This window comes from Massilia sp. CCM 8734, assembly GCF_011682155.1.
GTDB lineage: Bacteria > Pseudomonadota > Gammaproteobacteria > Burkholderiales > Burkholderiaceae_D > Telluria_A > Telluria_A rubra.
The window spans coordinates 1-114652 of the sequence record NZ_WHJI01000022.1 but is presented as its reverse complement, the minus strand read 5'-3'; the positions used below and the strand labels follow the sequence as shown (position 1 = coordinate 114652).

At 65.4% G+C, this 114652-nt stretch carries 101 protein-coding genes and 1 tRNA gene (1 of these 102 cut by a window edge); 47 read left to right on the top strand and 55 right to left on the bottom strand.

The genetic code is table 11. From position 1 onward, the window contains the following. Positions 1-581 carry the final stretch of a type IV pili methyl-accepting chemotaxis transducer N-terminal domain-containing protein gene (locus F2P46_RS20390; RefSeq protein ID WP_166893531.1) on the top strand. The gene continues 1366 nt to the left of window position 1, outside the view, so only the last 581 of its 1947 coding nucleotides appear in the window; its start codon lies off the left edge, out of view; its stop codon occupies positions 579-581. 19 nt (positions 582-600) lie between these two features. Beyond that, on the top strand, positions 601-1260 hold the full coding sequence (locus F2P46_RS20385; protein ID WP_166893529.1) for a response regulator: 660 nt from the start codon (positions 601-603) through the stop codon (positions 1258-1260). A gap of 92 nt (positions 1261-1352) precedes the next feature. On the opposite strand, the gene F2P46_RS20380 is transcribed toward F2P46_RS20385, so the two are convergent. Further along, the gene (locus F2P46_RS20380) at positions 1353-1604 is read right to left on the bottom strand and encodes a heavy-metal-associated domain-containing protein (protein WP_166893527.1); all 252 of its coding nucleotides are present in this window, start codon (positions 1602-1604) and stop codon (positions 1353-1355) included. Between the two features lie 222 nt (positions 1605-1826). On the opposite strand from F2P46_RS20380, the gene F2P46_RS20375 reads away from it, so the two are divergent. Both F2P46_RS20375 and F2P46_RS20370 read left to right on the top strand, forming a co-directional pair. Next, positions 1827-3026 (top strand): NnrS family protein, encoded by a 1200-nt coding sequence (locus F2P46_RS20375; RefSeq protein WP_166893525.1) that lies wholly within the window; start codon positions 1827-1829, stop codon positions 3024-3026. Between the two features lie 171 nt (positions 3027-3197). Then, positions 3198-3443 carry a hypothetical protein gene (locus F2P46_RS20370; RefSeq protein WP_229509370.1) on the top strand — a complete coding sequence of 82 codons (246 nt, stop codon included), beginning with the start codon at positions 3198-3200 and terminating at the stop codon, positions 3441-3443. Here the strand turns inward: F2P46_RS20370 and F2P46_RS20365 are convergent. From F2P46_RS20365 to F2P46_RS20350, 4 genes are all read right to left on the bottom strand, one after another. Beyond that, complete coding sequence (locus tag F2P46_RS20365; RefSeq protein ID WP_166893523.1) at positions 3424-5133, bottom strand: murein L,D-transpeptidase; 1710 nt, start codon at positions 5131-5133, stop codon at positions 3424-3426. The two genes, F2P46_RS20370 and F2P46_RS20365, sit on opposite strands and share 20 nt — an antisense overlap. A 268-nt stretch (positions 5134-5401) precedes the next feature. Then, entirely contained in the window at positions 5402-5671 is a 270-nt protein-coding gene (locus F2P46_RS20360; RefSeq protein ID WP_166893521.1) for a hypothetical protein, read from the bottom strand. 418 nt (positions 5672-6089) lie between these two features. Next, positions 6090-7265: a glycerophosphodiester phosphodiesterase gene (locus tag F2P46_RS20355; protein ID WP_166893519.1), complete on the bottom strand. Its 1176-nt coding sequence runs from the start codon at positions 7263-7265 to the stop codon at positions 6090-6092. A gap of 97 nt (positions 7266-7362) precedes the next feature. Further along, a complete protein-coding gene (locus tag F2P46_RS20350; protein ID WP_166893517.1) occupies positions 7363-7674 on the bottom strand; it encodes a hypothetical protein in 312 nt (103 codons plus the stop codon). A gap of 411 nt (positions 7675-8085) precedes the next feature. On the opposite strand from F2P46_RS20350, the gene F2P46_RS20345 reads away from it, so the two are divergent. Then, on the top strand, positions 8086-9240 hold the full coding sequence (locus F2P46_RS20345; RefSeq protein ID WP_166893515.1) for a putative peptide maturation dehydrogenase: 1155 nt from the start codon (positions 8086-8088) through the stop codon (positions 9238-9240). 24 nt (positions 9241-9264) lie between these two features. On the opposite strand, the gene F2P46_RS20340 is transcribed toward F2P46_RS20345, so the two are convergent. Continuing rightward, positions 9265-9519, bottom strand: a complete 255-nt coding sequence (locus tag F2P46_RS20340) for an NHLP-related RiPP peptide (RefSeq protein ID WP_166893513.1) — start codon at positions 9517-9519, stop codon at positions 9265-9267. A gap of 102 nt (positions 9520-9621) precedes the next feature. Next, a complete protein-coding gene (locus tag F2P46_RS20335) occupies positions 9622-14637 on the bottom strand; it encodes a response regulator (protein ID WP_166893511.1) in 5016 nt (1671 codons plus the stop codon). Between the two features lie 400 nt (positions 14638-15037). Here F2P46_RS20335 and F2P46_RS20330 point away from each other — a divergent pair, with 400 nt between their 5' ends. The 3 genes from F2P46_RS20330 (at position 15038) to F2P46_RS20320 (ending at position 18748) form a co-directional block, all read left to right on the top strand. Beyond that, the gene (locus F2P46_RS20330) at positions 15038-16417 is read left to right on the top strand and encodes a choice-of-anchor Q domain-containing protein (RefSeq protein WP_166893509.1); all 1380 of its coding nucleotides are present in this window, start codon (positions 15038-15040) and stop codon (positions 16415-16417) included. A 304-nt stretch (positions 16418-16721) separates the two neighbouring features. Beyond that, a complete protein-coding gene (locus F2P46_RS20325) occupies positions 16722-17606 on the top strand; it encodes an RNA ligase family protein (RefSeq protein ID WP_166893507.1) in 885 nt (294 codons plus the stop codon). 8 nt (positions 17607-17614) lie between these two features. Further along, entirely contained in the window at positions 17615-18748 is a 1134-nt protein-coding gene (locus tag F2P46_RS20320) for an AAA family ATPase (protein WP_208296707.1), read from the top strand. A gap of 102 nt (positions 18749-18850) precedes the next feature. Here the strand turns inward: F2P46_RS20320 and F2P46_RS20315 are convergent, their stop codons facing one another. From F2P46_RS20315 to fusA, 6 genes are all read right to left on the bottom strand, one after another. Then, positions 18851-21223 carry a hypothetical protein gene (locus F2P46_RS20315; RefSeq protein WP_166893503.1) on the bottom strand — a complete coding sequence of 791 codons (2373 nt, stop codon included), beginning with the start codon at positions 21221-21223 and terminating at the stop codon, positions 18851-18853. Positions 21224-21247: 24 nt separating this feature from the next. Further along, positions 21248-21322 (bottom strand) — tRNA-Arg (locus F2P46_RS20310). A 109-nt stretch (positions 21323-21431) separates the two neighbouring features. Continuing rightward, entirely contained in the window at positions 21432-21848 is a 417-nt protein-coding gene (locus tag F2P46_RS20305) for a hypothetical protein (RefSeq protein WP_166893501.1), read from the bottom strand. A gap of 73 nt (positions 21849-21921) precedes the next feature. Next, on the bottom strand, positions 21922-22290 hold the full coding sequence (locus F2P46_RS20300) for a hypothetical protein (RefSeq protein WP_166893499.1): 369 nt from the start codon (positions 22288-22290) through the stop codon (positions 21922-21924). 46 nt (positions 22291-22336) lie between these two features. Further along, positions 22337-22867 carry a hypothetical protein gene (locus F2P46_RS20295; RefSeq protein WP_166893497.1) on the bottom strand — a complete coding sequence of 177 codons (531 nt, stop codon included), beginning with the start codon at positions 22865-22867 and terminating at the stop codon, positions 22337-22339. A 91-nt stretch (positions 22868-22958) separates the two neighbouring features. Then, the gene (gene fusA, locus F2P46_RS20290) at positions 22959-25001 is read right to left on the bottom strand and encodes an elongation factor G (protein WP_166893495.1); all 2043 of its coding nucleotides are present in this window, start codon (positions 24999-25001) and stop codon (positions 22959-22961) included. A 558-nt stretch (positions 25002-25559) separates the two neighbouring features. Between fusA and F2P46_RS20285 the strand changes: the two genes are divergently transcribed. The 4 genes from F2P46_RS20285 to F2P46_RS20270 all read left to right on the top strand — a co-directional run bounded on the left by F2P46_RS20285 (position 25560) and on the right by F2P46_RS20270 (position 29048). Beyond that, positions 25560-26744, top strand: a complete 1185-nt coding sequence (locus F2P46_RS20285) for a tetratricopeptide repeat protein (protein WP_166893493.1) — start codon at positions 25560-25562, stop codon at positions 26742-26744. Positions 26745-26896: 152 nt separating this feature from the next. Next, the gene (locus tag F2P46_RS20280) at positions 26897-28090 is read left to right on the top strand and encodes a tetratricopeptide repeat protein (RefSeq protein WP_166893491.1); all 1194 of its coding nucleotides are present in this window, start codon (positions 26897-26899) and stop codon (positions 28088-28090) included. Positions 28091-28247: 157 nt separating this feature from the next. After that, positions 28248-28616, top strand: a complete 369-nt coding sequence (locus tag F2P46_RS20275; protein ID WP_166893489.1) for a MerC domain-containing protein — start codon at positions 28248-28250, stop codon at positions 28614-28616. 84 nt (positions 28617-28700) lie between these two features. Next, entirely contained in the window at positions 28701-29048 is a 348-nt protein-coding gene (locus F2P46_RS20270) for a DUF2809 domain-containing protein (protein WP_368737935.1), read from the top strand. Here F2P46_RS20270 and F2P46_RS20265 read toward each other — a convergent pair. Then, positions 29045-29317, bottom strand: a complete 273-nt coding sequence (locus tag F2P46_RS20265) for a hypothetical protein (protein WP_166893485.1) — start codon at positions 29315-29317, stop codon at positions 29045-29047. The two genes, F2P46_RS20270 and F2P46_RS20265, sit on opposite strands and share 4 nt — an antisense overlap. Before the next feature lie 192 nt (positions 29318-29509). Here F2P46_RS20265 and F2P46_RS37780 point away from each other — a divergent pair, with 192 nt between their 5' ends. Beyond that, positions 29510-30109: a hypothetical protein gene (locus tag F2P46_RS37780; protein WP_229509369.1), complete on the top strand. Its 600-nt coding sequence runs from the start codon at positions 29510-29512 to the stop codon at positions 30107-30109. A gap of 29 nt (positions 30110-30138) precedes the next feature. Continuing rightward, on the top strand, positions 30139-31695 hold the full coding sequence (locus tag F2P46_RS20255) for a radical SAM protein (protein ID WP_166893481.1): 1557 nt from the start codon (positions 30139-30141) through the stop codon (positions 31693-31695). A 215-nt stretch (positions 31696-31910) separates the two neighbouring features. Here the strand turns inward: F2P46_RS20255 and F2P46_RS20250 are convergent, their stop codons facing one another. Continuing rightward, entirely contained in the window at positions 31911-33023 is a 1113-nt protein-coding gene (locus tag F2P46_RS20250) for a DNA topoisomerase IB (protein ID WP_166893479.1), read from the bottom strand. Between the two features lie 245 nt (positions 33024-33268). Between F2P46_RS20250 and F2P46_RS20245 the strand changes: the two genes are divergently transcribed. From F2P46_RS20245 to F2P46_RS20230, 4 genes are all read left to right on the top strand, one after another. Continuing rightward, positions 33269-34060, top strand: a complete 792-nt coding sequence (locus F2P46_RS20245) for an alpha/beta fold hydrolase (RefSeq protein ID WP_166893477.1) — start codon at positions 33269-33271, stop codon at positions 34058-34060. A gap of 231 nt (positions 34061-34291) precedes the next feature. Beyond that, positions 34292-37012 (top strand): PAS domain-containing protein, encoded by a 2721-nt coding sequence (locus F2P46_RS20240; RefSeq protein WP_166893475.1) that lies wholly within the window; start codon positions 34292-34294, stop codon positions 37010-37012. Positions 37013-37125: 113 nt separating this feature from the next. Further along, a complete protein-coding gene (locus F2P46_RS20235) occupies positions 37126-37716 on the top strand; it encodes an ACP phosphodiesterase (RefSeq protein ID WP_166893473.1) in 591 nt (196 codons plus the stop codon). Further along, positions 37703-38266 carry a hypothetical protein gene (locus F2P46_RS20230; protein WP_166893471.1) on the top strand — a complete coding sequence of 188 codons (564 nt, stop codon included), beginning with the start codon at positions 37703-37705 and terminating at the stop codon, positions 38264-38266. The genes F2P46_RS20235 and F2P46_RS20230 overlap by 14 nt, the downstream gene beginning before the upstream one ends. On the opposite strand, the gene F2P46_RS20225 is transcribed toward F2P46_RS20230, so the two are convergent. Further along, positions 38232-38774: a nuclear transport factor 2 family protein gene (locus F2P46_RS20225; protein WP_166893470.1), complete on the bottom strand. Its 543-nt coding sequence runs from the start codon at positions 38772-38774 to the stop codon at positions 38232-38234. The genes F2P46_RS20230 and F2P46_RS20225 overlap by 35 nt on opposite strands. Positions 38775-38868: 94 nt before the next feature. Then, positions 38869-39231 carry an MFS transporter gene (locus tag F2P46_RS20220; RefSeq protein ID WP_166893468.1) on the bottom strand — a complete coding sequence of 121 codons (363 nt, stop codon included), beginning with the start codon at positions 39229-39231 and terminating at the stop codon, positions 38869-38871. A 101-nt stretch (positions 39232-39332) separates the two neighbouring features. Between F2P46_RS20220 and F2P46_RS20215 the strand changes: the two genes are divergently transcribed. Further along, a complete protein-coding gene (locus F2P46_RS20215) occupies positions 39333-39731 on the top strand; it encodes a GFA family protein (RefSeq protein ID WP_166893465.1) in 399 nt (132 codons plus the stop codon). A 1-nt stretch (position 39732) separates the two neighbouring features. On the opposite strand, the gene F2P46_RS20210 is transcribed toward F2P46_RS20215, so the two are convergent. Further along, complete coding sequence (locus F2P46_RS20210) at positions 39733-40476, bottom strand: DUF481 domain-containing protein (protein WP_166893463.1); 744 nt, start codon at positions 40474-40476, stop codon at positions 39733-39735. Positions 40477-40583: 107 nt separating this feature from the next. Then, positions 40584-41030 carry a DUF4124 domain-containing protein gene (locus F2P46_RS20205; RefSeq protein ID WP_166893461.1) on the bottom strand — a complete coding sequence of 149 codons (447 nt, stop codon included), beginning with the start codon at positions 41028-41030 and terminating at the stop codon, positions 40584-40586. 227 nt (positions 41031-41257) lie between these two features. Between F2P46_RS20205 and F2P46_RS20200 the strand changes: the two genes are divergently transcribed. Next, positions 41258-43507, top strand: a complete 2250-nt coding sequence (locus F2P46_RS20200) for an ATP-binding protein (RefSeq protein WP_166893459.1) — start codon at positions 41258-41260, stop codon at positions 43505-43507. Between the two features lie 84 nt (positions 43508-43591). After that, positions 43592-44788 (top strand): DUF2863 family protein, encoded by a 1197-nt coding sequence (locus tag F2P46_RS20195; RefSeq protein ID WP_166893457.1) that lies wholly within the window; start codon positions 43592-43594, stop codon positions 44786-44788. Positions 44789-44790: 2 nt separating this feature from the next. On the opposite strand, the gene F2P46_RS20190 is transcribed toward F2P46_RS20195, so the two are convergent. Next, on the bottom strand, positions 44791-45144 hold the full coding sequence (locus F2P46_RS20190; protein WP_166893456.1) for a hypothetical protein: 354 nt from the start codon (positions 45142-45144) through the stop codon (positions 44791-44793). Positions 45145-45311: 167 nt separating this feature from the next. Then, positions 45312-48209, bottom strand: coding sequence for an EAL domain-containing protein (locus F2P46_RS20185; protein ID WP_166893454.1), 2898 nt, complete (start codon positions 48207-48209; stop codon positions 45312-45314). A gap of 172 nt (positions 48210-48381) precedes the next feature. On the opposite strand from F2P46_RS20185, the gene F2P46_RS20180 reads away from it, so the two are divergent. Together F2P46_RS20180 and F2P46_RS20175 are read left to right on the top strand one after the other, a co-directional pair. Beyond that, entirely contained in the window at positions 48382-50826 is a 2445-nt protein-coding gene (locus F2P46_RS20180; protein ID WP_166893451.1) for a response regulator, read from the top strand. Positions 50827-50860: 34 nt separating this feature from the next. Beyond that, the gene (locus F2P46_RS20175; RefSeq protein ID WP_166893449.1) at positions 50861-51298 is read left to right on the top strand and encodes an NUDIX hydrolase; all 438 of its coding nucleotides are present in this window, start codon (positions 50861-50863) and stop codon (positions 51296-51298) included. A gap of 27 nt (positions 51299-51325) precedes the next feature. Here the strand turns inward: F2P46_RS20175 and F2P46_RS20170 are convergent, their stop codons facing one another. The 6 genes from F2P46_RS20170 to F2P46_RS20145 all read right to left on the bottom strand — a co-directional run bounded on the left by F2P46_RS20170 (position 51326) and on the right by F2P46_RS20145 (position 56078). Then, positions 51326-53707, bottom strand: coding sequence for an ATP-binding protein (locus tag F2P46_RS20170; protein WP_166893447.1), 2382 nt, complete (start codon positions 53705-53707; stop codon positions 51326-51328). A gap of 249 nt (positions 53708-53956) precedes the next feature. Then, positions 53957-54283: a hypothetical protein gene (locus F2P46_RS20165; RefSeq protein WP_166893445.1), complete on the bottom strand. Its 327-nt coding sequence runs from the start codon at positions 54281-54283 to the stop codon at positions 53957-53959. Between the two features lie 70 nt (positions 54284-54353). Beyond that, entirely contained in the window at positions 54354-54623 is a 270-nt protein-coding gene (locus F2P46_RS20160; RefSeq protein WP_166893443.1) for a DUF5985 family protein, read from the bottom strand. A gap of 26 nt (positions 54624-54649) precedes the next feature. Beyond that, the gene (locus F2P46_RS20155; RefSeq protein ID WP_166893441.1) at positions 54650-54907 is read right to left on the bottom strand and encodes a DUF5985 family protein; all 258 of its coding nucleotides are present in this window, start codon (positions 54905-54907) and stop codon (positions 54650-54652) included. Continuing rightward, positions 54907-55302 carry a hypothetical protein gene (locus tag F2P46_RS20150; protein WP_166893439.1) on the bottom strand — a complete coding sequence of 132 codons (396 nt, stop codon included), beginning with the start codon at positions 55300-55302 and terminating at the stop codon, positions 54907-54909. The genes F2P46_RS20155 and F2P46_RS20150 overlap by 1 nt, the downstream gene beginning before the upstream one ends. 137 nt (positions 55303-55439) lie before the next feature. Further along, on the bottom strand, positions 55440-56078 hold the full coding sequence (locus tag F2P46_RS20145) for a LysE family translocator (RefSeq protein WP_166893437.1): 639 nt from the start codon (positions 56076-56078) through the stop codon (positions 55440-55442). A gap of 148 nt (positions 56079-56226) precedes the next feature. On the opposite strand from F2P46_RS20145, the gene F2P46_RS20140 reads away from it, so the two are divergent. The 5 genes from F2P46_RS20140 (at position 56227) to F2P46_RS20120 (ending at position 60111) form a co-directional block, all read left to right on the top strand. Next, on the top strand, positions 56227-57183 hold the full coding sequence (locus tag F2P46_RS20140) for a YafY family protein (protein WP_166893435.1): 957 nt from the start codon (positions 56227-56229) through the stop codon (positions 57181-57183). A 34-nt stretch (positions 57184-57217) separates the two neighbouring features. Further along, positions 57218-58003 carry a DNA/RNA non-specific endonuclease gene (locus F2P46_RS20135; protein WP_166893433.1) on the top strand — a complete coding sequence of 262 codons (786 nt, stop codon included), beginning with the start codon at positions 57218-57220 and terminating at the stop codon, positions 58001-58003. 17 nt (positions 58004-58020) lie between these two features. Further along, positions 58021-58281, top strand: coding sequence for a hypothetical protein (locus tag F2P46_RS20130; RefSeq protein ID WP_166893431.1), 261 nt, complete (start codon positions 58021-58023; stop codon positions 58279-58281). Positions 58282-58539: 258 nt separating this feature from the next. After that, positions 58540-58965, top strand: a complete 426-nt coding sequence (locus F2P46_RS20125; RefSeq protein ID WP_229509368.1) for a YsnF/AvaK domain-containing protein — start codon at positions 58540-58542, stop codon at positions 58963-58965. A gap of 39 nt (positions 58966-59004) precedes the next feature. After that, positions 59005-60111 (top strand): YsnF/AvaK domain-containing protein, encoded by a 1107-nt coding sequence (locus F2P46_RS20120; RefSeq protein WP_166893429.1) that lies wholly within the window; start codon positions 59005-59007, stop codon positions 60109-60111. Between the two features lie 163 nt (positions 60112-60274). On the opposite strand, the gene F2P46_RS20115 is transcribed toward F2P46_RS20120, so the two are convergent. The 3 genes from F2P46_RS20115 to F2P46_RS20105 all read right to left on the bottom strand — a co-directional run bounded on the left by F2P46_RS20115 (position 60275) and on the right by F2P46_RS20105 (position 65520). Then, positions 60275-63190 (bottom strand): M16 family metallopeptidase, encoded by a 2916-nt coding sequence (locus F2P46_RS20115; protein WP_368737934.1) that lies wholly within the window; start codon positions 63188-63190, stop codon positions 60275-60277. Between the two features lie 174 nt (positions 63191-63364). Continuing rightward, positions 63365-64405, bottom strand: coding sequence for a GGDEF domain-containing protein (locus F2P46_RS20110; RefSeq protein ID WP_229509372.1), 1041 nt, complete (start codon positions 64403-64405; stop codon positions 63365-63367). A gap of 272 nt (positions 64406-64677) precedes the next feature. Next, positions 64678-65520: a sensor histidine kinase gene (locus tag F2P46_RS20105; RefSeq protein WP_166893427.1), complete on the bottom strand. Its 843-nt coding sequence runs from the start codon at positions 65518-65520 to the stop codon at positions 64678-64680. A gap of 207 nt (positions 65521-65727) precedes the next feature. On the opposite strand from F2P46_RS20105, the gene queE reads away from it, so the two are divergent. From queE to F2P46_RS20070, 7 genes are all read left to right on the top strand, one after another. Continuing rightward, complete coding sequence (gene queE / locus F2P46_RS20100) at positions 65728-66363, top strand: 7-carboxy-7-deazaguanine synthase (RefSeq protein WP_166893425.1); 636 nt, start codon at positions 65728-65730, stop codon at positions 66361-66363. A gap of 8 nt (positions 66364-66371) precedes the next feature. Next, on the top strand, positions 66372-66818 hold the full coding sequence (gene queD / locus F2P46_RS20095) for a 6-carboxytetrahydropterin synthase QueD (protein ID WP_166893422.1): 447 nt from the start codon (positions 66372-66374) through the stop codon (positions 66816-66818). Next, entirely contained in the window at positions 66811-67338 is a 528-nt protein-coding gene (tadA, locus tag F2P46_RS20090) for a tRNA adenosine(34) deaminase TadA (protein WP_166893420.1), read from the top strand. Before queD ends, tadA begins: the two co-directional genes overlap by 8 nt. Positions 67339-67500: 162 nt before the next feature. After that, positions 67501-68427: an alpha/beta fold hydrolase gene (locus tag F2P46_RS20085; RefSeq protein WP_166893418.1), complete on the top strand. Its 927-nt coding sequence runs from the start codon at positions 67501-67503 to the stop codon at positions 68425-68427. Beyond that, positions 68424-69341, top strand: a complete 918-nt coding sequence (ldcA, locus tag F2P46_RS20080) for a muramoyltetrapeptide carboxypeptidase (protein WP_166893416.1) — start codon at positions 68424-68426, stop codon at positions 69339-69341. Before F2P46_RS20085 ends, ldcA begins: the two co-directional genes overlap by 4 nt. After that, positions 69334-70611, top strand: coding sequence for an FAD-binding oxidoreductase (locus F2P46_RS20075; RefSeq protein ID WP_166893414.1), 1278 nt, complete (start codon positions 69334-69336; stop codon positions 70609-70611). Before ldcA ends, F2P46_RS20075 begins: the two co-directional genes overlap by 8 nt. Next, positions 70608-71789: a DUF418 domain-containing protein gene (locus F2P46_RS20070; RefSeq protein ID WP_166893412.1), complete on the top strand. Its 1182-nt coding sequence runs from the start codon at positions 70608-70610 to the stop codon at positions 71787-71789. The genes F2P46_RS20075 and F2P46_RS20070 overlap by 4 nt, the downstream gene beginning before the upstream one ends. A gap of 13 nt (positions 71790-71802) precedes the next feature. On the opposite strand, the gene F2P46_RS20065 is transcribed toward F2P46_RS20070, so the two are convergent. Together F2P46_RS20065 and F2P46_RS20060 are read right to left on the bottom strand one after the other, a co-directional pair. Further along, positions 71803-72174, bottom strand: a complete 372-nt coding sequence (locus tag F2P46_RS20065) for a nuclear transport factor 2 family protein (RefSeq protein ID WP_166893410.1) — start codon at positions 72172-72174, stop codon at positions 71803-71805. 73 nt (positions 72175-72247) lie between these two features. Then, positions 72248-72775, bottom strand: a complete 528-nt coding sequence (locus tag F2P46_RS20060) for a porin family protein (RefSeq protein WP_166893408.1) — start codon at positions 72773-72775, stop codon at positions 72248-72250. A gap of 232 nt (positions 72776-73007) precedes the next feature. Between F2P46_RS20060 and F2P46_RS20055 the strand changes: the two genes are divergently transcribed. After that, on the top strand, positions 73008-73604 hold the full coding sequence (locus tag F2P46_RS20055; RefSeq protein ID WP_166893405.1) for a hypothetical protein: 597 nt from the start codon (positions 73008-73010) through the stop codon (positions 73602-73604). A gap of 24 nt (positions 73605-73628) precedes the next feature. On the opposite strand, the gene F2P46_RS20050 is transcribed toward F2P46_RS20055, so the two are convergent. After that, on the bottom strand, positions 73629-73982 hold the full coding sequence (locus F2P46_RS20050; protein ID WP_166893404.1) for a hypothetical protein: 354 nt from the start codon (positions 73980-73982) through the stop codon (positions 73629-73631). A gap of 324 nt (positions 73983-74306) precedes the next feature. Between F2P46_RS20050 and F2P46_RS20045 the strand changes: the two genes are divergently transcribed. The 4 genes from F2P46_RS20045 (at position 74307) to nadC (ending at position 78663) form a co-directional block, all read left to right on the top strand. Next, positions 74307-74657, top strand: coding sequence for a hypothetical protein (locus F2P46_RS20045; RefSeq protein ID WP_208296703.1), 351 nt, complete (start codon positions 74307-74309; stop codon positions 74655-74657). Positions 74658-74907: 250 nt separating this feature from the next. Beyond that, on the top strand, positions 74908-76506 hold the full coding sequence (locus tag F2P46_RS20040) for an ABC-F family ATPase (RefSeq protein WP_166893400.1): 1599 nt from the start codon (positions 74908-74910) through the stop codon (positions 76504-76506). 160 nt (positions 76507-76666) lie between these two features. After that, on the top strand, positions 76667-77800 hold the full coding sequence (gene nadA, locus F2P46_RS20035) for a quinolinate synthase NadA (protein ID WP_166893398.1): 1134 nt from the start codon (positions 76667-76669) through the stop codon (positions 77798-77800). Beyond that, positions 77797-78663, top strand: coding sequence for a carboxylating nicotinate-nucleotide diphosphorylase (gene nadC / locus F2P46_RS20030; protein ID WP_166893396.1), 867 nt, complete (start codon positions 77797-77799; stop codon positions 78661-78663). The genes nadA and nadC overlap by 4 nt, the downstream gene beginning before the upstream one ends. Here the strand turns inward: nadC and F2P46_RS20025 are convergent. From F2P46_RS20025 to nadB, 11 genes are all read right to left on the bottom strand, one after another. After that, the gene (locus tag F2P46_RS20025) at positions 78653-79177 is read right to left on the bottom strand and encodes a lipocalin family protein (protein WP_166893394.1); all 525 of its coding nucleotides are present in this window, start codon (positions 79175-79177) and stop codon (positions 78653-78655) included. The two genes, nadC and F2P46_RS20025, sit on opposite strands and share 11 nt — an antisense overlap. Positions 79178-79248: 71 nt before the next feature. Continuing rightward, the gene (locus F2P46_RS20020) at positions 79249-79605 is read right to left on the bottom strand and encodes a DUF3325 domain-containing protein (protein ID WP_166893391.1); all 357 of its coding nucleotides are present in this window, start codon (positions 79603-79605) and stop codon (positions 79249-79251) included. Next, positions 79602-81212, bottom strand: coding sequence for a PepSY-associated TM helix domain-containing protein (locus F2P46_RS20015; RefSeq protein WP_166893389.1), 1611 nt, complete (start codon positions 81210-81212; stop codon positions 79602-79604). The genes F2P46_RS20020 and F2P46_RS20015 overlap by 4 nt, the downstream gene beginning before the upstream one ends. After that, complete coding sequence (locus F2P46_RS20010) at positions 81209-81514, bottom strand: DUF3649 domain-containing protein (RefSeq protein WP_166893387.1); 306 nt, start codon at positions 81512-81514, stop codon at positions 81209-81211. The genes F2P46_RS20015 and F2P46_RS20010 overlap by 4 nt, the downstream gene beginning before the upstream one ends. 1 nt (position 81515) lies before the next feature. Beyond that, positions 81516-82244 carry a DUF4198 domain-containing protein gene (locus tag F2P46_RS20005; RefSeq protein WP_166893385.1) on the bottom strand — a complete coding sequence of 243 codons (729 nt, stop codon included), beginning with the start codon at positions 82242-82244 and terminating at the stop codon, positions 81516-81518. Between the two features lie 18 nt (positions 82245-82262). After that, positions 82263-84443 (bottom strand): TonB-dependent siderophore receptor, encoded by a 2181-nt coding sequence (locus tag F2P46_RS20000; protein WP_166893383.1) that lies wholly within the window; start codon positions 84441-84443, stop codon positions 82263-82265. A gap of 16 nt (positions 84444-84459) precedes the next feature. Then, positions 84460-86652, bottom strand: a complete 2193-nt coding sequence (locus F2P46_RS19995) for a TonB-dependent siderophore receptor (protein ID WP_229509367.1) — start codon at positions 86650-86652, stop codon at positions 84460-84462. A gap of 111 nt (positions 86653-86763) precedes the next feature. Continuing rightward, positions 86764-87588: an NAD-dependent protein deacetylase gene (locus tag F2P46_RS19990; protein WP_166893381.1), complete on the bottom strand. Its 825-nt coding sequence runs from the start codon at positions 87586-87588 to the stop codon at positions 86764-86766. Further along, positions 87578-87979 (bottom strand): PPC domain-containing DNA-binding protein, encoded by a 402-nt coding sequence (locus F2P46_RS19985; protein ID WP_166893379.1) that lies wholly within the window; start codon positions 87977-87979, stop codon positions 87578-87580. Before F2P46_RS19985 ends, F2P46_RS19990 begins: the two co-directional genes overlap by 11 nt. 10 nt (positions 87980-87989) lie before the next feature. Further along, positions 87990-88895: a DMT family transporter gene (locus F2P46_RS19980; RefSeq protein WP_166893377.1), complete on the bottom strand. Its 906-nt coding sequence runs from the start codon at positions 88893-88895 to the stop codon at positions 87990-87992. 25 nt (positions 88896-88920) lie between these two features. Further along, positions 88921-90537, bottom strand: a complete 1617-nt coding sequence (gene nadB, locus F2P46_RS19975; protein ID WP_166893375.1) for an L-aspartate oxidase — start codon at positions 90535-90537, stop codon at positions 88921-88923. A gap of 183 nt (positions 90538-90720) precedes the next feature. Between nadB and F2P46_RS19970 the strand changes: the two genes are divergently transcribed. Both F2P46_RS19970 and prsR read left to right on the top strand, forming a co-directional pair. Then, positions 90721-92112, top strand: coding sequence for a TIGR03013 family XrtA/PEP-CTERM system glycosyltransferase (locus F2P46_RS19970; protein ID WP_166893373.1), 1392 nt, complete (start codon positions 90721-90723; stop codon positions 92110-92112). Between the two features lie 31 nt (positions 92113-92143). Continuing rightward, entirely contained in the window at positions 92144-93499 is a 1356-nt protein-coding gene (gene prsR / locus F2P46_RS19965) for a PEP-CTERM-box response regulator transcription factor (RefSeq protein WP_166893371.1), read from the top strand. A 15-nt stretch (positions 93500-93514) separates the two neighbouring features. Here prsR and F2P46_RS19960 read toward each other — a convergent pair whose 3' ends face one another. After that, the gene (locus F2P46_RS19960; protein WP_166893369.1) at positions 93515-94186 is read right to left on the bottom strand and encodes a hydrolase 1, exosortase A system-associated; all 672 of its coding nucleotides are present in this window, start codon (positions 94184-94186) and stop codon (positions 93515-93517) included. Then, the gene (locus F2P46_RS19955) at positions 94186-95043 is read right to left on the bottom strand and encodes a hydrolase 2, exosortase A system-associated (RefSeq protein WP_166893367.1); all 858 of its coding nucleotides are present in this window, start codon (positions 95041-95043) and stop codon (positions 94186-94188) included. The genes F2P46_RS19960 and F2P46_RS19955 overlap by 1 nt, the downstream gene beginning before the upstream one ends. Positions 95044-95300: 257 nt before the next feature. Here F2P46_RS19955 and F2P46_RS19950 point away from each other — a divergent pair, with 257 nt between their 5' ends. Then, positions 95301-96872: an acyl-CoA ligase (AMP-forming), exosortase A system-associated gene (locus F2P46_RS19950; protein ID WP_166893365.1), complete on the top strand. Its 1572-nt coding sequence runs from the start codon at positions 95301-95303 to the stop codon at positions 96870-96872. Positions 96873-96897: 25 nt separating this feature from the next. Here F2P46_RS19950 and F2P46_RS19945 read toward each other — a convergent pair whose 3' ends face one another. After that, positions 96898-97791: a polysaccharide deacetylase family protein gene (locus tag F2P46_RS19945; RefSeq protein ID WP_166893363.1), complete on the bottom strand. Its 894-nt coding sequence runs from the start codon at positions 97789-97791 to the stop codon at positions 96898-96900. A gap of 181 nt (positions 97792-97972) precedes the next feature. Here F2P46_RS19945 and F2P46_RS19940 point away from each other — a divergent pair, with 181 nt between their 5' ends. Beyond that, the gene (locus tag F2P46_RS19940) at positions 97973-99043 is read left to right on the top strand and encodes a glycosyltransferase (protein ID WP_166893361.1); all 1071 of its coding nucleotides are present in this window, start codon (positions 97973-97975) and stop codon (positions 99041-99043) included. Between the two features lie 26 nt (positions 99044-99069). Here F2P46_RS19940 and F2P46_RS19935 read toward each other — a convergent pair whose 3' ends face one another. From F2P46_RS19935 to F2P46_RS37080, 4 genes are all read right to left on the bottom strand, one after another. After that, positions 99070-100254, bottom strand: a complete 1185-nt coding sequence (locus F2P46_RS19935) for a TIGR03088 family PEP-CTERM/XrtA system glycosyltransferase (protein ID WP_166893360.1) — start codon at positions 100252-100254, stop codon at positions 99070-99072. A gap of 170 nt (positions 100255-100424) precedes the next feature. Next, complete coding sequence (locus tag F2P46_RS19930) at positions 100425-101144, bottom strand: XrtA-associated tyrosine autokinase (protein ID WP_229477113.1); 720 nt, start codon at positions 101142-101144, stop codon at positions 100425-100427. A 92-nt stretch (positions 101145-101236) separates the two neighbouring features. Beyond that, positions 101237-102766 carry an XrtA system polysaccharide chain length determinant gene (locus F2P46_RS19925; RefSeq protein WP_166893358.1) on the bottom strand — a complete coding sequence of 510 codons (1530 nt, stop codon included), beginning with the start codon at positions 102764-102766 and terminating at the stop codon, positions 101237-101239. Positions 102767-103120: 354 nt separating this feature from the next. Next, positions 103121-104041, bottom strand: coding sequence for an EDSAP-1 family PEP-CTERM protein (locus tag F2P46_RS37080; protein ID WP_208296702.1), 921 nt, complete (start codon positions 104039-104041; stop codon positions 103121-103123). Positions 104042-104345: 304 nt separating this feature from the next. Between F2P46_RS37080 and F2P46_RS19915 the strand changes: the two genes are divergently transcribed. Then, positions 104346-105086 carry a long-chain N-acyl amino acid synthase gene (locus tag F2P46_RS19915; RefSeq protein ID WP_166893356.1) on the top strand — a complete coding sequence of 247 codons (741 nt, stop codon included), beginning with the start codon at positions 104346-104348 and terminating at the stop codon, positions 105084-105086. A gap of 12 nt (positions 105087-105098) precedes the next feature. After that, positions 105099-106769, top strand: coding sequence for an FAD-binding oxidoreductase (locus tag F2P46_RS19910; RefSeq protein ID WP_166893354.1), 1671 nt, complete (start codon positions 105099-105101; stop codon positions 106767-106769). 316 nt (positions 106770-107085) lie between these two features. On the opposite strand, the gene prsT is transcribed toward F2P46_RS19910, so the two are convergent. Beyond that, entirely contained in the window at positions 107086-109869 is a 2784-nt protein-coding gene (gene prsT / locus F2P46_RS19905) for an XrtA/PEP-CTERM system TPR-repeat protein PrsT (RefSeq protein ID WP_166893352.1), read from the bottom strand. Between the two features lie 347 nt (positions 109870-110216). On the opposite strand from prsT, the gene F2P46_RS19900 reads away from it, so the two are divergent. Then, on the top strand, positions 110217-111275 hold the full coding sequence (locus F2P46_RS19900; RefSeq protein WP_166893350.1) for an SDR family oxidoreductase: 1059 nt from the start codon (positions 110217-110219) through the stop codon (positions 111273-111275). A gap of 48 nt (positions 111276-111323) precedes the next feature. Here the strand turns inward: F2P46_RS19900 and F2P46_RS19895 are convergent, their stop codons facing one another. Genes F2P46_RS19895 through F2P46_RS19885 form a run of 3 tightly spaced genes read right to left on the bottom strand, consistent with a single transcriptional unit; the run spans position 111324 to position 114516 of the window. Continuing rightward, complete coding sequence (locus tag F2P46_RS19895) at positions 111324-112703, bottom strand: SpoVR family protein (RefSeq protein WP_166893348.1); 1380 nt, start codon at positions 112701-112703, stop codon at positions 111324-111326. Next, positions 112700-113866, bottom strand: a complete 1167-nt coding sequence (locus tag F2P46_RS19890) for a DUF444 family protein (protein WP_368737933.1) — start codon at positions 113864-113866, stop codon at positions 112700-112702. The genes F2P46_RS19895 and F2P46_RS19890 overlap by 4 nt, the downstream gene beginning before the upstream one ends. Positions 113867-113880: 14 nt before the next feature. After that, positions 113881-114516 (bottom strand): hypothetical protein, encoded by a 636-nt coding sequence (locus F2P46_RS19885; protein WP_368737937.1) that lies wholly within the window; start codon positions 114514-114516, stop codon positions 113881-113883. Positions 114517-114652: the final 136 nt, after the last annotated feature.

Below are 114652 nucleotides of genomic sequence, written 5' to 3'. Positions count from 1 at the left end.
TCGCCCAAGGGCTCAACTTCCTCAACCTGCAAGTCCAGATGCTCGACCAATCTGTGCGCGACGGCAAGCTGGACGACGTGGCCGAAATCATCCCGGCCCTGCGCGCCGGCGTGCAGGAAAGCTACGAAGACGTGCGCGAACTGCTGCACAACTTCCGCAGCCGCCTGGCCGAGGGCAACCTGATCGCCGCGCTGGAAACCACGGTCGACAAATTCCGCCGCCAGACCGGCATCGTCGCCGAGCTGGTGGCCGACGTCGACGGCGCCCCGTTCCCGCGCGAGCAGCAATTGCAACTGTTGTTCATCGTGCAGGAGGCGCTGTCGAACGTGCGCAAGCATGCGGACGCGAGCCAGGTCACGGTGCGCCTGCAGGACAGTCACGATTTTTTACTGAGCATCGAAGACAACGGCGCCGGCTTCGATCCGGCCCTGCTCGAAGGTCGCGGCGACAGCCACGTCGGCATCCACATCATGCGCGAGCGCGCCCAGCGCATCGAAGCGACGCTGGCCGTCAGCTCGCGCCCCGGTGTCGGCACTACCATCGCCTTGACCCTGCCGCAGGCGCATCGCCGCGCCGCCTGATTATCAAATGGAGAACCCCATGGACACCCCCGACCAACCGATCCGCGTGCTGCTGGTGGACGACCACAGCCTGTTTCGCAGCGGCATCCGCTCGCTGCTTCAGCGCCACGCCGAATTCGCCGTCGTCGGCGAGGCGGCCGATGGCGTCGAAGGCATCAAGCGCGCGCGCCAGTTGCAGCCCGACGTGGTGCTGCTGGACCTGAACATGCCCGGCATGTCCGGCGTCGAAACCTTGCAGCTGATGCAGCAGGATTGCCCGGACGCGGCGATCGTCATGCTCACCGTGTCGGAAGAGGCGCAAGACCTGGGCACGGCCCTGCGTGCCGGCGCCAGCGGTTACCTGATCAAGAATATCGATACCGACTACCTGCTGCGCGCGATCCGCCGCGCCGCCGCCGGCGAGACCGTGGTGGCCGAAGCAATGACCGGCAAGCTGGTGGCGCAGTTGCAAGCCGGCACGGCGGCCGAAGCGCCCGCGTCCGAGCTCGACAAGCTGACCCCGCGCGAGCGCGAAATCCTCGACAGCCTGGCGCGCGGCGAAAGCAACAAATGCATCGCCCGCAACCTCGACCTGGCCGAAAGCACGGTCAAGATCCACGTCCAGAACGTGCTCAAGAAACTCAAGCTGGCCAGCCGCGTGCAGGCCGCCGTGTTCGCCGTCGAGCACCGCATGAAATAGGAGCGGCAGCCGGGACCGCGAACAGGTTGCCGCGCGGTACGCCGGCGACACGCAGCCGGTCAAGCAGGCGCCAGCCTGACCGGAGCTCGGATCTAGCCGCCGCCGCCGCAGCCACCGCAGCATCCGCCGCTGGCCGGCGGCGCCACCGTAAAGCCGGCGGCGAACAAGGCATCGCGCAGCTGTTCGGCCGAGGCGCGCGCCTCGTCGAAGCCGACCCGCGCGCGGCCGGTGGCCAGGGTCAGGTGCACGGTTTCGACGCCGGTCACAGCTTCGAGCGCCTGGGCGACGGCCAGCGCCACGGTCTGGTTCTGCATGGCGGGAATGGTCAGTAAGGCGGTTTGCATACGTTCTCCGATAATTGTCGTGGGTTGATGCGAACAGCCTAAAGCGCCGTTTGGCCGCCGTCCAGAAGCCCGTGCGATTTGTTCGAAAAGCATAACCTGCATCAAGAATGCCCCACTCAGGCGGCGCCGTGCCCGATCCGCCCTCAAAACGCGCGCGATAGCCATTGCCCGGCGCGGCGCCTTTAAGTAGTATATTGAATATATCTTTAAAGGATGGATGAAATGAGTCTGCTGACAATCGACGAACCGGCCGCGCCGGTCCACCACGCGCCGTGGAGCGCGCAGCACCCCGTGTGGGCGCTCGGCTTCCGGCCTTTTTACATCCTGACGGCGGCCTTCGCGGCACTCGCCGTGCCCTTGTGGCTTGCGCAATACCTGGGCTGGCTGAATTGGCCGCACGTCGGCCTCGGCTGGCACGCGCACGAGATGGTGTATGGCATGGCGATCGCCGTGATTATCGGCTTCCTGTTCACGGCCGGGCGCGCCTGGACCAATCTGCCGACCCCAAGCGGCGTCCACCTGGCCGCGTTGGCCGGCGTGTGGCTGGCCGGACGCGGCGCCATGCTGGCCGCGCCGCCGCTGGCCGCCGCCGTGATCGACCTGCTGTTCCTGCCGCTGGCCGCCTGGCCCCTGTACCGCGTGCTCAAGCAATCGGGCAACAAGCGCAACCTGTTCCTGGTGTTCCTGCTCGGTTTGCTGACCCTGGCCAACGCGCTGTTCCATGGCGCCACCTTGGGCTGGGTCGCCATGTCGCCCTTGACGCCCGTGCATGCCGCGATCCTGGTGATCGTGCTCATCGAAGCGGTGATCGGCGGCAGGGTCATTCCCATGTTCACCACCAATGGCGCGCCTGGCAGCAAGCCAGTGGTGCGGCCGCGCTACGACAAGGTGGCGCTGGGGCTGACGGTGGCCGCCAGCGCGGCCTACGTACTGCCGTTGCCGGGCGCGATCGCCGCCGCCCTGATGATGGCGGCCGCCTGCGCTGTGCTGCTGCGCCTGGTTGGCTGGCAGCCGCAGCGCACCTTGCACGTGCCGCTGCTGTGGATTTTGCACCTCGGCTACGCCTGGATTGCGCTCGGCTTTGCGCTGTTGTCGCTGGCCGCGCTCGGCTTCGGGACGGCCAGCGCCGGCTTCCACGCGCTGGCGGTCGGGTCGATGGCAGGGCTGATCATCGGCATGATGACCCGCACCACGCTTGGCCACACGGGCCGCATGCTCAAGGCCGGGCGCTACGAGCCGTTCATGTACCTGCTGATCCAGGCCGGCGCCGTGCTGCGCGTGCTGGCGCAGTTCATTCCCTTTGCGTGGCGCGATGGCGCGCTGCTGGCGTCGGGCCTGTGCTGGAGCCTGTCGTTCCTGCTGTTTTTGCTGGTGTACACGCCCTATCTGTGGCGCGCCCGCATCGATGGGCGCGAGGGCTGAGGCGAGATGGTAGGATAGCGTCCGTGGCATGCTTAGGGCATTCCGGCAGCTCCACTGCATCGTTCCCTCAGCCCCACTGCGTCGTTCCCGCAGTCCCACTACGTCGTTCCCGCCTGCGCGGGAACGACGGTGGTGGTCTACATCTCAACCAACTGAAGTGATCAAGAAAAAATGACAACCGTATTTGCGATGCCCGTGTTCGATGCCACGGTCATCTTTGAAGGAAATGAACTGTTCAAGGGAAAAGGTTCGGCCAGCATGTGGGCCGAAAAACTCGCCGCCGAGATTGGCGGCGAGGTCGGTGTGCAGAAAATCGGCACCGGCTGGGTCATCACCGGCCGCGTCGATGGCGACGACTGCCAGTGGGGCATCCACGGGCAGCGCCTCAAGCGCGTGGTTAGTGTGCCAGCGCAATAGCGTCGCTACGGACCTTTAACATCTTCTCCAGCGCCGGATCGCGTTTGTACACGTCTTCCGGAAACAAGGCCAGGCCTTCGCGGTCGGTCACGGCCGTCGAATAGAACAGCACCACCGGAATCGGCGTCTTGATGCCGACGGTTTTCATCGGCGCCGGCTTCATCAGCGCGTCGATCGTGGCCGGGGTCATCTGCGGCTGGTCGCCGAACACGAACTTGGCCAGCCCCAGCGGGTTTTCGACCCGGATGCAACCGTGGCTCAGGTCGCGCCGGCCGCGCTTGAACAAGCCTTGCGCCGAGGTCGAGTGCAGATAGATATTATCCGAGTTCGGCATGGCGAATTTCACCGCGCCAAGCGCATTGCGCGGCCCCGGCCGCTGGCGCACGCGGTACTGGCCGGCGCGCAGCCCGTCCAGCACGTCGGCGTCGACCGTCGACACCGGCGCGCCGCCGCCGAGCGGCACCAATTCCATTTCATTCTTGCTCAGGTAGCCCGGATCGCGCGCCAGCTTGGGAATGATTTCGCCTTTTTCGATACTGCGCGGCACGTTCCAGTACGGATTGAATTCCACGTAGCGCATCGAGCCGACGAACAGCGGGGTCGGTGTTTTGGCCGACGCGCCGACGATCACGCGCATTTCGATCAGCGGGTTCTTGGCGCCCGGTCCCAGTTCCAGCGCCCACAGGCGGAACGAGGGCAGGTTGACGGCGATCAGGCGCCCGTCCGGAAAGTCGGGCAGCCAGCGCAGGCGCTCCAGGCCCAGTTCGAGCTGGCGCACGCGGCGCGTCAGCGGCACGTTCAGCGCCGCCAGGGTGCCGGCCCCGATCACGCCATCGTCATTGAGCGCGTGGCGCGACTGGAAGCGCTTGACGCCTTCGGCCAGCGCCTCGGTGTAGATGCCGGCCTTGGCGGGCGGCTCGGCCGCTGCGCTGGCGCTCAGGTCGCCCAACTGGACCAGGCGTGCGCGCAGGGTCGCCACGCCGGCGTACGGCGCGCCCGGTTCGAGCTTCTTGACGCCGTCGGGCAGCGCCGGCAGCGCCGCGAACGGCTGCTCGGCCAGCTTGCGGTAGCTTGCCAGGGTCGCCATCACGCGCCGGTACAGCGGAATGCGCGGTTCGGACGCGGCCACCGCCTGGTCCAGGCGCTGGCTCAGCAGCGCGGCGCGCAGTTGCTCGACCGGATCGGTCTTGGTCAGGCGCGGATCGGGCAGGGTCGTGTGGTATTCGGACTTGACCCGGCCCACGCGCAGGTCGGCCAGGTAATGCAGCATGGCTTGGGTCATGCCGGCGTCGAAGCGGGCGCTGGTGCGCTGGGCCGGATCGGCCAGCTGGCGCGCCAGGCCATCGACGTTGTACTCGGCCGGCGCGAGGCCATGCACGCCGGCGTTTTGCAGCAGCGAGAGGGCGGCGCTGGCCTGCTTGTAGCCGCGGTCCTGCCACGCTGGCGCATAGGCCCGGGCGATGTAGAAGCGGGCCAGCCAGTCGCGTTCGTCATACGGGCGCGAACCGCGCGTCGGCACCGCCGCCGCGCTGATCGCCAGGGTGCGCAGCTCGGCCGCGATGCCAGCCGCCGGCGCGCCGGCCGCCGCGACCGGGGCCGGCGCGGCTGCGCTGGCCGCACCTTGGGGAAGCCAGACCACAAGCGCCAGCGCAATGGCGCTAAGACGGAAGCTTCGTTTGCCGACGATCATTTAAGTTTCCAGACAGTAAAAATCTGACCATCTTAAACGAAGCGCTCGGGAATAACATGACGGTTGTCAAAAAAGTTATAAAAATGGTAGCGCCAGCGCAACAAACTGTCGTTGAACGCCAGCGTCGGACGGTATTCGGCGCTAACGCACACGGCGTGTGCGGCCCGAGATAGCGGGCTGACGTCCATTTTTCCACGGCCGCCGTGTCGGCTGGCGGTGCGACGGTGAAGGCATCGTGATTGCGGGTAAAACATTATCGCAATGGCATTTAGTTGTCGTCCAGACTTCTTCTGGGGCGGGTGCGGGGATGCTGACGGCCTCTCAGGGACCGCACAAGAAAAAAAAGCGGTCGCTCAACAACGCGCGTCTCGGCAAGCAAGACCTCGCCATTGAGGTCAGGCAGCGCCTGTTTGCGGGCGCGCTCGAACGCTGCCAGGTCGCGCCGCAGCACGACGTGGTTCTCGCGGGTGTAGACGAAGTCGCCAATGTAGACCACTTTTCCAGGCGGAGCGATGAATGCCGTCGGTGTATTGTCCATTGAGGGCATGCCCGTTTTGTAGGTGTAACTTCCCGCAGGGACGTTGAACGCGACATAGCGCACCGCAGCCGGCACCGAGGGAATACTGGCCCTCGGTGCGGTTATAGAACCAGCAGCCGCCGGCGGTGACCTGGTCCGCGAGATTGTATTCGTCGAGCTGCACGCCCATCCGCTGAGCGTCCCAGATCCCCTCCATGCCCATCCCATACACCACGACAGCGCGCCACGGGCTGGGTGTTCCGCCCGTTGGCAGGGGCCTGGTTGAGTTCATCAGGCAGCCGCTGAGCAGAAAACACGCCGCGAACGGCGTCAATAGGGTTCGAAAAGGGTGCATCGGGTCCTTGAAAGGTGCGGGAAGCGGCGGCGGACGTACCGCTCGCTCCCGTTGCCGATTAGACCACAATATCTGTCCGCCAGCCTAGTAGCCGATTTCCTTCAGATAATCGGCGCGCGCGGCCAGCGCCGTATCGGCGAAGTCCGAGAACACGCCATCGACGCCAAGCGCGTAGAACTGCTTGTATTCGAGCTTGGGATCGCCCTTGTAATCGAGCGCAAGGCGGCGTTTTTCGTTGCGGAAGGTGTAAGGATGGACCAGCAGGCCGGCCTTGTGCGCGTCCGCCACCAGGGTCGTCGGCGCGGTGGTGGTGCTGTCGGCCTCGTTGACCTTGCCGTCGCCGTTGGCGTCGACCAGCTTGCCGTCGGCGCCAACGCTGCCCTTGGAGCTGACGATATAGCGCTTCCACGGGCCGATGGCGTCGGCGTAGGTCTTGATCTCGGCCAGCCCGGCTGGCGTGACCATGGCGCTGAACAGGCGCTTGTCGCCCGCCACGGCCCAGTCGTACGGACGGTCGAACGGCGCGGCGTAGGTGAGGGCGCCGGTTTTCAGGTCGACATCGTCGGCGTCGATCAGTTGCACCATGCGCACGGTCGCGCCCTTGCCGCGCATGTACTTCAGGCTGCCCGGCTCGAACGACTGTACGAACACCGGCGCGCTGCGGCTGTTCCAGCCGGCGGCGGTGAGCAGGGCCAGCAGCTTGTCTTCGAGCGGCAGGCCAGCTTCGCGGTGGAAGGTCGGGTTTTTAGTCTCGGGATACAGGATGATGTTGCGGCCGCTCTTCTTGATCATGTCGACGATTTCCTGGATCGTCGCGATCTTGTAGCGTCCGTTGAACTGCTGCGGCCGCTCGGCGTCGGTGGAAATACCGCCCAGCGTCTTGATTTCGGCCAGGGTGAAGTCGCCCGCGAACCAGCCTTCCTCGACCAGGCCGTCCACGCTCATCTTGCGCTTGCGGCTGGCGAACTCCGGATGCGAGGCGACATCGGTGCTGTAAATCAGGTTGGGATCGTGGCGCGCGATCAGCACGCCATCCTTGGTCGAGACCACGTCCGGCTCGATCGCGTCGGCGCCTTGCTCGATGGCCATGGCGTAGGCTTCCACGGTTTCTTCCGGCAGGTAGCCGCCGGCGCCGCGGTGCGCCACCACCAGCGGCGCCTTGCCGTCGAGGGTGTTGAGGACCACCGGATCGTTGCTGTTGCATGCGCCGAGCGCGACTGTTGCGGCGCAGATCACTGCCAGATTCCTTTTGATTGCCATTGCATAGACTCCAAGTATAAACGCGGAATTCTAGGTGGTGGAAATGACAAGCTGATGACGAAGAAGCGCCGAGGCATTGACAAGGCCGCGGCCCGTCTCATCCAACGCGATTGCGCGGGAGCAGGGCGTGGCGCGGGCAGCGCGTGATCATCCAGCCGTCGTGCATTTTCTCCTCGCCGGGTTTGCCGCAGATTTCGCAAATCTCGGCGCTGAGCCACTCGATGTCGTGAAGGTACGATTCGAACACCTCGTTGTAGGGCGTGCAGCGTACAAGCAAACGTGCCCATTTTTGAAACACCTCGTCGATGACGATCCCCGGTGGCACCTTGTCGAAAACCTCGTCGACCAGGGGCCGCCAGCCTGCGCCGCATGTTCGTTCAATCCACTGCTTCGCTTCCGCCCGGTCCATACATGTTGCCCTTGAAATGTCAATCGGACAGTGTAGCCGTTCCGGCAAGCCCCCCCTGGTGTCAGGTCTGACATTCGGACACGGCCTCAGCCATTGTAGACAGCCCGCCGGCGGCTTCCTTGTCGCTGTTAAAGGAAGCCCCCCTGGTGTCAGGTCTGACATTCGGACACGGCCTCAGCCATAAGCCCCCCTGGTGTCAGGTCTGACATTCGGACACGGCCTCAGCCATTGTAGATGGCCCGCCGGCAGCTTCCTTGTCGCTGTTCAAGGTGAAACCGCGCTCCGACCGTTGTAAGCGAGCTCTTCCAATCGCAAATGACGTGCGTCGATGCAAGCCACAGGCTATGATCAGTCTGCATTCCAGCACTCATCCAGCCGGGCGGCGCCCGGCCTCGACCAGGGCGGACCCTTATGAAGATACGGCGTTGTGCAGTACTGTTCATCGAACCGCGCGAAGACCTTGGCATCGACTGGGCCGCTTTGTTCTCCGGTGAGGGAGCGCTCAGCGCCTCGCTGCGCTGGGTGGCGCTGGCGCCGCACCTGGACCGCGAAACCCCCATTGACGCGGCCCAGGTGGCCGCCCTCGGCGCCATCGGCCAGACCGCCTGGACCGAGCGCGCCGATGCCGAGCGCCAGCTTGGCGCCGCCATGGTCGAGAGCCTGCTCGCACTCGGTCTCCTGCTTGACGACGGCGATGGCAGTAGCAACATCGCCGCGCGCGAACGCGATACCGTGCTGCGCGAGCAGCACTGGCGCCCGCTATCGGCCGCCGCCCATATGTTCAGCCGCTGGGACGACATGCAGGTCGACAAGGGCATGCACTTCCCCAGTTTCGAGGAACTGGTCCAGTCTTACGGGGCGCCGCCCGAGCCGGCCATCGAACGCGGCGACAGCGAGCACGCCATCGCGCTGCCCGCCGCCCAGAGCGGCCCGCTGGACGCCCAGCTGCTGCGGCGCTACACCGGCCGCAACTACGATCCTGATGCGCCGCTGCCGCCCGAGGTGCTGGCGCGCCTGCTGCAACGCACCTTCGGCGTCCAGCTCCAGAGCATGCTGGCGCAGGAGGCGCTGGTATTCAAAAAAACCAGTCCCTCCGCCGGCAGCCTGCATCCGACCGAAGCCTATGTGCTGGTGCGGCGCGTGCCGGGCGTCGCGCCCGGCCTGTACCACTACCACCCGCTCAAGCACGCGCTGGAACCGATGGCGGCGCTCGAACCGGCCGCCGCGAGCGAGCTGGCGCGCCAGTTCGTGGCCGACCAGCACTGGTTTGTCGACGCCCCGGTGATGGTGGTGATGGCGGCGCGGGTGGCGCGCAACTTCTGGAAGTACCGCAACCACGCCAAGGCCTACCGCGCGCTCATGCTCGACGCCGGCCATCTGTCGCAAACGTTTTATCTGCTGGCCACCGAAGCGGGCATGCCGGGCTTCGTGACGGCGGCGGTGAACGAGAAGGTGATCGAACGCGCGTTCGGGCTCGATCCCTTGTCCGATGCGGTGGTTGCCGTGTGCGGCTGCGGTGTCGCAGCTGCCGGGCAGAGCACGCTGGAATTACGCTATGAAGAGTGAGACATGACGCCGGACCGACACCGCTTACGCGCTGGCGCCTAAAAAGAAGGGAATCGCGCCGGCAGCGCTGTCAAGCTTGGACATGAAAGCCATGCGGTCGATCGCGATGGCGTCCTTGCCCGCAAGGCAACGTTGCGATGGAATCTGCCCGGGCGCGAGCGCAATGCCGATGCTGTCCAATGCCGCCACAGGATCGCCCAGCAGGCGTGCGCGGAAGACGTCGTCGCTGGACAATTTACGCAGCAGGGAGTCGAAATCGCTATGCAGGTGGGTAGTCATGATGGGGGACCTTTTCGTGTAGGAAAATGATGAATCACGTAAGAGAAGCACCCAGTCATCGTAGGATAATTATTGATCAATATCAAGGTTTAGTGAGCATAGCTAGGTGTTTTTTTCATCGTTGTGGGCGCCATCCATCACTTCGTTAAACAGCGCTAAAAACGCCGGTAACAGTTGGGCGGCGACGGCGCCATCGCGCGCCATCAGGCGCTCTTCCAGCTCGCCGGCGGCGCGGTACAGCTCCTGCGCCGACAGGTTGCCGGCCGCGCCCTTGATCTTGTGGACCAGCAGGCCGGCCTGTTCCAGCTCGCCCTTGCCGAGCGCCTGTTCGATGGCGGCGCCGCTGGCGGCGAAGTCCTTGGCGAACATGGCCAGCAGGCGCGTGAGCAGCGGGCCGTTGTGGCCCAGGCGCGCCATGGCGGCCGCCACGTCGATGCCGGGCAGGTGCGCCGGCGCCTCGCCGCCGCCGGCCGGCTCGGGGGCGGACGGCGCCGCCACGCGGGTCGGATCGGGGCGGATCCATTCGGCCAGCACGGTGTACAGGATGGCCGGCTCGATCGGCTTGGACAGGTAATCGTTCATGCCCATCGCCAGGCAGCTGTCGCGGTAGCCGGCCACCGCGTGCGCGGTCATGGCGATGATCGGCAGGTCGGCGTGACGCGGGTTGGCGCGGATGCGCGCGCTGGCCTGGTAGCCGTCCATCTCGGGCATCTGGATATCCATCAGCACCGCGTCGTAGGCGGCCTGGTCGACCAGGCGCACCGCATCGACCCCGTTGCCCGCCAGGTCCACGTGCACGCCGGCGCGGCGCAGGATTTCGCTGGCCACCTGCTGGTTGACCAGGTTGTCGTCCACCACCAGCACGCGCGCGCCAAGAATGCGTTCGGCCGCCTGCGACGGGAAAGGGGCGGCGTCGGGCGCGGGCACGGCGGCGTCGAAGCCCATGGTCGCCAGCACGCTGTCGAGCAGTTGCGAGGCCGACACCGGCTTGACCAGGAAGGCACCGATGCCCGCTTCTTCGGCCGCCGCCTTGATATGGTCGCGCGCAAAGGCGGTCACCATGATGATCGACGGGATCGCCGCCAGGGTCGGGTCGTCCTTGATGCGGCGCGCCGTTTCCAGACCGTCCATGTCGGGCATGTTCCAGTCCATCAGCACCAGGTCGTAGGCGTCGAGCTGCAACGCGAACAGGGCGGCCGCGCCCGAACCGACCGCGCTGGCGTCAAATCCGAAGCTGCGTAGTTGCAGCTCGAGCATTTCGCGCGTGGGCGCGCTGTCGTCCACCACCAGCACCTTCTTGCCGCGCGCGCCGGCGCCGGCCTGCAGGCGCGTCGCGCCCTGCGCCGGGGCCACGTTCAGGTTCAGCGTGAAGTGGAAGCGGCTGCCGGCGCCAAGTTCGCTGTCGACCCGGATCTCGCCGCCCATCTTGCGCACCAGCTGCTGCGAAATCGCCAGCCCCAGCCCGGTGCCGCCGTAGATGCGGGTGGTGCTGGCGTCGGCCTGGGCAAAGGCCTGGAACAGGCGCTCCTGCTGCTCCGGGCTGATGCCGACTCCCGAGTCTTCGACCGCGAAGCACAGGCGCACCTGGGTGGTGTCGTCGCCGCGCCGCTCGCGGTCCCATTCCGCATCGCGTTCCACGCGCAACTGGATGTGGCCGTGCGCGGTGAATTTGAGCGCGTTGCCGACCAGGTTGATCAATACCTGGCCAAGCCGCAGCGGGTCGCCCATCAGGATCTGCGGCACGTCCGGCGCGGCCCAGATCACCAGTTCGAGTTCCTTTTCGGCGGCGCGCCAGGCGAACAAGTCGACGATATTGGTCAAGGTGTCAGGCAGGTCGAAGGGCACCACTTCGAGTTCCAGCTTGCCCGCTTCGATCTTTGAAAAATCGAGGATGTCGTTGATGATGTCGAGCAGGTTGTTGCCGGCGCGCGCAATCTTGCGGAAGTAGTCGCGCGGCTTGGCCGCCAGTTCCAGGTGGGTGCCCAGGCCCGCGAAGCCGAGGATGGCGTTCATCGGCGTGCGGATTTCGTGGCTGATATTGGCCAGGAATTCGCTCTTGGCGCGCGTGGCCGCTTCGGCGCGGGCGCGCGCCTGTTCGATCAGGCGCAGCGCATTGGCCTTCTGGAAGGCCGACACGAACGGCTCCTTGAGCGCCTTGAGCAGTTCCAGGTCGCCATCTTGCAGCGGCACTTGCGGCGCGCGGTTTTCGAATACCAGAAAGCCTTCGATGCGATGCTCGATGCAGATGCGTACCGCCAGTTGCGCGTAGCCGGGGTGCGGCGCGCTTGCGCCGGCGCGGGTCAGGTAGATATCGGTGGTGATCATCTCGGCCGCGGCGACATAGCGTGCTTCGGCCTCGTCCAGCGCCATGCGTTCTTCGACCGGCACGCCGCCGTCGCGGTCCCAGGACGCACGCATGGCCAGGCTGTCGGTATCGGTCTCGCGCACCAGCGCCCAGGCGGCGTCGATACCCTTGATGAACATCGACTCGCGCAGGATGGTCTGGAGCAGGGCGTCGAAGTCGAGCTGCTCGTTGATCGACTTGACGATGGCGTTGAGTTTTTCCAGGTGCTGGGTGCGCGAGTACACCAGCGCCTGCAGCGCCGCGCGGCTGCGCTCCAACTGCCTGATGCGCCAGCGGTACAGCCCATACATGGCCGCCAGCGCGGCCAGCGCATACCCCAGCTTTGCCCACCAGGTCTGGTGCCAGGCCGGCAGCACGCGCACCAGGATCGCCAGTTCCTCGTCGGCCCACACGCCGTCGCGGTTGGCGCCGCGCACGCGCAGGCGGTAGCTCCCCGGCGCCAGGTTGCTGTACGCCGCCACGCGCCGGTTGGCGTCGTTTTCGACCCAGGCCTGGTCGTAGCCTTCCAGCAGGAACGCGTAGCGGTTGCGCTTCGCATCCGAAAAATCGAGGGCCGCCACTTCGATCTCGAAGCCCTTGATCCCGGGCGGCAGGATCAGGCGGCTGTCGCGCTGCGCCAGCACCTGCGCGCCCGCCACCGGATGGCCGTCGGTGCGCAGGGAGCTGATCGCCAGCGGCGGGCGGTATTCCCAGTTGGCCAGGCGCTCGGGGTGCACCACGGTCAGCCCGCCGGTGGCGCCGAACAGCAGGTCGCCTTCCGGGGTGGCGGCGGCCGCGCCGATGAAGTAGGTGGGAAAGCCCAGGCCCTCGGCGCGCGCCAGCGCACGCGCCTTCAGGCTGCCGCTGTCGATGACGGCGATGCCGTTGCCGGTGGCGGCCCACATGCGCGCGCTGCGGTCCAGGCGCAGGGCCGACACCGCGCTGCTGGGCAGGCCGTCGGCCACGCCCAGGCGCCGGAACACGGGCGCGCCGAACGGCGTGCGCATTTCGAGCACGTTGATGCCGCCGCCGTGGGTGGCGACCCACAGGCGCCCGCGTCCATCCATGGCCAGGGCGCTGATGACCGGGTCGGACAGGGCGCTCTCGTTGCTCGGGTTGGCGAGGATCTGCTCGATCTTGCCGCTGCCCGGGTCGAGCCGGTTCAAGCCGTTGCGGGTGCCGATCCAGAGCGCGCCGCCGGGGTCCGTCATCAGCGCCTGGATGCGGTTGTCGGTCAGGCCGCCCGGGCCGCTGGCGTAGGTGGTCAGCGTATTGGCGGCCGGGTCGTAGCGCAGCAAGCCGTCGAAGGTGCCGAGCCACAGCTGGCCGGCTTGCGCCACGATGGTGCCGATGCGTGGATAGGCGTTTGCCTGCGGCAGCGCAATGCGCGCCACGCTGCGGCCGTGGTCCGAGGTGCGGTACAAGCCCAGTTGCGTGCCGATCCAGGCTTCCTGCGGACTGGCCTCGGCCAGCGCCAGCAGCACGCGGTTGGGCAGCGCGCTGTCCAGGCGCGACGGGTCGGGGCGCAGCGCGGCGCTGCGGGTGCCGTCGGCGTCGACCAGGTCCACGCCCTGGTCGGCAAGGCCGAGCCAGACCCGCCCGCCGGAGTCGGTCATCAGGGCGCTGACCGCCGCTTCCGGCAAGCCGTGCGCGCCGAAGACGGCGGCCACGGCGCGGTTGTTGGGGTCATGAAAATCGACGCTGCGCTCGTTGCTGACCCAAATCAACCCGCTGCGGTCGCGCAGCAGGGCGGCGGCGCGGTCGTTGGCCAGGCTGGCCGGCACCGCCGCCTGGTGCACGATGCGGCGCGCCCGCCCGCTGGCGGCGTCGATGTCGATGATGCCGCCGCCGTAGGTGCTGGCCCACCAGCGTCCCGGCACGATCTCGGAAATGGCCAGCACCATGTTGGCGTGGGCATCGTTGACACCGTCCAGACGCATGATGCGCGCCCGCGTGGCGCCGGCGTCGACCACGCCGATGCCGCTTTTCAAGGTGCCGAAAGCGATCTCGCCGCGGCTGTTTTCGCCGAACGAGAGCACCGCGTCGCCCGCTGCGCCGTCCGCGCCTTCCTCGCCCACCGCGACCGTTTCGAAGCGGCCGCTGACGGCGTCGCGGCGCGCCAGGCCGCTACTGGTGCCGATCCACAGATTGCCCTTGCGGTCCAGGTGCAGCGCGCGAATGCGGGCGTCGGGCAGGGCGCCGGGGACGCCGGGGTCGGGACGATAGTGACGCACGGCGGTGCGCGCCGGGTCGACGTAGTCCAGGCCCGACGGCGTGCCGACCCAGACGCCGCCCATGCCGTCGCTGGCGATCGCATTGATGGCGGCGTCGGCCAGGCCGGCCGCGCCGGCGGGAAAGCGGATGAAGCGCTCGCGCACCTTGTCGTACATGGCCAGCCCGCCGGTGGCGGTGCCGATCCACAGGCGCCCGCGCCGGTCCACGTGCAGCGCCTGGATAAAGTCGGCGGGAACCGAATACGGGTCGGCGGCGTTGTGCACGAAGGAGAGCATGCGGTAGCCGTCCCAGCGCCCCAGGCCGCGCTGGGTGCCGATCCAGATAAAGCCGTCGCCGTCCTGCGCCAGCGCCATCGCCACCGGGTGCGGCAAGCCCTGGTCCAGGCCAATGTGCTCGAACAGCGGCGTGGCCAGCTTGTCCCAACGGTTCGCCACCCCGGTCGCCGCCAGCGCCGCGCCGGCGTACAGGTACAGCGCGGCGATCAATGGCGCCAGCCAGCGGCGTCGTTGCGCTCGGTCGGGACGGGGCAAGGGGGTCATCGGCGGTCCGTCGCGGGTGAACGGAGGCGGCGCCCGAAGGCGCGCGCGTGGCGACGGACTGATGTGGCGTGGATGTTCAAGTCGGGACGCGCTCCTGTCGGTGAAAATCGGATGCCGCGGCGTCCCCCGTGATGGGCCGCCTTTCCTGAAAGCATACGCACTTGTCCGGATACTGTCTATTCAGCGCACTCTTGCCGTATTCCTTTGGCAATGTTGCGCCCGCGTTTAGCGCCCAAGGTGTTGCGATAATCCAAAACGATGCCGGAACGGCAAGCCACACGCGACGCGGCAGACGAAATTGCTCAAAATCATTGCTGAAAAAAACTTCGTAACAAATCCGAACCTTGCCGATTGAGCAGCCTCAAACCAAGCCATTCACGCTTTTGGAAGAGGACTTCGCATGAGTAAGATTACCTTGATCAATTTGGAGCAATGCGCCGTGACACTTGCCTGCAGTAGTTTCGCGTTGTTACTGGGTGCCTGTGGCGGGGGCGGGGACGCCGAACGCACGCCTGCGCAGGCGCAAACGGCCGCAGGGGCCACGGTCCCGCAGCAGGCCAGGCCGCCCGACCCCGCCCCCGCTCGCGCTCCCGCCGGCCAGGACGCCTCCGCCGATGCCGATGATGCCAACGGCCCCGATGCGGCGCAGCTGCCCGACGTTGCGCCGGAATCGTTCGCCATGGCCGGTCACGGGGCGGGCGGCGCCGACGACGAGCAGGCAAGCCTCGCCGCCAGGCCTGGCAGCGCGCTGTACGTCTCGCCGCAAGGCGCCGACGACAATCCCGGCAGCGCCACGCGGCCGTTCCGCACCCTGGCGCGGGCCGCGCGCGCGGTGGTCCCGGGCACGACCGTGTATGTGGCGCCGGGCGCCTATGGCGGCGGCGTCAAGACCACCGTCAGCGGCCGCGCCGACGCGCGCATCGCCTTCGTCTCCACCCGGCGCTGGGGCGCACGGATCGTGCCGCCGGCCCGCTCGGGCAGCACCAGCGCCTGGGACAACCGCGGCGACTACGTCGACATCGTCGGCTTCGAGATCGATGGCGGCGCGCATCGCGGCGGCGAGCGCTGGACCAGCGGCATCTACAACGGCGGCTCCCACGACACCATCCGCAGCAACCATGTACACCACGTCGCGCGCGAAGGCGGCTGCAGCAGCGCCGGCGGCGCCGCCATCGGCGTGGACGGCTACTACGGCGGCGTGCAGTCGCACGCGATCGCCAACCTGGTGCACGACATCGGACCGGTCGGCTGCCGCTTCGTGCAGGGCATCTACGTGAGCACCACCGGCAGCGTGAAGAACAATGTGGTGTACCGGGTGGCCGAGGCGGGCATCCATTTGTGGCACGACGCGCGCGAGGTGATCGTCTCCAACAACACCGTGACCAGTTCGAACACCGGCATCGTCGTCGGCGGCGGCGACTTTTATCACACGTCCGGCCCGAACGACCGCACGGCGGTGTACAACAACATCGTCTACGATAACAAGATGGGCATATCGGAGCAGGGCCGCACGGGCCGCAACAACAGCTACCGGAATAACCTGGTCTACAAGAACAGCGACTACGACTGGCGCCTGAAAAACGGCCTGACGCACAGCGGCACGGTCAGTTCGGCGCCGCTGTTCGTGGGCGACACCAGCGTGGCGCTGCCAAACTTCAGCCTGAGCGCCAGCTCGCCGGCGATCGGGCGGGCCACGCCGCAGCATGCCGCCGCCACCGACTTCAATGGCCGTCCGCGCAATGTGTTTTCGGGCTACGACATCGGCGCGTACCAACACTGAGCGCGAATCCTGAGCGCGCGGCGCCGGCGGTGCGTGCGCCGCGCGTTCATATTCTTCTTTACATCTGCGTAAAAGCCGGGTTAGACTCTGCGCCTTCGCAATACAACCCACTACTGAATCGAGAACCTGCCGTGCTTGACCACAGCCAACCTATCTGCTGACGATATCGGATTGACCTGCCGCGAGTGCGCTTTCACCAGCCACCGGTACGCTGTGCATGCCGCATGCCTCATTCCCACGACCTTGCCGTCGTGGCGTAGTTCCGCCTTTGTCGTCAGCTCCCATCTACAACATGGAGCACATCATGACGAACTTCGTTCACAATCTGGAATTACATAAATACCCGTCCACGCGCCACCTGGAAGGCTCGCAGCTGCAACAGGGCGACGACGGTTTCGACAAGCCGAACAAGCGCAACGATCCGCGTGCGGCCTATGCCTCGCTGGCCGGCCGTTACATCGTGGTCGAAGAAAAACTCGACGGCGCGAATGCGGGCCTGAGCTTTTCCGAAGGCGCCGAACTGCTGCTGCAAAGCCGTGGCCATTACCTGGCCGGCGGTGGGCGCGAGCGCCAGTTCAGCATCTTCAAGCGCTGGGCCGCCGCCCACGAAAGCGCGTTGATCGAACGCCTGGGCGACCGCCACGTGATGTACGGCGAGTGGATGGGCAAGAAGCACAGCGTCTTCTACAACCACTTGCCGCATCTGTTCTGCGAGTTCGACATCTACGACCGCGATAAACAGGTGTTCCTGTCGACCGCCGCGCGCGCAGCCCTGCTGGGCGAGGCGCCGGTGCTGCCGGTGCCGGTGCTGTACGCGGGCATCGCGCCGCCACGGCTGGCCGACCTGACCGCGTTGATCCGCTTTTCGCTGGCCAAGACCGAGCGCTGGCGCCACGACTTCGAAGCGACGGTCGAACGCGAAGGCCTGGACCTGGCCAAATGCTGGACCCAGGCCGACAAGTCCGACCTGGCCGAGGGCCTGTACATCAAGGTCGAAGAAGACGGCGTGGTCGCGGCGCGCTACAAATGGGTGCGCAGCGACTTCGTGCAGGCCATCCTGGACTCGAAGATGCACCACTCGCAGCAGCCCTACGTGCCGAACCAGCTGGCGCCCGGGGTCGATATCTACGCACCGCGCCTGAGCACCACATGGGAAGACCTGGGCGTGGTCACCGAAGGAGCCAAATGATGGACAAGCTGACTTACAAAGCCATGGCCGCGCACGTGCCGGCGCCCGGCCAGGCGCCCGACTGGGCCTGGTTCCTGCACGCGATCCCCGAGCTGGCCTTGCTGGCATCGACGCCGCAGGACCCGTATTACCATGCCGAAGGCGACGTCTGGATTCACACGCGCATGGTGGTCGAGGCCCTGATGCGCGGTGGCGACTACATCGACGGCAGCGCTGAGGAACGCTTCATCCTGTTCTATGCGGCGCTGTTGCACGATATCGCCAAGCCGGCCACCACGGTGATCGATCCGGAGAGCGGGCGCATCGGCCAGCCGGGCCACTCGAAACGCGGCGCCATCGATGCGCGCATCCTGTGCTGGCATGCGGGGGTGCCGTTTGCGCTGCGCGAGCACATTTGCCGCATCATCACCGTGCACCAGCTACCGTTTTTTGCGCTGGCCGGGAACAAGAACGGCCAGTCGGCCGAATTCCTGATCCGCAAGCTGTCGCACGAGCTGGACCTGCGCCTGCTGTCGGCAATGGCGCAGGCCGACATGGAAGGGCGCTGGTACGAGAAAAAGGACGACTGCCTGGTCGATATCGCGCTGTTTCGCGAGATGGCGCGCGACGAAGGCTGCTACGGCACGCCGAAGGCGTTCGCCGATGCGCACACGCGCCTGTCGTACATGCGCGGGGCCGGCATTGCGCCCGATTTCGTGCATCACCAGAACCCCGGCTCGCGCGTGACGGTCATGTCAGGCTTGCCGGCGTCGGGCAAGAACCATTGGGTGGCGGCCAACCGGGCCCGTTTGCCGGTGGTGTCGATCGACGACGCGCGCGAAGAACTGGGGCTGCGCCACGGGGCCAACGAAGGCGCGGTGGCGCATCGCGCGGTCGATTTCGCCAAGGAGATGCTGCGCGAAAAGGCGCCGTTCGTGTGGAACACCACGCATTTGAGCGCGCAGATGCGCAAGAAGACGCTCGACCTGCTGTATGCCTACGATGCCGAGGTCGAACTGGTGTACCTGGAGCAGCCGCCGCAGGTCATCTTCAAGCGCAATAACCAGCGCGACACCAGCCTGCCCAACAAGGCGATCGAGCGCATGCTGTTCAAGTGGGAGGTGCCGCTGCCGACCGAGGCGCATGCGGTAAGTTACTTATGACGGAGATATCGACGCCGCCGATCGGCATGAGGAACCACCCACCCAGCCATGGCTCGATGGGTGGGGCCGTGGCCGTCGGTGCGCAGGTGGCGGAGATCGTGATTACGCCACCGCCATCCAGTGCTGCCCTTTCGCGTAAGCCAGCAATCTGCGCGCACCGCTGGCCAGGCTGGCGGGATCGTCCAGCGACCGGCCGGCCGCCGCCAGTTCCAGTCCGGCCAGCGCGGGGGCGAGGCGCTGGCGCAGGCGCGGCGACTCCTGCGCCAGGTGCGAATGCGCCCATGCGATGAAGTCGGCGTGCGTCGCGGCCGCTGTCATCGACAGGAAAAACACCATCTGGCGCCATGCGTACGCGGCGTTCCTGATCGCGCGCGGGTCGCCCGGCCAGGCGTTCAGTGCATTGTGCTGGTTCCGGCAAATCCACGCAAAGCATTGCTGCGCCATGCGCTCGTAGTGCGCTTGCAGTTCACCATCGAGATCGAGCCTGGCGACCAGCGCGGCCAGGTTGTGCGTGGTGAGGATCTGCTGCTGCTCGATGACCATGGCATTGTTGATGACGGTTCCGAAGCCGCTGCGGACACCGGCGCGCGCTTCGCACAGGCCGGTCAGGCCGTCAGCGTTGGCCTGCGTTGCGGCGCTGCCGTCGCGGCGCTGCGCCAGCTCGCGCAACTGCGCCCGAACGGCGGCGTCGATTCCGTAATAGTGGTAGTACAGGCTGTCGTCGAGCATGGCGCTCGCGTGCGCCGCCACGTTGGCGAACTTGTGCCCGAACGTGCCCATGAAAATATCGGCGGCCAGTTCCTCTACCAGCGGCAGGTCCAGCCCCGCATTGCCGGCCAGGGTGTTCAGTTCCTGTATCAGCGGGTTGGGGATGGCGGTCTGCGGGAACGAGGTCAGTGCCAGCAGCGCGAGTTCGTCGAGCGTGCGGCGCGCCAGCGTACGCGGCGCCAGGCCTTGCTGGCGCTGTGCGTTGACGGCGGCAACCCACGGCAATTCACCTATCCGCACCTGGCTTTGCAGGTTTTGCAGCAGCAGCGAACGGCGGCGCCGGAAAGCCTGGTACAAGGCGCCGTACAACTGCTTGAGCGACGGTTCCGCGAGCGCCGCGCCATTGATGGCGGCGCTCAGTTGCGGCAGCACGCCGGCCAGCACTTCGGCGGACCCGATGACGCCGCGTTCGACCAGCACGGGCACGCTCTCGATGCTGCATCGGTCGAGCTTGGCCAGCAAGACGGCGGGGATCGGCGCACCGGCGTCCTCGCCCAGGCTGGCCGCTTCGGCGACGGTGACCGGTACGCCCAGCGGCGCCGGGTCGTCCAGGCCGCCGTCCTGCGCAACGGCACGCAGGCGATCGGCCAGTACGCCGGCGAGCAGGTGATACGGCACCGCCGCAACTTGCCTGGCCTGTGCGCTGCGCAGCGCCGCCAGTTGCGCCGATCCGGGCAAGCCGCGTTTGCTGATGTAGCGGCCCAGGATCAGGCGGATCCGGCCGACATCGCGCCCGCTCAGCGCGGCCGGTTCGCTCACGCACAGGTGCAGGTAGCCGCACAGCTCGGCCAAGCTGTCGTCCGTGCGCGCTGCGGCGGCGTGTGCTTGCCATTCGCGCAGCAGCGCTTCGCCGCGTTCGCGCCAACCGGCAGGGTAGAGGCGGCACGGCCAGCCGCCGGCGATGCGGAATTTCCCGCTCGCCGGATCGCGCCATGCGCCATCGGCGCCGATATCGATGGACGGTGGCGCGCCGTCGACGCTGTCGAGGAACAGCCGCAGCACGCGGTCGTACAGCGGCAGGCGCACGCGCACGGCGGCGCGCTGCGCCAGGATGCGCGGGTTGCCGTCGCCCTGGCGTTTTTGCAGAGCGCTCACCGCGGCGCTCACAGGCGCCAGGAAAACGCGTTCGCCGAAGCGGCGCGGCTGCGCAGCCGGCAGCGGATAGAAGCGCAGCCGGTCGAACCACGGCGCGATCGCGTCAAGCACTTCGCGCGCCTGCTCAAGCTTGCCGTGCCGCGTGAGCCAGGCGACCACCAGCAGCGCGCCTTCTTCCGGGACGTTGATCTCGTAGCAGCCCGAGTCGAGCAGGGCGTACAGGCTGGCCAGTCCTTCGTCGGTCAGCAGGCGCGCGTTGAGCCAGCGTCGCGCGGCGGGCGTGGGCGCCATGCCGGCCGCGGCAAGCGTGGCCAGTTCATGGCCCTGCAGGGGGCCGCCGGCCTTGAAGTCGCCTGTCGCAAAGCCGCCCTTGACGACGTCGGGCGTCACCCAGGCCGGCGCGCCGTCGAGCGGCGTGCGCGAGCCGACCGCGATCGCTCCCGTGAACATCCCAACCATGACCTGTTCCCACTGCCGCGCCTTGGTCGCGCCGTTGGCGCGCACTTGCGGGTCGGGATGGTCGCTGACGGCGCGCAAGGCGGCAGCCAGTTGCAAAGTCGCATAGCCGGGCGCAATGCGGATCCGGCCGGCGCCGGAATCGTCGTTATCCACGTGGTATCCGATGAAATAAAGTGTTGGGTCCGGAAGCTGGAATCGAACCAGCGCCTACTCAGATCGAAGCCAAGTGCTCTGCCATTGAGCTATTCCGGAATTGTTTTTTGCATGGACGCGGCGCCCAGCAGCATTGAGTAGAATCAATGCTCAGGCGATAACCTTAACATTATCGGTAACATAGTTCAATATAATTTGACACACCGCCTTACGCATCGCCCAAAGCAAGCGGCGTATACAGTCCTGCGGCGCGCAACGCCTCGCGCATGGCCATGACGCTGGCCATTTGGTAGCAACTCACTTTGGAGTCGGTTTCGTGATAAGCGCCGTTCACCACCCGAATGCGGCAGCCGCTCAGATAGTCGCCGTCGAACGCCTCCTCCGCCATGACATACTTGATACTGCTGATCACGGCGTCAATGAAGCGGATGGGAATTTGCGCATCCGTCACTTCCCAACTGAGCGTGCAAGGCGAATACCACGATGTGGCCGGTTCGAGAATCAGTTCGATCGCGCCGCAACGGCCTGGCGGTCCGTTCTGGCGCACGTACACTCCCGTGGCGGTGCACGTGGTCTGGAGCTGTACGCTGCGTCCACCGTTCGTTACCAATGCGATTTTCATCATGATTTCCCTTGGTCGGACCGGGTAAAAAGAGCGCAGGATATGCCAGCGATTGGCATGGCGGCTGACTGATGGATCAAGGCAGCACGGACGCTGCAGACGAATACAGTCCGACGCTGCGAAGCGCCTCGCGCATGGCCAGAGCGCTCGCCATCACGTAGCAATTCATGCTGGAATCGACATGGTTATACGCGCCCTCGACAACCCGAATCCGGCAGTCGCTCAGGTAGTCGCCCTCGAAGCCGTCTTCTCCAATGACGTGATGGATGGCGCGAACCGTTGCGTCGAGGAAAATGACAGGAATTGTTTCTTCCGCCACTTCCCAACTGAGCGAGCATCTGCCGTCAAGGTCGGCCGGTTCCAGGATCAATACAACCACGCCATAGCGGCCCGGAGAGCCGGTCTGGCGAATGAACTCACCGCGTCCGCTGCCGCGTGTGAGCAACGGTATGCCACGCTCACCGTTTTGACGCTAGGACAGTTCCATCAGATCAGCCCCATCGTTTCCACCATGGGCGTTCGCTCGCAGCGGCTTGGGCGGCGTCGGCCAAGGGCGCAGCCGCTTTTGGCGCAGGGCGTGCCTCGACAATTTGGGCGCCGCCACAGGCACCACAGAACGCGGTAAACTCTTCCATTTCGGCATCGGCGGGGATGTTCGGAAAGACCACCTTGATCAGGTCGGACGGCGCGTCGAGCAGTTCGTCGAAGCCGCATTTGTGGCATGCGCCGATAAGCCACGACGGGCGTTCCTCAAGATACTTGTCGCTCACCATGACCGGATGATTGTTACTGGTGGCGATGAAGCGGATCGACTGGTTCAGGCGTACCGAGGTCACTTGCGTCGGCGTAATGATCAGCCGGCCGCTGAACACGTCGCCGTCGACACCCGTGACGGTGACCCATGCCGCTTCCGGGTTCAAGGTCGTGATGCGCGGACCGCCATCGTGAATGATGACCTGGATATCGTCCGGATAGTCCGGGTGAAACTTGCCTGACAAGGCTGGATGTGTACGCCATTCCATGGTCGTGTTTTCCTGTGAATGAGACTGTCGCGCCGCGCGCGAAAAAGGGCCGGAAATCGCTTTCCGGCCCTGGACTTACTTTACAACATGATTACGCAGCCATCGCCTCGGTACGGGGCTGCATGCACGGCGCGTGCCGTGCATACACCGCGCTGGCAAACGCACGCCCTTGCGACAGCGAGCGCAAACTGGTCGTGTGACCGAACAGCCTGGCCAGCGGCACGTCGGCGACGACTTCCACCCGGCCGGTCTGCTCTTCGATGCCGAGCACCTTGCCGCCACGGCGCTGCAGGTCGCCGATGACATCGCCCGCATTGACTGCCGGCGCATCGACGCTGACCGTCATGACCGGTTCCAGCATCAGCGGATGTGCTCGCTTGAGCCCGGCCAGGGTGCCTTCCTTGGCCGCGACCATGAACGCCATGTCGTTGCTGTCGACCGTGTGGTAGTCGCCATCGAGCAGGGTCACCTTGACGCCCGTCACCGGGTAGCCGAGAGGACCTTGCGCCAGCGCATGCCGCACACCTTTTTCGATGGCTGGAATGAAGTTCGCAGGCACCACACCGCCCTTGATCGCATTCTCGAAGGCAAACACGCCCTCGAATGGCTCCACCCGCAGCACGACCCGCGCATACTGCCCGCTGCCGCCGTTTTGCTTCGACACTTTGCCTTCCAGTTGCACCGCCGGCCCGGCGATGGTTTCGCGGTAGGCAACCTGGGGCGCACCGACCGTCACTTCCACCCCAGTTTCGCGGCGCACACGTTCCAGCACCACGTCCAGGTGCAGCTCGCCCATGCCCCACAGCACCGTTTCACCGCTGAGCGGATCGCTTTCCAGGCGCAAGGACGGATCCTCGCGGCGGAAGCGGTCGAGCGCGGCCAGCATCTTGCCGCGGTCGCCACCCTTGCCGGGCTCGATCGCCAGCGCCACCACCGGTTCGCCGGCGTGGATGGTTTCGAGCACCAGCGGCGTCGCCCTGGTCGAGAGCGTGTGCCCGGTCAGCGCCTCTTTCAGGCCGGCGATGGCGATGATGCTGCCAGCCTCGGCCTGGGCCACGCCGGTGCGGCGGTCCGCATGGATCACATACAGGCGACCGATGCGCACGCTCGCGCCGAGCGAGGCGTTCCACACCACGTCGCCTTCGCGCAGGGTGCCGCCGTACAAGCGCACATACGACAGCGCACCGTGCTCGTCGTGCACCACCTTGAACACCAGCGCCGCCAATGGATCGGCGTCGCCGGTGCCGACGGTGACCTTCGCATCGTCCAGGCGCGCCATGGGAGCGGCGCGCTCGTCGGGCGAGGGCAACCAGTCGACGACAGCGTCGAGCAGCGGCTCGATGCCGGCGTTGCGGTAGGCCGAACCGGCCAGCACCGGCAGCGCGCGCCGCGCCAGGGTCATGGCGCGCAGGCCGGCCCGCACATCCGCCGGCGACAGGGTGTCGTCGGCCAGGAAGGCGAGCGTGAGCGCGTCGCTGGCGTCGGCCGCCACCGCCGCAGCGTGGGCGTAGGCCGCCGCCGCCTGTGCTTGAAGCCGTACGGGCAGGGGTGTCGCGCTCATCAGGCCGGCCGCATCCCATGCCAGGAAACGCTGGCCGAGCACGTCGATGACGCCTTCGAAGGCGTCGCCGGCGCCGACCGGAATGCTCAAAGGCACGGCCAGCGCGTTCAAGCGCGCGCCGATCTGGGCGAGCACGCGGCCGAAATCGGCGCCGGCGCGGTCCATCTTGTTGATGAACACGATGGTCGGCACGCCGTGCTTTTGCGCCTGGCGCCAGACGGTTTCGGTCTGGGGCTGGATGCCGGCCACGCCGCACAGCACCGTCACGGCGCCGTCGAGCACGCGCAGCGAACGTTCGACTTCGATGGCGAAGTCGATGTGGCCGGGCGTGTCGATCAGGGTGAAGGCGTGCTTGTTCCAGAAGGCGCGGGTGGCGGCGGCGCCGATGGTGATGCCGCGTTCTTTTTCCAGGTCCATGCTGTCCATGGTGGCGGTGCCCTCATGGACTTCGCCGGCGCGGTGGATCTCGCCGGTTTTGAGGAGGATGCGTTCGGACAGGGTGGTTTTGCCAGCGTCGATGTGGGCAATGATACCGAAGTTGCGCGTGTTGGCGCGAAGGACTGTCGCAGTCATGGTGGTGCTTTCTAAACATAGCGGGCGGTCGTAGATTGTCTTTGAGACAAGCGCCGCGGGAGCCATGCGACCACCCTTGTTCAGTGATCCCGCGCGCGTTCTTCGTCGGCTGACTTCATGATATATATGCTCCTAAGCAACTATTGAGTGGGGAAAAGCGAAACTGCAAAAACAAAAAAGGCCCGGAGTGGGCCTTTGTGATGGGTGCTCGTTACGAGCGAATCAAGGGCGCACTATCGCGGCCCGGGACGTTGTGGCAACGTGCCGGGAAGGGCGAAGGTAAAAAGAGGATGTCCATTGAGTTCATGGCCGCAAGCTTAGGGTGGTATTTGTCGAATGTCAAGTGCTTATTTTGTTGTTGATTCGGCACGCGAACGGCGCTTGCGGCGGGATGGGATCGTCCGCGCCCATCTATTTTGCGTAATACATTGAACTTAGCCAACATTTCCTCGATCACTGATGTAAAAATACCGCTCTGTTGCACAAACACTATTTCGACTGGCGCGCAGCGGGCGTGCGAGTTTCCGACTACCCAGCAAAAAGAGCAGGAAATTGACAATGAACACCCTCACCAGCCGCTGCGCGAGCGGCCTGATCGCCCTGGTATTGCTTTCCGCCTGCGCAACGCAGGAATCCGGCACCGCCGATGCGGCGGCGGGCGGCAGCGGCGCGGCGCCCGGCAGCCTGGTCGCCAACGGCAAATTGACCACGGAAGGCGAGGCGCGGCGCGAACGCGCGTTCAAGGCGTATCAGGCGGGCAACAAGGCGCTGGCGTATTCCGAATGGCTGGGGATCGCCGAGCAAGGCTACGCCGAGTCGCAGTTCAACATCAGCGTGATGGAGAGCGACGGCGACACCGGCGCGCCGAATACGACCAAGGCGCTGGCCTGGTTGCACAAGGCGGCCGACGGCAATTATCCCGAAGCCCAGTTCCAGCTGGCCCAGCGCTATAACAAGGGCGATGGTGTGACCAAGGATGTGCCCAAGGCCCTGGTGTACTGGCGCAAATGCGCGCTGCTGGGCGAGAAACGCTGTGGGTTCAACGCCGGCGTGGCGCTGGCGGGAGGCCTGGGCGTGGCGCGCGATGAGGCGGCGGCGAGGACCTTGTTTGCCGAAGCCGGCAGCGGCACGGGGGCGCTGGTGGCCGCCCAGTCCGAGCTGGGCAAGATGTATCTGCAGGATAACAAGGAGCGCGACTTCGTCAAGGCGCGCCAGTGGCTCGAGCAGGCGGCGGCCGGCAACGATGCCGAGGCCCAGTACAACCTGGCCCTGATCTACAGCAATGGGTATGGCGTCAAGGCCGACAAACGCAAAGCGCTGGCGCTGTACCAGCGCGCCGCCAGGCAGGGCGAGCCGATGTCCTTGAACAACCTCGGGGCCGCCTATCGTTTCGGCGAGGGCGTGCCGAAGGACCAGAAGAAGGCGCTTGCCATGTTCAAGCAGGCGCATGACGGCGGCAACATGCAGGCCACGGTGAATTTGGCCGACATGACTTTCAAAGGCTGGGGTGTCCGCGCCAACAAGACGGCGGCGGCCGACCTGTACAAGCTGGCCGCCGATGCCGGGCACCCGGCCGGGCGCTGCCGCTACGCGCAGGCGCTGCGCCATGGTGACGGCGTCACGCGCAATCCGGGCCAGGCCAGCCGCCTGCAGGAAGCGGCAAACAACGCCAATGCGCCGTGCGACAGCGACGCGCCGCTCGGCGAGTATCTGGTCAACCGGCGGGTCAAGGGCCGCCCTTGAGCCGGATTGGCAGGCATTAACGGCGCCGGCGGACCGATCCCAGGCTTGTCTCGCATCAAACATACATTTGGGCAACTATGGCACTATGCCGATCTGTTGCACCAACAGGGCGCGCCGTGCCCATGGTCATAACTGACAGAGGGAAGCTGATAATGAATACGATCTCGCGCCGCTATGCTGGCGCCCTGACTTGCCTGGTCTTGTTGTACGGGTGCGCCACGCGGGAGGCCGGCATCACCGGTGCGAGCGGCGCAAGTGGCGCAAGCGGCGGCGCGCCGGGCAGCCTGTATGCGAATGGCAAGCTGACCGCCATGGGCGAAGCGCGCCTCGCTCATGCGGCAAAGGCCTATTCTGAAGGAAACGAAGCGCAGGCCTACGCCGAATTCCTGGTGTTGGCCGAGCAGGGCCATGGCGAATCGCAATACAATCTCGGCGTGATGGACGGCGACGGCGTCGCTGACGGCGCGCCCGACATTCCGAAGGCAATTGCGTGGCTGCAAAAAGCCGACGGCGCCGGCTATCCGGGCGCCCTGTTTCAACTGGGCGTGCACCATTACAAGGGCGTCGGCGTCGCCAGGGACGTGCCGAAGGGCGTGGCCTACTGGCGCACGTGCGCCGCCCGGGGTGACAATGACTGCGCATTCAATGCCGCAGCCGTGCTCGCCACGGGCAAGGGCATGCTGGCGGACCGCGCGAGCGCTATGACCCTGTTTGCCCAGGCGGGCAGGGGGCCGGGCGCGAAGGTCGCTGCGCAGTCGGAACTGGCCAGGATGTACATGGCCGATGGCAAGCCCAACGACCACGTCAAGGCAATCGAGTGGTTCGAAGCGGCGGCCGCCAACAACGATGCGCAATCACAGCATCAGCTTGCACGTTTTTACATCGAAGGCGTGATCGTCAAGGCCGACCAGCGGCGCGCGCTGTCGATGTACCAGCGCGCCGCCGCGCAGGGCTACGCGCCGTCGTTGAACAATCTGGCGATCCTGTACCGCTACGGCGACGGCGTGGCGCGGGACCAGGGGCGCGCTGTCACGATGTTCCGGCAGGCGCATGAAGCGGGCATGCTGGAGGCGACGGTCAACCTGGGCGACGTGACCTTCATGGGTTGGGGCACGCGCGCCGACAAGACGGCGGGGGTGCGCCTGTACCAGATCGCCGCCGATACCGGTCACCCGGCCGGGCGTTGCCGCTACGCGCAGGCGCTGCGTCATGGGGATGGCGTGGCGCGCAACGTCGCCCTCGCCAAGCGCCTGAAGGACGCGGCCGAGAATGCAGGCTATCCGTGCCACAGTGACGAGCCGCTCGGCAAGTCCTTGTTCAACACCCGCAGCAAGGGCCGCAGCTAAGGCCGTCACGAGGCCGGGTGGTGGTGCATATGCAATCCGGTTGCGTTTGGGGCCGGCTTGGGCTATGATCTTGTTTTGCAACACAGTTGCACCAAGCAGCGCAAGGCAGGTCAGTTCGATGATAAAACGCGTAATTGGAGTGGCGGACTACGCCGGAATGACGGCGGCCGCATTGTGCCTGCTGCACTGCCTCGGGCCGCCGCTGTTGCTGGCCGCTTTTCCCCTGGTCAACTGGTTCCCGCATGACGACGGGCTGCACGCGTGGCTGCTCATTGTCGTTGCGCTGCCGGCGCTGGTGGCCCTGGTGGCCGGCTTTCGCCAGCACCGGCGTGCGCTGGTCCCGGCCCTCGGCGCCTGCGGCTTCGCCTGTTGCTGCGCGGCGGTGCTGGTGGCCGGCCCGCGTTACGGGCACGGCGCCGAAGCTGTTGTGACCAGCATCGGCGGCTTGTTCATCTTTGCCGCCCACCTCAAGAACCGCGCCTTCTGCGCCAGTTGCGTGATGGCCAAGAAGGCGCGCTGCTGCTGACCACCTTGCCGGTCGTTCAGACAAGTTGACACAAGGAGTACCGCTCGGATGGTGCGTGACAGACGTTGGATTGGGGCGGGATGCGTGATCGTGATCGGATGCGGCATGGCGACGCGCCGCTATCCGTCCGTATTGTCGCATTACTTCGGCAACTATCCCGGCGATGCGCTGTGGGCCTTGCTGGTGTTTTTGCTGTGGGCGTTCTGCCTGCCGCGCGCGAAGACCGGCACCCTGGTCATGCTGGCGCTGGGGACCGCCTTCGCGGTTGAATTTTCACAGCTGTACCAGGCCGCGTGGATCAGGCACCTGCGCGCCACCAGGGCCGGCTACCTGGTGCTCGGCAGCGGCTTCGACTGGCGCGACTTGCTTGCTTACACTGTCGGTATCGGCTTCGGCGCTCTGCTCGAGCGCGCACGCGGCATGCTGCGCTAGCAGCAGTTCCCCAGACAACAAACGATGCAGGCCGGATCGCGGTGCACCCACGGGCCGCGCCGCTTGGCGGCGTGCGTCAGCCAACGATCTCTCAGCTGGTTCAACAGCAGGGCATTCACGCAAATAGCTTGTCCACCGCCGACCATCGGCTCCCACTCTCCCGGATAACGTTGATTGTCAGCTTGACGTGCCATGCCGAAGCGATATTCGTCGTTAGTGTCGCCTTTAACATAATTTCTTGAAAAATAAAGCTTGCGGTGGATTCTCACGATTTTTCGCGCGTAGACTCGCTGAGGATCGCAGGTCGCAAAGCGGGGTTCCCGTGGCAGCAATACCCGGTTCCAGGATGGGAATTCGGGCGCCTCTACCAGACCACGTCCGCAATGGTCGAATGGTCGCCGTCACAATCGACTTCGAAATCCGACCGCGAAATCGGCGCAATCGTGACAAGGAGAACAGACATGCCAGAGCAAAATGAGGAAAAGCCAGGCGTTTACATCGTTATCAGGGATGCGAATGGCAACTACTACGACATTCCAGAAGAACGATTCGGTGAATTTCGTATGAGCGATGAGTTGGTCGAGAAGTTTGTGGCGGCAGCGGCATCGAGTCAGTCCGCAGCGACGCCCCAATCGGCATTCGTCCGGGCGGCGCCTTCCCACAGCGGATTCCAGCAGCCGGCACCCGGTGCTCCGGCACCCGGTGCCTTTGTCAGGGCGTCGCCCGGTGCGTTTGTCCGGGCATCGCCTGGTGCTTTTGTCAGGGCATCGCCCGGTGCGTTCGTGCGCGCGGCGCCAGTACAAATGGTTCCGCATTTTTCAACGTCATTTGCACGTGTTTCTCCAGGCGCGTTTGTGCGAGCCGCACCTGGCGCCTTTGTCCGCGCCGCGCCAGGGGCTTTCCTCCGTGCCGCCCCGGGTGCGTTTGTCCGGGCCGCACCCAGCGTCATGCAGGCAACCACGTTTTCGGTCGCGCCGCAGATGACAGCTCAGCCTCAAGTTGCGCAACAGGCCAGCGTCGGGCAGCAGGGACCCATCATTGTCGGGTCGTGGACGCGCTAATTTCATCGTAAAAACGAAAGGAACTGGAAATGGGCAACCTGTCGGAAATCGAAGAATTTATTCCCGAATATGCCTATGCGTGGCGCCCATACGTGAACTCGAAAGTCATCTATATCGAGGGCAAGGGTGGTGCCGGTGACGCGACGATGGTAATCGATCCATGGAACCAGCATTGGATTATCACCACGCCTGCCGCGGTCGCATTAATCAAGCTGGCAGATGGTAAAACGCGCCTCGCGCAAATCTTGCGGGAGCTGTACGCAAACAAGCACATCACGCCACCGGCTGGTGGCTATCTTGCACTCGTAGACGAGCTGGTCAAGAACGGTATGCTGTTCAACTGTCGGGACTCCCATCGGGAAAGCGGACGGCCAGTCTACAACTTGTCGCAAGTGACTGGCTTGCATCTGGAAGTGACTAACGCGTGCAATATGACGTGTCAGCATTGTTATGTTTCTTCCGGGAAGAAACTGCCAAACGAACTCAGTCTGGAAAACATCAAGGAGGCCATCGACATGCTTCCGCCTTTCACCGGGAAGCGGATTGCCTTGTCTGGTGGAGAGCCGGCGGCGCGGAAAGACCTCGATCAGATCATCGACTACTGTGTAGCATGCGGGCATGACGTGGACGTGTATACCAACGGTAAAAAGTTTCCACGAAGACTCGCTGAACAAATACGCGCACTGAACGGTGGAAGCAGGTCGGTACGCATCCAGGTGAGTCTTGAAGGGGCCACGCGCGAGTTAAATGACGAGGTCCGTGGCCACAAGTCCTTCGATTATGCAATAGAGAGCTTGACCATGTTCAAGGAGATGGGCCTTGGCCCGCACGTGGTCATTTTTGTTTGCCTGACTTCGAAGAATATCCATCAACTACGCGAAATTGTCGAACTCGCCGAACAGGTCGAGGCGGGGATGCTCGTCTTTTCACAATGGCAAAAGCAAGGTAATGCCGCCAACCTGCCGTGGGCTTCCATTGCCCCCTCCAGGGATCAATGGGTACATGCCGGCGATTTCATCCTCGGCTACCGCAATCCGAAACTGAAAGTGTACGGCAATTTTTTTGGAGATATCAGCAACGATCCAGTGACGCGCTATAACTTTGAGGCGCCGCTATTTCCTAAACATACCTACTTTTATAATGCCTTCCCCCGTATTTCCGCAACTGGCGATGTGTGGGCCGATCAAATGTGGGTTGATCCGGACTGGGTGCTTGGGAATGTGAAAGAGACGTCGATCGACACGTGCATGGAATCGCCAAAATTGCTGGAGCAACTAAACAAGATGCGACGGCGGGAATTGCCGGAATGCGAACAGTGTACGTGGAAATCGCTCTGTGAAGGTGGCTCCCCGGGGCACACGTTCGCTGAATATGACGGCGACATGAACCACCGGGATCTCTTCTGTGGCGCCCGTGTGGTCTGGTTTGAGCGCTTCGCGGAGCATCATTTCAGAAAAGCGCTGGGCGATAATGTATCGGTGGAATTCGCGCGGCCGCCCGATCAAGCGCCTCGCCAGGTTGCTTCCACGCAGGTGATCCGGATGATTCCCGTCACAGAAATGCAGGGGGTGGTTGCCAGAGAGTAAGCGTCTGCTCAACTGCTCAGCCCCGTCGCGAGGGGCCAGGTCGACAACGAGACGATGTCCGCCACACCGCCGGGAAGCGGCGTTCCTGCGCCGCCGAGTTGAGCGGTGCAGTTCAAGGGCTGGACATCGTCGACCGGGTTCACAGGATGATCGTCCGCGGCTGGCCCGCCGCCGCTTGGGAAATTCACTGCCGGGTGCCCGACGGCTCCCGGCGTTTACCCGGCCGCCTTGCCCCTGGCAGGCGGCTCCTGCAACCTCTGCTGCAGAAACGCCACCACGGCCGCTTCTTCCGGCTGCAACTCGTGCAACTCCTCCATCAGTTCGCGCCGGGTGCTCTCGCGCATCGCTTCGAGCACGGTGCCGTCCAGATACGCTTCCAGGATCGCCGGATGCACATAGCACTTGCGGCAGATCGACGGCGTGTTGCCCAGCTTTTCCGCCACCGACTCGATCGCCCGCACGATGTTCTTCTTGGCCTGCGCCTCCGAATCGAACTTTTCGAATTCCTGCAGCGCCAGCGCGGCCAGCACCGTGCCCGACCAGGTGCGGAAATCCTTGGCCGTATATTCCTCGCCGGTCATCTCGCGCAGGTAATCGTTCACATCCGACGAATCGACCGTGTGCGCATTGCCGTCATCGTCCTCGTAATGAAACAGTTCCTGCCCCGGCAGGTCGCGGATGCGGGCGATGATGCGCGCCAGGCGCTTATCCTCCACCTTGACGTTATGGAACACGCCGCTCTTGCCCCGGAAACGGAATTCGACCGCCTTGCCGTCGATGCGCACATGCCGGTCGCGCAAGGTAGTGAGCCCGAACGACTTGTTCCTGCGCGCATATTCTTCGTTACCGATCCGCATCATGGTCGCTTCCAGCAGATACACGATGGTGGCGAGCACCTTTTCGCGCGGCAGGCCAGGACGCTTGAGGTCGGCGTCAACGGTGCGGCGGATGGCGGACAGGGCCTTGCCGAAGCTGATCATGCGCTCATACTTGACTTCGTCGCGCAGCTTGCGCCACTTTGCGTGGTAGCGGTACTGCTTGCGCTTTTTGGCGTCGCGCCCGGTGGCCTGCAGGTGGCCGTTGGCCAGCTTGCAGATCCACACGTCGGTCCAGGCCGGCGGAATGGCGAGCGCGCGGATGCGCGCCAGCGTATCGTCATCGGTCACCGCATCGCCGCCGGCGTCGAGGTAGATGAAGTTCTTGCCGTGCGCCTGGCGCGTGATACCGGGCGCGTTGTCGCTGACATAACGCAGTCCGGCGGACTTGGCGGCGGCGAGCACCTCGCCGGATGGCGCCGGGCTCGCGGCGCTGGGTTCGTCTCTTTTCATCGTTGACTCGGTCGTAGTGGAAACATGCCGAACTGCTGTCGGCAGCATGCCAAATACTACACGCGGCCGACCCGGACACGCGCTTCGCTTGACGCGCGCCGAAGGCGGCGACGCAGGCCGGCTGGCGGCGCCCGGCCCAACGCGTCGTCGTCAACGCCGGTCACCGGCGTGGCCTGGCGGCACAGGGCGCCGCCAGGGACTGCCGTGTGCTACATTGCCTCCCCACCTTTTCGTGACGTGTTTGCATGCGTGTAGGCGACCTTGACCTGAATGTCCGCTCGGCCGGCAGCGGCGCACCTTTCCTCTGGGCGCACGGCATGGGCTCGTCCATGCAAGCGGAAGACGCGCTCGACATGCTCCAGTGGCGCCATTTTCCCGCCTCCCTGCGGCTGGTGCGCTACGACGCGCGCGGCCACGGCGGCAACCCGGCAGGCGCGCCGGCGACCTGGCGCGAGCTCGGGCAAGACATGCTGGCCCTGGCCGACGCCATCGGCGAACACCGCTTCATCGCCGGCGGCTGGTCGATGGGCTGCGCCGGCGCGCTGCACGCGGCCCTGCAACAGAGCGCGCGCATCCATGGCCTGGTGCTGCTCCTGCCGCCCACCTTGTGGGAGGCGCGCGTCGCCCAGGCCGCGCTGTACCGGCGCGCCATCGCCCTGGCGCACACGGCGGGCACGGCGCGCGTCGCCAGGTTGGTCGCCGGCCAGGGCGCCGGGCTGCCGCCCTGGCTGCTCGAGGCCGCGCCGCACCTGGCCGCGCTGCGCGCGCCCGCCCCGGACCGGGCGGCCATGCTGGCGCAGTACGAAGGGGCGGCCTTGTCCGACCTGCCGCCGCGCGCGGCCCTGGCCGCCTTGTCCGCCACCCCGGCGCTGATCATCGGATGGGCGGGCGACGCGGCCCATCCGCTGGCCTCGGCCCGGGAACTGCACCGCCTGCTTCCCGGGTCAAGCTTGTTCATTGCACAAAATTACCAGGACGTGCTGGGCATTCCCACGCGCGTGCGCGACTTCGTCCAGGTGTGCGCCGCCACGCGCTGATGCTTGCCGATTACGCCAGCGCAACACCTGTCACCGAAACTGTTGTTGTTGCGCCCATGCTGATATTTTCCATGGGAAATAATGTACACTCAAAAGCATCGGTAACCAGCGCCACACCCCGCGCCGGCAGTGCCCGGGGTGGCGCGCGCAGTCGTGGCGGCTACCCGATTTTCCCGGCCCAGCCCCGCCGATTCGTCGTCCACACCAACTCGTCCGACAATCGCCAAGCTCATGTTCAACCGTCCCCGCTGGCTTCCTGGTCCCGTCTCGCTGAAGGCGCGTTTTTCGCTGGCCGTGGGCATGCTGATCGTCCTGACCGCGACGGTGCTGACGGTCGCGACGGTGCTGATCGTGCAGCGCGGCGTCGAAACGGTGGTCGGCGAGCGCGAGACGTCGCTGATCGGCCAGCTCGCGCGCGACCTCGACAACAAATTCATGATCCGCCAGCAAGCCCTGGTGCGCCTGGCGCGCGACCTGGAACGGCTCCCGCACGCGTCCGCCGCTTTCCAGGACAAGCTCGAGCAATACCACAGCATGGATGGCTTTTTCACCAATCTGTCTGTGCTCGACGCCCAGGGCGAGCATGTGGCCAACATGAACTATCCGCATATGCGGGGCCAGGGCAACTTTTCCACGCGCGACTATTTTCTCGACACCATCCGGAGCGACGGCCCGATCATCTCGCGCCCCCTGCGCAGCCAGATCAGCGGTCGCCCGGTGATCATCATGACCGCGCCCATCCACGACAAGGATGGCCAGATCAGCCACATCCTGATCGGCGCCATCGACCTGGCCAAGAATAGCTTCATCAAGGAACTGTCGATCGGGCAGGTCGGCAAGACCGGTTACTTCTATATCCTGAGCCGCGAAGGCGAGTTCGTCTCGCACCCGGACGAGCGCCGCATCCTGCAGCGCAGCGGCGATGGCGGCAAGCGCGCGGCCTCGGTCGAGCAGGCCCTGGCCGGCTTCGAAGGCACGCTGCGCTCGACGGCCGAGAACGGCGCCGAGGCGCTGCTCTCGTACAAGCGCCTGGCCAGCACCGGCTGGCTGCTGTGCGGCGTATACCCGACCGCCGAAGCGTTCGCCTTTGCCGGCAAGATCGGCTGGAACGCGGCCATCATCGCCGCCTTGCTGGTGCTGGTGATGGGGCCGGTGGCCTGGCTGCTGATCGGGCGCCAGTTGCAGCCGCTCAAGCACCTGGGCCGGCAGATGGCGGCCGGGCGCGCTGCGCAGGCGCCCGGCGCGCCCTACGCGGACGATGAAATCGGCGAGCTGCAGCGCGCTTTCGACACCCTGATGGCCGAGCGCGACCAGGCCGAACGCGCCGTCGCCGACAGCGAGCGCAACCTGCGCATGGTGGCCGACAACGTACCGGCGCTGGTCGGCTATGTCGACAAACACGAACGCTTCGTCTTCGGCAACGAGCGCTACAGCGCCTATTTCGGCGTCTCGGCGCGCCAGTTGTCCGGCAAGAACGTGCGCGACGTGGTCGGCGAGGCGATCTACACGGTCAGCAAACCTTACCTGGACGCCGCCCTGAGCGGGCGCGCGGTGCGCTTCGAGCGCCAGGTGCGGCGCCACGGCCTCATCCAGTGGGACCGGGTCGCCTACAATCCCGACATCGACGCGCACGGCGTGGTGCAGGGCTACTTCGTGCTGGTCGACGACATCACCGAGCTCAAGGCAACCCAGCAAGTGCTGGCGGCCAGCGAAAAGCGCATCCGCACCATTGCCGACAACATGCCGGCGCTGATCGGCTATGTCGACACCGAATACCGCTACACCTTCTGCAACCGCGCCTACAGCACCATCACCGAGATCGCCCCGGAGCAGATCGTCGGGCGCACCGTCAGCGACGTGTTCGGCCCCAAGGTGTTCGCGGCGGTGGCGGCGCAGATGGCGGCGGCGCTGGCCGGCCGGCGCGTCTCGTTCGAGCGGCCCGCCGCCGAGCTCAAGGGCAACCGCTACCTGCAAACCGAGTACATTCCCGACATCGGGCAAGATGGCAAGGTCGCCGGTTTCTACACCATGGTGATGGATATCACCGAGCGCAAGGCGGCCGAGCTGGCCCTGGCCGCGCAGCAGCGCCTGCTGCACACGGTGACCGACAACCTGCCGGCGCTGGTCAACTTCATGGACCGGGAAGGGCGCTTCGGCTTCGTGAACCGCCATCACGAAAGCTGGTTCGGGGTGCCGCTGGCGCGCATCCACGGCAGCCTGGTGAGCAGCCTGTTCAGCGAAGCGGAAGCCGAGATCCACCAGCGCGCCTTCGACGAAGCGATCACCGGGCGCACCGTCAAGTTCGACTTTGCCCGCATGCAGGGCGGCGACAAGCGCCACTACCACGCCACCTACATCCCGCAGGTCGATTGCGCCGGCCACGCGGTCGGCGTCACCGGCCTGGTCAACGACGTCACCGACGCCAAGCGGCTCGAAGAGCAACTGAGCGCGCTGGCCCGCTTCGACGCGCTCACCGGCTTACCGAACCGCACCCAGCTGACCGAGCGCATCGGCCGCGCCCAGACCCGCAGCGCCCGCAACGGCAACGTGATGGCCGTGATGTACCTCGACCTCGACAAATTCAAGTCGATCAACGACAGCTTCGGCCACAGCGGCGGCGACCTCGTGCTGATTGAGTTCGGCCGCCGCCTCACCGCCTGCGTGCGCCAGAGCGACACGGTGGGCCGCCTGGCCGGCGACGAATTCGTGATCCTGCTCGAAGGCTTGCAAACCGTGGCCGAATGCGCCGTGGTGGCGCGCAAGATCATCAAGGTCATGGAAAAACCCTTCGATATCGACGGCGTGGCGCGCATTGTCAGCACCAGCATCGGCGTGGCCACCGCCGAAAACGGCCTGGCCGGGGTCGACACCTTGCTCAAACATGCCGACGACGCCCTGTACCGCGCCAAGGATTCCGGACGCAACCGCTATGCGATGACGTCGGTCAAGTAAATGCCGCGCCTGAGCCATAGCGATTATCCAAGCGGAATGATTTCTGATGTTTTCTGCAAGAAATTGGATATTCAGGCATGCTGGAATCCTGATCACCGGTTTCCAGGCTCCACATGAATTACCTCGCTCATATTTACCTGGCCCGCTACAGCGACGAGGCCATGCTCGGCGCCTTGCTGGGCGACTTTGTCAAACCCAGCGCGGACGGGCAGTTCAGCGCCGTCACGCAAGCCGAAATCCTGATTCACCGCAAGGTCGATACCTTTACCGACAGTCACCCTGTGGTGTTGGCCGCCAAAAGCCTGTTCGACGGGCCGGGCCGGCGCTATTCCGGCATTTTGCTCGACGTGTTTTACGACCATGTGCTGGCGGTGCGCTGGGCGCGTTATTCCGGGGTGCCGCTGGCCGATTTTATCGCCGGCTTTTATGGGGTATTGACCCGGCAGGCCGCCGTGCTGCCGCCCAAGCTGGCCGAACTGGCGCCGTACATGATCGAACAGGACTGGCTCGGCTCATATCAACGCTATGCCGGTGTCGATCGGGCGGTGCGGCGCATTTCAACGCGCCTGTCGAAAAACGGCGATGTCATGCGCGCGGCGCTGGACGACCTGGAACGGCATGCCGCCACGATTACCGACGGCTTTGACGTGTTCTTCCCCGAATTAATCACTTTTGTAGAAAGCCAACGCAATGAAAGACAATAAACACTACGTGGCGATTTGCCGGTTTTATGGGGATAAACGCGCCGGGCGCTCGGGCGTGCCGCTGATCGCGCATATCGACGAAGGCCTGGCCCTGCTCGATGAAATCGGTGCGCCGGAACGGGCCAGGGAAGCGTTTTGCCTGCATCCGCTGCTCCAGGACGACGCTGCGCTGCTTGGCGCGCTGGCGCCGGACTCGACGTTCGCGCTCGCCCGGCCCGACCCGCTGGTGGTGCTGCTGGCGATGGAATACCGGCGCGTGGCCAACGACTATCTGGCGCACCATTGCGAGAGCGCGGACGATGCCATCGCTTTGAGCTGCGTGGACGAGGTGAACCAGATGCTGATCGCCGATAAAATCCAGAACCGCAAGGATTTCGAGCGTTTTCACCTCGGCACGCACCACAACAGCGACACCTTGCAGCTGTATTTCGCCAACTGGCTGCGCCGGCTCGGCGTGTCCGAAGAGCGCTACGCGCAATTATGCGGGTGCGTGCCGGACTCCGTGGCGAGCGCGCCTATTTCGGCCGTGGCGGCGGCGGCAGCGGGTTAAATTCCATCGACCAGATCACCGAATTGATTTTCCAGCCAGCGTCGGTGCGCACCAGGTGCCAGGCTTCCTGGCCCCAGTTCTGCTTGTAGCCGTCGCGCACGTAGCTGTAGTCGAACCAGATCTGGGCGATATCGCCGTTCGAGTCGATCCGCAGCTTATCGACGGTTTCTTCGATCCGCTGCTCGCTTGCGACGATATGATCGATGAATTCGGTCGCGCTGCCGGTGCCGGACACCTTCTTGAAGCCCGGTTTGGACTGGTCCTTGCGCATCGCGTCGATCATGTTGACGCTGTTATCGGTGGTGACGCCGATCCAGGCAATCGTGGGGGAATACAGCAGGCCCATGAAAGCCGGTTTGTCCTTCTTGATAACGGCCAGGCGAAACGTTTCGACCACGTTTTCCAGCGCCGCGATATCGGCCTTGGGCGTGCTGGCGGTGGCGGTGGCGGTGGCGGCGAATGCCGGCATGGACGAGAAAACCAGTGCTGCGATGATCCAGTGTTTCATGAAACCCTTTGCGTTGAAGTCGTCACGGTGGATACGCAATGTAGCATGAAATTTGCCGGCAAGATTGGCTTTTTGGTATGCATTTCCGGTCCGCTCATTTCATCCGCAGGCGGCGCGAAAAATCGAGCGCCACCGCCAGCAAGCCGAGCGCGCCGCCCACCAGAAGCGCCGCCGTCCCCACGTGCGCCAGCAGCAGCCCGGCCACTCCCACGCCGGTGGCCTGGCCCATGAAAAAGCACGATGCGAAGGCCGACACGGCCGCGCCGCGACGCTCGGGCGCCATCTGGGTCGCATGCGTCTGCAAGGTGTTGTGCAGCATGTAAAAACCGAGGCCCGCGCACAAGGTGGCGGGCGTCGCCAGCCACCACACCGGCGCGAGGCCGACCGCGGCCAGCGACAACAGCGGCACGGCGCTGGCGGGAATGGGGGAGGCTTGCGTCATCGGTGTGACAAGCATGTTTCAAACGTGCAATTATCCGCGCAATCGGGCGCGCTTGCATCGCGGTGCAGCCTGGCGCTAGACTGCTATTCACGATGACTGTGCCGGTGGAGGAGAAGATGCGTTTGCAGGGAGGATGTTATTGCGGCGCGGTGCGCTACGAAACGTCGGAACGGATGTTCCATCAAACCATGTGCCACTGTCCGAGCTGCCGTCGCCTCAGCGGCGCGCCGCATGTGGCCTGGTTCAGCGTGGCGCGCGCCGATTACCGGGTCACGGCCGGCACGCCGGCGCAGTTCGCGTCCAGTGCGGGCGTCATGCGCAGCTTTTGCGGCGCCTGCGGCACCCAGTTGACCTACGCCCGCAGCGACACGCCGGACCAGATCGACGTCACCACTTGCAGCCTGGACGAGCCCGAAGCGGTAGCGCCGCGCGACCATACTTTTACCGCCTATCGGCTGGACTGGGACCACATCGGCGACGGCATGACGCAATACCTGCGCCTGCGCGACGAGTAGCCTAAAACGAATAGACCAAGGTCAGCGAGGTCTGGGTATCGGTGTTCTTCTTGTCTGCCGGCACGTTGGTATCGTTGCGGGCGCTGAAGGCCGCCTTCATCTGCATGGTGCCATTGATCTTGGTGCTCAGGGCCGCCTCGGCGATCGAGTGGACATTCGAGGTGCCGCGCTCGACGCTGACCACTTGCGAGAACTGTGCGCTCTGGCTGACCTGCCAGCGCATGGCGGCCGCGCCGCGCACCGTGAAGCCGCTTTCCGGCTCGCCGGTGGCGCGTTCGCCGCTGAAGTAGCCCGGGCCGATTTCGACATCGACGCTGGCCGCAGGCGAGCTGTACCAGCGCGTGCTGCGCCCGACCGCCATGGTGGTGTAGCTGCTGTAAGCGCCGAACTTGTCGCCCACGTGGGCCGCCAGCACGAACAGTTTTTCGTTGTCCTTGACCAGTTTATAGGCCGCCTTGGCCGAGAGCGAATAGCGTTCGGCCGAGCGCTCCGAGCTGCGCTTACCCTCGCTGTCGTTGACTTCGTCTTCCTTGAAGTGGCCGGCCACGATGTACTGGTTGCTCCAGTCATCGAGTTCCTGGCGCGCATCGATCTTGCCGGAGACGGAGGTGCCGGCGGTGTTGCCGGAGGTACTGATGGCGCCTAGTTCGGCGGAGGTGTGCCAGCTGTCGTCGATGCGGTCGCTGGCAAGGGCAAGGGCAGGGGCGCAGGCCACGGCCAGGGCGATGAGCGGTAGGAGTTTCATAAGCTTGGTGCGGGTGAAAGATTGCCCGCATTGTAACCGAGCTCGGCTTTGTCCGCCCGCCCACCGGGATCGGCGCCCCCGCTTGCTCGCTCGCGCCGCCGTAGCGCTTACTGCAAGCTGGCGATGCGTTGCGAACGCGCGCTCTGGGCGGCGCTGTCTTGCAGCATCAGGCTGTGGCGGGCCGCCTTGAGCGTGGCCACGTCGCGCGCCAGCGCGCCCGCGGCGAACTTGCGCACGCCCGGCAGTTCGCGCTTGGTCCACGCCGCCGCGCTGTTGTAACGCTCGATCGTGGGCGCGCTCACCGCAGCGGGCGTGTCCGCCGCTTCGTCGCTGATGAGCGCCATGTCATTGTCATCTTCCGCCTCGGGCGCGGCCGGCCCGGCGCTGCCCGCCACCACCGCCACGGTCTGCTCCGCCGCTGGGCAGGGCGCGTCGGTCAGGGTCACCTTGCCGCCGCTGTCGATGCATTTGACGATCTCGGCGTCGGCAAAAACGGCTGACGACAACATCAGGCCAGCGAAGAACATGCTGCGGGTAAGGGCTCGGTGAATCATGGTGGTGCTCCTGTTTGCGAATGAGTCCATTTTGCGCAGTTCGTCGTTCCCTATCTGTTCGTTACCACACGCTGTTGTTTTTACATTGAACTTTCACCGATGAAATTATTATTCTGACGCAAACGGTTGCGCACGGTTGGGTACGGCGGCCGGTAGCCTGATAAGGAAAGTACAATGTTTTATATAGGCGGACTCAGCTTCCGCACTGATTACAGGCGGCAATTCGCATGCATATTCGCGCTTACCTGTTCCTGATGGCCGCCGGCATCCTGGTGCCGGTGATCGTGTTCGCCAGCCTGGCCCTGGCCATGCTGCAAAACGCCGAGCGCAACGCGGCCCTGCGCGGGCTGCGGGAAACCGCGAACAGCATCGCCTTGCTGGTCGACCGCGAGCTCTACAGCGCCGAAGCGGGCTTGCGCGTGCTGGGCGGCTCGCCCTCGCTGGCCGAGGGCGACCTGAAAACGTTCTATGCCCAGGCGCGGCGCGCCAACCGCGGCAGCACCGGCTGGACCGTCCTGCTCGATGCGCAAGGCCAGCAACTGATCAATACGTTCCTTCCCTACGGCAGCGCGCTGCCCAAGCCGCACGCTGGCGACCTGGTGCGGCAAGTGATCGCCACCCAGAAAACCTATGTGTCCGACGTGATTCCCGGCCCGGTGGTCAAGGGACTGGTCACCACGGTGACCGTGCCGGTGCCGATCGACGATGGCAAGCGCTATGTGCTGACGGTGGCGTTTTCGACCGACCATTTCACGCGCCTGATCGCCAGCGTGGATGTGCCGCCGGGCTGGGTGGTGGGCATTATCGACAGCAAGGGGCGCTTCATCGCGCGCAACCAGAATCCGGGGGCGCTGATCGGCAAGCAGGCGCGCCCGGAACTGGTGGCGGCGGCGGCCAGGGCGCACACCGGGCAAATCCGCCACAACACCATCGAAGGCACCGAGGCCTACGACGTCTTCACCCATTCCACCCTGTCCGGCTGGACCCTGGCCGTGGCCGCGCCGGTCGAACTGATCGAGCGCTCGGCGCGGCACGCCTCGTTTGTGGCCGCCATGGGGATGCTCGCGGCCATGCTGTGCGCGGTGGCGCTGGCCGTGTATTTCGGGCGCCAGCAGGTGCGCTCGATCGCGCGCGCGGTCAAGGCCGCCACCGACCTCGGCGCCGGCGTCTCGCCCAAGCCGGTCCGTTCGCGGGTGGTGGAAATGAACGAACTGCACGCGGCCCTGCACGCGGCCGGCGAGCAGATGCTGCAGGCGCAGGCCTACCGCCGCCATGCCGAGGCCGACCGCCAGGCCTTGCTCGACGGCGAAAAGAAAGCGCGCCAGATGGCCGAGCAGCAAAACAGCGCCAAGGACCAGTTCCTGGCCATGCTCGGCCACGAACTGCGCAATCCGCTGGCGCCGATCAGCACCGCCGCCCAGTTGCTGCGCCTGCAACCGGGCGACGCGCGCCGGGTGCGCTACGCCAGCGACGTGATTTCGCGCCAGGTCGAGCACATGAACAGCTTGCTGGGCGACATGCTCGACGTCTCGCGCGTCACGCGCGGGCTGGTCACCCTGAGCCTGGAGGAGATCGAGCTCGACGCCGTCATCGACCGCGCCCTCGAGCAGACCCACAGCCTGGTCGAGTCCGCGCACCACCGGGTCGAGGTCACGTTGCCGCCGACCCCGATCCGTATGCGCGGCGACAAGACGCGCCTGGTGCAGATCTTCGCCAACCTGCTGGGCAATGCCGCCAAGTACACCCCGCCCAACGGCCGCATCGGCATCGAGGCGCGCCTGGAAGGCGAGCACGTGGTGGTGGTGGTCAGCGATACCGGCGAAGGACTCACGCCCGAACTGGCGCCGCGCGTGTTCGACCTGTTTTCGCAGGGCGAGCGCAAGCCGGACCGCGCCCAGGGCGGACTCGGCCTGGGGCTGGCCCTGGTGCGCAGCCTGGTCGAGCTGCACGGCGGCACGGTGACGGCGGCCAGTCCCGGGCCGGGGCAGGGCAGCAGCTTCACCGTGACCCTGCCGTGCCAGCCGACAGCGCTGGCGGCGGCGAGCCCCAAGCGCCGCCGCAGCGACGCGCGCGGCCCCTCGCTGCGCGTGATGATCGTGGACGACAATGTCGACGGCGCGATCAGCCTGTCGCTGTTCCTGGAGGCCGCCGGCGGGCACAATGTGTGCACCTATTACGACGCCAGCGCCGCGCTGGCCTGGGCCGAGTCGGAAGCGCCGGACGCCTTCATCCTCGACATCGGCCTGCCCGACATCACCGGCTACGAACTGGCGCGGCGCCTGCGGGCCATGCCGCGTTTCCGCGATTGCCTGTTCATCGCCCTGACCGGGTATGGCCAGCCGCAGGACCAGCAACTGGCGCGCGACGCCGGTTTCGACCATCATCTGGCCAAGCCGGCCGATCCGCAGTACGTGCTGGACCTGCTGCGCACGCCGCGCAAGGCAGGCAAGCGGCGCGCCGCTGGCAAAAGGGCATAGAGCCTGTCTCGGTAGATCGGCTCTTGGCGCTGGCGCTGCCAATTTGTTACCATGGCGCCTCATTAGCCACCGATCTGTCTTCCCATGCCCAAAAACAAGCGCCCCTTCCCCCGCAAGTCCGCCATCCCGCCGCAGGAGGATGACGATGTGCTGGCCCAGCAACTGGCCGACCTTGCGCTGGCCGTCGCCAGTGAAGAAGGCGATGCCGCCGCCATCGCCCTGCGCGACGTCGAGCTGGCGCGGCTGGTGCGCAACGCCTTGCGCAAGAAGAACGACGACGTGCTGTACGGCGCCATCGAGCGCGCGCGCTACACCGATGCGGTGGCCTACCAGTTGCTGCGCGAGCGGATCGAAGAAGCGGCCGGCACCGTCACCCTGCGGCGCGAGAATGGCCCGGAGATGGAAATCAACGCCTTTGCCCTGCCGGTATTCGTGCACAGCACGGGCGGGCTGAAGGAAGCGCAAGGCTTCAACGATGGCGACGCCTTCGACCAGTTGGTCGAGAGTATCAAGCAGGGCGGCCTGGAGAGTCCCCAGGCCACGGTGGTGATGATCAGCCACGCCTACGACCTGGACGAAGTCGATGCCATCACCTACAGCCACCTGAACGACATGGTGCGCGACGCGGCCGGCTCGATGACCGAGAAAAAACTGGTGGCGCGCCCGGCGCTCGAACGCAGCATGACCGGCTGGGCCGATACCCACTTCGGCCCCGCCGACACGGCGGTCGAACTGCGCTTCCTGCTCGGCTTTGCGATGAAGCGCGCCGACGATCCGTTTTACGCCGCGCCGGAAGGCGAAGCAGCGGCCGAGGCCTGGTTCGACGCGCGCATGGCGCGTTACCGCGCCTGGACCGTGGCGGCGGGGCCGCTGGTCAAGCGCTGCCTGGCCCTTGATCCGGCCTCGCTCGAGCTGCACTTTCTGTACCAGGACCTGTTCTACGGCGCCAAGGAGCAGGGCGTGGCCGAACTGGCCATGCTGCAAATGATCAGCGACGTCAACGCGGCGCTGGAAGAGCGCGGGGTGGCGGGGACCGAGGTGCGCGCCATGGTCGGTCCGGCCGCGGTGGAAGACGAGATGGTGATGCGGGTCAACCTGAGCGATGCGGCCGGCGTGTTGCTGGCCTCGCTGGAAAAGCCGCTCGACGTGGCCGCCGACCTGCGGGGCGAGGTGGACGATCTGTGCGATGCGCTCGCCTCGCTGGGGATCACCTCGACGTCGGTGGCGCTGCGCTTCGGTGAAGATGGCCAGCCGATCGAAGCGCGCGCCTGGCAGGCGTAAGTTTATTGCACCCTGGCATTGGCCAGGCAAGCCCAGGCGACCAGCATCACCACCATGCCGGTCATGCTCAGGCAGGCGCAGGTGAAAAACCAGGCCGGCCACAGGCTCGCCTGCATCGAACGTTCGAACAGGCAGCCCATGCCGAAGCCGAACAGGGTCAGCGCGGACCAGCGCCGCAGGTAAGTCGGGAAGTGGCGGCACATGGCGCGGTTGTGCCGCAGCGCCGCGTGCCGCTCGACCACATTGCGCGCCGCGCCCGGGTCGGCGAACAGCCAGTCGAAGAACAGGAAGCGATACCACAGCGTGAGGAAGGGGAGTTCGCCGGCGCCATGCTCGGAGGTGGGCGTATCTGCCATGGTGGGGCCTTTGCTGGACGGTACCGACACTGGCGCGCTGCGCCGTGTGCATTCATTCCGTTGACTTACGCGCCGTCGTTCCCGCCAAGGGGGCCGCCCAGGCCGGGAACGACGGAGCCGAGTCTACCAACTATATACCGATCGGCGCCGTCCCGGTGCGCGCCAGCTCACGGTGTCAGCGGGCGCGGCTTGCCGACCCAGTAACCCTGCGCAAAGTCGACCCCGATCGCTTTCAGGCTCGCCAAAATGGCCGAGTCGGTCACGTATTCGGCAATCGTCTTGCGCCCCATCATGTGGCTGATGTCGTTGGTAAACCGCACCATTTCAAAATCGACCTCGCTGGTCGACATCATCTGGATGAAGGACCCATCGATCTTGATGTAATTGACCGGCAATTGCTTCAAATACGAAAAGGACGTCATCCCGGTGCCGAAATCGTCGAGCGAAAAGCGGCATCCGCGCGCCGACAGCGCTTCGATGAAGGAAATCGTCTTTTGCATATCGGCAATCGCACCGTTTTCGGTGATTTCAAAACACAGCTTCTTGGCCGGCACTGCCGACGCGTCGATCAGCTCGGCCGCGAACTTGTGAAAGCTGGGGTCGCCCAGCGAGCGGCGCGACAGGTTGATGCTGCACATTTCCAGGGTGTCCGTATGGTCGGGGTTGCTTGCCAGCCATTCCAGGGTGCGCGTCAGCACCCAGCGGTCGATCTTGACGATCACGTCGTAGCGCTCGGCGGCCGGCAGGAAGATGCCGGGCCCGATCGGTCCGTTGCGGCCGTTGCGCATGCGCAGCAGGATTTCGTAGTGGCGCGGGCCGTCGCCGTCCTCGAGCGGCAGGATCGGCTGGTAGTACAGTTGCAACTGCTCGTTCTGGAAGGCGTGCGTCAGGCGCGTGACCCAGTGCATGTCGCTGCGCCGCTGGGCAACGTCGAGGTCGCCCTTGTAATGCACATAAATGCGGTTGCGCCCGCGGTCCTTGGCGATGTAGCAGGCATGGTCGGCGCGCCGCATGGCTTCCTCGACGTTGATGGTGCCGCCGTCGATCGGGGTCAGGCCGATCGAGACGCCGAGCTGGAAGGCGCGCCCCTTGCACACATAGCGGAAGGTGCGCGTGGCCTCGAGGATTTTCTGCGCCACCGCCATCGCCTGGTCGACGTCGCAATGCTCGATGATGAGGGCGAACTCGTCGCCGCCAATGCGCGCCAGGGTATCGCGTTCGCGCACGTGCTCGCTGTAGGTAGTGGCCAGGCGCTTGAGCAGTTCGTCGCCGTCCTGGTGCCCGCAGGTATCGTTAACCACCTTGAACTGGTCCAGGTCCATATATAGCAAGGCCGCGCAGGCCCCGCCCGCATGCTGCGCCCGTTCGATGGCGCGTTGCAGGCGCAGTTCGAATTCGCGCCGGTTGACCAGGCCGGTGAGCGCGTCGTGGCTGGCCTCGAAGCCGAGGCGGCGCAGCAGGCGCTTCGATTCGGTGACGTCGTGCATGATCAGCACCGCGCCGATCAGCTCGCCGTTATCGAGGATCACCGGGGCGACCGCGTTCTCGACCGCGAAACGGGCGCCATCCTGCGACACCAGGGTGGCGTGCGGCAGGCCGTCCACGGTCTGCTTCCGGTCCAGGCAGCGCTCGATGGCGGCGAAGGTGGCGTCGGCGCAAGCGGCTTCGTCGATGTGCAGCAGGTCGCGAAAGCGCAGCCCGCGCGCGGCCGCCTCGCTTACCCCGAGCATGCGCTCGGCGGCCGGATTGACGGTCGTGATGGCGCCGCCGCAGTCGGCCGTCACCACGCCGTCGGTGAGGGCCGCCAGGGTGACCAGGGCGCGTTCCTTTTCGGCGGCGGCGGCCAGTTCCATGTGCTTGAGCGCGCTGACATCGTGCAGCACCGCAATGGCGACCCGCGCCACGCCATCGCTGTCGACGATGGCGGCGCTGGTGACGTCGATATGCAGGCGTTCGCCGTCGGCGCGTTCGTAAATCAGGCCCTCCGTGCGCGGCCCGTCCTGGCCGCGCACGGTGCGCGCGAGCGGCAAGTCTTCCGAGGCGATGCGGGCGCCCTGGGCGTCCACGAAAATGTAGTCGCGATAGTCGTGGTAGGAGTCGACCCCGGAGAAATCGCGTCCCAGCATGCGCGCGGCGGCCCGGTTCTGGTAAGTCAGGCGCCTGGACGGCACGTCGGCCAGCATCACGCCCGAGGGCATCTGTTCGAGGATGTCGGAAAAGCGCGAGCGTTCCTGGCGCAACTGCGACACCAGGCCTTCCTTTTCCACTTCGGCCAGCTTGAGGTTGTCGATGCCGACACAGGCGCCGAGAAATTGCATCGGACCGTCCTCGATGCTGCGGTGCCAGTTGGCGCGCAGGAAGAACCATTGGCACCGGCCGTCGCGGCGCAGGAATCGCAGCTCGGTTTCGATGGGCGCCATCAAGGGGTCGCGGCAGGTGTCTTCGAGCAGGGTGCGAAAGCGCGCGCGCTCGTCGGGGTGGACGAACCCGAGCCAGGCGTCGAAGTCGAGCTGTTCCGGCTCCCCATTGTAGCCCAGCAGTTCGCGCAGGTGGCGCGACAGTTCGACCTGGCCGCTGGCGACATCCCACTTCCAGGTGCCGGCCTGGGCCGCACGAAGGATCAGGTCGATTTCCTGTTTTTCTTTCGTGCATGATTCGAGCAGCTTGTGGCGGGTCAGGTCCATGGTGATCTTGGAAAAGCCCAGCAGTCGATCGTCGTCGCCGCGCAGGGCGGTGAGGGCGATGTGGGCCCAGAACAGGCTGCCGTCCTTGCGCTTGCGCCAGGTTTCCTCGCTGTAGAAGCCGTTTTCCGCGGCCTTGGCCAGGTTGTGCCGCGGCCAGCCGCGTGCGCGGTCCTCGTCGGTGTACAGGAGCGCGAGATGGCTGCCGATCGCCTCGTCGGCGGTATAGCCCTTCATGTCCTGCGCGCCCCGGTTCCACACGGTGATATAGCCGTCAGGGTTCATGAGGAAGACAGCCACCTCGCGGATGCCGACCACCATCAGCCGGTACAGCTCGGCGGCTTCGTGCTGCGGCAATGCGGACGCCAGGAATCGTTCAGGCATGCGATACCCCCACCTTATAAAGGTGTAAATATGCTTGGAGAGGGGCAAGCACCCTAAGTTCCCGAATTTTCAAAAATATTTTTTTAGTTCTTGCACAATTGACTTTTATTCATCCTCGGCCTACATTGCGCTCTTGACCTGGGCGATCGCCACGAGGCACATCGGACACCCAATGCTCAACGAGAACAGCACGCCCAAGGCCGCGAACAAAGGCAGAATCAATATCCTGCTGGTGGACGACCAGAGCGCCAACCTGCACGTGCTCGAAGCCGTGCTGGCCGAACTCGACGAGGTGCTGGTCAGTGTTTCTTCCGGGGAACAGGCCCTGCGCGAACTGCTGGTGCGCGAATTCGCCGTGGTGCTGATGGACGTGCACATGCCGACCATGAGCGGCTTCGAAACCGCCGGGTTGATCCGCAGCCATCCGCGTTCGCGCACGCTGCCGATCATTTTCCTGACCGCCGTCGGCGACGACCGCGCGCACATGGAGCACGCCTACGCGCTGGGCGCGGTCGATTACCTGACCAAGCCGATCAGCCCGGTGATCCTGCGCGCCAAGGTGGCGTTTTTCATCGATCTCTACCGCAAAACCGCCGAGATCGCCCTGCATGCGCAGGCGACCCACCTCGAAGCGCTCCGCACGCGCGACGAGCGCATTCGCCTCATTCTCGACAACACCCGCGATTACGCCTTCATCGGCACCGATACCGATGGCATCGTCACCGAATGGGAAGGCGGCGCCGAAACCATCACAGGTTGGTTCGCGGCCAAGGCTTGCGGCGAGCCGAGCGCCATCATCTTTACCCCGGAAGACCGCGCCGCCGGCGTGCCCGGGTACGAAATGCGCACGGCGCGCGAGACCGGGCGCGCCGACGACAAGCGCTGGCACGTGCGGCGCGACGGCACCCGCTTCTTCGCCGATGGCGTGATGGTGCCGCTGCGCGACGAGGCCGACAAGCTGCGCGGCTACGCCAAGATTTTCCGCGACGCCACGTCCGAACGCCTTGCCGCCGAGCAGCTGGAAATGTCCGAACTGCAACTGGGCGAGTCGCGCCAGCGCTCCCAGCGCGCCGAGGAAGGCATGCGGCGCCTGGCGGCGGTGGCGGCGCAGTCGTCCGACTTCATCGGCATCGCCAGTTCGGAAGCGCGCACCAGCTACGTCAACCCGGCCGGGCGCCGGCTGGCGGGGCTCGCGCCCGATGCCGCCCTGGGCGAGTATCGCATCGGCGACTTTTTCGCGCCCGACTGCAAGGCCTTTGTCGAGGCGGTGGTGTTGCCGGCCGTGCGCGGCAGGCAAGCGCGCTGGGAAGGTGAACTGCGCATGCGCAACTTCCAAAGCGGCGCGATCCTGCCCATCTATTACAAGGGCTTTGCCGTGTTCGACGACGAAGGCCAGAATATCGGCCTGGCTTCGATCATGCGCGACATCACGGCCCAAAAGCAGGCCGAAAACGAATTGCGCCGGGTGGCGGCCGACCTGGCCGAGGCCGACCGCCGCAAGTCCGAGTTTTTGGCGACCCTGGCGCACGAGTTGCGCAACCCGCTGGCGCCCATCCGCACCGGGCTCGACCTGATCCGCATGGCGGCGCCCGGCGCCCCCAACATGGCCAAGGTGCACGAGATGATGGACCGCCAGCTCGGTCATTTGATTCACCTGGTCAACGACTTGCTGGACGTGGCGCGCATCACGCGCGGCAAGATCGAACTCAAGCGCGAAGCGAGCGACGTCGCCACCCTGGCCGCGATGGCGGTCGAAACGAGCATGGCGGCGCTCAACGCCGGGGGCCACACGCTCAGTATCGAGGTGGCGCCCGAAGCGCTGCCGCTCGAGGTCGATGTGACCCGCATCGTCCAGGTGCTCAGCAACCTGCTCAACAACGCCGCCAAGTACACCCCGGCCGGCGGGCGCATCGTGCTGCGGGCGCTGCGCGAAGGCGACGACGCGCTGCTGTCGGTGCTTGACAACGGGGTCGGCATTGCGCAGGAAGACCTCGGCACCCTGTTCGACATGTTCACCCAGGTCGGGCGCAACCTCGACCGCTCGCAGGGTGGGCTGGGGATCGGGCTGTCGCTGGTGCGCCGCCTGGTCGAGCTGCACGGCGGCAGCGTCAGCGCCACCAGCGCCGGGCGCGACCAGGGCAGCACCTTCACCGTGCGCCTGCCGCTGCACCTGGGCAATGCGGCAGCCGTGGCGTCGCTGGCGCCGTGCGGCGCCGCCCCCGGCGCGCTGCGGGTGCTGGTGGTGGACGATAACGTCGACGCCGGCGCCAGCCTGTCGACCTTGCTTGAAGCGCTCGGCCACAGCACCCGGGTGGCGGTCGACGGCGAACAGGGCCTGGTGCTGGCGGCCGCGTTCCGTCCGCACCTGGCTTTTCTCGATATCGGCCTGCCCGGCATGAGCGGGCACCAGCTGGCGCGCGCGATCCGCGCCACCAGCGGGCTCGAAGGCATGTTGCTGGTGGCCCTGACCGGCTGGGGGGCGCGCGCCGACGTCGCCATGTCGCAGCAGGCCGGCTTCGACCGTCACCTGACCAAGCCGGTCGACATCACCGCCCTGACCAGCGTGCTGGCGGCGGCCGCGCGCCCCGGGTCATCGTCTGCCATGGAGCAGCCATGAACAGCGGCATTGCCGGCTTGCGCGGGCTGGCCGCATGAGCGCGCCAAAAAGAATCCAGACGGTGTCTTGCGGCACCCTGGTGGTCAATCCGGCCGGTCAGTTACTGCTGTGCCACGTGACCAACACGCCGAGTTGGGACATTCCGAAAGGCATGCAGGACCCGGGCGAGACCACCCTGGCGTCGGCCATGCGCGAACTGCGCGAGGAAGCGGGCATCGCCTTTGCGCCGGAGCGCTTCGAGGACCTGGGCGGGTTTGCTTATCGCAGCGACAAACGGCTGCACTTGTACCGGGTGCGCGCCGGGGCCGACTTGAGCAGCCTGGCGCACCTGGTGTGCACGAGTTTCTTTCCGCATCCGGTGACCGGCGAGCCGACCCCGGAAACGGATGGCTTCCGCTGGGCCGCGCGCAGCGAGCTGACCCGGCTGTGCTGGCCGCGCATGGGGAAATTGCTGGTGACCCTGGACTGGTAGCCGCTCGCGCCGGCGCTGCGCGCCGCCTCAGGACGCCACGGCCGCGTCAAGTCCGGCAAGCTGCGCATGGCGCGCCAGCAAGTCGGCCAGGGCGCCGAGCTCGACCGGCTTGGTCAGATGCACATCGAAGCCCGCAGCGCGGGTGCGCTCGCGGTCGTCGGCGCTGCCCCAGCCGGTCAGCGCCACCAGCAGCACGCCGGCATGGCGCGCATCCTGGCGCAGCGCCTGCGCCAGCTGGTAGCCATCCATGCCGGGCATGCCGATGTCGAGGAACATCACCTGCGGATGGCGCCGGGCCGCCATGTGTAGCGCGGTCGGGCCGTCGTTGGCGACGTCGACCACATGTCCGATCAGCGCCAGCAGCTCGGCCAGGGTGGCGGCGGCGTCGACATTGTCATCGACCACCATCACACGCAGGGCCACATCGGCGCTGGCGGCGCGCCCGGCCTTGCCCGGCGCGGGCGTGGCGGCCGGCGCACCGGGCGGCGCCAGCGGCAGGCGCACGCTGAACACGCTGCCGTTGCCCAGGCCGGCGCTGGCGGCGCCGGCCTGGCCGCCATGCTGCTCGGCCAGGCTGCGCACCAGCGACAAGCCGATGCCCAGCCCGCCCGCATGATGGGCCGTGCGCCCGACCTGGGTGAATATGTCGAACACGGCGCACAGCTGATCTTGGGCGATGCCGATCCCGTTGTCGCTCACCGCCAGGAGCACGTCGTCGCCTTCCTGGCGCGCGGACAAGGTGATGCGGCCGCCATGCGGCGTGTACCTGGCGGCGTTGTTGAGCAGGTTGTTGAGGATCTGGCGCACCCGGTTCGGGTCGGCGTACAGCGCCAGCGGCCGCTCGGGCACCTCGACCCGCAATTCATGCCCGCTGGCATCGATGAGCGGACGGCTGGTTTCGACGGCCCCGGCGACGACCTGCTGCACGCTGGTCCACTCGGGCTTGAGCGCGATCTGGCCGCGCGTAATGCGCGCCACGTCGAGCAGGTCGTCCACCAGCGCCACCATGTGGTCGAGCTGGCGGTCCATGATGTCCTGCACGCGCGCGGCCGCCTTGGCGTTGCCGGCGTTCAGGCGCAGCACCTGCAGGCCGCTGCGGATCGGCGCCAGCGGATTGCGCAGTTCGTGCGCCAGCGTCGCCAAAAATTCGGTCTTGCGGCGGTCGGCTTCGGACAGGTCGGCCGCCAGGCGGCGCAATTCGGCGTCGGCCGCGACCCGTTCGCTGATATCGGTAAACAGCAGCGCCACCTGGCGGCTGGCCGGCCCGCCCACGCGCGTGGCGTACACATCGAACCAGCGATGCATGGCGCGCGCTTCGTCGACGAAACGCACCGGCACGCCGGTGGTGGCGACCTGGCCGTACGTGGTGAACCAGTGGCGGTCGTGGCCGGGCACCAGTTCGCGCACGGTCTTGCCGACGGCGTCCGTCAGGCCGGTGTGCTTGACGAAGGCCGGGTTGATCTCGATGAAGCGGTAGTCGACCGCGGTGTCGCCCTCGAACAGGACGTCGATGATGCATGCGCCGGTGTCGATCGAATCGAACAGGGTGCGGTAGCGCTCTTCGCTGGCGCCGAGCTGCGCTTCGGCCTGCTTCTGGCGCGTAATGTCGAGGACCACGCCGCGCAGGTGCTGGCCGGCGCCGGAGGCGTCGGCGACCACCTCGCCACGCGCGATCACGTGGTGGTACAGGCCGTCGCTGGCGCGCACCCGATACTCAAGATCGTACGGTTCGCCGCTGGCGAGGGCCGCTTCGGTGCGCGCCGTGGCGTGGGCCAGGTCGTCAGGGTGGAGCGCGTCCAGGTAGTTCTGCACCGGCCCGCCGGCGGCGACTTCGGGTGAGATATTGAACAGGCGCGCCATGGCGGCGTCGGCGGTCACGCGGTTGGCCGCGACGTCCCAGGTCCAGGTGGCCAGTTCGGCGGCGGCCAGGGTGATTTCGAGGCGGGCGCGGGCGTCACGCAGGTCGGTGTCGCTACGGCGCTGGCGCGTGGCGGTGTGATGCGCGCCGATCAGGAAGGCGAGCTTGGCCTTGAGCGCCGCCGCCAGCACCGGGCTGGGCAGCACATCGATGGCGCCGGCCGCGTAGGCCTGCGCAAAGGGGAAGGAGGGATCGCCTTCCGGCGCAATGACGATCAGGGCTATGCCGGTCAGGCCGGGTGCGGCGCGCAAGCGCTGCAGCAGGTCGATCACCCCGGTGGCGTGCGCGCTCGCGGCAGCGGCGCCGGCAGGCTTCGCGCCGGCGTCCACGATGATCAGGGCAAGCTCGGCACTGGCGGAATGGGATGTCGCCGCGTGCGCGTCGAGCCGTACAGGCACATGGCCCAGCTCGCGCAGAAGCTGCGCCAGTGCGTCGCTGGCGGCATCGTGCTGGTCGACCAGCAAAATGCTGGCGCAATTGCTTGCCCTCATCGTGTAATCCGCTCCGTGGCGATGGTCGTGTCGGGAACGGAGGAGATCGGCATTGCGTCCTTTTCGGTGGTGGAAGACAGTTTGTCAATATTGGCGGGTCATTCTCCGAAAGTCAATCGAACGCCTCCATGGGGGGAGGCGCGACAGCAACGGCCCGGCTGGGAATGCAGCGATCCCATTCGGCCTGTCGCGGCTGCTCCTTGCCGGTACCCGGGGGAGGGACTTTGCGTAATGGTATTGCCTTGCGGCTCAGGCGCGCGATCGGGATGTGGCGTGCCCGCCGGCGGCCGGCGGGGGCTGCGCAGTTTCGTCCGGCGACAAGGTGGCGGCCACGGAGCCGGCAAGGTCCGTCTGCGGCGCCGGATCGGGTGGCAAGGCCCCGACCCGGCGGGCCTGGTCGGATTGCTGGTCGAGGCTGACTTCTTCGGCGACCGCAAAGCGCTCGTCAGCGTCGTCGCCCCCGGCCGGCAGCAATGATGCGGAGCGAACGTCCGCCGCGCCGGGGTCGGCGCCCGGTGGCGGGTGAACAGGCGGACCGGTGTCGGGCATGTCAATATCGCTGTCACTGGCTGGCATGATGGCTCCTCTGGCTTGCGATAAAGTCAGTTAGAGACATCACCCGGACGAAAGTTCAGCCCATGCCGCTTTATTCGACCGCCTTTTTGCGGGGCCAGTTCTTGCAAGCGATCGCCCACAGGATCAGGCAATACGACAGCAGGCGCAGCAGGAAGTGGAAGGGCGAATCTTCGCTCATGCCGGGTGTCAGGCTGGCATAGATGCGGTGCGCGCCCTCGATCAGGAACGACAGCGCGAAATACACAAAAAAGCGGTCGCCCGAGGTGCGCCAGAAGCGCAGGAAAAACAGGCCGATCACCACCGAACCCATGGCGCCGGCGCCGGCCAGCATCAGATCCATGGCGTGCTCCGTGTTTTACTCATCTCTCACTCCTTCTCGTAAATCAGCCCGTACAGCAGCAGGGATACCGAGATTAGCGCCGTCACCAGGCGCAGGGTCAGCAAGTCCATGGCGGGGAACACCAGCTTGTCGAGGATCAGGATCAGGTTGTTCAGGGTCATGCCGCAAAAGCACAGGCCGCTCCAGAACAGCAGGCGATGCCCGGTACGCGCATAGCTGGCCAGCAACAGCCAGGCGCAGGCCAGCGCGGTGAGCATGCAAAGGCCATAAATCGCCGCCGCCATTACGACTCCTTTCGCCAGGTGAACGCATCGGCAAACTGCTGGGCCTTGCGCTCGAGCTTCGAATGAATCAGATGGGTCACCTCGACCAGGCGCCGCGCGTACAGGTCGGCCAGCGCATCGATCACCTGGCCCAGCGCCGCCGTGGCTGGCTGGTAGCGGAACACCGCCGCGCTGCCTTCGTGGCGCAAGGTGACTGTCATGCCCGCGCGCGACAGGTCCGCCAGCACGCTCGCGGCCAGCTTGTCGCCGATGTAGAGCCGCTCGGCCACTGTTTGCACGGACCAGTCCTGAGGCGCGCTGTTGCGCAACAGCAGCAGCGCCTCCAGGTGGGGAACCGAGGCAATACTGGTCAGCAGGAAGCGACGCAGTTCTTCGGGTATCGGTTGGGGCACCATGATGTACAAGAATCCATTGCGCCAAGCTAAGCCAACGCGGTCCAAAACCCGTATTCTAGTCGACTTTGCTTATCAAGCATGCATCATTGTGATGTACTCATGTATCAATAAGGCAACACTTCATGCACCGGGGCCGCTCAAAACAGGCTGCCTAGCAGTTGCGCCGCGCTCAGCGCCGCCACCAGGATCAGCAGCACGCCCATGGCGCGCGCGAGCAGGGTGGCCGCACCCGGCCGCCCTTCCAGCCAGCGCCCGGCGCCGCCGCCCAGCCATGCCAGCGCGCCGTAGATGCCGGCCTGGGTCAGGGCGGTGATGGCGCCCAGCAGCGCGGCCTGGGTCCACAGCGGCTCCGGTCCGGGCTTGAGAAATTGCGGAAAAATGGCCAGCATGAACAAGTAGGCTTTGGGGTTGAGCAGGCTGGTGACGAGCCCGCGCCGGAAGGTGGCGCCCATCCCGCAAGCCTTGCCCGGCAGGTGTTGCACAAAGCCGCCGCCGGCGCCCAGGATTTGCCAGCCGATCCACGCCGTGTACAGCGCGCCCGCGCCCAGCATCGCATTGAACAGGGCCGGCCACAGCCGCAGCAGCGCGGCCACGCCCAGCGCGCTCATCGCCAGGTGGCACACGCCGCCGCTGACGATGCCGGCCACCGCCGCCAGGCCGGCGCGCCGGCCGCCCAGCACGGCGCTGCCCATGACAAACGCCATGTCGAGGCCGGGCAGGGCGATGATGCCGAACACGACCACAAAGTACAGCCACAGGTTGGCGTTTGCGCTCATGCCGGCGGCGCCGACAGGTCGATTGCATGGTTCAGGGTGGGGAAGGGCATGGCGGGCTCGCTTTCGGTTGGCGGTGGAACATCGACAGGGCGCAGATTAGCGCCGCATCAGGGCAGATTACGCCCTGTTAATCTGCTATCGTTGCGTCATGTACCATCCAACCACCCGCGTGCTGGCAGTGCTGGAACTGCTGCAAACCCATGGCCGCCTGAGCGGCGTCGAGATGTCGGCGCGGCTGGCGGTCGATCCGCGCACCTTGCGCCGCTACATCGTCACGCTCGAAGAGATGGGCATTCCCATCACGACCGAGCGCGGGCGCCACGGCGGCTATGCGCTGATGGCCGGCTTCAAGTTGCCGCCGATGATGTTTACCAACGATGAAGCACTGGCCCTGGCGATCGGCCTGCTCGCCGCGCGCAGCCTGGGCTTTGCCGAAGCCGCGCCGGCGGTGGCCAGCGCCCAGGCCAAGCTCGAACGCATCATGCCGGCCAACCTCAAGCGGCGCGTGCGCGCCATCGACGAAACCGTGCGGCTCGACATGATCCGCGCGGTGGCACCGAGGGACAACGACGCTCTCGTCACGCTCAGTTCGGCGGCGCTGGCGCAGCAGCGCGTGTGCCTGCGTTACCGCGCGCCCGACGGCGGCGAAACCGAGCGTGACTTCGACGCCTACGGCCTGGCGTTTCGCGGCGGCTGCTGGTACGTGACCGGCATGTGCCACCTGCGCGCCGGGATGCGCTCGTTCAGGATCGACCGCATCGTCAAAGTCGAGCCGCGCCCGGTCTCGTTCGCGCGTCCGGCCGGCTTCGACGCGCTCGGCTACCTGAACCAGTCGCTGGCTGTGATGCAACGCGAACACGCGGTGGAAGTGCTGCTGCACACCGACCTGAAAACGGCCAGCGCGCATTTCCATGGCGCGCTCGGGGTGTTCGACCAGGCCCCCGATGGCGTGCTGCTGCGCTGCACCACCGACGACCTCGACTGGTTCGCCGGCCACCTGGCGGGCCTGCCGTTCGACTTCGCGGTGCGCGCGCCGGACCAGCTGCGCGCCAGTCTTGCAAAATTAGCTGAACGACTGCTTCGCTTGGCGGGCACGCTCCGCTAGAATGCGTCGCTCGACTATTTTGGTTTTGGAAAACATGATTCAGAAAACACTGGCCGGCATCGTCCTCGGATGGACCTTGCTGGCAGCCGGCAGCGCGTTTGCCGGTGGCTGTCCCGCACACTACATGGATGGGCGCCTGCCCGAGATCCGCAACCCCAAGCTGGCCAAGGCGACGACCGAATTATGCTATGGCGTATTCGGCGTGATGCACTCCGGGATCACGCGCACGCCGCTGTGGTCGGCCGAGCGCCTGCTTCCGGCCAACCTGAAGCTGGCCAAGAAACTCTCGCGCGACGATTCCTTCCACGCCGAGGAACGCCTGTCGCCGTCGCAGCGCGCCGAGCTGTCCGACTACGCCCGCAGCGGCTTCGACCGTGGCCACATGGCGCCCAACGGCAACATGCCGGATCGCCAGACCCAGCACGAAAGTTTTACGCTGGCGAACATGGTGCCGCAGGATGCCGAGAACAACCGCCATCTGTGGGCCGGACTGGAAGGGCGCGTGCGCGACCTGGTCAGGAAAGAAGGCACCTTGTATGTAATCACCGGGCCGGCGTTCATCGGCAAGCGCTTGCAGAAAGTGGGCAATGTGCTCGTGCCGAGTCATTTGTACAAGGCGGTGTATAGTCCGGGCCAGAAGGCGGGCGCGGCGTGGATCGTGGAAAACCGTGCCGCCGACGAACTGGACCTGATGACGATCGCCGAGCTCGAAGAGAAGATCGGCATCAACCTGATGCCATCGCTGAGCGCGCGGCAAAAGTCGGCCATGCTGGACCTGCCGCAGCCGAAACAGAAAAAATCGCGCCGTTGGCCGTTTTGATATTTCAAGGAGATGCAATGAGTGGCAAGAAACAGGGTTTCGTACCGTACGCGAACGAGGCCGACGTGCTCGCGGTTGGCAAGCTGATGATTGAAAACCGGCTCGACCGGATCACCATCAGTGGCGATGTCGACCTGACCGCCGACGAGGTCGGCCTGGAGCACGCGCGCAAGCTGCACGCGCTGCTCGGTGACATCGTCGCCAAGCTGGAAGGGATGAAGCTGCCGGCCGAATTGCCGCCGCCGGCGGTGGGCGACGTGGATAATCCCTTCAACTAAGCGCGGGCTGATAGTCGGACCGCGCCGGGAAAGGCACGCGCCGAGCCATCTCAACGAACCATCTCAATTGACCCGGGCGGTGCTGTGATGCCGGACTTGGCGTCATGCTACGCGATCGGTCGCACATCGTCTTCGTGCGCGCCGCCATCAACGCCACAGACGATCAAAACTTGAGGAAGGTCAATGGTGCGCAGGGTCGGCGCACTTTGCGGTACTCTCAACGGCTCCTGCTGCGGCGTTTTTTAGGGAGCGAACTTCATGGCAATAGACAGTGCCGAATCCCATCTCGAGCCAGGCGGCGACACGCTCAGCGTGCCGCTGCACCGCGAAGAACTGCGGGTGGGAACTCGCGTCGTCGACACCGGGCGCGGTGTGCGGATTCACAAAACGGTCAGCGAACATCCCCATCAGGTCGACGAAACGCTGCTGTACGACGAGCTCGACGTCAGGCATGTCAGCGTCGACAAGATCGTCCCCCTGTCCGAGGCGCCAGTGGCGCGCCAGGAGGGCGACACGCTGATCGTGCCGGTACTCGAAGAAGTGCTGGTGACCGAGCGGCGCGTGCGCATCAAGGAAGAAGTCCACATCACGCGCATCGCGCGCACCCGTACCCAAGCCGGGACCGTCATGCTGCGCGAAGAAGACATCATCGTCGAACGGTTCGACGAAGGCCCTCACAAGTAAGCGAGTTCAAGCGAGTTCAACAACATGGAGGTAGTCATCATGGAACACACACTGGTAGCGGTATTTGACAATCGCGGCGATGCCGTGCAGGCGCTCGACGACCTGGTCGGGTCGGGGTATTCACGCCAGGACGTGCGTTTGAGCGATGGCGATCCGGATACGCCCGGCGGCCGGCCAGAAGGCGCCGGCGACGAATCGCTCGGATCGAGCATCAAGCACTTTTTTACCGACCTGTTCGGCGGTGAGCGCAGCGAGCATGCGCAGATGTATTCCGAGGCGATGGAACGCGGGCACTACGTGCTGACCGTCACGACCACGACCGAGCACGAGGTCGAGCGCGCCGCCGACATCGTCGAACGCCACAGTCCGATCGATATCGACGAGCATGCAGGCCAGTGGCAGGGCGCGATGCAGGGCGGTGACGCCATGCGCGGGCAGCCCATGTCGCAGCAGTCGACGCCCGGAGCGTCGCAGGGCGGCAGTGTGGGCGGCGGCAGCGCGCAAGGCTCGGCCATGGGCGGGTCGCAGCAGCGTGCGGCCGACACCACGGCCATTCCCGTGATCCAGGAAGAACTGAAGGTCGGCAAGCGCGAAGTGCAGCGCGGCGGGGTGCGGATTTACCAGCGCATTGTGGAAACCCCGGTCAGCGAAAGCATCGGCCTGCGCGAAGAGCACGTCAATGTGCAGCGGCGCGCGGTGGACAAATTGGTCGATCCGGCCGACATTGCCGCCTTCCAGGAAAACACCATCGAGCTGCGCGAAACGGCGGAAGAAGCGGTCGTCGAAAAATCCGCCCGCATGGTGGAGGAAGTTATCGTCGGCAAGGAAGTGACGCAGCGCCAGGAGCAGATCAACGACACGCTGCGCCATACCGAAGTGGACATCGAGCGGCTTGCACCGGACGATGACGTTTACTTCCGCGGTCACTGGACCAGCAATTTTGCCCGCGAGGGCGGCAGTTACGACGATTATGCGCCGGCGTACCGCTACGGCACCAGCATGGCTGGCAGCGAGCTGTATCGGGAGCGTCCGTGGGAAGAAATCGAACCCGGGCTGCGCAGCGATTGGGAGGCGCGCAATCCTGGCTCGCCCTGGGAGAAGATGAAGGCGGCGATCAGGCATGGCTGGGAGCGCATGACGTCGTAGGAACAAGAGCCGCAGCTACGTCGTCGTTCCCGCGCAGGCGGGAACCCAAGTCATTAGAGCCGTCATGGCTACAGAACGAACTTGGGTTCCCGCCTACGCGGGAACGACGGGCCAGCGATCCGCGTCAGCGCACGCCTTGTCGGCGCACGCCTTCTTGCCGCGTCTACTCGGCAAACACGGCACTGGCCGGCGTAATCCTGACGGCTTCCGGCTTGATGTTGAGCTTCATGCTGCCGATGACCTTGTCTTCATCGAGCAAGCTCTGGGGCTTGTTGCCGTCGTACTTGATCGTCGACACCGCATCGTTCACCAGTTTCTCTTTCAGCCCAGCGGCATCCTTGGTGATGAACACGAGCGACAGGTTCTTGGTCGAGAGGTGCTTCTTGATGGCCGCGTTCAGGTCGGCCAGGGTCAGCTTGGCCAGGCCATCGCGCATCATTTTGGTGAACTCGGGCGTGCCGTACCATTGCGAGTCGAGCGCGTAACCGAGGTACTGATCCTGCGTGGCGGTCATCACAAACACGTTTTTCATCAGGTAGCCGCGCGTGATCTGGAACTGTTGCTCGGTCAGGCCCTGCTGGATCACCTTCTCGAGCTCAGTCAAGGCGATGCGCAGCGCGAGGTGGGCATTGTCCGGCGCGACCGGGCGGATCCACACTTCGAACAACTGGCCCTTGCGGCCGACGTTCGGGTTCGGGAAGAACTGGAACATGCCACGCGGGAAAGCTTCGATGTAGGTGTAGTCGCCATAATTCATGCCGCGCAGTTCGCGGATGCGCTGGTACAGGTAGGCATTCGAGGCACGGTGTTCACCAAGGAAGGTTTTAGCCAGCCACAGCGCCGGGAAGTCCGGATGGCCACGGCGCACCTCGATCGGCAAACCGAACGACAGGGCGGTCGCGCGCGTGTTTTTCTCGACGATCTCCACTTCCAGGCCGTTCGGCATTTTTGCCAACGGCGCCGTGGTGACCGGCAAGCCCGGGCCGGCCGGCAGCCTGGCCAGCGCCTGCTTGAGCGCGGCCGTCATCTCGTCCGACACATCGCCCGAGATACCCACCCGCACCGATCCCTGGGTGTAGGCCTTCTTGTAGAAATCCTTGACGTCGTCCAGGGTGATCGCATCGATCCCTTTGGCCGTGCCAAGGACCGGGTGGTCGTACGGCGTGCCGGCGAACACATTGGTTTGCAGGCGTTCCTTGCCCAGTTCTTCCTCGTTATTGTCTTTCAGGTCGACCAGCAGGGCATTTTTGAGCGAATCCTTGAGGCGGCGGAAATCTTCCTCGCGAAAGCCTGGCGTGACCAGTTGCGGCATGGCCACGGTCATGTACTTGTTCCAGTTATCCTTGTGGATCGATCCGGTGAAGGTAGTCATTTCCTTGTCGGTCTGCTCGGTGAACGATCCGGCCAGCGGGAACAGGGCCTTGGTCACTTCGTCGATCTTGCGCTCGCTCGATCCGGCCGAGGCCACCATCATCGCGGTCAGCGCCGCCAGGCCTTCCTTGCCTTTCGGATCGTGCGCCGAACCGGCGGCGAACAACAGCTTGAAGCGGATCTGGGGCAGCGCCGATTTTTGCACCAGCACGTCTACCTTGGCTTCGACGCCGGCCGCCGGCACCGGCTTGGCCTGGGTTGCCGTCGCTTGCGGCAAAGCATCGGCCGGCAAACTGTTCGTACCACTCGCGGCCAGCGTCGCCAGCTTCGGCAGGCTCGCCATCGATTCCGGCAGGGCCTGGCTCGACAGGGTCGTGACGATCATGCCGTCATCGACCAGGTACTTGCGCGCCGCCGCCAGCAGGTCGGCCGGGGTCAGGCTGTCGGTGACGCGGTAGAACTGGTTGAGCGTGCCGTAGGAACGGTTGTAATGCACGTAGGAAGCCAGGGTGCCGGCGATCTGCTCGGTATTGTCGAGCGAGCGGATCAGGCCGTATTTCTGGGCCGACTTGGCATCGGCCAGCGCCTGCGCGGTGACCGGCACGTTGCGCAACTGCGCGATGGCCTGCATGATCTGGTCGCGCACATAGACGGTGTCTTCCAGCTTTTTCACGCGGGCGATGATGGTCGCCAGGCTCGGGTCGACCCGGCCAGGCGTGTAATCGCTGAACTGGTCGACTTTCTGTTCATCCTGTACCAGCCGCTTGTAGAGCGGGGAGGTGCGGCCGAACGAGAGCGAGAGCAGCATCGACAGTGCGGCGTGGTCCTTGGCGGTGTCGGAAAACGCCGGTGCACGGAAACCCACCGTGACGAACGGCAAGGTCTGGGTCGGCCATGCGACATGCTTGTAGAGTGCGCCGGTCGGCGCCGGCTCGGCCGGTACCTCGCTCTTGTAGCTGCCTTTCTGCCATTTGCTCCAGTATTTCTCGACCAGGGCGATGGCCTTTTGCGGCTCGACGTCGCCGGCGATGATCACGGTGGTGCGCTCCGGGCGATACCAGCGGTCGAAAAACACTTTCGAGTAGGCATACTGGTTCGGCATGTCCTCGATGTCCTTGATGAAGCCCATCGTGGTGTGCTTGTAGGTATGCGTGGTGTAGGCGGCGTCGCGCTGCACTTCGAACAGCTTGGACATCGGATTGGCGCTGTTCTTGTTGTATTCGCCCAGCACGGCGCGCGATTCGGTCTTGAATGCATCTTCGCCGTACGACAGGCCCTGGAAGCGGTCGGCTTCGACCTTGAGGATGGTTTCGAGGTCTTCCTTGGCGAAGGTGGTGTGGTAATTGGTCAGGTCGTCGCTGGTGAAGGCGTTCTGGCGCGCGCCGGACTTGGTGATCACGTCCTGGTATTTTTCAGGCGGATAGGCTTTGGTGCCGCGAAACATCATGTGTTCGAAAAAGTGCGCGAAGCCCGACTTGCCCGGCTCGATCTCGTTGCGCGAGCCGGTCTGTACAGGGATCTGTACCGACACCAGGTTCGGGAAGCCGGTCGGGACGACGATGATTTTCAGGCCGTTGGCCAGGGTTTTTTCGGTGGCTTTGAAGGGTAGAACATCGGCTTTGCCGGCTGGCGTGGCTGGTGCGGCCGCCAGCGCGTTCATGGCGAACGCGGGCAGGGCAAGCAGGCTGATCGGGATGAGTTTGGACACATTGTCTCCTGAGGCTAAAAATAGTAGCCGCAGGATAAAAGAATCAGGACAGAAAGAACAGCGGAAATTTATGCATACACCGGTGTGGCCATGTCCACGGCGGTAGGCACGGCGGTAGGCACCGCGGTAGGCACGGCGGTAGGCACCGCCGCAGGCGCCGCCGTGGACGCAAACTCAGCGCACGCTCAGCGCGCCCTGGCCGTCCTGCCGGGCGCCAGCGATGATGTCGGGCTCGGTCGCTGGCAGGCTGATCCGGTTGCGGCCCATGTGCTTGGCGCGGTAGAGCGCCGCGTCCGCCGTCGCCACCAACTGGCAGGCGGTGCTGTTGGACGAGGCAATCGCGGTGGCCGCGCCAATGCTCACCGTGACGTGTTCATTGGCGCCGCGTCCGTTCGGCACCTTGAGCTGCTCGACCCGGCAACGGATGCGCTCGGCAACAATGGCCGCACCCTTGAGCGACTGGTTCGGCAAAATCACCGCAAATTCCTCGCCACCGTAGCGCGCCACCAGATCGTTGGCCCGCATTTCTCTCGACACGGCGGCGGCGATGCGCTTGAGGCATTCATCGCCGCCCAGATGCCCGTTGGCATCGTTGTAAGCCTTGAAATTGTCGACATCGACCATCAACAACGATAGCGGTTGCTGCTGGCGCAGTGCGCGCGACCACTCGGCGCTGAGGGTATTGTCGAAGCAACGCCGGTTGGCCAGGCCGGTCAGTCCGTCGAGCGTGGCCAATTGTTCAAGCGCAACCTGGGCCGCTTTTTCGTCGGTGATGTCGCGCAGGGTCTGCACCACCGCTTCGAGCTTGCCGTGCTCGCCAAAGATCGGGATGGCGTCGACCGACAGGTAGCGCCGCTCGCCGAAGCGCGGCATGTCGCACCAGCTTTCCGCCGCCAACTGGCCGTCCACGTGGCCGCTTTTGGCCGCCTGCGGATACAGCGAGTCGAGCTCGTCGCCCCGGTCTTGCGCCACCAGGTCGGCCAGGGTCGGGCGCGCTTCCTGGTAAAAACTCTGCCAGTGATCGCGGGTGCCCAGCACTTCCTCCGCTGCAACCCCGGTCAGGCGCTCGCAGGCACGGTTCCAGATGATCACCCGCCGCTCGTTGTCCAGCACAAACGCGGGAACGGCCAGCATCTCCATGAGCTTGTAGGCAAACGCGCGGCCCTGTTCCGGTGCGGCCTGCGCCGTCGCGCTCTGGACTTTCGTCGTGCTCATCATGTGCTGCCCCTATTAGATAGTTCCCGACAAATTCTTGGGGGCCTCGAAAAACCTACTGCGCGGCGCAATTTTCGCCCTGCGATGCTCACCGTACCTTCGTACGGCTGCGCTTCTCGGACATGCGCGTCCGCGACGAAACTTGCGCCGCTCGCTACGGTTTTTCGAGGCCCCCTCTTGGCGGCAAAGTGTTGACTGCCGACAAGACTTAATTTTGCCTGTGGCGCACTGCGTTTCTATTGATAAAGCACAAGGGTAAGGATGATCGTGCTTCAGTGTGCGGCAAACGCAACCGTCAAGGGAATCGACACCGACAGCACCACGCCGCTGCCGGGCAGGCTGTCGATGGCAAAGCAGCCGCCGATGGCGCGCACCCGTTCCCGCATGCCGAGCAGGCCGCAGCCGCGTCCGTTGCCAAGCTGCACCATGCCGACCCCGTTGTCCTGTACGCGCAAGGTGAGCATGTCGCCGAAGCGCTGCAGCTTGATGTCGACCTCGGTGGCATGCGCATGGCGCGCCACGTTCGACAGCGCCTCCTGCGCGATGCGGTACAGCATGGCGTCGCGCTCGGCGTCCTCGGGCGCATGGAGCGCGTCGGCGTCGGCCGTGAAGGCATGACGGATGCCGTGCATGCGCGTAAATTCGCTCAATTGCCACTCCATCGCGCTCTGGAAACCCGCTTCCAGCACGATCGGGCGCAGATCGTAAATGATGGCGCGCAGCGACTTGATCGTGTTGTCGAGGTTGCTGATCATGCCATCGACCTTCTGCGTGATCAGCGGATGGGCGCCGGTGGTACTGACGTGCATCAGTTGCAGGTCGATCTTGAGCGCCAGCAGATTCTGGCCCAGGTCGTCATGAATGTCGCGCGCGATGCGCTGGCGTTCGCTTTCGCGCACGCTTTCCTGCTGCTTGGTCGCCTGGCACAGCGACAAATGGGTGTTGGCGAGCGCCAGTTCTGCCACGGCGCGGGCGTGACGTTCGATGACCAGTTGCGCTTCGGTGTCGGTCAATTGGTCGTCGAGGCGCAGGTGGCGTTGCAGCAAGGCGTAAAAGCCCCAGCCGATGAGCAGTATCCAGAACAGGGCGAGGAGGGCGGTGGGCGTGATGTGCATAAAAACCTTCCGAGAAATCTGATAAGACAAGCTGGCAAGTCCAAGCTGACTCTGATCAAGTTACTCTCCGTCATCACCAGTGATATTGTCTCCGATCAACTCTATTCCAATTGGGAACGTTTCTGTCGTAACGGCATCATTTTTGGTGATTTCCAGTTGCACTACGCGACCTTGCTATAATGGAGGGTTGAGAATTAGGATATTCACGTGACTTACAGCATCAAAGAGATTTTTTACACCCTGCAGGGAGAGGGCGCGCACGCGGGTCGTCCCGCCGTCTTTTGTCGTTTCTCGGGCTGCAACCTGTGGACCGGGCGCGAAAGCGACCGCGCCAGCGCCGTCTGCACCTTTTGCGATACCGATTTTGTTGGCACCGATGGCGAACGTGGTGGCAAGTTTGCCAACGGCGAAGCCCTGGCCGCGCTGATCGACAGCCTGTGGCCGGCCTCCTACCCGCACAGCAAATACGTGGTCTTCACCGGTGGCGAGCCCTTGTTGCAACTGGACGCGCCCTTGATCGACGCCATGCACGCGGCCGGCTTCGAGATCGCCATCGAAACCAACGGCACCTTGCCGGTGCCGCCCGGGGTCGACTGGATCTGCGTCAGCCCCAAGATGGGTTCGAAGCTGGTCGTGGAAAAGGGCAATGAACTCAAAGTGGTCATTCCGCAGACCAAACAGGACCTGGGCGCCTACGAACATCTCGATTTCGAGAACTTTTTCGTGCAGCCGATGGACGGCCCGCTGGGCGAACACAACACCCGTCTCGCCATCGAGACCTGCAAGCGCAATCCCAAGTGGAAGCTGAGCTTGCAAACCCATAAACTTTTACAGATACCTTAAAGCACTTCATGCTCACGATTACACGCAAGCTCGAATTCGACGCGGGACACCGCATTCCCGACCACAAAAGCCAGTGCCGCAACCTGCACGGGCATCGTTACACGCTCGACATCACGCTCACGGGCGCCGTCATCCAGGCCGAAGGCAACTCCGACAATGGCATGATCATGGATTTTTCGGACATCAAGGCGCTGGCCAAGGAGCACCTGGTCGATGTCTGGGACCATGCCTTCCTGGTCTACGAAAAAGACGACAAGGTGCGCGAGTTCCTCGCTTCGCTGCCGGGCCACAAGACCGTGGTGATCGACCGCATTCCAACCGTCGAAAACCTGGCGCAGATCGCTTTCGATATTCTCAAGGCGGCCTATACCGACCGATTCGGCACGGGCTTGCACCTTCACAAGCTGGTCTTGCACGAAACCCCGAATTGCTGGGCAGAGATTACCGATGCCTGATCCAGCTTTCATGCAACTGGCGCTGGAACAGGCGCAACATGCATGGAGCCTGGGCGAAGTGCCGGTGGGCGCCGTGGTGGTCAAGGATGGCGAGGTGATCGCCACCGGCTTTAACCAGCCGATCGGCCGCCACGATCCGACCGCGCACGCCGAAATCGTGGCGTTGCGCGCCGCTGCGGAAAAACTGGGCAACTATCGCTTGCCCGGATGTGAACTGTATGTGACCTTGGAGCCGTGCGTGATGTGTTCGGGCGCGATGATGCATGCGCGCCTGGCGCGCGTGGTGTTCGGTGCGCCGGACCCCAAGACCGGCGCGTGCGGTTCGGTGCTCAATTTGTTCGAGCAGGAACAGTTGAACCATCACACCGAACTGGTCGGCGGCGTAATGGCCGATGAGGCCAGCGGCATGCTGCGTGCATTTTTTGCAGAGCGGCGCAAGGCGGCGCAGGCCGCGCGGCTGGCGGCGCAGGCGGCGGCTGGCCCGGCGTTGACCGGCGCGCAGGGTGCGCAGCCGCAATAGCGGGATACGGGAGGTTGGCAGGACCGGCATTCCCACACGCATGGTATGCCGGCCACCCCGCAAAGATGGTATGCTCAATCGCGTCCATGCACGCAGTCTTGTTCCGCCGCATGCATGGCGCGTGTCACGCGGCCTAACCAATCACTCGTCTTCAAGCTGAGCATGCCTATTCTTACCGCCAACGGGATCCGGATCGCCTACGAAACAGCAGGCGACCCCAAGGACACGCCGTTGCTGCTGATCATGGGCTTAGGCATGCAACTGACCGCCTGGCCCGACGATTTCGTCGAAGGCCTGGTCGACCTCGGCTTCCATGTCATCCGCTTCGATAACCGCGACAGCGGCTTGTCCACCAAATTCGAGCATGCCGGCACACCGAGCCTGTCGCTGGCCTGGCTCAAGCGCTTGCTGCGCTGGCCCCAGCGCAGCGCCTACACCTTGTCCGACATGGCCGCTGACGCGCTCGGCGTGCTCAACGCCCTCGGTATCGCGCGCGCCCACGTGGTCGGCGCCTCCATGGGCGGCATGATCGCGCAAATCCTCGCGGCCCGCCATCCCGAGCGCGTCATCAGCCTCACGTCCATCATGTCCGACAGTGGGCGTCGCGGCTTGCCCGGCCCGCGCAAAGAAGCGCGCGCGCTGCTGATGCGTCCACCGCGCAATACGCGCGACCTTGACAGCCTGGTCAACCACATGGTGCACACCATGCGCGTCATCGGCAGCCCCGCCTATCCCACCCCCGAACGCCTGCTGCGCGAGCGCATCGCGCACGCCATCAGGCGCAACCTGTGCCCCGGAGGGCTGGCGCGCCAGCTGATCGCCATCGTGGCCACGGGCGACCGCAGCGAACTGCTCAAGTCGATCCGCGTGCGCACGCTGGTCATCCACGGCGCGGCCGACCCGCTGGTGCCGCTGGCCTGCGGCGAAGACACGGCGCGCCTGGTGCCCGGCGCGCGCCTGCACGTCATCGAGGGCATGGGCCACGACCTGCCGCCGCAACTGATCGAACGGCTGCTCGCCTTGATCGATGAGCACGCGCACGGTAAGATAAGCCCCGACTCCACAGCGCGGCTTTTCGAAAAACAGTGAACATCCCCCCCATCGGCATCGCCATCGTCGCCCCGAGCGGCTTTGGCCGCGACAATGCCGTCATCGAACGCGGCATCGCCTCCCTCATCGCGCAGGGCCACACCGTCCACAATTACTTCGAGGCCGACAAGGTATTCCAGCGCTTCGGCGGCACCGACGAGGCGCGCCTGGCGCAGTTGAACGCCGCCGCCAGCGACCCGCAGGTGCAGGTGGTCATGGCGCTGCGCGGCCAGTACGGTCTCACGCGCCTGCTGCCGCGCATCGATTTCGCGCGCATGGCCGACAGCGGCAAGATCTTTGTCGGCTACAGCGACTTCACCGTCTTCCATATGGGCCTGATGGCGCAAACCGGCGCGCAAAGCTACGCCGGACCGATGTTCTACAGCGACTTCGGGACCGCCGAACCGGTGGCGTTCACGCAGCACGACTTCTGGCACTGCCTGCAAGGCCCGCGCCATGTCGTGCGCGCCTGCGTGAGCGGCAATCCGCAGCTGGAAGTCGAAGGCACGATCTGGGGCGGCAACCTGGCCATGCTCATCTCGCTCCTGGGCACCGAGTGGTTCGCGCGCATCGACGACGGCATCGTTTTCGTCGAAGACATCAACGAGCATCCTTACCGGATCGAGCGCATGCTGCTGCAACTGCAGCAGTCCGGCGTGCTGGCGCGCCAGAAGGCGCTGGTGCTGGGCGATTTTTCGGGCTACCGCCTCTCGCCCGCCGACAATGGCTACGATTTTGACGCCATGCTGGCCTACCTGCGCGCCAACCTGCCGATTCCCGTGCTCACCGGCCTGCAATTCGGGCATACGCCGCAGCGCGTGACGATTCCGTTCGGCGCGCGCGCGCAACTGGTCTCCGACGCCGCCGGCTTCACGCTGGCCATGAGCGACTATCCGACCATCGCGCATGCCTGAGGCCCTGGCGGCGCACGACTACTACCGGGCCACGTCGCCTGGCCAGGCCTATCCCGCGCTGGCCGGCCCGCTCGATGCGGCGGTATGCATCATCGGCGCCGGCTTTGCGGGCCTGGCGACCGCCATCGGCCTGATGGAGCGCGGCGTGCGCGATATCGTGCTGCTCGACGCGCAGTGCGTCGGCCACGGCGCCTCCGGACGCAACGGCGGCTTTGTCTTCGGCGGTTTTTCGCTCGGTGAACGCGGCATCGTCGCCAGCGTCGGCGTCGATGCCGCGCGCGGCCTGTACCAGATGACGCTCGACGCGGCCCTGCGCATCCGCCGCCGCATCGACGACTACGCCATCGACTGCGACGCCCGCCATGAAGGCGTGTACCTGGCCAACTGGTTCGACGATGCGCGCCTGCTCGACGAGCAGCAGCGCTTCATGATGGAGAAGATGGGCGTTCAATGGCAGCGCGTCTCGCGCGCGCAGTTGGCCGAAAAACTCGATTCGACGCGCTATTTCGGCGGCCTGTTCGAGCCGGCCGCGTTTCATTTCCATCCCCTCAAATATGCGCAGGGGCTGGCCCGCGTGCTGGCGCAAAACGGGGTGCGCGTGCATGAACACAGCAAGGTCGCCAGCATCGCCGCCGACGGCGAGGGCTGGCTCGTAACCACGGCCGCCGGCAGCGTGCGCGCACGCGACGTGGTCGTGTGCTGCGGCGGTTACATCGAAAAACTGCATCCGCGCCTGTCGCGCGCGGCGCTGCCGATCGCCACCTACGTGATGGTGACCGAGCCGCTGGGCGAGCGCCTGCAAACGGCAATGCGCACCGGCGCGGCCGTCTACGACACCCGTTTCGCCTTCGATTACTACCGCCCGTTGCCCGACACGCGTCTGCTGTGGGGCGGGCGCATCGCGGTGCGCGAGCGCGACGGCGCAGACGTCGCGCGCCTGCTGCAGCAGGATATGCTCAAGGTCTACCCGCAACTGGCCGGCGTGCGCGTGACGCATGCGTGGAGCGGCATGATGAGCTACGCGCGCCACCAGATGCCGCAGATCGGGCGCCTGCCCGATGGCCTGTGGTACGGCATGGGCTTCGGCGGCCATGGCGTGGCGCCGACCACCGTGGCCGGCGAAGTGCTCGCGGCCGCCATCGCCGGCGACGGCGCTGCGCTGGCGCGCTTTGCCGCGTGGGGCCTGCCGGCGGCCGGCGGCCGTGCCGGCCTGGCCGCCGCCCAGATGACCTACTGGTACTACGAACTGCGCGACTGGATGCGCCAATGAAGGCAGTGCGCTCGGTGCGCATCGATACGCTGCGCGGGATCGCCGTCTTCGGCATCATGCTGGTGAACGTGTGGGGCTTCGCGATCGGGAACAACTTCTCGCGCTACGGCGTCATCGGCGAGCATGCGCCGCTGCTCGACCAGTTGGTGGTGTTCGTGGTGGCCGCGTTTGCGGAGCAGAAGTTCTATCCGATCTTTGCATTCCTGTTCGGCGCGGGCTTCGCGCTGCAGACGGGAGGACGGCATTTTCCGGGGCCGCGGCTCGATCGCATCAAGACCACCTATCGCCGGCGCCTCACCTGGTTGCTCGGGTGCGGCGTGCTGCATGGTTCCTTTCTGTGGTTCGGCGATATTCTCACCGTGTACGCGATCTGCGGCTTCTGGCTTCTCACGCAGGCGGGCCGCAGGCTGTCGGACATCGTCGCCTCGCTGCGCCGGATGGCCGTGCTCAATGTCGCGGTACTGGTCTTCATGGCCTACCTGACGTACCAGCTGATGACCATGCCGCCGGAAGCGGTCACCTGGGGCGTGGACGAAATCGCGCGCACGCACGCGGTGTACAGCGAGGGAACGCTGGTCGCGATCGCGCGCGAGCGGCTGTCCGACTTCTGGGGCAACCTGATCAATTCGCTGTTTTTCCTGCCCAAGGTGGCGCTGCTGTTCCTCATGGGCGTGGTCAGCGTGCGCCTGGGCTGGCTCACGCAGCCCGGGCACCATCGCGCGGTATGGGGCAGGGTGCTGCTGGCCGCGCTGTGGGTGGGCGTGCCGGTGAACCTGTGGTGGGGTTGGGCCGCGCTGCGCGACGCCATCGATCCGCACGCGGCCGGGCCGATGGCGGCATTTGTCTCGTTTCTCGTCGAAGTGGCCGGACCCTTGATGGCGGCCGGCTACGTGGCCCTGGTGATGCGCGCGCCGGAACCGGTGCTGGCGGCCCTGGCGCGGTCGCTGGCGCCGGTCGGGCGCATGGCGCTGACCAATTACCTGGCGCAGTCCGTGCTGTTCGGCCTTCTGCTGCAAGGCACCGGGCTGCGTCTTGGCGCGCTGCTGTCGCACGCGGGACTGCTCGGCGTGTGCCTGCTGCTGATGGTGGTGCAGGCCGTGTTCAGCCGCTGGTGGATGCGCCGCCACACACAGGGACCGATGGAGGCGGTGTGGCGCCGCTTCGCCGCACGCGGCTGAAGCGCGTGACCGCTCAGGCGATGCTCATGTGGCCGGCGAGGATTTGCCACTGACCGTCATCGGCCTGGCGCCACGTGCGTGTGCAGCGCAGGTCGAGGTTGAACTGCGACTCGCCGAAACTGCCAACCAGGTTCATGCGCGCCGAGATCACGCCCACCGGGCCGTGCGCCGCGACAATGCGCTCGCCCGCTTCGATCGCGCGGAACTTCAGCAGGCCGGAGCGGTGCATGTCGAGGTCTTGCTGCTTGCCGATGATCTGGCCCATGTGCGTGGTAAACAGCAAGTCCGGCGCAATCAGGCGATCGAGCGCGTCGACGTCGGCGCTGAGCATGGCGAGCCGCAATTGTTCTTCCAAACCGATAATGTGCTCTTGTGCTTCGTTCATTGCACTCCCTTATGGGGCCTCGAAAACTGCGCCCCGCAGTAGCTTGTCGAGGTCCCCTTATGTATTGACTGGTTCAGAACTGATAGCGAAATCCGGTTGAGATAACCGTTACCTTGGTTTTGGTCAGGCGCATCGCTTCGGCGTTCATCGACCAGTGCGGATTGAAATTGAAACGCACGCCGCCGCCAATGCTCGGATCGGTTTCGTTATAGTCGTCCTTGCCGACCACGACCGCATGCATCTTGGTGCGGCCGATGCCGGCGCGGCCGGTCAGGTCGAAGCGTTCGTTCAAAGGAAAGGTGCCCGTGACAGCGATGCCGTAATGCTCTTCCGGGTGGGCAGGCTCGTTGCGGTTGAAGCCATAGCCGACCTCGATGAAACTGAGGGAATTGCTGAATAGCTCGACGCCGATGTGCTTGTTGATCTGGTAACCGGTGCGCAGGCCGATCGACAAATCGTCGCGTTCATACCGGTCATTCGACGAGGATGCCTGGCCGAGTTGAACGCCGGCGTAGACGCCAGGTCCGTTTTCCACCGCTGAAGCCGGCATGGAGACGCCGGCGGCCAGTGCGACAAGTACGCTGCTCAATATCATTCGCATAAAATATTCCGGGTAGGTTGGTGCAATAGCCTGACGCGGAATTGGGCTATTGCTGCGCGAAATTATAGCCGGAGGAATGATAAAAGTGTTAATCCTGTTATACATACAACATAATGCGGTAAGATTAGTGCGTTTCTTGCGCATTAATCGGATCTGTATATGTATATACACGGCTATCCGATCCGTTAACCAGGGCAGGCGCGAGCCGATTATCGCGCCAGAATAGGACCGTATGAAGAAAATCGTCTCTCTGTTTCAACGTAACTACGATGGCGACCGCCAGGTGCGCGACGAGATCGTTCCGGACGCCGCGTGGGTCGCCGTTGGCGAAGGCATGGCGACCCGCAAGTGGGATGGCATGGCAGTCATGGTCGCCGAGGGCCTTGTCTACAAACGCTACGACGCCAAGGCCGGACGCACGCCGCCAGCCGACTTCATGCCGGCCCAGCCGGCGGCCGACGACGCCACCGGTCACTGGCCGGGCTGGGTGCCTGCGGTGGCGCCGGATTCGGCGCGCATCAACGAGGGCATTGCATGGGGCATGCGCGAACTGTTTGCCGGCGGGGCGGTCCCTGACGGAACATATGAAGTCTGCGGCCCGAAAATCGGCACCCGCCATGGCGCTAATCCGGAACGGCTGGCGGAACATATCCTCGTTCCGCACGGCAAAGATGAGTTGCCGGACTGCCCGCGCAGCTTCGCCGCCCTGCGCGAGTACCTGAGCGAGCATCTTATCGAAGGCATCGTCTGGCACCACCCGGATGGGCGGATGGCAAAAATCAAGGCGAGCGACTTCGGCATCAAGCGCGCACCGTCCGCGCCGGCTTGACGGTTTCAGCCCTTCAAAGTCACCTCAGCCCGCCGGCACCCGCATGGCGCCCACCGCATCGAGCGTCACGGTCGCCTTGTATTGCGTATCGCCGAGCTTGAATGACAGCCGGGACTGGGGTGGGTTGCTTGTCTTCATCAGCTGCGTCGACACCATGTCTGCATCGAAGCTGGTTCTCATCCATTGCGCGAGATGGCGCGGTGTGAACTTGGGCGCTGCCTGCAAAATCCGCCCAATGGAACGGGCATGCGCAGGATTGTCGCGTTCAAGCCGCGCCAAGGCGCCAGGTTCGTCAAGATTGACAGTGCCGGAAGCGATCGCCGGCGACGACATGACGATGGCAAGGGATGAAAAGAGGAGCGCAAATAGTGTCGGCATGACGCATTCTTCTTCGCGTTGGGTGGTAAGGCCGTCCTATGTGTTTTTTGACAGCCATTTCACGCCCGGGTTCGACCGAATGCAGGGAAATTTTTCCCGCCACTGCTTGCCGGGCGGGGCGCGATGCAGTGACGATAAAACTTACAAATCAAGCGTTGAGGAAGTTTGACGTGACATAGTTCAATGGCAACATTGCGATGATGCCGGCCCACGCCAAGCGGACAGTCTGCCGCTTCAATCACCAAAAATCGCACATATTAAAGACAACGCCAGATCGGTCAATGAATGCACATTTCAAGCAAGGCAAGGAAAATCGTGGTCCCCGTGTTATTGATTATCCTGCTCACCGGAATTTTCAAAGTGCTGGGCGCGATATTATCGCCTTTTAACGGCGACAAATTCGATCCGAAGATATGGAAAGCGCCGATGACCGATTACGATCTGTCCAATTGCATGCGGGGCGGCATGGCTGACGATATCGTCAATAAGGTCATCAGCGTCGGCATGCGGCGCGAACGGGTGCTTGAACTTCTCGGCAAGGCGCCTGACGGTCACGGCAACAAAGACCAATACCCGCTCGGCTATTGCAGCGGTATCGGGGCGGACGTGGATTATCTCGATCTCTATTATGATGCGGCGGGCAAGCTGATCGAAATCGACGTACATCAATACTAGTGATCAATACTGGCGCCACCCAGAATGGTCGCTGGCCGGGCAAGCGCCGGCGGCGTCGCCATCGCGCCCGATGCGCAGCCTTGTCCAGCGCAAAGTCGGCGCCGTGTTTTCCTCGTGGTCAAGTGCGTCGGCGAAGACTGTGCCCTCCGGCCTCGTTTTTCGCTCCTGCGGGCAGTGGCGGGCGGCGCATATTGTATAATGGCCGATTCGCGCCCAGCGCCTGTTTCCATTCGCAAGAGACCCATCACGCATGTTATCCACAGCAAATATCACCATGCAGTTCGGCGCCAAGCCGCTGTTTGAGAACATCTCCGTCAAATTCGGTGACGGCAACCGTTACGGCCTGATCGGCGCGAACGGCTGCGGCAAGTCGACCTTCATGAAGATCCTCGGTGGCGACCTCGAGCCGTCGGGCGGCAACGTCATGCTCGACACGAACGAGCGCCTCGGCAAATTGCGCCAGGACCAGTTCGCGTTCGAAGACATGCGCGTGCTCGACGTGGTGATGATGGGCCACACCGAGCTGTGGAACGCCATCTCCGAACGCGACGCCATCTACGCCAACCCGGAAGCGACCGACGACGACTACATGCACGCGGCCGAGCTCGAAAGCAAGGTTGCCGAATACGACGGCTACTCGGCCGAAGCGCGCGCCGGCGAACTGCTGCTCGGCGCCGGCGTCTCGATCGACCAGCACCAGGGGCCGATGAGCGCCGTGGCGCCGGGCTGGAAGCTGCGCGTACTGCTGGCGCAGGCCCTGTTCTCGAATCCCGACATCCTGCTGCTCGACGAGCCGACCAACAATCTGGACATCAACACGATTCGCTGGCTAGAAGACGTGCTCAACGACCGCAATTCGACCATGGTCATCATTTCCCACGATCGCCACTTCCTGAACCAGGTGTGCACCCACGTGGCCGACATGGATTACGGCACCTTGAAGGTGTATCCGGGCAATTACGACGAGTACATGTTCGCCTCGACCCAGGCGCGCAACCAGCAACTGGCCAACAACGCCAAGGCCAAGGAAAAAGTCGCCGAGTTGCAAGACTTCGTGCGCCGCTTCGCCGCCAACAAGTCCAAGGCGCGCCAGGCCACATCGCGCGCCAAGCAGATCGACAAGATCAAGGTCGACGACATCAAACCGTCGTCGCGCGCCTATCCCTTCGTGCGCTTTGACGCCGAGAAGAAATTGCACCGCCTGGCGGTGGAAGTCGAAGGCATTTCCAAGAAGTACGACCGTCAGCTGTTCAAGAATTTCAGCATCATGGTTGAAGCCGGCGAGCGCATCGCCATCATCGGTGCCAACGGCGCCGGCAAAACCACCTTGCTGCGCTCGATCGGCGCCGAGCTGACCGGTTTGCAGCCGGACACCGGCAGGGTCAAGTGGGCCGAGAACGCCAACGTCGGCTACATGCCGCAAGATCCGACCGAAGAATTCGCCACCGACGCCGTCCTCACCGACTGGATCGGCCAGTGGACCAAGGAAGGCGACGACGACCAGGCCGTGCGTTCGATCCTCGGCCGCCTGCTGTTCGGCGGCGACGATGTGAAGAAATCGGTACGCGTGCTGTCCGGCGGTGAAAAAGGCCGCATGATGTACGGCAAGCTGATGCTCGGCCGCCACAACGTCATGCTGCTCGACGAGCCGACCAACCACATGGACATGGAATCGATCGAGTCGCTTAACATTGCGCTCGAAAAATACACCGGCACCCTGATTTTCGTCTCGCACGATCGCGAATTCGTCTCCTCGCTGGCCAACCGCATCCTCGAAATCAAGGAAAACGAAATCGTCGACTACCGCGGCAACTACGAAGATTACCTGACCAGCCAGGGCATCGACTAAGAGTGAAAGCGGGGCCCTGGCGCCCCGTTGATCCTGTGTGGCGCAGCGGGCACCAAGGTGGGGCACCAAGGTGGGGCACCCAGGTGGGGCACCCAGGTGCCCGCGCGTCATTCGGCGGGTACTCCCTGCAACGAATCTTCTCTTGTGAGATAGTACCGATATGAATATTCTCCCTATCAAATCCATTGAATACGAGCATCCCCAAGCCGGCCTGAGCTGCACCGCGCAAGCCTGGGCACGCGCCCCGGCCACGCCGTCCGCCGCCGAAAAAACCGCACTCAAGGAGCGCATCAAGCGCCTGCTGAAAGAGCGCGAAGCGGTGCTCGTCGCCCACTATTACGTCGATGGCGACTTGCAAGACCTGGCCGAGGAAACCGGCGGCTGCGTCTCCGATTCGCTCGAAATGGCGCGCTTCGGCCGCGATCATCCGGCTAAAACGCTGGTCGTCGCCGGCGTGCGCTTCATGGGCGAGACCGCCAAGATCCTCAGTCCCGAAAAACGCATCCTGATGCCCGACCTGGACGCCACCTGTTCGCTCGACCTGGGTTGCCCTGCCGACGAATTCTCGGCCTTCTGCGACGCCCATCCCGACCGCACGGTGGTGGTGTACGCCAACACCAGCGCCGCCGTCAAGGCCCGCGCCGACTGGATGGTGACCTCGTCAATCGGCCTGGACATCGTGGCCCACCTGCACGCGCAGGGCAAGAAAATCCTGTGGGCGCCGGACAAGCACCTCGGTTCCTACATTCAAAAGCAAACCGGCGCCGACATGCTGCTGTGGCAGGGTTCCTGTCTGGTGCACGACGAATTCAAGGGCATCGAACTCGACCTGCTCAAGGCCGAGCATCCCGAGGCGCGCGTGCTGGTCCATCCCGAATCGCCCGCCAATGTGGTGGCCCTGGCCGATGTGGTCGGCTCCACGACGCAGCTGATCAACGCCGCGCAAACAATGGACGCCACCACCTTCATCGTTGCCACCGATAACGGCATCCTGCACAAGATGCGCGCCGCCGCACCGGGCAAGCATTTCATCGAAGCACCAACGGCCGGCAACAGCGCCACCTGCAAGAGCTGCGCGCATTGCCCGTGGATGGCCATGAACGGCCTGCAAAACCTGGCCGATGTGCTGGAAAGCGGCAGCAACGAAATCCATGTTGACCCGCAAGTGGGCAAGGAAGCCGTGCGCGCCATCGACCGCATGCTCGACTTCGCCGCAGCGAAAAAAGCCAAAGCCTTGCCGACCAGCCCGTTGGCCAATGAAGCAACCCTGTTTTCCGGAGTAGGCCCAGCATGAGCAATTTACGAAATCCCTACGCCGTCTTTGATGCGGCGCTGCAAACCGCGTTCGAATCGAACCTGCTGGCCGCCTTGCTGGAAGATGTCGGCAGCGGCGACCTGACCGGCAAACTGGTGCCGGACGACACCCGCGTGCGCGCCCGCGTCATCGTGCGCGAAGAAGCCGTGCTCTGCGGCGGCCCGTGGTTCGAAGGCGTGATGCTGGCCCTCGATCCGAGTATCGATGTTGACTGGCAATATGCCGAAGGTGATCTGATGAACGCCGGCAGCGTGGTCTGCACCATCGAAGCGCCGCCGCGCGCCCTGCTGACGGCCGAGCGCGCCGCGCTGAACTTCATGCAATTGCTGTCGGGCGTGGCGACCGTGACGCGCAGTTATGTCGAGGTCGTCGAAGACACCAAGGCCGCCATCCTCGATACGCGCAAAACCCTGCCGGGCTTGCGCCAGGCGCAAAAGTACGCGGTGCGGGTCGGCGGCGGCAAGAACCAGCGCATGGCGCTCTATGATGGCATCCTGATCAAGGAAAACCATATCGCGGCCGCCGGCGGCGTGGGCAAGGCGCTGGCCGCCGCCCAGGCGTTGGATGCCGGCGTATCGATTCAAATTGAAGTGGAAACTTTGGCTCAATTGGGCGAAGCGCTGGACGCCGGCGCCACCTCGGTCCTGCTCGATAACTTCGAACTGGCGACGATGCGCCACGCGGTCGAACTCAATGCCGGCCGCGCCTTGCTGGAAGCCTCTGGTGGTGTGAATATGGAGAGCGTGCGGGCGATTGCCGAAACTGGCGTCGATCGTATTTCCATCGGCAGCCTGACCAAAGACATCAAGGCCACCGATTTCTCGCTGCGGATTATTGACTGAGCGCGGACTGATCGACATAAATCAGTTTCGAGGTATCGAAACCGAGCGCCTGGGCTTGACCGACCAGGCGCTTTTTTGTTGCCTCATCCATTGTCGGGGTGCGTGACAGCAGCCAGAAATACGATTTATCCGGGCCGCTGATCATCGAATAGCCGTAATTGTCGCGTTCCAGGTCGAACACGATATAGGAACCGTAAAAGGGACCGAAGAACGACACCTTCAGGTAGCCGACATCCGGTTTCTCGACAAAATACGCCTTGCCCTCGGACTGCTTCCATTCCTTCTTCTCGGCGTTATAGCCACGATTGATCACCTTGATGCCGCCGTCATCGCGCATGCTGTAATCGGCCGTGACCCGGCTCAATCCGCGCTCGAAGGAATGATCGAGTCGCGCGATTTCGTACCATTTACCGAGATATTTGTCCGAATCGAAATTGGCCACCGGTTCGATTCCCTGCGGCTTGGAAACGCAGCCGGCGAGCAGGAACGCCATCGCCACGAACAATGTTTTCATCATGAACCCCGCACTTTAAGAATGTCGGGTTCGATTGTAGCCCAGGGGGTGCCAAGCGCCTTGCGCGTTTGCTAAGCGAGCCCGCCCAGCAAGAACGCGATCATCCCGATCGCGCCGGCCGCCTGCGCCAGCCGCGCCACCCGCTGCGGCGCGTAGGTCAGCAACATCACCAGCGCAAGCGCCGCCGTCGTCATCGCGCCCAGCCATGTCAAGGTGCCGTGCCCGGCGCCACCCTTGAGCACCGCGGCGGCAAACGCCAGCGCCAGCGCACTCGCGCCGGCAGCCTGCAAGCGCCGCCGCAACGCCGGCGGCGCTTCCTGCCCGCGACCGTGCATGTCGGCGTAGTGCCGCTGCATCGCCACGCTCAGCGCACCGAAGCCGGCATGACAGAGCGCGAACACCGCCACCATATACAATACGCCGCTCATGACGCCACCTCGAGCGCTGCGTTGACCGCCGCTGTTTTTACTTTTTTGACCCCGCCGCGCCCAAGTCGCAGCGCGCCATAAGCGAGCAGCAGGCCCAGTGCCAGCACCGTGATATCGAACCACGCCACGGCGCTCGGACCGTCGACCAAGGTCACGCCAAGGTGCGACGAGGTCGTCAACACATTAAGCAGCGGGATCGCGCCGAACAGCAGCGCCCCGGCGGCCAGCTGCAAGCGCCACATTGCGCGATCCGGCTTGATCTGCGCCAGCAGCGCGGCGGCGCCCCAGGCGGCGAAGAAGACGGCGATTTCGTTCTCCGGCCGTTTATCCATCCCGACCGGCAGCAGGCGATTGGCCCAGAAGTAGCAGGCCATCGCAATCGGCAAACCGGCAATCGCGCCGATATTCAACGCCTCCACCAAACGCGTTCCAAAACCGATGCGCGCACCAGCCTTGAGCGCCTTGGCCTGCGTCTGGCGGCTCTTGACCGCCCACAGGATGGCGCCGGTCGCCACCATCGCATACCCGGCCAGGCCGGAAATGAAGAACAGCGCGCGCAGCAGCGGCTCCGCAAAGCGCGCCACGTGCAGGCCGTACATCACGCCGTGCGTTGCCGCCGGCGGCGCCAGCTGCTCGCCCGCGCTGGCCAGCCTGGCGCCAGTGACGCCTTCGAACTGCATCGCCGGCTGCTTGTACGACAGATCGCGTCCGCCCGCGCGCGTGATCGACACGCTGGCGTTGGCGTGGTTCGGATGATTGACCATGATCTGCCCGGCGTGGCCGCCGCCCCAATGGGCCTCGGCCTGCTCCAGCATCGGCCGCAGCGGCGCCAGCACGGCCGCCTCGCCCGGCGTCTTGGCCGGCTTGCCGGCGCTCGGAAATACTTCTTCGGTAAATTTCTCGCGGTCGCCCTTGTACGCCACCTGGGCGGCGCCCGGCATGTACATGAACATCAGGGTTACCAGGCCGGTGTAGGTGATCATCAGGTGGAACGGCAGTGCCAGCACCGCCGTGGCATTGTGCGCGTCCAGCCAGGAGCGCTGGCCCTTGTTCGGCCGGAAGGTGAAAAAGTCCTTGAAGATGCGCCTGTGCGTAATCACGCCGCTGATGATCGACACCAGCATGAACATCGCGCAAAAGCCCACGATCCAGCGCGCCCACAGGGGTGACATGTAGTGCAGGTCGAAGTGCAGGCGGTACAGGAACTCGCCACCACGCGTGGCGCGCGGTTCGGCCAGCGCGGCGCCGCTGACCGGATCGATCAGGGCCGACTTGAGGCGCTGGCGCTTGCGCGGCGCGCCCTCGGGCGGTGGCGGCGCGGTCCACGCGATGCGCACGGCCCCGTTGCGCGCGGTCGGCAGGTTGATGAACCAGCGCGGCGCGTCCGCTGCGCGTTCCTGCAGCGCCTTGACGGCCATCCCGGCGGCGTCGACGCTGCTGGCCTTGCCGGCGGCCACCCTGTGCAGTTCCGGTTCCATCCACAAGGTGACTTCTTCCTGGTAGTAGCTGGCGGTGCCGCCGGCGAAGATCACCAGCAGGACCCAGCACGTCAACAGGCCGGACCAGGTGTGCAGCCAGGCCATCGACTGGCGAAGATTTTCTTTCATGGGACGTTCCGGTACAGAAGATAGACAATGGCGGCCATGCCGGCCGCCGGCAGCAGCAGGCCAAGCCAGGCGCGCGTGGCGCTGCGGGCGGCGAACACCCAGATCACGGCACCGGTGTAGATGGCGAACGAGGCCAGGGTGGCGACGATGACGGCGTCGGCGCGTCCGGTACCGATCACGCGCGGCAGCAGCAGCGCAAGCAGGGCGCTGGCCGCCGCCGCCAGCAGGTAGCCGCCGAGGATGGCGGCGAGCGCGCGCGAGCCGACGCCGAGCCGGTAAGCGAGAGGGGCGGGCAGGCGCATGTTACGGCGTATTGACGTTCGGTTTGGCCGCCGGCGGCGCGGCGATGGCGGCGGCGCCCACTGTCTGCACCATGCTCATGGTGGTGACGTAGGTAGCCACGTCATACGGTTTGCCGTCGCGCTGGCCGGCGGTTTTGTCGGTGTGGTGCGCTTCGAGCACGTAGGTGCCTTTCCACGGCATGGCGAAGTTGACCATGCCTTGCTCATCGCTCTGCGCTTCCCTGGCCCACCCCGATTGCGCCACCGCGCCGACCTTGGTCTTGGCCAGCGGCTTACCCTGGTAGCTCAGTTGGAACTGGCCCGCCTTGCCGGTCGGGACGATGTCGAGCGTCAGGCGCGCCTGCTGCGCGGCGCTGCCGTTGACCAGGCGCGCGGCCGGGGTCCAGATCGAGCGCACGACCGTGTCGCCGGTTTTCTTTTCAAAGGCCGGGTAGTTCGCTTCTTCGGCGATGATGCTCTGGCCAACGGTTGCGCGGGCCGACAGCACGAAGGCGCCGGCGGTCTTGTCGAGTTTCAGCGTGCGGGCGGCGCCGGCGCCGACCAGGGTGGCGCTTGGCGCGACGAATTTGTCGAGCAGGCCGGGCGAGGCTTCGCGCAGGTTGTCGCCGAATTCACCAAAATAGACGGAGGCGGTCTTGCCATCCTGTTCGATCCAGATCTGGTGCGCGTTGGCGCTGGCAAAAGCGCCGCACAGCAAGGTGGCGAGGAGGGAGCGTGCGAGCTGGTTCATGGTTTGTCCTTGTTGTGATTAGTATTGATAACGCAGGTTGGCCGACACCGAACGCGGCTCGCCGTAATAGCCGCCGTTGTAGAACCCGACCTTGCGGTAGTAGGTTTTGTCGAGCAGGTTATTGATATTCACGCCGGCCGAGAGCTGGCGCGTGATCTGGTAGCGGCCCATCAGGTTGAGCAGCGTGTACGCCGCCTGGCTGGTGCGCACCTTGCCGGCCGGGCTGGTGGCCATTACATAGATCTCGCTCTGCCAGTTCACGCCGCCGCCGATCGTCACATCGCGCCATTCGCCCGGCAGGCGCCAGGTGCTGGTCAGGCGCACCATGTCGCGCGGCTGGATCGTGTTGACCAGGACGTTCTTGGCGTTGCGCGAGGTGCTGCGCGTGACGCCGGCCGCAAGCTGCCAGCCCGTCAACGGCGAGCCCGATACCTCTGCTTCGATACCACGGCTTTTGGTGCCCTTGCCGGTCGAGATGTAGGGACGGGTGCCATCCGCCAGGAACACGCCTTGGGGCACCGAGCTGTCTTCCTCGCCCAGGTTGTCCTGCTTCGCTTCGAACACGGCGACGGCGGCGTTCAGGCGGCCGCCGAAAAATTCGGCCTTCACGCCCGCTTCCACGTTGCTGCCGGTGACCGGGTCAAGGAAGTTGTTATCCTTGTCCTTGTAGTTCTGCGGCTTGAACAAGTCGCTGTAGCTGGCGTACAGCGAGGTGTTCGGGGCCAGGTCGAACACCACGCCGGCGTACGGCGTGAGCACGTCCTTCGATGCGTAGCGCCCGGTGGCGTTGACAAACCCGCCGCTGGTGTTGAAGTTGTCGGTGCGGGTCTTCCAGGTGCTCAGGCGCGCGCCGCCGATCACCTGCAGCGGATCGGCCAGGCGCAGGCGCGCCGCCAGGTAGGCGCCCGACTGCTCCGTCACCGCTGCGCTGCTCGCGCCGGTGCGCCAGCTTGTCGGTTGCGGCACCTTGCCGGTCCAGTTGCGCAAGTCCGGAATCGCCAGCGAAAACGGCAACGGATCTTCGGTGGCGACCGCAGGGCTCACGCCCTCGCGGCGCCAGCCGTTCCAGCCAGCGACCAGTTCGTGCTTGCGGCCGAACAGGGTAAAGCCGCCGGTGGCGTACAGGTCCAGGTTATCCTGTGTTTCTTCATACGGAAAAGCGCCTATCCACGCGGTCAGGCCGCTGCCGTCGCGGTTCGGATAGCCGCTGCCACCGTAGAACAGGGCGCCGTCGGAAGTCGAATCGAGCCGGTTGTACGAGACTTTCACCTTCCAGTCGTCGTTGATGCGGTGTTCGAGGTTGGCGTACACATTGCGGTAGGTGCGCTCCCAGCTGCTCCACTCGGCCGCCACGTTGAAGGAACGCGGCAGCTTGGCCGGCGTGCCGTCGCTGAAGAACAGCGGGGTGGTGCCCCAGGTCGTGCCTTTCGGCGTGTTGTGCTGGTAGTCGGCGCCGACGGTCAAGAGGCTGTCGCGGCCCAGGTCAGCCTCGACCAGCACGCCGGCGACAATTTTGCGCTCCTTGTACAGGTCCAGGTGCGAATGGCGGTTCTGCACCACGCCAATCAAGCTTGCGCGCACCGTCCCTGCTTCATTCAAGGGCGCCGAGATGTCGGCCTGCACGCGCCGCATGTCCCACGAGCCCACATTGACCGAGGACGAGCCGCTCAATTGGCGCGTCGGGCGCTTGTGCACCATGTTGATGGTGGCAGACGGATCGCCCGCGCCGGTGACCAGCCCCGTCGCGCCGCGCACCACCTCGATGCGGTCGTACAGCGCGGTGTCGAACAGGGCGCTGTTGCCCGAGCTGTAGTTGGCGGCCACGCCGTCGACCTGGAAGTTACTGATCGAAAAACCGCGCGACGAGAAGCCGGTGCGCTCGGTGTCGTTCTCCTGCACGGTGATGCCGGGTGTTTGCACCAGCACGTCGGCGATGCTGGTCAGGTTCATGTCGTCCATGCGCTGGCGCGTGATGACGGTGACCGACTGCGGCGTTTCGCGCAGCGACAAGTTAAAGCGCGTGGCGGTGCTGGCGGCGCGCGCGCCGTAAGAGGTGCTGTCGTCCGTGTCGCCGCGGATTTCGACGACGCTGACGGGAGCGTCATCAAGCGCGGCTTCAGGGGCGGCGGCATGCGCGGCGCCGGCCAGGGAAAACAGCAGCGCCGAGCGGACGGCCAGCGCGAGGGGATGTAAAGTCATGTTCATTCAGGGAAGCTTAAAAAGTGTAGCGGGCGCTCAAGGCGACGGCGCGGCGTTGGCCGTAGAAGCAGTCGCCACGGGCCAGGCAGGTCGAAATCTGGACCTTGTCGGTCAGGTTGGTGACGTTGAGCGCCACCCGCAGCGGTCCGCTGCTGTACGAGAGCATGGCGTCAAGCAGGGTGATGTCGGGCGTTTCGAGTTGATCGAGGCCGTCCATCGAGGAGCCGAGGTAGCGCACGCCGGCGCCTGCGCTAAAGCCATCCCGCTGCGCCACCGTGAAACGGTGCGTGAGCCAAGCCGACACGTTGTGCTTGGGGATTCCGCTCAGGCGCTTGCCGTTGTCGGCGCCGTTGCTGCGCGAGACGGTGGCATCGGTGTAGGCGTAGCCGGCGGTCCAGTCCCAGTCGCGGCCCAGGTTGCCTACGCTTTCCAGTTCCAGCCCGCGCACGTGTACTTCGCCGATCTGGATGCTGTTTTGCGGGTTGGCCGGGTCGCTGGTCTTGCGGTTGGTGTCGCGCAGGTCGTACACGGCCAAAGTGGTCATCAGGTTGCGGCCGGGTGGCTGCCATTTCAGGCCCGCTTCCCACTGCTCGCCGCGCTGCGGCTGGAACGCTTTGCCAGCCAGGTCCACGCCACCCAACGGCAAAAACGATTCCGCGTAGCTGACGTACGGCGACCAGCCGCCGTCGGCCAGGTACAGCAGGCCCACGCGCTTGGTGTTGGCGCTGTCGTCGGTGCGCGCGCTGGCGCGCCCTTCGACATCGTTGCTCACGCCATCGTGGCGCAGGCCGAGCACCGCTACCCATTTCGGGCCGTACTTGACCTGGTCTTGCACGTAGTAGCCGTTCTGGCGCAGCTTGGTGTCCGGCAGGTGGGCCAGCGATGCCGGCGCGGTGTAGTTGCCGTACACCGGCGCGTACACGTCGAGCGGGGCGGCCGCGCCACGGCCGCTGGCCTGGCGTGTTTCGACGCGCTGCACGTCGGCCCCGAACAGGATCGTGTGCTGCAGCGGACCGGTGGCCAGCTTGCCTTCGAACTGGGTGTCGACCATCAGCGTTTCCAGGTTGTTCAGGTTCTGGGTCAGGTCGCGGTTGATGGTGCGCTGGTCGGCGTTGAACACCGGCCGCGCCGGGCGCCCGGTCGCCGCAACGGCGGTGAAGCTGGTGTAGGCGCTGCGGTAATCGACTTCGCTTTTGGTTTTGCGCAGGGTCTGGCGCACGCTCAGGGCATCGTTGAAGCGGTGGCTGAACAGGTAGCCGAGCGCGGTCTGCTCGGTGTCGTAGGCGTCGTAGCCCGGTTCGCCGGTGAAAAGGCTGGTCGGAATCTGGCCGAATTTGGTCGGCAGCAGCGTACCTTGCCAAGGGAAGAAGCCAATCATCGAGCCGCTCTGGTCTTCCTGGCGCAGGGCCAGCAAGGTGAGCGAGGTGTTCGCATTGGGTGCCCAGGTCAGCGAGGGGGCGATCAATTTGCGGTCGTCGTCCACCATGTTCACCTGCGTGCCGCTGTTGCGGCCCACGGCGACCAGGCGCGCCAGCCAGTGGCCGTCGTTGTCCAGCACCTGGTTGATGTCGAGCGAAACCTGCTTGCGGCTGTTGCTGCCGATTTGTACCTGCACTTCGCGCTGCGAGCTTGCCATTGGCCGCTTGGAGACCAGGTTGACCACGCCGCCGATGCCGCCCTGGCCGTACAGGACCGACGACGGCCCGCGCAGCACTTCGACCCGCTCCAGGGTGTACGGGTCGGGACGGGTGGTGTTATAGCTGCCGAAGTTCGATTGCACGCCGTCCTGCAGCAAGGCCGGATTGCCGCCGCGCGAGGTGACCGCGTCGGCGCGGCTGTCGAAGTAGCTCGATACCAGGCCGGCGCTGTAGTTCAGGGTCTGGCGCAGGGTTTGCGCGCCTTGTTCCTCGAAGCGTTCGCGCGGGATCACGGTGATCGACTGCGGGGTTTCGATCAGCGGCGTATCGGTCTTGGTGCCGGCGCCGCTGCGGCGGGCGACGTAACCGTTGTCTTCCTTCTTGCCGTCGACCGTGATGACCGGCATGGCGATGGCGGCGGCATCGTCGGCGACGTCGTTGGCGAACGCCAGCGAGCCGGGAGCGGCCAATGCGGCGAATATCAGGGCCGAGCGGACCGCTGTGGCCAGGGGAAGGGGATTACAGTGCGCGGCGCCGGCGTACGCCGGGCCGAAAGGTGTGTGGTGCGCCATGGAGCCATCCTTGAGAAGAGTGCAATGGCTGGCTGAACGATCCGGCGGCTGGCTGTTGAATGAGAATTATTCTCAATTATAGCCGTTTGATTCCATTCAGGCAATGGTGCTTTATGCTAAACGGCTGAACAAGAGGGGCAAGGTCATTTCTGCGCCGGCTTCGATTTTGAGCGATATCATATCGTCGGCGCGGGTTTTACCAAGGTTGACGGCGGCAATCGGCTTGCCGGTCTCGAACGCCATGCGACAGAATCGAAAGCCCGAATAGACCACCAGCGAGGAACCGATGACCAGCAGGGCGTCGGCGTCGCTCATCCGTTCGAGCGCGTCGCGCGTCACGTCGGCGGGCACGCCGTCGCCGAAAAACACCACGTCGGGTTTGAGCGTACCGCCGCAGTGCACGCAGTACGGCAGGTGGAATTCGGCCAGCGCATCGGGTTCGAGGTGGGCGTCGCCGTCCGGCGCGGGCGTGGCCACGGCCCCGGCCAGCGCCGGATTGGCCTCGACCAGCTGCTCCTGCACGAAGGTGCGCGGAAAGCTGGCGTGGCAGTCGAGGCAAACGACCTTGTGGATGTTCCCGTGCAGTTCGAGGACATCGGCGCTGCCGGCGCGCTGGTGCAGGCCATCGACGTTCTGCGTCATCAGGGCGCCGAGTTTGCCGAGCGCTTGCAGCTGCGCCAGCGCGACGTGGCCGGCGTTCGGCGCGGCGGCGGACAAGGCCGGATAGCCGACCATGCTGCGCGCCCAGTAGCGCTTGCGCACAGCCTCCATCTTGCGGAACTCAGGCCCCTGGACCGGCGTTCTGCCGCGCCGCACGCCATCGCGGTCGCGGTAGTCGGGAATGCCCGACGCGGTGCTCATGCCGGCGCCGCTCAAGACCAGGATGCGCCGGTGCCGCTCGACGAAACCGGCAAGGGCGTCGCCGTCAGCAGTCATGCGAATGCACCACCAGTTCATCGAAGCCGGATGCGGCGTCGGGCGCGCGCGCAAAGCGGTGGCCGGGCAGCAGGGCGATCAAGATTTCGGCCGTGGTGCGGATGGTGCAGCCGGCCAGCACGTGGCCGCCCAGCACGCGCCCGGCGGCATCGGCCAGCGCCATGTGCAGGTGCGGGCCGTCCGGCGAGAGCGAGCCGGCCAGGGTGAGGATTTCGATGTCGCCTTGCAGATCTGTCGCCTCAAGCGCCCCGGCCAGGCGCAGGCGCGCGCCGCGCAGGCTGCCGATGCCCTGCAAAACGAAGCCGGCCTGCGCGCCTTGTTCGGCCAGCACGCCGGCCAGGGCCGCGCGCAAGTCCTGCCCCGGCGTGAGTCTGAGAGGAAGTGTCTTCATGAACCAGATTCTACCCGGCCTTGCGGCGCGACGAGAACACGATCCCGCCGACGATCAGCGCAAACGCGACACCGTGGTACAGGTGCGGCAGTTCGCCCAGGAACGCCGAGGACATCATGGCCGCGAACAGCGGGGTCAGATTGGTGAAGAAGGCGCCCACGCTCGGTCCGGCGCGCTGCACGCCCGCGCCCCAGCAGCGGAAGGCGATAATGGCCGGGCCGATGGCGACGTACATCAGGGCCGCGCAAACGGTCCAGCTCCAGTGGATGGCTACTGCGCCGCCGGCCCATTCGACGCCGGCGAACAGGCCCGACCACATGACGCCGTAGATCACCTGGGCCAGCAAAAAGGCGGCCCAGTCGGCGCGCACGGCGGACGGATCTTTTTGCTGCGTCAGCAGCCAGCTGTAGAAGGACCAGGCGATGGTCGCCAGGATCATGTACAGGTCGCCGGCGACGAGGCGCATGGCGGCCAGCTGGTTCCAGTCGCCCCGGCACAGCACCACCAGCACGCCGACGATCGACATGGCCGCGCCGATGACTTGCTGGCGCCCGACCTTGACGCCGAAGAACAGTGCGCCGATGGCCAGCATCCAGACCGGCATGCCGGCGGCGACCAGGGTGACGTTGATCGGGGTGGAACTTTGCAGGGCCAGGTACTGGAGCGAGTTATACAGGCCGATGCCGAGCAGGCCGAGGAGGGCGAAGCGGCGCCAGTTGGCGCGCAGGGCATCGCTGGCGAACAGGCGACGGCCCAGCGGCAGCAGGATCAGCATGGCGATCGACCAGCGCAGCAGGTTGAGCGTCATCGGCGGCACCGCCTCGCGCACCAGGCGCCCGACGATGGCGTTGCCTGCCCACAGAAGCGGGGGCAGGGTCAGCAAACCGATGGTGGAGGGGGACAGTTTTTGGTTCATGGCCGCGCCGTTCGCGGGAACGACGTTAACGGCGTGGAGGGGTGAGCACGCTCGGCAAGGCCTTCGGCAAGGTGTTCGGATAATCGCGGCTGAAATGCAGGCCACGGCTCTCGCGCCTCGTCAGCGCGCTGTTGACGATCAGCGAGGCCACATCGACCAGGTTGCGCAGTTCCAGCAAATCGTGCGTGATGCGGAAGTTGCGGTAGTACTCGTCGATTTCTTCCTTGAGCAGCGCAATGCGGTGCTGTGCGCGTTCCAGGCGCTTGGTGGTGCGCACGATGCCGACGTAATTCCACATGAAGCGGCGCAATTCGTCCCAGTTGTGGGCGATCACGACTTCCTCGTCGGCGTTGGTGACGCGGCTTTCATCCCAGGCCGGCAGGTCGCGCGTTTCGCCTTTCGGCATGGCGGCGATTTCGTGCGCGCAGGCGCGGCCGACCACCAGGCATTCGAGCAGCGAATTGCTGGCCAGGCGGTTGGCGCCGTGCAGCCCGGTGCAGGCGGTTTCGCCGACCGCGTACAGGCCCGGCACGTCGGTGCGCCCGGCCAGGTCGGTGACGATGCCACCGCAGGTGAAGTGTACTGCGGGCACCACCGGAATCGGTTCCTTGGTGATGTCGATGCCCAGCTCCAGGCAACGCGCGTAAATGGTCGGGAAGTGCTCCTTGAGGAATTCCGGCGACTGGTGGCTGATGTCGAGATTGACGTAATCGAGGCCGCGTTTTTTCATCTCGAAGTCGATGGCGCGCGCCACCACGTCGCGCGGGGCCAGTTCGCCACGCTCGTCGTACATCGGCATGAAGCGCGTGCCGGCGGCGGCGCCCGCTTCCGGCGGCAACTTGAGCAGGCCCCCTTCGCCGCGGATCGCTTCGGTGATCAGGAAGGACTTGGCGTACGGGTGATACAGGCAGGTCGGGTGGAACTGGATGAATTCCATGTTCGAGACGCGGCAGCCGGCGCGCCAGGCCATGGCGATGCCGTCGCCGGTCGCGGTGTCGGGATTGGTCGTATACAAATACACCTTGCCGGCGCCGCCGGTGGCCAGCACCGTGTGCTCGGCTTCGAAGGTCAGCACCTGGCCGGTTTTTTCATCCTGCACGTACAGGCCGTAGCAATGCGGCTGGCCGGCGCTGGCGGCGGCCGGCTTCGGCCCCAGTTTGTCGGAGGTGATCACGTCGATCGCGCAGTGCTGCTCGAACAGGCTGATATTCGGATGCGCACGCACCTTTTGCTCGAGCGTGACCTGGACCGCGTGGCCGGTGGCGTCGGCCGCGTGAATGATGCGGCGCTGGCTGTGGCCACCTTCGCGGGTCAGGTGAAAGCCCATTTCGGCGGTCGCGTCGCGCGTGAACGGCACGCCCTGGTCGATCAGCCATTCGATCGCTTCGCGCCCGTGTTCGACGATGAAGCGGGTGGCCGCTTCGTCGCACAAGCCACCGCCGGCCACCAGGGTGTCGTCGATGTGCTGGGCGTGGCTGTCGCCCGAGTCGAGCACCGCGGCGATGCCGCCCTGGGCCCAGTTGCTGGCTCCGTCGAGCAGCGCCCGCTTGGAGATGATGGCCACGGTGCGCGTTTGCGCAAGATGCAGGGCAACCGACAGACCGGCCAGTCCGCTGCCGACAATAGCGACGTCAAATTTCATGTTGAGCGAGTAATAGGTATCGAAGCATCACTATAGTCTATTTGGCTGGACCGTGTCTGGCCTTCAAGAAATGCCCGGAAATGCTTGTTTCTAGTCAATACCTCTTGTGTGTCTGTAAGCGATTATTTACCACGCCGTGTCGTCTGGCATGGAGGCAACAAGCATCGCTGGCATGGGGGAAGCGTGATCCGGATTTTCAGTCACTATGTATCCAAAATGGCGTTCGTGCTGTTGTTGCTCGAACTGTTGATGTTGCTCGCGTCGGCCAGCGTGGCCTCGGTGCTGTGGTTTTCGGACCAGCATGGCAATTTCAGGGCCGATAACCTGTACCTGTCCTCGCTGACGTTCGCGCTGGTGATCATTTTCAGCATGAGCGCGCTCGGGATGTACCAGCATAGTTCGCGCGAGGGCATCCGCACCACCTTGATCCGCATCATGCCCTCGTTTGCATTGGGCTTCGGGCTGCTTTCCGCCCTGATCGCGGTGCGCCCGGAGTTCTATTTCGGGCGCGGCATCAGCAGTGTGATTTTCGCCATCGGCGCCACCGCCGTGGTGCTCACGCGCCTGGTGGTGTTCAAGTCGGCCGAATCGGCGCTGCTCGAAGCGCGCCTGATTTTTGTCGGCAGCGGCCCGCTGGCGCGCGAATGCATGGATCTGGCGCACAGCAAGATCGGCTTTCACCAGTTCAGCGTGGTCGGCTGCGTGCCGATCGCCGGCGAAGACAGTTGCGTGCCGGCCTCGCAGCTGCTGCCGGTGGGCGAGTCGCTGCTGTCGATGGCGCGCCGCTACGAAGCGCGCGAACTGGTGGTGACGGTGACTAACCGGCGCAGCAAGGAGTTCCCGGTGCGCGAGCTGCTGGCCTGCGCGCTCGGCGGCGTGCGCGTGACCGATGCGGCCACTTTTTTCGAGCGCGAAGCGTGCCAGATCCGGCTCGATTCGCTGCAGCCGAGCTACCTCATTTTCGGCGGCGGTTTCGACCAGAGCTTCTGGCGCGCCAGCGTCAAGCGCAGCTTCGACCTGGTTGCCAGCGGCTTGATCACCCTGGTCTCGCTGCCGCTGATGCTGGTCGCCGCCGCCGCCATCGTTTTGGAAGACGACGGGCCGGTGTTCTACCAACAGGAGCGGGTCGGCAAGGATGGCGCGATCTTCAATGTGCTCAAGTTCCGCAGCATGCGCAAGAACGCCGAGGCCCCTGGCGTGCCTACCTGGGCCGCCGCCAACGATCCGCGCGTGACCCGGGTCGGTCATTACCTGCGCATGCTGCGCATCGACGAGCTGCCGCAAATGCTCAACGTCTTCAAGGGCGAGATGAGTTTCGTCGGCCCGCGCCCGGAACGCGCGTTCTTCGTCGACCAGCTGGCGCGCGATATCCCTTACTACAACGTGCGCCACAGCATCAAGCCGGGCGTGACCGGCCTGGCCCAGGTGCGCTATCAGTACGGCGCCTCGGTCGAAGACGCGATCCAGAAACTGCAGTACGACCTCTATTACGTCAAAAACAATAGCCTGTTCCTCGATCTGCTGATCCTGATCGATACGGTGCAGGTGGTTTTGCTGGGCAAGGGAAGCCGCTGAAGGCGACCCGTCTCTTACAAGGAGCTGCATCATGGGCAAAAAGAAGCTGTTGGTAGTCGAGGATGACAAGGGCCTGCAAAAGCAGCTGCGCTGGAGCTTCGACGGCTACGATGTCTTGATCGCCGAGGACCGCGAGAGCGCCCTGGCGCAGTTGCGCCGGCACCGGCCCGCTGTGGTGACGCTCGACCTGGGCCTGCCGCCCGATCCGGACGGCGCCACCGAGGGCCTGGCCACTTTGCAGGCGCTGCTGGCCGAGACGCCCGACACCAAGGTGATCGTCTTGTCGGGTAACCAGGAGCGCGCGCACGCGCTCAAGGCGATCGGGATGGGCGCCTACGACTTTCACCAGAAGCCGTTCGACCCCGACACCCTCAAGCTGGTGGTGGAGCGGGCCTACTACCTGCACGCGATGCAGGAAGAGAACCAGCGCATGCTGCAGATCGGGTCCGACTCGCCGCTGGCGCGCATCGTCACGCGCGATCCGGGCATGCTGCGCCTGTGCCGCAGCGTCGAAAAACTGGCGCCGTCGTCGGCCACGGTGATGCTGCTGGGGGACTCCGGCAGCGGCAAGGAGCTGTTTGCGCGCGGCCTGCACGACCTGTCGGCGCGCCACGACAAGCGTTTTGTCGCGATCAACTGCGCCGCGATTCCGGCCGACCTGCTAGAGAGCGAATTGTTCGGCCACGAAAAAGGCGCGTTTACCGGGGCCGGCCAGCAAACCCTCGGCAAGATCGAGATGGCGCAGGGCGGCACGTTCTTCCTGGACGAAATCGGCGACATGGCGATGGCGCTGCAAGCGAAGCTGCTGCGCTTCGTGCAGGAACGCGTGATCGAGCGCATCGGCGGGCGCAGTGAAATCGCGATCGATGCGCGCATCGTCTGCGCCACCCACCAGGACTTGCCCAAACTGGTGCGCGAGGGACGCTTTCGCGAGGATCTGTACTACCGCCTGAGCGAAGTGGTGCTGGCCATTCCGCCATTGCGCGAACGGGTCGGCGACGCCGTGCTGCTGGCGCACCATTTCAAGCACCAGGCCAGCCTGATGGAGCGGCGCAGCGTGCCGGCGTTTACCGAAGGCGCGGTGCTGGCGATCGAGCAGTATGGCTGGCCGGGTAACGTGCGCGAGCTGGAAAACTGCATCCGGCGCGCGGTGATCATGGCCGAAGGGCCGCAGATCAGCGCGCGCGACCTGGGCCTCGGCGGCGTGCCGCAGCCGGACGCCCCGGTCAACCTGCGCCAGGTGCGCGACGCCGCCGAATACAAGGTGATGGTCACCGCGCTGGCGCGCACCAACGGGTCGATCGTCAAGACGGCCGAGCTGCTCGGCGTGAGCCGCCCGACCCTGTACGACCTGATGCACCATCACGGCATCAGGATCTCGCCGTGACGTTCCCCATCCATATCACCACGACGCGATCCAGTTCGCGCTGATCTCCGCCACTTCGTCACGCCACGCACGGCTGGCGAAGGTGCGGCCGGCGCCGGCGATGGTGACGCACTTGCAGCGCAGCTCATGGCGCGCGACCAGGGCTGGCAACTGCTGCGCGGCCGGGTCGCCGCCGCCGAGGATCACCAGCGCCGCGCCGTCGAAGCCAACCAGTCCCGCCAGCACGCGCTGCGCCAGCGCGCCCGGCCCGGCTTCGGCTTCGCCCTCGCGCGGCGCGACCCGGGGATTGAGCAGCACCACGCCCGAAACGCGCTGGTCGGCCTGCGCGTAACGCAGGGCGGCCATGGCGGCGTCGCCCAGGCCCCACAGCACCAGTTCGCGCATCTCTGGCACCTGGGCGAAGAAGGCGCGGGCGGCGGCATGCATGTCCTCGCCCACGGCGTCGAGGGAGCGCGCCTCGCCCTCGCTGTCGCCCATGCCGCGGTGGTCGAAGCGCAGCACCGGGATGCCGCGCCCGGCCAGCACCCGCGCCAGCAAGGTGAAATGGCGGTGATGGCCGATGCGGTATTGCGGGCCGCTGGTGACGACCAGTACGCCGCGTGAGAGCGGGCGTTCGGGCAGGTCGAGGATGCCGATCAGGGAACTGCCCTGGCAGGTGAACTGCACTACGCGTTGTTCGGCAAACATTAGTCATCCCCCGTAAAGACTGCACTGGTGGCGGCCAGCAGGGCCGGGCACTCGGCGATGTCGTTGGGGCCCCAGAACGGCAGCCCCTCGATCGCGTGGAAGTGCAGGGTGGTCCCGCGGGCGTTCCAGCGCCGCGCGATGCGCTCGGCGCTGGCGGCCAGGCGCGCCGGCGCCGGCGAGCCGCTGGCGAACCAGTGCACCTGGCAGGGCGGCAGCGGCAGCGCGGCGGCGTCGCAGGCGTCGATGGCGCACGCCAGCGGCGCGGTCAGTTCGTAGCCGCCCACTTCGAGCATGCCGCGCATGCTCAGCTCGGCGCGCAGTTGGCCGGTGGTGCCCAGCAGGGAAGGATCGGCCGGGTCGGCGCTGCGCATGCGCGCGGCCAGGTCCTGGCGCAAAAACTGGTTGATGCAGGTACGCCCGTTAAGGAATGGCTGCCACAGGATGACGCCGTCGACCGCCATGCCGCAGGCGGCGTCCAGGGCCAGCAGGCCGCCCAGGCGCAAACCCCACAGGTGCATCGGGCCGCCGCCGGCGCGCTCGCTCAGCCAGGCGCCCGCGATGGCCAGGTCGCGCTTCCAGATGTCCCAGCGCGCCAGGCTGAGGTCGCCGCAACTATCGCCGCAGCCGAACAGGTCGATCTGCAGCACTGCGTAGCCGGCCGCCGCGAACCGGCGCGCTTGCAGGGTGGCCATGCGGCGCGCCTTGTTCAGTTCGTCCGCGAAGGGATGCACGTACAGGATCGCTCCGCGCGCGCGTACATGGGGTGCGGGCGCGTGATACAGGCTCAAACGGGTGCCGGGATCGACATCGAAAAAGAACGGGTACACGCGCGGTAGCGGCAACAGGGGCGCATTCATGGTGTTCGGATCTCCTGTACGGTCCCCGGCAGCCGGTCGGGACCCAATATTGCGGGCGCGCTGCGGTTGAAATGGTCGGTTCCCTCGCCCCTGTCGTGTCCGCGGAACCGGTTTCATTAAACACCCCGCAAATTGCGCGCCTCTTGAGCGCGCACAAGCTCAAGAGTGCCGTGCGCTTGTTTGACCCGCGTCAAGGACAGCGTGGCCGTTTTTCTCAATCATTGATTCCATTGAGAAACAATTTATGAGGAAACTATATGGCCCAGCTTGTACACGAACTGATCACCGAGGCCGCGCGCCGCACGCCGCAGGCGCTGGCCTTGCGCTATCTCGACAACAGCCTTGGGTATGCCCAGCTGGCGCGCTATATCGACGTGGCGGCGCAGGGCTTGCTGGGCTTGGGACTGGCGCGCGGCGAACGGGTCGCCGTGTTTCTCGATAAATGCGAGGAGACGGTGCTGGCCCTGTTCGGCGCGGCCGCCGCCGGGCTGGTGTTCGTGCCGGTCAATCCCTTGCTGAAACCGGCCCAGGTCGGCCATCTGCTGCGCGACTGCGGCGCCCGCGTACTGCTCACCTCACCGGGACGGCTGGCGGCGCTCGACCTGGAACTGGGCCAGTGCCCGGCGCTGCGCTGCGTGCTGCAGACCGGTCGCGAGGATGGCATGCTGCCCGGGCTGGGCGTGCTCGGCTGGGATGGCTGGATGCGGCGCGCCGCCGCCGCGCCCATGCTCCCCGCGCACCGGCGCATCGAGACCGACATCGCGGCGTTGCTGTACACCTCGGGCGAGAGCGGCGCGCCCAAGGGCGTGGTGGTGTCGCACCGCAACCTGGTGGCGGGCGCGGCCAGTGCGGCCGCCGAGCTCGGGCACACGGCGCAAGACCGCATCCTGGCGCTCTTGCCGCTCAGCCTGGCCTACGGCCTGAGCCAGTTGACCAGCGCGTTCGCGGCCGGCGCCGCCGTGGTGCTGATGAACCCGCTGTTGACGCGCGATATACCCGAGCTGGTGGCGCGCGAACGCATCACCGGTCTGGCCGCGCTGCCGCCCTTGTGGATCCAGCTGGCCGACTTGCACTGGAGCGCGCCGTGCAGCCTGCGTTACCTGACCAGTTCGGGCGGGGTGCTGCCGCGCGCGACCCTGGACGCGCTGGGCCGGGGCCTGCCGCAGGCGCGCCTGTACCAGATGTTCGGGATGACCGAGGCGTTCCGCTCGACCTGCCTGCGGCCGGAGCAGCTCGCGCTGCGCCCGGATTCGATCGGCAAGGCCATTCCCAACGCCGAAGTGCTGGTGCTGCGGCCCGACGGCCAGCCGTGCGCGCCGGGCGAGCCGGGCGAGCTGGTGCACCGCGGCCCGCTGGTGGCGCTCGGCTACTGGAACGACGCGGCGCGCACGGCCGAGCGCTTCCGCCCGCTGCCGTCGCGCGACGGGTTGCCGCTGGCCGAGCTGGCGCTGTGGTCGGGCGACACGGTGCGCACCGATGAGGAGGGGTTCTTGTACTTTATCGGGCGCAGCGACGAAACCATCAAGACCGGCGGCTACCGGGTCAGCCCGAGCGAGATCGAGGAAGTCCTGTACGCGACCGGGATGGTGGAGGAAGCGGCGGCGCTGGGGCTGGACCATCCGGTGCTGGGCCAGTCGATCGCGCTGGCGGTCACGGCGCGCTCGGGATGCCTGCTGGACCCGGCGGCGCTGCTGGCCGCCTGCCGCGCCAAACTGCCTTTCTACATGATGCCGCTGCTGGCGCAAGTGCGCGCGGCGGCCTTGCCGCGCAGTCCAGACGGCGCCTTCGACCGGCGCCTGCTGGCCGCGCAGATGGCGGGCGCGGCCTGATTGCCGGGCAGCGCCGGAGCGCGCTTTATGCGCGCGTGAACAGATTGCCGGCCATGCGCAGCAGAAAGCCGCCATTGCCCTGCTCGCAGGGTGTGAAGCGCGGCAGGGCGAACAGGTCGCTGCCGCTGCGGGCCGCGCCGCGCGCGCTGCCGACGGCCGCCTCGAAGCCCTGGGCGCGCAGCATCAGGCCGTGGCGCTGCTCGAAATCCTCGCCCGGCTTGCCGCTCGGGTAGGCGAACAGCTTTACGCGCGCCCGGATCAGCTCTTCGATGCGGCGCTGGCCCTCGGCGATTTCGGCACGCGCGGCGGCGTTCGAGAGGCTCGAGAGCACCGTGTGGTGCAAGGGATGGGCGCCGATGTCCATGCCGGCGCGGTGCAGGGCCAGCAACTGGTCGGAACTCATCATGGTCGGGGTCGGGCGGCGCGCCATCGACAGGGCGCGCGCCAGGCGCTCGGCCGGCGGCAGCAGGCGCAGCGCGGCCAGCAGCATCTCGATCACGGCGCGGCGCCGCACCGGGCAGCCGATGTCGTAACTGGCAAAGCCGCAGCGCCCGAGATTGAGGCGCTCGCCCGGCGCGTTGCGCACCACTTCGGTAACGATGTCGCTCCAGGTGCAGCCGCCGTCGAGATAGCCGGCGGCGACGAAGAACGTGGCCGGCACGCCATAGCGCTGCAACAGGGGCAGGGCGACCGAGGCGTGCTCGGCGTAGCCGTTGTCGAAGGTCAGGCAGGCGGCGCGCGCCGGCAAGGTGCCTTCGGCCAGGTGGGTGACGGCGCGCGAGAGCGGCATCAGGCGGAACCAGCGGCGCAACAGGCGCAGCTGCTGCTCGAAGCGGCGCGCGTGCAGGCACTCGGGAAACAAGGGGTCGGGCGTGGCCAGCACGCGCTGGTAAATGAGAATTGAAAGCGGAACGCGCATGGAATTTTCTTTGGTGAAACTACTTGACTTGCCTCAATGATGCGCCTGTGCCCGTCGGTACACTGAAACTCTTAAGTTGAGGCAATACTAAATCAGCGCGGGTGGCCACTTGTTGAGTATTCTCATGCCGCCCGCCTTGCTGGTCCCCGGCGACCGGCCCGTGTTGACAATGGAGGCGTGCATGCGTATCGGAATTTTGTCTTATCCCATGCTGTTCGAACGCGAAGACGGCGTCCAGCAGCAGGTCCGCGAAACCATCCGTGCGCTGGTGCGGCTGGGGGCGCAGGAGGGGTCCGGAATCGCGGTGGAACTGGTCAATCCCTACGCCAGCCGACTCGAGGAGTTCGACCTGATCCACGTGTTCTCGGCCACCCACGGCAATCAGCGCTTGGTGGAAGCAGCCGTGGAGCAAGGCGTGCCGGTGGTGCTGACCCCGCTGATCGCGCCGGGCTGGAACCGCGCCAGCGGCACCAGCGCGCGCGCCGCCGACCATCGGCTGGGCAACCTGACCTCGTGGAATGTGCAGTCCGGTTACGCGCAGACCCGGCGCGCCTTGCAGCAGGCCAGCCTGATCGTGGCGCTCGGCGAAGCCGAGCAGCAAGCCATCGGCGCCGGTTTCCTGATCGACAGCGAGCGGGTGCGGGTGCTGCCGAACGGCGTCAACCCGGCCTTGCTGGCGGCCGATGGCGAGCTGTTTCGCAAACGCACCGGCATGCTCGGGCCGTTTGCGCTGATGGCCGGCCCGATTTCGCCCTACCAGAACCAGCTGGCGATGGCGCAGGCCATGGCGGCGCTGTCGCTGCCGCTGGTGCTGGCGGGCGAGGCCGGCGAACGCGACCAGGACTATCTGCGCGCGCTGCGCACGGTGCGCGGCCTGACTTGCCTGGGCGCGCTGCGCCAGGATGAAGCGATGCTGGCCAGTACCTACGCGGCGGCGCTGTGCATCGCGCCGGGCGACGGCCAGGGAACGGCGCTGGCGCTGCGCGAGGCGCTGGCGGCCGGCTGCCCGATGCTGATCGCGCGCGACTCGCCCTTGAGCCTGGCCGGGGCCGGGTTCGCGCTGGCGCGGGTGGACTGGAACGATACCGACGCCCAGCAGCGCGCGGTGCTGCGCCTGCTGGTGTCGCCGCCGCCGCGCGAACAGGTGCGCGCGCTGGTGCGCGGCGACAGCTGGGAGCGGGTGGCGCGGCAACTGGCGGCCTGTTACGCGCAACTGCACGAGGCGCGCCAGGGCGCGCTGGCCTGTCCGTGACGCCTGCTACATGCACATGACGCAGACTACGCGTGCGCGGCCGGCCCAGGGCAACCGCCATCCGGGTGCGCCAGCGCATCGTACACGCGCAGATAGCCGCGCGCCATTTCGGGCAGGCTGTGCCTGGCGATGACCTGGCCACGCGCGCGCATGCCGTGGCGCGCCGCCATGTCCGGGATACGGCAGTAATCGGCGATGGCGGCGGCCATCAGGTCGGGCGCACGGGGCGGCACCAGGATACCGGTAAAACCGGGATGCACCAGCACCGGATTGCCGCCGACGGCGGTGGCCACCACCGGCAGCCCGGTCGCCATGGCTTCGAGGATGGTGTTGGAACTGCCTTCGGCCAGCGACGGCAGCACGAACAGGTCCATGGCGCGCAGCAGCTGGGCGATGTCGGTGCGCTCGCCCGGCAGCCAGGCGCGGTGGGCGGCGCCGGCGCGCGTGAGGGTGTCGAGACAGGCGGCGCGTTGCGGGCCGTCGCCCACGATCAAGAGGCGCATGCGCTGGTGGGCCGGATGGGGCGAGGCGATCAGGCGCAGGAAGGCTTCGACCAGGGTGGCGTAATCCTTGATTTCCTCCATGCGCCCGACGCTGCCGATGACGAAGGCGTTATCCTGCATGAAGCCGGCCGGGCCGATCGCCGCCGGCGGGCCGAGGCGCGGGTGGAACTGGATGCTGTCGACCCCGTTGGAAATCTGCGACACTTTTTCGGGCTCGGCGCCGACGCTGTCGATCAGCCAATGCTCGAGGTCGGCGCTGACGGCGATGAAGTGGCCGATCAGCGGACGCAGCAGGCGGCGCAGCAGCTTGTATTTCAGGCGTTTGCCGTACAGGTCGCTCATATCGCGGCCATGCTCGCCGTGCACGCGCAGCTTGACGCCGGCCAGGGCCGCCACCAGCTGGCCTTCGATGCCGCACAGGTTGCGCGTGTGGATCAAGTCCGGCTGCAGCGCGCGCAGGGCGCGGAACAGGCGCAGGTAATGGCCCCAGTCCTTGCCTTCGCGCTTATTCAGGCTGATGATCTCGACGCCGCGCTGCTTGATGTGCGCGTGGTACTCCGAATAATCCTTGAGGCAGACGATGGCATGCCGATAGCGTTCGGGCGGCATGTGTTTGATCAGGTTGATCAGGCCGTTTTCGAGGCCGCCGATGTCGAGCTGGTGGATCAGATGCACCACGAGGCGCGGCGGTTCAAGGGAAGTAGTCATGGTCGACTCCAAAGGTTAATCGGGCGAACGGGAACAAACAGGATGGCGCGGATAGCGCCGCCCTCAACTACACATCGGTGTCCACATCGGTGTCAGGTCTGACATTCAGACACGAACTCAACTGCAAACCGTGGTGTCAGGTCTGACACCAGCTTGTTGTTTGGCATCGGCTAGTCGTAGTAGCCGTGGTAGTCGCCGCCGTTGAAGGCGCGCGCCTTGTTGCAGATCAGGTCGACGTGGGCGCAGTTGTCGAGCCGTAGCAGCGCTTCCTTGACTTCGCGCTGGGTCGTCGTCTCGGACTCGACCACCATCACCACCTGGCCCATCTGCGCCGCCAGCACCGCCGCTTCGGTGGTCAGCAGCAAGGGCGGCGAGTCGAAAATCACGATCCGGTCCGGGTAGCGGTTGGCAATTTCCGAGAGCAGCTTGCTCATCGCGTGGCTGGCCAGCAGTTCGGTGGCGTGCTTGTTGTTGCGCCCCGCCGGCAACAGGCTCAGGGTCGGGATATTGGTCTTGAGGATCACGTCCGACAGGCTCAGGTCGCCATTGAGCAAGATATCCATCAATCCCAGCCCCGGCGCCAGACCGAGCGTGCGCAGCACCGAGGGACGGGCGACGTCGGCGTCGACCAGCAGCACGGTGTGGTCTTTTTCCATGGCGATGCTCATCGCCAGGTTGATCGCACAGTAGGTCTTGCCTTCGCCGGGCAGGGCGCTGGTGACGACGATCAGGTTGCCGTGCCGCACCCCGCCGGACACCGCCGCGCGCGCATTGCGCAGCAGCGGGCGCTTGATGATGCGAAAATCTTCAGCCACGCTGGTGCGCCCGCCGTCGTGGGTCACCATGCCCATCTGCTGCAGGCGCGCCAGGTTGATGTCGACTTCGCGCAACTGCTCGGCGTTGTGGGCGCCGGCGGGCGCGTCGGGGCCGTGCGGCGCAGCGGCCGGAATAGGGGAACTGTCCACGTTGTACTCCCTGGGGCTTAGCCCGTGAGAAATCCGGATGCCATGATCGCGCCGTACAGGCCGAGCAAGGCGGTGAAGGCCGCGCCGAGCAGGTATTGCCCCCGGCGCAGCTTGGTGCGTTCGGCATCGTTCCAGGTCATCGATACCGTACCGAGCACGTTCAGTCCGGTGATCTCGCGCAGCGCGCTGGGGCTGACGAAGGTCGGACGGACCTGGCTGATCAGGAGCGCCGCGCCCATCCCGGCGCACAGGGCGATCAAGAGCACGCCGGTGTGGAACAGGCGCCGGTTGGGGCCGACCGGCGAGATCGGCATGGTGGGCGGATCGATGATGCGGAACGTCATCATCTCGGTCGAGGAGCTCAGGTCGCCCGAGAGCCTGGCCGACTCGCGCCGCGCGATCAGCTTTTCGTAGTTGTCCTTGTTGATTTCATAATCGCGGTTGAGCTGGGCCAGTTGCGATTCGACTTCCGGCACGGCATTGCTCTGTTCGCGCAGGCGCTCGTGGCGCACGCTGTATTCGTGCACCCGCACGCGCATCGCCGCCACCTTGGCGTCGGCCTCGGTCAGGGCTACCTTGAGCTGCTGCAGCATGGGGCTGTAAAAGCGGCCGGGGTCGCCATCGCGCTGGGCCAGCTTGCTTTCCTCGATCTTGCGCGCTTCGAGCTGGGCCAGCAGGCGGCGCGCGCTGACCACGTCCGGGTGCAGGTCGGTGTATTGCAGGCGCAGGGTGTCGAGGTTCTTGTTGATGGCGGCGATGCGGGCGTCGATATCGGGATTGACGATGGCGCGCGGGCGCGGATCGGCCCCGGCCGGCAGCGGGTCGCCATTGATGCGCGCCTGGATCGCAATGCGCGCCTGCTCGGCTTCGAGCAGGTCGATGCGCGCGGTGCTGAGGGCATCGCTGGCGATGGCCAGTTGGGCGCTGTAATCGACGCCCTGGCGCGGCAGCAGCGCGCTGTTGCGCAGCTTGAATTCCTTGACCGTGTTTTCGGCCGCCACCAGGCGCTGCTCGTAGTTTTTGATCTGGTCGTCGATGAAACGGATGGCGTGCTGGGAATCGGCCTTCTTGCCCTTGAAGCTGCCTTCCAAAAAGATGGTCAGCAAGGCTTGCACCACGTCGTGCACCTGCTTGGGATTGTCGCCGCCGTAGGTGATCGAATAGATATCGTTGGTGGTGGTGCCGGAAATTTTCAGGCGCGCAGCCAGTTCGTCGATCTGGTGTTCGCGCTGGCGCGGCGTGGTGGCGTCCACATCAAGGTCGACCATGCGCAAGACGCGCTCCAGGTTCGGCCGGCTGAGCAGGGTGCGGCTCATGATCGATACCTGTTGCTGCACGTTCGGCATGCTGGTCATGCTGGCCATGAGCGGCTTGAGGATGCTCTGGGTATCGACAAACACGCGGGCCGAGCTCTGGTAGTCGTTCGGCAGGCGCAGCACCACCACCCAGCCCAGCGATGCCACGACCCACACGGTGCCGATGGCGAGCCAGCGATATTTCCAGATGCCTCTTACATGCAGCAGCAACTGGCTGATGAAGTCCTCCATATCGTGTGGGTCTCCGTAAGTCGGGCGGCGATGGGAAGCGACACTGCCAGCTTCACTACTCGTTCGATTATATGTCCGTGGAAACTGTAAGTTTCCGCTGATCACGGGCGCGTTGATTCGCGTCAAGCGTAAAAAGAGCATGCGCGCGCAGCCTGCTCCTGCCAAAAAAATTGCCCGGTCAGGCGCGCTCCTGACCGGAAAAATGCCGGCTGACAGCGAGCCGTGCATCAGGGCCCGGCGGGGCGGTCCGACACCCGCATCCCCAGCCGGCGCCGACCGCGCAGCACCGGCCGCGGGCCCTGGAATGGCCGCAAACAGCGTGGCCACCTTGTTCTTCTTGTCTGCATGGCCGTCCTACTTGCGGCGTCGCGCCATCAGCGACATCCCCAGCAGGCCGAGGCCGAAGAGCGCCAGGCTGCCCGGTTCCGGCACCGCCGACTTCTGCATGGCGTTGGCAAACGTGCCCTGGTTGATGGTCAACATATACGTATCGTTGGCGTTGAGCTGGAGCGACTTGGCCGAAAAGTTCAGCCAGCCCGGGTCGAAGGTGGAAGTGCCAAAGGCATGGCCATTGCGGCTTGACAAGCTCTCGCCGTTGAGTTTGCCGGGCGAGTAGTCGAGCATGAGTTGGCCGGTTTCCACATTCTTGATATTCACGCTCCATGCCAGGCGGGCGATGGCGTTGGTCCCGCTCCCGCTGCCGCTGCTGGCGTAGGCCTGCGTCATCGGCCTGGCGTCGAAGGAGATGGACATGGTCTCGCTCGTGCCGAGAGTGAATTTGAATAAGGCCAAGGTACCGACGTCGGACTCGCCGCCGGCCTTGCCGTCGCTGCCCAGGGAAGCGTCGGCGCGCGTATCGACCCGGGCCCCGGCCTGTTGCGAACCGATGGTCATGGCGCTGCCGGTCATGTTCTGGTCGGCATAGCCGAAGGTGCCGGGCAGGCTTGGCAGTCCGGAAAAGTGGGCAAAGTCGTTTTCGGCGCGCGGAGCCGTCGGCAGGCCGACGAACTGGTGCGCCACGTCGGGCGTGCTGCCGTCGAGCGTAGCGGTGGAGCTCACGCCGTTGAGAGACGCGGTGGCGCGGGCGCTGACGCTGTCGATGAGCGTGGTGAAATCTGTCGATTTGAAGGCGTCACCGCTGGAATGAAGCAGGCGGAAATTGTCGATCAGGAGGACGGACTGGGCGAATGCATCGGCGCGCGCGCCGTTCATTGCGGCCAGGCAGAGACCGGCAATCGCCGCATGTTTCATCAGGGATGTCGGGACTAGTTTCATAATTGACTCTCCGGTGGGATCAGGTGGGGAAGCGTCGACAGCTTGCGGCGCCGCCGTGCCAACCATCTATGCAGCAAGCGTGCCAGCTCACTTTTTCCTTTGTTATCAATGGCTTGTGGAATATGGCTGAGCAGTTCCCCGTGTTTCCCGCCGGGATGGAAAATTTCCCGACTGCCCATGTTTGTTGCAGAACAATGTGTGGGCGCACAGCGTGAACTTCCTTACTGATGGCCCTGTCTGACCTACACAACTTTGCGCGCGGACCGGCAGGCGGACCGTGCGATCACGTGGAAGGAAGAGAGCCATGTTTCAAGACGATCTACCGATTGCAACCTTCGAGATGCCGGCGGGCTTACGCGCGCCGGAACCGAGCGAGGCGCCGCCGGCGGTGCCCGATACCGGGCAACAGCTACAGGTTTTCCATATCCGCCTGGCCAATTCGGCCGGACGGCGCGAGGCTGCCAGCCTCCTGATCCGGAAGATGTACGGCTGGCGCGGCTATGCGTTCGAGCCCAGCCTGCAGCACGATCCGAACAAGGTGACGCTGTATGCCGAGACCGGTGGGGTACTGGTTGGCACCATGAGCTTGTGCCTCGACAGCGCATTCGGGCTGCCGGCCGATGACAATTTTCGCGACAAGCTCGATGCGCTGCGCAGCCAGGGCCGGCGCTTGTGCGAGCCGTCGCGCCTGGCGATCGACAAGGGCGTCACCAAGCGCGTCTTCGCCGCGCTGATCCATATTTCGTATTTGTATTCGCACAAGCTGCACGGATTCAGCGATTACGTGATCGAAGTCAATCCCCGCCACGTGATGTTCTATAAGCGCATGCTCGGTTTCAGCGACTTCGGCGAAGAGCGTCCGTGCAGCCGGGTCGGGGCCCCGGCGGTTCTGCTGCGCCTGCCGCTGGAAGAAATGGGAGTGCAAATCCGCAAATGGGGCGGGCTGATGGAGCAGCATGGCGACGAGCGCTCTTTCTACCCATATTTTTTCCCGGTGTGGGACGAAGCAGGCATCACCGCGCGCCTGAACGGCGGGCATCACTGAGACGGGGGCGCGATGCACATTTTCGATGAGCAAAAATTCCGACAAACCGGGCCGGATGGGGCCACGGCCGGGCAAGACCGGGTGCTGGCGGCGCTGCGCGCGATCGTCGGAGCGGACCATGCGAGCGCCGAGCTCGACGCGCTCAGGCGCTACAGTTGCAGCACCGCCGCGGGCGCCCCCCCGCCGCGGGGGGGGGGGGCGCCCGCCACCCAGGCCGAGGTGGTGGCCGTGGTGCGGCTGGGAGCGGAGCTAGGCTTGCCGCTGTATCCGCTCAGTACCGGGCGCAACTGGGGCTATGGCGACGCCTGCGCGGTGGGCGAGGCGCAACTGATCGTCGACCTGGGCCGGATGAACCGGATCGTCACCGTCGACGCCGAACTCGGCTACGCCGTGATCGAGCCTGGCGTGACCCAGCAGCAGTTGTCGGATTATTTACAGGCCGAAAAACTGGACTGGTGGATCGATTGCACCGGCGCCGGTCCCGATACCAGCTTCATGGGCAACATCCTGGAACGGGGTTTCGGTCACTCGCCGTACGGCAACCGGCTGCAGCACGTTTCCGGCATGCGTGTCGTGCTGGCCAGCGGCGCCGTGCTCGACACCGGCTTCGGCCACTATCCGGGCGCGCGCGCGACCCACCTGTTTCCCTACGGCGTGGGACCGTTCATCGATGGCATGTTCACCCAGTCGAACTTCGGCATCGTCACGCGGATCGGCATCTGGCTGGTGCCCGCCGCCGCATGCGTGAACCATTTTCTGTGCACGGTGTCTGATCATGTGGATATTGCGGCGGTGGTCGATGCGCTGCGGCCGTTGCGCATGAACGGTACCTTGCGCAGCATTGTCCATATTGGCAATGACTTGCGCGTGATTTCCGGCGGGCGCGTGTTTCCGCGTTCGCTGGCGCCCGACCAATCCTGTCTGCCGCCGGCGGTGCGTGGCGCCATGCGCGAGGCGGCGGCGGTTGGCGCCTGGACCGTATCGGGCGCGCTGTATGGCAGCGCCGCGCAGGTGGCGGCGGCGCGCGCGGCGATCACAAAGGCCTTGCGCGGCACGCGCGCGCAGACCGCGTTCTTGAGCGAGCGCAAGCTACGCTGGGGAGGCGTGTTGGCGCGTGTGCTGGGTTCGTCGCGGGCCGGACAGCGCCTGCGCGCGCAGCTTGGGCTGGGCGAAGCGCTGTTCGCGATGAACCGGGGCAAGCCGAACGGGCGCTTTCTCGCGGGTGCCTACTGGCGACGGCGCGCGGCGTTGCCGGCTGGCTTTCCGCTGCGGGCCGATCCGGCGCAGGACAACTGCGGCATGCTGTGGATCTCGCCGGTGCTGCCGATGCGCGGCGCCGACGTGCTGGAGTTGCATGCGCTGGTCGAACCGCTGTTCGCCGCGCACGGTTTCGATTTGTTTGTGACATTTAGCATGATCAACGAACGCGCGCTGGGTGCGGTGCTGACAATTGCCTATGACAAGGAGGATGCGGATGAAGTGATACGTGCAAAAAAGTGCTATCGGGCGGTCTTCGACAGCGTGATGAACGCCGGCTATATTCCTTATCGGGTCGGCAATCAGTCGATGGGGCAACTCGATCCGCATGGCGATGTGTATTGGGAGACAGTGGCGCGAATCAAGAAGGCGCTCGACCCGGACGGAATCATCGCGCCGGGACGGTACGAGCCGGGACGGACGTAAGGCTTGTGCCGCCGCCGGTCAGCAGAGGCCGGCGGCGTGGCATGGCGGCAATGCCGTCGGCGTCGTGCGACGGCAGTCGACGGCGGGGCGTGGTGTAGCGGCACTGCCGCGCGGCGGCGAGCGTTGGCGGTCGACGCGCATCCCTGGGCGTCCCGGCGTGGCTGTTGCAGGCGGGCCTGCCAGCCGTAGCGGACGGGCCAGGTTCCGGGCCGGTTCGCTTACCGACGGCACCGGCCTGCAAGGTATGCAGCATGGCGCCGCACTACAAGGTGCGCAGCAAGGCGCCGCACTACAAGGTGCGCAGCAAGGCGCCGACCTACAAGGTACGCAGCAGGGCGGTGGCCTCTTCATGATGGGCGGAGCGTTGCGGCTGCGCGAGCAGGCGTTCGAGCTCGCGGCGCGCGGCCCGTTTGTCGCCCGAACGCGCCAGCGCCGTACCCAAGTGGAAGTGGATATTGCCGGCGGCCGGCGCCAAGGCATTGGCTTTGCGCAGCAGGGGCACGGCGCGCGCCAGGTTGCCGCGCTCGACGTCAATCCAGCCGAGCGTGTCGAGCACGGCCGGATTGCCGGGCGCCAGCGCATGCGCGCGCTCGGCGAACGCTTGTGCGCGCGCATCGCCGCTCTGCTGGCAGGCCCACGCGATGTCGTTGAGCGCGATGATGTTGTCCGGATCGGCCTTGAGGATGGCTTCCAGTTGTCCGATGGCGCCCTTGTGATCGTTCGCGACCAGCTTGCTGCTGGCGTAGTAAAGGCGCGCTGGCACGTCGGCCGGATGCTCCTTGAACCACTGGACCATGCGCGCATCGGCCTCCGCCGCGCGGCCGAGCTTGTTCAGGGCGCCGTGCATCTGGATCAGCAAGGCGCCGTCGGCCTTGCGGACAAAGGCGCGCTCCCATGCGGCGAGCGCGGCCGTGTATTGTCCCTGGGCGGCATGCACGTCACCTTCGAGCTTGTGTCCGTTTGCGGAATCCGGTTTGCGTTGCTGCGCGTCGAGCGCAACGGCGCGCGCGTCGGCAAATTTTTGTTGCCTGAGCAGGAGGTTGATCAAGGTGATCTGCGCGTCGAACGAGGTCGGTTCGATGGCAAGCGACTGGCGCAGCAGCGCGAGCGCGGCACTGTCGTCTTGCTTCTCCACGTGCAAATTAGCCATCCGTAACAGGGGCGTGGGTGAGGTCGGAACCAGGGCCGCCAGGCGCCCGTAGGCTTCGATGGCCGCAGTCAGGTCGTTGTTGAGCACGTATATCCGGGCGAGCGTCTCGGCAGCTTGCGGGTTGGCGGGATTGGCGCTCTGGAGAGTGCGTGCGAGCCGCAGGGCTTTGTCCTTGCTGCCGGCGCGGGCGTACATGTCGGCAAGGCGCAGCGCCAGCGGCAGGGCCTCGGGTTCGATATTGCGCGCGCGTTCCAGCCACGCGACGGCGTCGCCCGGTTTCCCTTCACGTTGCGCGAGGCCGGCCAGCGCTTCGAGCAGGGCGCCGTTGCGCGGCGCCTTTTGCAGCGCCGCTTCGTAGCGCTTGCGGGCGTCGGCCGGCTTGCCTTCGATCAGATCGAGTTGGGCCAGGTTCGCCAGCGCGGGCAGGTACAGCGGTTCGAGCGCCAGCGCTTTGTCGAAACTGGCGCGTGCCAGGCCGGCGTCGCGCTGCGCCAGGTAAATGCCGCCCTTCAAGTTCTGGACCAGGGGATTGTCACCGCGCCGCTCCATTTCCAGGATGGTGGCGAGCGCCTTGTCGGTGTTGTTGGCCCGCAGATGGGTCATCACCAGCAGTACGCCGGTGCTGGGCGCGCCACCGTCGAGCGCGGCAGCGCGCTCCAGTTCGGCCGCCGCACGCCCGGTGTCGCCGCTGCCCAGGCGACTTAGTGCCAGCGAGGTGTGCAGCGAGGTGGCTTTCGGATCGAGCGCGAGGGCCTGTTCGAAGAAGCCGGTGGCGGGTCCGAACTTGTGCGCGCGCAAGTTCGCTTCGCCGGCCAGGGTCAGCAGTTCGACATCGGCGGGGTATTTCTCGAGCAAGGGCGTGAGCAGGTCGAGCGCTGCCTGGGGGGCATTCGCGCGCACGTGCAAGGCACTCATCAGTTTGGTGGCGTACACATCGCCCGGATAGGCGGTGAGAAATTTCAGCAAATGTCCCTCGGCCTGTCCGGTCGCCCCCAGGCCCGATTGCACCGCGCCGGCGAGCAAGATGGCGGGATAGTAGTCGGGCGCAACGCGCAGCACTTGTTGCAGCGATGCCAGGGAGGCATTCAGCTTGTGCTCGCGGAAGTCGGCCATGGCCTCGGCGTACACCACCGGCAGCGACGCGCCGGCCAGTTTGCGCGCGGCGGCGATCGATTGACGCGCCGGTCCGAATTGGCCGGCGTCGAGGTGCAGGTTTGCCACATCCAGCAACGCTTGGACGTTATAGGGTTGCAAGGCGAGGATGCGCTGGTGCGCGGCCAGCGCCTCTGCCGGCTTGCCGGCTGCGCGCTGCAAATCGGCATGAAAACGCAGGCAATCGACGTTGTCTGGATGGGCGGCCAGTGCGCGCTTGATCAGCGTGGCTGCCTCGGCGTCTTGCTTGCCTGCCAGTGCCATGCGCGCCATGCCGAGCAGGGCGTCGGGCAAGTCCGGTTGCAGGCTGAGCGCTTGCGCAAACAGCGCGCCGGCCTGGGCGCTGTCGCCGCTGCCGAGCAGGGCGTTCGCGCGCAAGGCCAGGAGGGCGGGAGGCTCGGCCGGCGCGGCGGTGGGGCCGATCTCGGCCAGCAGACGTTCATGCTGGCCCTGCATTAACATGGCCCGGCCCAGCAGGAGTTGCAGACCGGGCGCGTTTGCGCCCAGTTCGCGTGCGCGCCGCAATTCCTTCTCGGCCGAGGGCGCATCGCCTTGCTCCAGATACACCTCGCCGAGCAAAAGGCGGGCAGTGCGGTCGGCGCCATTCTTTTGGATCGCATTCTTCAGCACGATCACCGCCGTCCGTAAATCGCCCTTGGTGCGATGTTGCCTGGCCTCGGCCACCAAGGCTGCGGGGTCGCTCGGCTTGCATCCTCCGAGCACGGCTGCCAACAGAAGGGCAAAGGCGATGGCGATGACGGCAAGCGGACGCGGCCAGCGGGAAATGGAATGGGACATGGGCTTCTCCTGACGGGCCAGCGTGCTGGCATCCTGCCTAGGGTAGGGAGTCGGCGCGGCAAGTCATTGTGTTGCGTCAATATTTTACGTTTGCGCAAACGGCGGCCTGATCGGCATGAAGTTGCTCAAAATCAAAAGTTAACAAGCGCTGCTCCGTAGAATTTCCTGAGACGCTCTCGTGTGGTCGCCGGGGGGCGTCGGCTTCTCCGGCGATGTGAAGTACCGCTGTTGCCGGCCTGCTGGACGCCGGTTTCCCTTTCATTGGCGCCTCGTCGGTCCTGGCCGACGCGTTGCCGCAGTATGTGCAGGTGCGCCGCTGGTGCAGTCCGCCCTGCCTGGAGATATTGATGCTGAGCACCCCCGAAAATAGCCCTTACCAGCAGGTCCTGTCGGGCTTGCGCCAGACGCGCCATCATTGGCTCATCACCGGCGTGGCCGGTTTTGTTGGGTCGAATTTGCTGGAAACCTTGCTCAAGCTCGGCCAGCGCGTAACCGGCCTGGACAACCTGATGACTGGTTATCGCGCCAACCTGGCGCAAGTGCGCGCCGTCGTGCCTGCCTCGGCCTGGGAGAATTTCCACTTTATCGAGGGCGATATCCGCTGCCTGGACAGTTGCCGGCGCGCCTGCCAGGACGTCGATTTTGTGCTCCACCAGGCTGCGCTGGGCTCGGTCGGCCGCTCGATTGCCGACCCCATCCTCACCAGCGACGTCAACCTGATTGGCTTCCTGAACGTGCTGGTGGCCGCGCGCGACGCCAGGGTGCGGCGCGTCGTGTATGCAGCCTCAAGTGCGACCTACGGCGACCATCCCGACTTGCCCAAGGTGGAAGAACACATCGGGCGGCCGCTCTCGCCGTACGCACTCACCAAGCACGTCAATGAAGTGTATGCCGACATGTTTGCGCGCTGCTACGCGCTTGACGCCATTGGTTTACGCTACTTTAATGTGTTCGGTCCGCGCCAGGACCCGCGCGGCGAGTACGCGGCCGTGATTCCCCAGTGGTTTTACGCCATGATCCACAACCGGCCGCTACGCATCAATGGCGATGGCGACAGCAGTCGCGACTTTTGCTTTGTCGATAACGTGGTGCAGGCCAATTTGCTGGCGAGCCTGGTCGACGATCCGGCGGCCGTCAACCAGGTCTACAACGTGGCGGTGAACGCGCGCACCAGCCTGAACGAACTGTACGGGATGATGCACGCGCTGCTGGCCGGACGCTTCGCCCACCTGGAAGATTACCAGCCGGAGTACGGCGAATTCCGGGTGGGCGATGTGCGGCATTCGCAGGCTGATATTTCCAAGGCAGGTCGCCTGCTTGGGTATCAGCCCACGCACCGCCTGGAACAGGGCTTGCGGGAAGCGCTGGACTGGTACGTGGCGCATCTGGGCACGTCGCGCTCGTAGTTGGCGCGCACAGTTGCAGTGTGCGGCATGGCGGCGGCGCGTTGACTGTCACGATGTGCGCGCCGGCAGTACGCGCACGATGCCGCGAAAGTCGACAGTGCGCAAGGTCAGCGGGCGGCGCCACACCCGTCCCACGTAATCCATCACTTTTTCGGCCTGCGGCAAGTCGAGCCCGCGGCCGTCGCGCAGGTAGTCGTGCTGCAGCGTGAGCGCGCCGTCGGCGCCGACCTGTGCGGCCGCGATGCAGGGGGCGCCGAAATTGAACTTGGGCGCCAGGATCGCTTCGCGGACCTGATGGATGTCGCGGCTGGCAATTTTGGCGTCGCCGTCCTGGCGCGCCTCGTACACAAACAGCGCGAGTTTGTCCGCCAGTTCCTGGTCCAGGTAGTTGCGCACGAAACCGAAATCGTCTTCTTCGCGGCAGATCTGGCGCGCCCGCTCCAGCCCGTGTTTGTCGATGATGTGCTCCCACAGTGAAAAGCCGAGGTGGTAGGGGTTGAGCGACAGGGCCAGCTGCTGGCCGCTGGCAAACGGGCGCACCACGTCCGAATGCGACTTGACCGCCGACACATACAGCTCATGCGGCAAAAAGGTGGCTTCGCGCAGCAAGCGCGCGTGCCAGTACGAGGCCCAGCCTTCGTTCATGATCTGGCAGGCGTGGATGGGATGAAAATAGTAGGCTTCTTCGCGCACGGCCAGGAAGACGTCGCGCTCCCAGTCTTCCAGGTCGGGCGCGTACTGGGCGATGAACCACAGCAGGTCGTATTCGGGCTGGGGCGGCAGCGGCGCGCGTTGCGGCGCATGGTTGCGCGGCGGCTCGGCGTGCTCGCCGGGCAGGCGCGCGAAACGGTCGCGGAACTGATCGGGCGCAGGGCCGGCGCGCGGCGCCACGAATTCGGGATAGCGTGGCCGGTGCAAGGGCTGGTTGATGTCGATATGCGTTTCGAGCGCCAGCGCGGCATCGAGCACCGCTTCGACCCGCGCCTGCCCGTGCGCGGCAAGCGCGCGTTCGAGCCGGTGCGCGCGGGCGGCGCTCTGTTCGAGAATATGGCTGCCGGCCATGGCCATGAAGCGTGCAAACAACTGATTGTTCTTGGCAAAATCGGCGTGGCCGAGCACGTGGGCGGTCACCAGGGTGTTTTCCGCCAGCGAATTTTGCTCAAGCATGAAGGCGTGGCACGGGTCGCCCGGGAACATGACTTCGAAGATTTTCGAGTGCCCCATGTGCTGGCGCACCAGTTGGTGGATGTAGCGCACGCCGAAGGACCAGTGCCGCATGCGCACCGGTAATCCGTACACGGCGATCTCGACCATGAAGTTGCTTGGGACGAGGTCGAAGTTGACCGGATAGAAATCCATGCCCAGGTCGAGCGCCAGCGCTTCCAGGCGGGCCGTGTAGTCGGCCAGGACGGCAGCCGGCGTGTTCATCGGGCCGCCTGCGCCGACGCGTGCGCGCCTTCGCTGGTGAAGAACTTGCGCAGCGCGCTCCAGACATCGTCCGGCGTGCGCAGCACCGTGCTGCCGATGGGGACGCCACGCCGCTCCAGCTCGCTGCACAGGCGTCGCGTTTCAGTCTCCAGCGCGCGCGGCACGCCGGGCAAGGTTTCGATATAGCCGGTGTAATTCAACAGTTTGCCCAGTTCGGTCAGCGCCGCGCTGGCGGCGGCGCGGTCTTCGGAAAAGTTTTCACCGTCCGAGGCGTAAAACATGTACAGATTGTGTTGCGCAGGGTCGAGCTCGGTGCGAATCAGGTCGAGCACCAGCCGGAATGCGCTCGACGCGATGGTGCCGCCCATGCCCGACACCTGGAAAAACTCGCGCTCCGAGAACTCCCAGGCGTGGGTGGTGTGGGCGATAAAGCGCGTATCCACCCTGGCGTACTGGCGCCGGATGCCTTGCAGCGCGAAGAAAAAGAAGGACTTGGCCAGCTTGCGTTCGACCCGGCTCATGCTGGCCGACACGTCGAGCACGAACAACATGGTCGCGCTGGTGCTCGGGCGCGGGCGCGCCACCAGTTGCCGGAAGCGCAGGTCGTCGTTGGTGAATGGCAAGGCGTCGGCTTGCACGGCGCGCCGCTTGATCGCCTCCTTGACGGTGCGGCGCCGGTCCAGGCGCGAGCGGGCGCCGCGCTTGTCCCAGCCTTCGCGCACCAGTTCCACCTCGTCGATGCGGGCGCTGTTCCTCGGTGTGAGCTCAGGCAGCTTGAGTTCTTCCCACACCCAGTCCATGACCTCGTCGATCGACAGTTCGAGCAGCAAGGTCACGTCGCCATTGTCGTTGCCGCCACCGTCCTGGGCGTCGCCGCCGTCTTGCTCCGGCGTGCCGGGCAGCAGCACATCGCCTGGTTTACCGGCGCCCTGGCCGGCGCCGGTCGCGCTGCGGGCGTCGGCCAGGCGAAAACGGGCGTGTTCGAGCATGCGCACGGGCACTTGCACCGTGCGCTCTTGCGGGCCGGTGATCAGGTCGGGGCCGGCAATGAGCTCGGGCAGGTGGTTGTGCACGGCCTCGCGCACCTTGTCATTGTGGCGCAGCCAGTCGCGCGCCCCGCGCGAGAACAGGTTGTACCATGCCGTGTCGATTGAAGTGCTCACGCCGTTTCTCCGGGCTATTCCTGGGCCAGCAAGGTGGTGACATAGTTCAGCGCTTCGCGCGCGCTGTGGCTGTCGTAGCCGTATTCGTCGACCAGCCGTTTCTCGACGGCGGAAATCTTGGTGCGGATCTCGTCGTCCGGCCGTTTGGCCGAGCTGACCAGGCGCAGCACATCGCGCCGCTGGTCGAACAGGTAATGCTGTACCGCGTCGTTGAGCTGGAGATGGCTGTCGAGGCCGAACCTGGCGCCGCGCTTGTAGGCGCCCATCGCCTTGCGCACCACTTCCTGGCGGAACGATTGCTTGCCCGACTCCGAAATATGGATCTTTTCTTCCACCGCCCGCAAAAAACGTTCGTCGGGCCGCCGTTCTTCGTTGGTGATGGGGTCCTTGATCTGGCGGTTGTCGAGCATGGCTTCGACCTCGTCCAGGTATTTGTTGAGCAAGTCCTGGGCTTCCTGTTCGAAGGACACGAACAATGCCTTGTGCACGTCTTCCTTGACCCAGCGGTTGTAGAAATCCTTGCGCGTCAGCACCAGGTAATCGACCCATTTGCGCTTCTTTTTCGGGTCGATGCGGGCGTCGCTCTCGATCCCGTCTTTCAGGGCCAGCAGCACGTCCATGGTGGACAGGCTCTTGCGGTTGGAGCTGATGATGGCGTGGGGGTTTGAGGTGCAGTGGAACGGAAAACCGGGTTTAGGGCTAGGTTCGCTGGCTTATTCGTCGCTCGACGGGTTCCGCAGCGGCCGCAGCTCACCCTTGGCCACGGCGTCCGGTACTGAGAATGAA

Coding starts and splice junctions, on each gene's coding strand:
- F2P46_RS19945 (WP_166893363.1), bottom strand. CDS start 97,791: ATGCGCGTTCCGCTTTCAATTCTCATTTACCAGCGCGTGCTGGCCACG.
- F2P46_RS20340 (WP_166893513.1), bottom strand. CDS start 9,519: ATGACTACCCACCTGCATAGCGATTTCGACTCCCTGCTGCGTAAATTG.
- F2P46_RS20130 (WP_166893431.1), top strand. CDS start 58,021: ATGAGTGGCAAGAAACAGGGTTTCGTACCGTACGCGAACGAGGCCGAC.
- F2P46_RS20245 (WP_166893477.1), top strand. CDS start 33,269: ATGCGTGTAGGCGACCTTGACCTGAATGTCCGCTCGGCCGGCAGCGGC.
- F2P46_RS20040 (WP_166893400.1), top strand. CDS start 74,908: ATGTTATCCACAGCAAATATCACCATGCAGTTCGGCGCCAAGCCGCTG.
- F2P46_RS20235 (WP_166893473.1), top strand. CDS start 37,126: ATGAATTACCTCGCTCATATTTACCTGGCCCGCTACAGCGACGAGGCC.
- F2P46_RS20170 (WP_166893447.1), bottom strand. CDS start 53,707: ATGAGGGCAAGCAATTGCGCCAGCATTTTGCTGGTCGACCAGCACGAT.
- F2P46_RS20085 (WP_166893418.1), top strand. CDS start 67,501: ATGCCTATTCTTACCGCCAACGGGATCCGGATCGCCTACGAAACAGCA.
- nadB (WP_166893375.1), bottom strand. CDS start 90,537: ATGAAATTTGACGTCGCTATTGTCGGCAGCGGACTGGCCGGTCTGTCG.
- F2P46_RS20210 (WP_166893463.1), bottom strand. CDS start 40,476: ATGAAACTCCTACCGCTCATCGCCCTGGCCGTGGCCTGCGCCCCTGCC.
- F2P46_RS20050 (WP_166893404.1), bottom strand. CDS start 73,982: ATGCCGACACTATTTGCGCTCCTCTTTTCATCCCTTGCCATCGTCATG.
- F2P46_RS20140 (WP_166893435.1), top strand. CDS start 56,227: ATGTACCATCCAACCACCCGCGTGCTGGCAGTGCTGGAACTGCTGCAA.
- F2P46_RS19990 (WP_166893381.1), bottom strand. CDS start 87,588: ATGACTGCTGACGGCGACGCCCTTGCCGGTTTCGTCGAGCGGCACCGG.
- F2P46_RS20355 (WP_166893519.1), bottom strand. CDS start 7,265: ATGGCAATCAAAAGGAATCTGGCAGTGATCTGCGCCGCAACAGTCGCG.
- F2P46_RS20295 (WP_166893497.1), bottom strand. CDS start 22,867: ATGGAATGGCGTACACATCCAGCCTTGTCAGGCAAGTTTCACCCGGAC.
- F2P46_RS20070 (WP_166893412.1), top strand. CDS start 70,608: ATGAAGGCAGTGCGCTCGGTGCGCATCGATACGCTGCGCGGGATCGCC.
- F2P46_RS19940 (WP_166893361.1), top strand. CDS start 97,973: ATGCGTATCGGAATTTTGTCTTATCCCATGCTGTTCGAACGCGAAGAC.
- F2P46_RS20075 (WP_166893414.1), top strand. CDS start 69,334: ATGCCTGAGGCCCTGGCGGCGCACGACTACTACCGGGCCACGTCGCCT.
- F2P46_RS20365 (WP_166893523.1), bottom strand. CDS start 5,133: ATGATCGTCGGCAAACGAAGCTTCCGTCTTAGCGCCATTGCGCTGGCG.
- F2P46_RS20010 (WP_166893387.1), bottom strand. CDS start 81,514: ATGCGCCTGCCCGCCCCTCTCGCTTACCGGCTCGGCGTCGGCTCGCGC.
- F2P46_RS37080 (WP_208296702.1), bottom strand. CDS start 104,041: ATGAAACTAGTCCCGACATCCCTGATGAAACATGCGGCGATTGCCGGT.
- F2P46_RS19910 (WP_166893354.1), top strand. CDS start 105,099: ATGCACATTTTCGATGAGCAAAAATTCCGACAAACCGGGCCGGATGGG.
- tadA (WP_166893420.1), top strand. CDS start 66,811: ATGCCTGATCCAGCTTTCATGCAACTGGCGCTGGAACAGGCGCAACAT.
- F2P46_RS20325 (WP_166893507.1), top strand. CDS start 16,722: ATGACGAACTTCGTTCACAATCTGGAATTACATAAATACCCGTCCACG.
- F2P46_RS20005 (WP_166893385.1), bottom strand. CDS start 82,244: ATGAACCAGCTCGCACGCTCCCTCCTCGCCACCTTGCTGTGCGGCGCT.
- F2P46_RS20225 (WP_166893470.1), bottom strand. CDS start 38,774: ATGAAACACTGGATCATCGCAGCACTGGTTTTCTCGTCCATGCCGGCA.
- queD (WP_166893422.1), top strand. CDS start 66,372: ATGCTCACGATTACACGCAAGCTCGAATTCGACGCGGGACACCGCATT.
- F2P46_RS20385 (WP_166893529.1), top strand. CDS start 601: ATGGACACCCCCGACCAACCGATCCGCGTGCTGCTGGTGGACGACCAC.
- F2P46_RS20205 (WP_166893461.1), bottom strand. CDS start 41,030: ATGATTCACCGAGCCCTTACCCGCAGCATGTTCTTCGCTGGCCTGATG.
- F2P46_RS20330 (WP_166893509.1), top strand. CDS start 15,038: ATGAGTAAGATTACCTTGATCAATTTGGAGCAATGCGCCGTGACACTT.
- F2P46_RS20145 (WP_166893437.1), bottom strand. CDS start 56,078: ATGAGCGCAAACGCCAACCTGTGGCTGTACTTTGTGGTCGTGTTCGGC.
- F2P46_RS37780 (WP_229509369.1), top strand. CDS start 29,510: ATGCCAGAGCAAAATGAGGAAAAGCCAGGCGTTTACATCGTTATCAGG.
- F2P46_RS20160 (WP_166893443.1), bottom strand. CDS start 54,623: ATGGATCTGATGCTGGCCGGCGCCGGCGCCATGGGTTCGGTGGTGATC.
- F2P46_RS20020 (WP_166893391.1), bottom strand. CDS start 79,605: ATGAGCGGCGTATTGTATATGGTGGCGGTGTTCGCGCTCTGTCATGCC.
- fusA (WP_166893495.1), bottom strand. CDS start 25,001: ATGACTGCGACAGTCCTTCGCGCCAACACGCGCAACTTCGGTATCATT.
- F2P46_RS20250 (WP_166893479.1), bottom strand. CDS start 33,023: ATGAAAAGAGACGAACCCAGCGCCGCGAGCCCGGCGCCATCCGGCGAG.
- F2P46_RS20375 (WP_166893525.1), top strand. CDS start 1,827: ATGAGTCTGCTGACAATCGACGAACCGGCCGCGCCGGTCCACCACGCG.
- F2P46_RS20105 (WP_166893427.1), bottom strand. CDS start 65,520: ATGCACATCACGCCCACCGCCCTCCTCGCCCTGTTCTGGATACTGCTC.
- F2P46_RS19955 (WP_166893367.1), bottom strand. CDS start 95,043: ATGAATGCGCCCCTGTTGCCGCTACCGCGCGTGTACCCGTTCTTTTTC.
- F2P46_RS20110 (WP_229509372.1), bottom strand. CDS start 64,405: ATGAGCACGACGAAAGTCCAGAGCGCGACGGCGCAGGCCGCACCGGAA.
- F2P46_RS19915 (WP_166893356.1), top strand. CDS start 104,346: ATGTTTCAAGACGATCTACCGATTGCAACCTTCGAGATGCCGGCGGGC.
- F2P46_RS20175 (WP_166893449.1), top strand. CDS start 50,861: ATGAGCGCGCCAAAAAGAATCCAGACGGTGTCTTGCGGCACCCTGGTG.
- F2P46_RS19935 (WP_166893360.1), bottom strand. CDS start 100,254: ATGACTACTTCCCTTGAACCGCCGCGCCTCGTGGTGCATCTGATCCAC.
- F2P46_RS19980 (WP_166893377.1), bottom strand. CDS start 88,895: ATGAACCAAAAACTGTCCCCCTCCACCATCGGTTTGCTGACCCTGCCC.
- F2P46_RS20155 (WP_166893441.1), bottom strand. CDS start 54,907: ATGGCGGCGGCGATTTATGGCCTTTGCATGCTCACCGCGCTGGCCTGC.
- F2P46_RS19900 (WP_166893350.1), top strand. CDS start 110,217: ATGCTGAGCACCCCCGAAAATAGCCCTTACCAGCAGGTCCTGTCGGGC.
- nadA (WP_166893398.1), top strand. CDS start 76,667: ATGAATATTCTCCCTATCAAATCCATTGAATACGAGCATCCCCAAGCC.
- F2P46_RS20345 (WP_166893515.1), top strand. CDS start 8,086: ATGAAGATACGGCGTTGTGCAGTACTGTTCATCGAACCGCGCGAAGAC.
- F2P46_RS20255 (WP_166893481.1), top strand. CDS start 30,139: ATGGGCAACCTGTCGGAAATCGAAGAATTTATTCCCGAATATGCCTAT.
- F2P46_RS20230 (WP_166893471.1), top strand. CDS start 37,703: ATGAAAGACAATAAACACTACGTGGCGATTTGCCGGTTTTATGGGGAT.
- F2P46_RS19960 (WP_166893369.1), bottom strand. CDS start 94,186: ATGTTTGCCGAACAACGCGTAGTGCAGTTCACCTGCCAGGGCAGTTCC.
- F2P46_RS20190 (WP_166893456.1), bottom strand. CDS start 45,144: ATGGCAGATACGCCCACCTCCGAGCATGGCGCCGGCGAACTCCCCTTC.
- F2P46_RS20000 (WP_166893383.1), bottom strand. CDS start 84,443: ATGACTTTACATCCCCTCGCGCTGGCCGTCCGCTCGGCGCTGCTGTTT.
- F2P46_RS20025 (WP_166893394.1), bottom strand. CDS start 79,177: ATGAAAACATTGTTCGTGGCGATGGCGTTCCTGCTCGCCGGCTGCGTT.
- F2P46_RS20165 (WP_166893445.1), bottom strand. CDS start 54,283: ATGCCAGCCAGTGACAGCGATATTGACATGCCCGACACCGGTCCGCCT.
- F2P46_RS20200 (WP_166893459.1), top strand. CDS start 41,258: ATGCATATTCGCGCTTACCTGTTCCTGATGGCCGCCGGCATCCTGGTG.
- prsR (WP_166893371.1), top strand. CDS start 92,144: ATGGGCAAAAAGAAGCTGTTGGTAGTCGAGGATGACAAGGGCCTGCAA.
- F2P46_RS20215 (WP_166893465.1), top strand. CDS start 39,333: ATGCGTTTGCAGGGAGGATGTTATTGCGGCGCGGTGCGCTACGAAACG.
- F2P46_RS20240 (WP_166893475.1), top strand. CDS start 34,292: ATGTTCAACCGTCCCCGCTGGCTTCCTGGTCCCGTCTCGCTGAAGGCG.
- F2P46_RS20180 (WP_166893451.1), top strand. CDS start 48,382: ATGCTCAACGAGAACAGCACGCCCAAGGCCGCGAACAAAGGCAGAATC.
- F2P46_RS20370 (WP_229509370.1), top strand. CDS start 3,198: ATGACAACCGTATTTGCGATGCCCGTGTTCGATGCCACGGTCATCTTT.
- F2P46_RS20335 (WP_166893511.1), bottom strand. CDS start 14,637: ATGACCCCCTTGCCCCGTCCCGACCGAGCGCAACGACGCCGCTGGCTG.
- F2P46_RS20135 (WP_166893433.1), top strand. CDS start 57,218: ATGATTCAGAAAACACTGGCCGGCATCGTCCTCGGATGGACCTTGCTG.
- F2P46_RS19895 (WP_166893348.1), bottom strand. CDS start 112,703: ATGAACACGCCGGCTGCCGTCCTGGCCGACTACACGGCCCGCCTGGAA.
- F2P46_RS20360 (WP_166893521.1), bottom strand. CDS start 5,671: ATGGACAATACACCGACGGCATTCATCGCTCCGCCTGGAAAAGTGGTC.
- F2P46_RS20220 (WP_166893468.1), bottom strand. CDS start 39,231: ATGCTTGTCACACCGATGACGCAAGCCTCCCCCATTCCCGCCAGCGCC.
- nadC (WP_166893396.1), top strand. CDS start 77,797: ATGAGCAATTTACGAAATCCCTACGCCGTCTTTGATGCGGCGCTGCAA.
- F2P46_RS20285 (WP_166893493.1), top strand. CDS start 25,560: ATGAACACCCTCACCAGCCGCTGCGCGAGCGGCCTGATCGCCCTGGTA.
- F2P46_RS19985 (WP_166893379.1), bottom strand. CDS start 87,979: ATGAAGACACTTCCTCTCAGACTCACGCCGGGGCAGGACTTGCGCGCG.
- F2P46_RS20275 (WP_166893489.1), top strand. CDS start 28,248: ATGACGGCGGCCGCATTGTGCCTGCTGCACTGCCTCGGGCCGCCGCTG.
- F2P46_RS20350 (WP_166893517.1), bottom strand. CDS start 7,674: ATGGACCGGGCGGAAGCGAAGCAGTGGATTGAACGAACATGCGGCGCA.
- F2P46_RS20065 (WP_166893410.1), bottom strand. CDS start 72,174: ATGAACGAAGCACAAGAGCACATTATCGGTTTGGAAGAACAATTGCGG.
- F2P46_RS19995 (WP_229509367.1), bottom strand. CDS start 86,652: ATGGCGCACCACACACCTTTCGGCCCGGCGTACGCCGGCGCCGCGCAC.
- prsT (WP_166893352.1), bottom strand. CDS start 109,869: ATGTCCCATTCCATTTCCCGCTGGCCGCGTCCGCTTGCCGTCATCGCC.
- F2P46_RS20150 (WP_166893439.1), bottom strand. CDS start 55,302: ATGGTGCCCCAACCGATACCCGAAGAACTGCGTCGCTTCCTGCTGACC.
- F2P46_RS19925 (WP_166893358.1), bottom strand. CDS start 102,766: ATGGAGGACTTCATCAGCCAGTTGCTGCTGCATGTAAGAGGCATCTGG.
- F2P46_RS20015 (WP_166893389.1), bottom strand. CDS start 81,212: ATGAAAGAAAATCTTCGCCAGTCGATGGCCTGGCTGCACACCTGGTCC.
- F2P46_RS20060 (WP_166893408.1), bottom strand. CDS start 72,775: ATGCGAATGATATTGAGCAGCGTACTTGTCGCACTGGCCGCCGGCGTC.
- F2P46_RS20185 (WP_166893454.1), bottom strand. CDS start 48,209: ATGCCTGAACGATTCCTGGCGTCCGCATTGCCGCAGCACGAAGCCGCC.
- F2P46_RS20380 (WP_166893527.1), bottom strand. CDS start 1,604: ATGCAAACCGCCTTACTGACCATTCCCGCCATGCAGAACCAGACCGTG.
- F2P46_RS20280 (WP_166893491.1), top strand. CDS start 26,897: ATGAATACGATCTCGCGCCGCTATGCTGGCGCCCTGACTTGCCTGGTC.
- F2P46_RS20195 (WP_166893457.1), top strand. CDS start 43,592: ATGCCCAAAAACAAGCGCCCCTTCCCCCGCAAGTCCGCCATCCCGCCG.
- F2P46_RS20125 (WP_229509368.1), top strand. CDS start 58,540: ATGGCAATAGACAGTGCCGAATCCCATCTCGAGCCAGGCGGCGACACG.
- F2P46_RS20055 (WP_166893405.1), top strand. CDS start 73,008: ATGAAGAAAATCGTCTCTCTGTTTCAACGTAACTACGATGGCGACCGC.
- F2P46_RS20120 (WP_166893429.1), top strand. CDS start 59,005: ATGGAACACACACTGGTAGCGGTATTTGACAATCGCGGCGATGCCGTG.
- F2P46_RS20305 (WP_166893501.1), bottom strand. CDS start 21,848: ATGATGAAAATCGCATTGGTAACGAACGGTGGACGCAGCGTACAGCTC.
- F2P46_RS19950 (WP_166893365.1), top strand. CDS start 95,301: ATGGCCCAGCTTGTACACGAACTGATCACCGAGGCCGCGCGCCGCACG.